At 66.3% G+C, this 115,343-nt stretch carries 93 protein-coding genes, 1 tRNA gene and 2 pseudogenes (1 of these 96 only partly in view); 37 read left to right on the forward strand and 59 right to left on the reverse strand.

Annotation, left to right across the window (positions count from 1 at the left end; genetic code table 11):
* A protein-coding gene (gene argE / locus RMR04_RS23925; protein ID WP_311910982.1) for an acetylornithine deacetylase crosses the window boundary here: on the reverse strand, positions 1–428 show its 5' end (the start). The gene continues 724 nt to the left of window position 1, outside the view; the window shows 428 of its 1,152 coding nt (coding positions 1–428); it begins with the start codon at positions 426–428; its stop codon lies off the left edge, out of view.
* Between the two features lie 115 nt (positions 429–543).
* Positions 544–1,584 (reverse strand): NAD-dependent epimerase/dehydratase family protein, encoded by a 1,041-nt coding sequence (locus RMR04_RS23930; protein WP_311910983.1) that lies wholly within the window; start codon positions 1,582–1,584, stop codon positions 544–546.
* Positions 1,585–1,778: 194 nt separating this feature from the next.
* Between RMR04_RS23930 and RMR04_RS23935 the strand changes: the two genes are divergently transcribed.
* The 3 genes from RMR04_RS23935 (at position 1,779) to RMR04_RS23945 (ending at position 5,389) form a co-directional block, all read left to right on the forward strand.
* On the forward strand, positions 1,779–2,747 hold the full coding sequence (locus RMR04_RS23935; protein ID WP_311910984.1) for a threonine ammonia-lyase: 969 nt from the start codon (positions 1,779–1,781) through the stop codon (positions 2,745–2,747).
* 383 nt (positions 2,748–3,130) lie between these two features.
* Complete coding sequence (locus tag RMR04_RS23940; protein WP_311910985.1) at positions 3,131–3,478, forward strand: ADP-ribosylation/crystallin J1; 348 nt, start codon at positions 3,131–3,133, stop codon at positions 3,476–3,478.
* A 339-nt stretch (positions 3,479–3,817) separates the two neighbouring features.
* Positions 3,818–5,389: an OpgD/OpgG family glucan biosynthesis protein gene (locus RMR04_RS23945; RefSeq protein ID WP_311910986.1), complete on the forward strand. Its 1,572-nt coding sequence runs from the start codon at positions 3,818–3,820 to the stop codon at positions 5,387–5,389.
* A 217-nt stretch (positions 5,390–5,606) separates the two neighbouring features.
* Here the strand turns inward: RMR04_RS23945 and RMR04_RS23950 are convergent, their stop codons facing one another.
* Positions 5,607–6,770, reverse strand: a complete 1,164-nt coding sequence (locus RMR04_RS23950; protein ID WP_311910987.1) for a mandelate racemase/muconate lactonizing enzyme family protein — start codon at positions 6,768–6,770, stop codon at positions 5,607–5,609.
* A 104-nt stretch (positions 6,771–6,874) separates the two neighbouring features.
* On the opposite strand from RMR04_RS23950, the gene RMR04_RS23955 reads away from it, so the two are divergent.
* Complete coding sequence (locus RMR04_RS23955) at positions 6,875–7,810, forward strand: LysR family transcriptional regulator (protein WP_311910988.1); 936 nt, start codon at positions 6,875–6,877, stop codon at positions 7,808–7,810.
* A 227-nt stretch (positions 7,811–8,037) separates the two neighbouring features.
* Here RMR04_RS23955 and RMR04_RS23960 read toward each other — a convergent pair whose 3' ends face one another.
* Positions 8,038–9,117, reverse strand: coding sequence for a citrate synthase/methylcitrate synthase (locus RMR04_RS23960; RefSeq protein ID WP_311915926.1), 1,080 nt, complete (start codon positions 9,115–9,117; stop codon positions 8,038–8,040).
* A gap of 112 nt (positions 9,118–9,229) precedes the next feature.
* Between RMR04_RS23960 and RMR04_RS23965 the strand changes: the two genes are divergently transcribed.
* Positions 9,230–10,369 carry a citrate synthase family protein gene (locus RMR04_RS23965; RefSeq protein WP_311910989.1) on the forward strand — a complete coding sequence of 380 codons (1,140 nt, stop codon included), beginning with the start codon at positions 9,230–9,232 and terminating at the stop codon, positions 10,367–10,369.
* 182 nt (positions 10,370–10,551) lie between these two features.
* Here RMR04_RS23965 and RMR04_RS23970 read toward each other — a convergent pair whose 3' ends face one another.
* Positions 10,552–10,956, reverse strand: coding sequence for a hypothetical protein (locus RMR04_RS23970; RefSeq protein WP_311910990.1), 405 nt, complete (start codon positions 10,954–10,956; stop codon positions 10,552–10,554).
* Between the two features lie 413 nt (positions 10,957–11,369).
* On the opposite strand from RMR04_RS23970, the gene RMR04_RS23975 reads away from it, so the two are divergent.
* Together RMR04_RS23975 and RMR04_RS23980 are read left to right on the forward strand one after the other, a co-directional pair.
* Positions 11,370–12,545, forward strand: coding sequence for a M20 aminoacylase family protein (locus RMR04_RS23975; protein ID WP_311910991.1), 1,176 nt, complete (start codon positions 11,370–11,372; stop codon positions 12,543–12,545).
* Between the two features lie 7 nt (positions 12,546–12,552).
* Positions 12,553–13,656 (forward strand): NAD(P)/FAD-dependent oxidoreductase, encoded by a 1,104-nt coding sequence (locus RMR04_RS23980; protein ID WP_311910992.1) that lies wholly within the window; start codon positions 12,553–12,555, stop codon positions 13,654–13,656.
* A gap of 171 nt (positions 13,657–13,827) precedes the next feature.
* Here RMR04_RS23980 and eda read toward each other — a convergent pair whose 3' ends face one another.
* The 8 genes from eda to RMR04_RS24020 all read right to left on the reverse strand — a co-directional run bounded on the left by eda (position 13,828) and on the right by RMR04_RS24020 (position 22,239).
* Positions 13,828–14,472, reverse strand: a complete 645-nt coding sequence (gene eda / locus RMR04_RS23985) for a bifunctional 4-hydroxy-2-oxoglutarate aldolase/2-dehydro-3-deoxy-phosphogluconate aldolase (protein WP_311910993.1) — start codon at positions 14,470–14,472, stop codon at positions 13,828–13,830.
* 26 nt (positions 14,473–14,498) lie between these two features.
* Positions 14,499–15,209 (reverse strand): 6-phosphogluconolactonase, encoded by a 711-nt coding sequence (locus RMR04_RS23990; protein WP_311910994.1) that lies wholly within the window; start codon positions 15,207–15,209, stop codon positions 14,499–14,501.
* Positions 15,209–16,711 carry a glucose-6-phosphate dehydrogenase gene (gene zwf / locus RMR04_RS23995; RefSeq protein ID WP_311910995.1) on the reverse strand — a complete coding sequence of 501 codons (1,503 nt, stop codon included), beginning with the start codon at positions 16,709–16,711 and terminating at the stop codon, positions 15,209–15,211. Before zwf ends, RMR04_RS23990 begins: the two co-directional genes overlap by 1 nt.
* Positions 16,712–16,881: 170 nt before the next feature.
* Positions 16,882–17,676: an ABC transporter ATP-binding protein gene (locus RMR04_RS24000; protein ID WP_410492152.1), complete on the reverse strand. Its 795-nt coding sequence runs from the start codon at positions 17,674–17,676 to the stop codon at positions 16,882–16,884.
* Positions 17,664–18,527, reverse strand: coding sequence for an ABC transporter ATP-binding protein (locus RMR04_RS24005; protein ID WP_311910997.1), 864 nt, complete (start codon positions 18,525–18,527; stop codon positions 17,664–17,666). Before RMR04_RS24005 ends, RMR04_RS24000 begins: the two co-directional genes overlap by 13 nt.
* 13 nt (positions 18,528–18,540) lie before the next feature.
* Positions 18,541–19,431 (reverse strand): nickel transporter permease, encoded by an 891-nt coding sequence (gene nikC, locus RMR04_RS24010; protein ID WP_092169862.1) that lies wholly within the window; start codon positions 19,429–19,431, stop codon positions 18,541–18,543.
* Positions 19,432–19,440: 9 nt separating this feature from the next.
* On the reverse strand, positions 19,441–20,487 hold the full coding sequence (locus RMR04_RS24015) for an ABC transporter permease (RefSeq protein ID WP_311910998.1): 1,047 nt from the start codon (positions 20,485–20,487) through the stop codon (positions 19,441–19,443).
* 162 nt (positions 20,488–20,649) lie between these two features.
* Positions 20,650–22,239 (reverse strand): ABC transporter substrate-binding protein, encoded by a 1,590-nt coding sequence (locus RMR04_RS24020; RefSeq protein WP_311910999.1) that lies wholly within the window; start codon positions 22,237–22,239, stop codon positions 20,650–20,652.
* A gap of 254 nt (positions 22,240–22,493) precedes the next feature.
* Between RMR04_RS24020 and RMR04_RS24025 the strand changes: the two genes are divergently transcribed.
* The 4 genes from RMR04_RS24025 (at position 22,494) to pobA (ending at position 30,789) form a co-directional block, all read left to right on the forward strand.
* On the forward strand, positions 22,494–25,895 hold the full coding sequence (locus tag RMR04_RS24025) for a transglutaminase family protein (RefSeq protein ID WP_311911000.1): 3,402 nt from the start codon (positions 22,494–22,496) through the stop codon (positions 25,893–25,895).
* 126 nt (positions 25,896–26,021) lie between these two features.
* Positions 26,022–28,592 carry a circularly permuted type 2 ATP-grasp protein gene (locus RMR04_RS24030; RefSeq protein WP_311911001.1) on the forward strand — a complete coding sequence of 857 codons (2,571 nt, stop codon included), beginning with the start codon at positions 26,022–26,024 and terminating at the stop codon, positions 28,590–28,592.
* Positions 28,589–29,467: a transglutaminase family protein gene (locus tag RMR04_RS24035; RefSeq protein WP_311911002.1), complete on the forward strand. Its 879-nt coding sequence runs from the start codon at positions 28,589–28,591 to the stop codon at positions 29,465–29,467. The genes RMR04_RS24030 and RMR04_RS24035 overlap by 4 nt, the downstream gene beginning before the upstream one ends.
* A 149-nt stretch (positions 29,468–29,616) precedes the next feature.
* A complete protein-coding gene (gene pobA, locus RMR04_RS24040; RefSeq protein WP_311911003.1) occupies positions 29,617–30,789 on the forward strand; it encodes a 4-hydroxybenzoate 3-monooxygenase in 1,173 nt (390 codons plus the stop codon).
* A 22-nt stretch (positions 30,790–30,811) separates the two neighbouring features.
* On the opposite strand, the gene RMR04_RS24045 is transcribed toward pobA, so the two are convergent.
* Complete coding sequence (locus RMR04_RS24045) at positions 30,812–31,168, reverse strand: winged helix-turn-helix transcriptional regulator (RefSeq protein ID WP_311911004.1); 357 nt, start codon at positions 31,166–31,168, stop codon at positions 30,812–30,814.
* A 101-nt stretch (positions 31,169–31,269) separates the two neighbouring features.
* On the opposite strand from RMR04_RS24045, the gene RMR04_RS24050 reads away from it, so the two are divergent.
* Positions 31,270–32,283: a zinc-binding alcohol dehydrogenase family protein gene (locus tag RMR04_RS24050; RefSeq protein ID WP_311911005.1), complete on the forward strand. Its 1,014-nt coding sequence runs from the start codon at positions 31,270–31,272 to the stop codon at positions 32,281–32,283.
* 72 nt (positions 32,284–32,355) lie between these two features.
* On the opposite strand, the gene RMR04_RS24055 is transcribed toward RMR04_RS24050, so the two are convergent.
* From RMR04_RS24055 to RMR04_RS24065, 3 genes are all read right to left on the reverse strand, one after another.
* Entirely contained in the window at positions 32,356–34,182 is a 1,827-nt protein-coding gene (locus tag RMR04_RS24055; protein ID WP_311911006.1) for a chloride channel protein, read from the reverse strand.
* Positions 34,183–34,362: 180 nt separating this feature from the next.
* Positions 34,363–35,808, reverse strand: a complete 1,446-nt coding sequence (locus RMR04_RS24060; RefSeq protein ID WP_311911007.1) for an aldehyde dehydrogenase family protein — start codon at positions 35,806–35,808, stop codon at positions 34,363–34,365.
* 137 nt (positions 35,809–35,945) lie between these two features.
* On the reverse strand, positions 35,946–36,602 hold the full coding sequence (locus RMR04_RS24065; protein WP_311911008.1) for a glutathione S-transferase family protein: 657 nt from the start codon (positions 36,600–36,602) through the stop codon (positions 35,946–35,948).
* A 182-nt stretch (positions 36,603–36,784) separates the two neighbouring features.
* Here RMR04_RS24065 and RMR04_RS24070 point away from each other — a divergent pair, with 182 nt between their 5' ends.
* Positions 36,785–37,999 (forward strand): polyhydroxyalkanoate depolymerase, encoded by a 1,215-nt coding sequence (locus tag RMR04_RS24070; RefSeq protein WP_311911009.1) that lies wholly within the window; start codon positions 36,785–36,787, stop codon positions 37,997–37,999.
* Positions 38,000–38,018: 19 nt separating this feature from the next.
* On the opposite strand, the gene RMR04_RS24075 is transcribed toward RMR04_RS24070, so the two are convergent.
* The 5 genes from RMR04_RS24075 to RMR04_RS24095 form a co-directional block, all read right to left on the reverse strand.
* Positions 38,019–38,171 carry a hypothetical protein gene (locus RMR04_RS24075; protein ID WP_311911010.1) on the reverse strand — a complete coding sequence of 51 codons (153 nt, stop codon included), beginning with the start codon at positions 38,169–38,171 and terminating at the stop codon, positions 38,019–38,021.
* A gap of 95 nt (positions 38,172–38,266) precedes the next feature.
* Positions 38,267–38,947 (reverse strand): phosphatase PAP2 family protein, encoded by a 681-nt coding sequence (locus RMR04_RS24080; RefSeq protein WP_311911011.1) that lies wholly within the window; start codon positions 38,945–38,947, stop codon positions 38,267–38,269.
* A gap of 109 nt (positions 38,948–39,056) precedes the next feature.
* The gene (locus RMR04_RS24085; RefSeq protein WP_311911012.1) at positions 39,057–39,956 is read right to left on the reverse strand and encodes a diacylglycerol/lipid kinase family protein; all 900 of its coding nucleotides are present in this window, start codon (positions 39,954–39,956) and stop codon (positions 39,057–39,059) included.
* 73 nt (positions 39,957–40,029) lie between these two features.
* On the reverse strand, positions 40,030–40,920 hold the full coding sequence (locus tag RMR04_RS24090) for a transglutaminase-like domain-containing protein (RefSeq protein WP_311911013.1): 891 nt from the start codon (positions 40,918–40,920) through the stop codon (positions 40,030–40,032).
* Between the two features lie 213 nt (positions 40,921–41,133).
* The gene (locus RMR04_RS24095) at positions 41,134–41,514 is read right to left on the reverse strand and encodes a PRC-barrel domain-containing protein (RefSeq protein WP_310160506.1); all 381 of its coding nucleotides are present in this window, start codon (positions 41,512–41,514) and stop codon (positions 41,134–41,136) included.
* A 223-nt stretch (positions 41,515–41,737) separates the two neighbouring features.
* On the opposite strand from RMR04_RS24095, the gene RMR04_RS24100 reads away from it, so the two are divergent.
* Positions 41,738–41,998, forward strand: a complete 261-nt coding sequence (locus tag RMR04_RS24100) for a glycine zipper domain-containing protein (RefSeq protein WP_069690024.1) — start codon at positions 41,738–41,740, stop codon at positions 41,996–41,998.
* Between the two features lie 120 nt (positions 41,999–42,118).
* Here RMR04_RS24100 and RMR04_RS24105 read toward each other — a convergent pair whose 3' ends face one another.
* Both RMR04_RS24105 and RMR04_RS24110 read right to left on the reverse strand, forming a co-directional pair.
* Positions 42,119–42,874: a UTRA domain-containing protein gene (locus tag RMR04_RS24105; RefSeq protein WP_311911014.1), complete on the reverse strand. Its 756-nt coding sequence runs from the start codon at positions 42,872–42,874 to the stop codon at positions 42,119–42,121.
* A 60-nt stretch (positions 42,875–42,934) separates the two neighbouring features.
* On the reverse strand, positions 42,935–44,296 hold the full coding sequence (locus RMR04_RS24110; protein WP_311911015.1) for a formimidoylglutamate deiminase: 1,362 nt from the start codon (positions 44,294–44,296) through the stop codon (positions 42,935–42,937).
* A gap of 162 nt (positions 44,297–44,458) precedes the next feature.
* On the opposite strand from RMR04_RS24110, the pseudogene hutI reads away from it, so the two are divergent.
* The 5 genes and pseudogenes from hutI (at position 44,459) to RMR04_RS24135 (ending at position 50,444) form a co-directional block, all read left to right on the forward strand.
* Positions 44,459–45,624: pseudogene (gene hutI, locus RMR04_RS24115) on the forward strand (imidazolonepropionase).
* A pseudogene (hutH, locus tag RMR04_RS24120) lies at positions 45,621–47,155 on the forward strand (histidine ammonia-lyase). Before hutI ends, hutH begins: the two co-directional pseudogenes overlap by 4 nt.
* Positions 47,156–47,389: 234 nt before the next feature.
* Positions 47,390–48,196, forward strand: coding sequence for an N-formylglutamate deformylase (gene hutG / locus RMR04_RS24125; protein WP_311911016.1), 807 nt, complete (start codon positions 47,390–47,392; stop codon positions 48,194–48,196).
* Positions 48,193–49,860, forward strand: coding sequence for a urocanate hydratase (gene hutU / locus RMR04_RS24130; protein WP_311911017.1), 1,668 nt, complete (start codon positions 48,193–48,195; stop codon positions 49,858–49,860). The genes hutG and hutU overlap by 4 nt, the downstream gene beginning before the upstream one ends.
* A gap of 35 nt (positions 49,861–49,895) precedes the next feature.
* Positions 49,896–50,444: a HutD/Ves family protein gene (locus RMR04_RS24135; protein ID WP_311911018.1), complete on the forward strand. Its 549-nt coding sequence runs from the start codon at positions 49,896–49,898 to the stop codon at positions 50,442–50,444.
* 578 nt (positions 50,445–51,022) lie between these two features.
* Here the strand turns inward: RMR04_RS24135 and RMR04_RS24140 are convergent.
* The 5 genes from RMR04_RS24140 to RMR04_RS24160 all read right to left on the reverse strand — a co-directional run bounded on the left by RMR04_RS24140 (position 51,023) and on the right by RMR04_RS24160 (position 55,403).
* The gene (locus RMR04_RS24140) at positions 51,023–52,216 is read right to left on the reverse strand and encodes a class I SAM-dependent methyltransferase (RefSeq protein ID WP_311911019.1); all 1,194 of its coding nucleotides are present in this window, start codon (positions 52,214–52,216) and stop codon (positions 51,023–51,025) included.
* 157 nt (positions 52,217–52,373) lie between these two features.
* Positions 52,374–53,159: an ABC transporter ATP-binding protein gene (locus tag RMR04_RS24145; protein WP_311911020.1), complete on the reverse strand. Its 786-nt coding sequence runs from the start codon at positions 53,157–53,159 to the stop codon at positions 52,374–52,376.
* Positions 53,156–53,929: an ABC transporter permease gene (locus RMR04_RS24150; protein ID WP_311911021.1), complete on the reverse strand. Its 774-nt coding sequence runs from the start codon at positions 53,927–53,929 to the stop codon at positions 53,156–53,158. Before RMR04_RS24150 ends, RMR04_RS24145 begins: the two co-directional genes overlap by 4 nt.
* Entirely contained in the window at positions 53,926–54,435 is a 510-nt protein-coding gene (locus RMR04_RS24155; RefSeq protein WP_311911022.1) for a mismatch-specific DNA-glycosylase, read from the reverse strand. The genes RMR04_RS24150 and RMR04_RS24155 overlap by 4 nt, the downstream gene beginning before the upstream one ends.
* Before the next feature lie 5 nt (positions 54,436–54,440).
* The gene (locus RMR04_RS24160) at positions 54,441–55,403 is read right to left on the reverse strand and encodes an ABC transporter substrate-binding protein (RefSeq protein WP_311911023.1); all 963 of its coding nucleotides are present in this window, start codon (positions 55,401–55,403) and stop codon (positions 54,441–54,443) included.
* 275 nt (positions 55,404–55,678) lie between these two features.
* Here RMR04_RS24160 and RMR04_RS24165 point away from each other — a divergent pair, with 275 nt between their 5' ends.
* Positions 55,679–57,235 (forward strand): acetolactate synthase large subunit, encoded by a 1,557-nt coding sequence (locus RMR04_RS24165; protein ID WP_311911024.1) that lies wholly within the window; start codon positions 55,679–55,681, stop codon positions 57,233–57,235.
* Between the two features lie 144 nt (positions 57,236–57,379).
* Here the strand turns inward: RMR04_RS24165 and RMR04_RS24170 are convergent, their stop codons facing one another.
* The 4 genes from RMR04_RS24170 to RMR04_RS24185 form a co-directional block, all read right to left on the reverse strand.
* Positions 57,380–58,420 (reverse strand): histone deacetylase family protein, encoded by a 1,041-nt coding sequence (locus RMR04_RS24170; protein ID WP_311911025.1) that lies wholly within the window; start codon positions 58,418–58,420, stop codon positions 57,380–57,382.
* Positions 58,421–58,500: 80 nt separating this feature from the next.
* Positions 58,501–60,831 carry a putative bifunctional diguanylate cyclase/phosphodiesterase gene (locus RMR04_RS24175; protein ID WP_311911026.1) on the reverse strand — a complete coding sequence of 777 codons (2,331 nt, stop codon included), beginning with the start codon at positions 60,829–60,831 and terminating at the stop codon, positions 58,501–58,503.
* Positions 60,832–60,976: 145 nt separating this feature from the next.
* On the reverse strand, positions 60,977–61,588 hold the full coding sequence (locus tag RMR04_RS24180; RefSeq protein ID WP_311911027.1) for a TetR/AcrR family transcriptional regulator: 612 nt from the start codon (positions 61,586–61,588) through the stop codon (positions 60,977–60,979).
* A 172-nt stretch (positions 61,589–61,760) separates the two neighbouring features.
* A complete protein-coding gene (locus RMR04_RS24185) occupies positions 61,761–62,945 on the reverse strand; it encodes an acyl-CoA dehydrogenase family protein (RefSeq protein ID WP_311911028.1) in 1,185 nt (394 codons plus the stop codon).
* Positions 62,946–63,193: 248 nt separating this feature from the next.
* Here RMR04_RS24185 and RMR04_RS24190 point away from each other — a divergent pair, with 248 nt between their 5' ends.
* Positions 63,194–64,771: an acyl-CoA carboxylase subunit beta gene (locus tag RMR04_RS24190; protein ID WP_311911029.1), complete on the forward strand. Its 1,578-nt coding sequence runs from the start codon at positions 63,194–63,196 to the stop codon at positions 64,769–64,771.
* Positions 64,772–64,973: 202 nt separating this feature from the next.
* Complete coding sequence (locus RMR04_RS24195) at positions 64,974–66,983, forward strand: ATP-binding protein (protein ID WP_311911030.1); 2,010 nt, start codon at positions 64,974–64,976, stop codon at positions 66,981–66,983.
* A gap of 220 nt (positions 66,984–67,203) precedes the next feature.
* Here the strand turns inward: RMR04_RS24195 and RMR04_RS24200 are convergent, their stop codons facing one another.
* Entirely contained in the window at positions 67,204–67,506 is a 303-nt protein-coding gene (locus RMR04_RS24200; protein ID WP_311911031.1) for a hypothetical protein, read from the reverse strand.
* Between the two features lie 263 nt (positions 67,507–67,769).
* Between RMR04_RS24200 and RMR04_RS24205 the strand changes: the two genes are divergently transcribed.
* On the forward strand, positions 67,770–68,945 hold the full coding sequence (locus tag RMR04_RS24205) for a hypothetical protein (protein WP_311911032.1): 1,176 nt from the start codon (positions 67,770–67,772) through the stop codon (positions 68,943–68,945).
* 370 nt (positions 68,946–69,315) lie between these two features.
* Entirely contained in the window at positions 69,316–69,873 is a 558-nt protein-coding gene (locus RMR04_RS24210; RefSeq protein ID WP_311911033.1) for an SGNH/GDSL hydrolase family protein, read from the forward strand.
* Positions 69,874–70,059: 186 nt separating this feature from the next.
* Here the strand turns inward: RMR04_RS24210 and RMR04_RS24215 are convergent.
* From RMR04_RS24215 to RMR04_RS24230, 4 genes are all read right to left on the reverse strand, one after another.
* Positions 70,060–70,135: transfer RNA gene (locus RMR04_RS24215), tRNA-Thr, on the reverse strand.
* A 69-nt stretch (positions 70,136–70,204) separates the two neighbouring features.
* The gene (locus RMR04_RS24220) at positions 70,205–71,152 is read right to left on the reverse strand and encodes a prephenate/arogenate dehydrogenase family protein (RefSeq protein WP_311911034.1); all 948 of its coding nucleotides are present in this window, start codon (positions 71,150–71,152) and stop codon (positions 70,205–70,207) included.
* The gene (hisC, locus tag RMR04_RS24225; RefSeq protein WP_311911035.1) at positions 71,149–72,255 is read right to left on the reverse strand and encodes a histidinol-phosphate transaminase; all 1,107 of its coding nucleotides are present in this window, start codon (positions 72,253–72,255) and stop codon (positions 71,149–71,151) included. The genes RMR04_RS24220 and hisC overlap by 4 nt, the downstream gene beginning before the upstream one ends.
* A gap of 161 nt (positions 72,256–72,416) precedes the next feature.
* The gene (locus RMR04_RS24230; RefSeq protein ID WP_311911036.1) at positions 72,417–73,253 is read right to left on the reverse strand and encodes a chorismate mutase; all 837 of its coding nucleotides are present in this window, start codon (positions 73,251–73,253) and stop codon (positions 72,417–72,419) included.
* 291 nt (positions 73,254–73,544) lie between these two features.
* On the opposite strand from RMR04_RS24230, the gene RMR04_RS24235 reads away from it, so the two are divergent.
* From RMR04_RS24235 to RMR04_RS24245, 3 genes are all read left to right on the forward strand, one after another.
* Entirely contained in the window at positions 73,545–74,714 is a 1,170-nt protein-coding gene (locus RMR04_RS24235; protein ID WP_311911037.1) for a homoserine O-acetyltransferase MetX, read from the forward strand.
* A gap of 217 nt (positions 74,715–74,931) precedes the next feature.
* Positions 74,932–75,501, forward strand: a complete 570-nt coding sequence (gene metW, locus RMR04_RS24240) for a methionine biosynthesis protein MetW (RefSeq protein ID WP_311915927.1) — start codon at positions 74,932–74,934, stop codon at positions 75,499–75,501.
* Between the two features lie 34 nt (positions 75,502–75,535).
* Complete coding sequence (locus tag RMR04_RS24245; protein WP_311911038.1) at positions 75,536–75,907, forward strand: thiol-disulfide oxidoreductase DCC family protein; 372 nt, start codon at positions 75,536–75,538, stop codon at positions 75,905–75,907.
* Positions 75,908–76,235: 328 nt separating this feature from the next.
* On the opposite strand, the gene clpB is transcribed toward RMR04_RS24245, so the two are convergent.
* Entirely contained in the window at positions 76,236–78,857 is a 2,622-nt protein-coding gene (gene clpB / locus RMR04_RS24250; RefSeq protein WP_311911039.1) for an ATP-dependent chaperone ClpB, read from the reverse strand.
* Positions 78,858–79,037: 180 nt separating this feature from the next.
* Between clpB and RMR04_RS24255 the strand changes: the two genes are divergently transcribed.
* On the forward strand, positions 79,038–79,379 hold the full coding sequence (locus RMR04_RS24255) for a DUF2293 domain-containing protein (RefSeq protein ID WP_311911040.1): 342 nt from the start codon (positions 79,038–79,040) through the stop codon (positions 79,377–79,379).
* A gap of 89 nt (positions 79,380–79,468) precedes the next feature.
* A complete protein-coding gene (locus RMR04_RS24260; RefSeq protein WP_311911041.1) occupies positions 79,469–80,260 on the forward strand; it encodes an MOSC domain-containing protein in 792 nt (263 codons plus the stop codon).
* A gap of 60 nt (positions 80,261–80,320) precedes the next feature.
* Here RMR04_RS24260 and RMR04_RS24265 read toward each other — a convergent pair whose 3' ends face one another.
* The 6 genes from RMR04_RS24265 to otsA form a co-directional block, all read right to left on the reverse strand.
* A complete protein-coding gene (locus RMR04_RS24265; RefSeq protein WP_311911042.1) occupies positions 80,321–81,409 on the reverse strand; it encodes a DUF4167 domain-containing protein in 1,089 nt (362 codons plus the stop codon).
* Between the two features lie 387 nt (positions 81,410–81,796).
* Positions 81,797–82,567 (reverse strand): peptide chain release factor N(5)-glutamine methyltransferase, encoded by a 771-nt coding sequence (prmC, locus tag RMR04_RS24270; RefSeq protein ID WP_311911043.1) that lies wholly within the window; start codon positions 82,565–82,567, stop codon positions 81,797–81,799.
* Positions 82,568–82,683: 116 nt separating this feature from the next.
* Positions 82,684–82,932 carry a hypothetical protein gene (locus tag RMR04_RS24275; RefSeq protein ID WP_311911044.1) on the reverse strand — a complete coding sequence of 83 codons (249 nt, stop codon included), beginning with the start codon at positions 82,930–82,932 and terminating at the stop codon, positions 82,684–82,686.
* Between the two features lie 72 nt (positions 82,933–83,004).
* On the reverse strand, positions 83,005–84,090 hold the full coding sequence (gene prfA / locus RMR04_RS24280) for a peptide chain release factor 1 (RefSeq protein ID WP_311911045.1): 1,086 nt from the start codon (positions 84,088–84,090) through the stop codon (positions 83,005–83,007).
* A gap of 54 nt (positions 84,091–84,144) precedes the next feature.
* On the reverse strand, positions 84,145–86,412 hold the full coding sequence (ptsP, locus tag RMR04_RS24285; protein ID WP_311911046.1) for a phosphoenolpyruvate--protein phosphotransferase: 2,268 nt from the start codon (positions 86,410–86,412) through the stop codon (positions 84,145–84,147).
* A 310-nt stretch (positions 86,413–86,722) separates the two neighbouring features.
* The gene (gene otsA, locus RMR04_RS24290) at positions 86,723–88,324 is read right to left on the reverse strand and encodes an alpha,alpha-trehalose-phosphate synthase (UDP-forming) (RefSeq protein ID WP_311911047.1); all 1,602 of its coding nucleotides are present in this window, start codon (positions 88,322–88,324) and stop codon (positions 86,723–86,725) included.
* Positions 88,325–88,616: 292 nt separating this feature from the next.
* On the opposite strand from otsA, the gene otsB reads away from it, so the two are divergent.
* Entirely contained in the window at positions 88,617–89,405 is a 789-nt protein-coding gene (gene otsB, locus RMR04_RS24295) for a trehalose-phosphatase (protein ID WP_311911048.1), read from the forward strand.
* Positions 89,406–89,413: 8 nt separating this feature from the next.
* On the forward strand, positions 89,414–91,255 hold the full coding sequence (locus RMR04_RS24300; protein ID WP_311911049.1) for a glycoside hydrolase family 15 protein: 1,842 nt from the start codon (positions 89,414–89,416) through the stop codon (positions 91,253–91,255).
* 135 nt (positions 91,256–91,390) lie between these two features.
* Here RMR04_RS24300 and RMR04_RS24305 read toward each other — a convergent pair whose 3' ends face one another.
* The 7 genes from RMR04_RS24305 to gcvA form a co-directional block, all read right to left on the reverse strand.
* Positions 91,391–92,599, reverse strand: a complete 1,209-nt coding sequence (locus RMR04_RS24305) for a M20 family metallopeptidase (RefSeq protein ID WP_311911050.1) — start codon at positions 92,597–92,599, stop codon at positions 91,391–91,393.
* A gap of 143 nt (positions 92,600–92,742) precedes the next feature.
* On the reverse strand, positions 92,743–93,375 hold the full coding sequence (locus tag RMR04_RS24310; protein ID WP_311911051.1) for a LysE family translocator: 633 nt from the start codon (positions 93,373–93,375) through the stop codon (positions 92,743–92,745).
* Positions 93,376–93,531: 156 nt separating this feature from the next.
* Positions 93,532–95,193, reverse strand: a complete 1,662-nt coding sequence (locus RMR04_RS24315; RefSeq protein ID WP_311911052.1) for a M14 family metallopeptidase — start codon at positions 95,191–95,193, stop codon at positions 93,532–93,534.
* A gap of 129 nt (positions 95,194–95,322) precedes the next feature.
* Positions 95,323–96,963 carry a thiamine pyrophosphate-binding protein gene (locus RMR04_RS24320; RefSeq protein ID WP_311911053.1) on the reverse strand — a complete coding sequence of 547 codons (1,641 nt, stop codon included), beginning with the start codon at positions 96,961–96,963 and terminating at the stop codon, positions 95,323–95,325.
* 113 nt (positions 96,964–97,076) lie between these two features.
* Positions 97,077–97,583, reverse strand: a complete 507-nt coding sequence (locus RMR04_RS24325; RefSeq protein ID WP_311911054.1) for a DinB family protein — start codon at positions 97,581–97,583, stop codon at positions 97,077–97,079.
* A gap of 12 nt (positions 97,584–97,595) precedes the next feature.
* Entirely contained in the window at positions 97,596–98,816 is a 1,221-nt protein-coding gene (locus RMR04_RS24330; protein ID WP_311911055.1) for an NAD(P)/FAD-dependent oxidoreductase, read from the reverse strand.
* Positions 98,817–98,997: 181 nt separating this feature from the next.
* On the reverse strand, positions 98,998–99,906 hold the full coding sequence (gcvA, locus tag RMR04_RS24335) for a LysR family transcriptional regulator (protein ID WP_311911056.1): 909 nt from the start codon (positions 99,904–99,906) through the stop codon (positions 98,998–99,000).
* A 283-nt stretch (positions 99,907–100,189) separates the two neighbouring features.
* On the opposite strand from gcvA, the gene RMR04_RS24340 reads away from it, so the two are divergent.
* The 4 genes from RMR04_RS24340 (at position 100,190) to RMR04_RS24355 (ending at position 106,027) form a co-directional block, all read left to right on the forward strand.
* Complete coding sequence (locus RMR04_RS24340; protein ID WP_311911057.1) at positions 100,190–101,710, forward strand: L-piperidine-6-carboxylate dehydrogenase; 1,521 nt, start codon at positions 100,190–100,192, stop codon at positions 101,708–101,710.
* A gap of 126 nt (positions 101,711–101,836) precedes the next feature.
* The gene (locus RMR04_RS24345) at positions 101,837–103,054 is read left to right on the forward strand and encodes an acyl-CoA dehydrogenase (RefSeq protein ID WP_311911058.1); all 1,218 of its coding nucleotides are present in this window, start codon (positions 101,837–101,839) and stop codon (positions 103,052–103,054) included.
* 107 nt (positions 103,055–103,161) lie between these two features.
* A complete protein-coding gene (locus RMR04_RS24350) occupies positions 103,162–104,352 on the forward strand; it encodes a CaiB/BaiF CoA transferase family protein (RefSeq protein WP_311911059.1) in 1,191 nt (396 codons plus the stop codon).
* Positions 104,345–106,027: a thiamine pyrophosphate-binding protein gene (locus tag RMR04_RS24355; protein ID WP_311911060.1), complete on the forward strand. Its 1,683-nt coding sequence runs from the start codon at positions 104,345–104,347 to the stop codon at positions 106,025–106,027. Before RMR04_RS24350 ends, RMR04_RS24355 begins: the two co-directional genes overlap by 8 nt.
* A gap of 3 nt (positions 106,028–106,030) precedes the next feature.
* Here the strand turns inward: RMR04_RS24355 and RMR04_RS24360 are convergent, their stop codons facing one another.
* From RMR04_RS24360 to RMR04_RS24390, 7 genes are all read right to left on the reverse strand, one after another.
* Positions 106,031–106,588, reverse strand: a complete 558-nt coding sequence (locus RMR04_RS24360) for a cytochrome b (RefSeq protein ID WP_311911061.1) — start codon at positions 106,586–106,588, stop codon at positions 106,031–106,033.
* On the reverse strand, positions 106,585–107,148 hold the full coding sequence (locus tag RMR04_RS24365) for a YceI family protein (protein ID WP_311911062.1): 564 nt from the start codon (positions 107,146–107,148) through the stop codon (positions 106,585–106,587). The genes RMR04_RS24360 and RMR04_RS24365 overlap by 4 nt, the downstream gene beginning before the upstream one ends.
* Before the next feature lie 68 nt (positions 107,149–107,216).
* A complete protein-coding gene (locus RMR04_RS24370) occupies positions 107,217–107,831 on the reverse strand; it encodes an HdeD family acid-resistance protein (protein WP_311911063.1) in 615 nt (204 codons plus the stop codon).
* A 149-nt stretch (positions 107,832–107,980) separates the two neighbouring features.
* On the reverse strand, positions 107,981–108,949 hold the full coding sequence (gene tal / locus RMR04_RS24375; protein ID WP_311911064.1) for a transaldolase: 969 nt from the start codon (positions 108,947–108,949) through the stop codon (positions 107,981–107,983).
* Between the two features lie 107 nt (positions 108,950–109,056).
* Positions 109,057–109,893 carry a carbohydrate ABC transporter permease gene (locus tag RMR04_RS24380; RefSeq protein ID WP_311911065.1) on the reverse strand — a complete coding sequence of 279 codons (837 nt, stop codon included), beginning with the start codon at positions 109,891–109,893 and terminating at the stop codon, positions 109,057–109,059.
* Complete coding sequence (locus RMR04_RS24385) at positions 109,893–110,765, reverse strand: carbohydrate ABC transporter permease (protein WP_311915929.1); 873 nt, start codon at positions 110,763–110,765, stop codon at positions 109,893–109,895. The genes RMR04_RS24380 and RMR04_RS24385 overlap by 1 nt, the downstream gene beginning before the upstream one ends.
* Positions 110,766–110,874: 109 nt before the next feature.
* Positions 110,875–112,257, reverse strand: coding sequence for an ABC transporter substrate-binding protein (locus tag RMR04_RS24390; RefSeq protein ID WP_311911066.1), 1,383 nt, complete (start codon positions 112,255–112,257; stop codon positions 110,875–110,877).
* Positions 112,258–112,486: 229 nt separating this feature from the next.
* Between RMR04_RS24390 and RMR04_RS24395 the strand changes: the two genes are divergently transcribed.
* Together RMR04_RS24395 and RMR04_RS24400 are read left to right on the forward strand one after the other, a co-directional pair.
* Positions 112,487–113,464 carry an ABC transporter substrate-binding protein gene (locus RMR04_RS24395; protein ID WP_311911067.1) on the forward strand — a complete coding sequence of 326 codons (978 nt, stop codon included), beginning with the start codon at positions 112,487–112,489 and terminating at the stop codon, positions 113,462–113,464.
* A 34-nt stretch (positions 113,465–113,498) separates the two neighbouring features.
* On the forward strand, positions 113,499–115,256 hold the full coding sequence (locus tag RMR04_RS24400; RefSeq protein ID WP_311911068.1) for an ABC transporter permease: 1,758 nt from the start codon (positions 113,499–113,501) through the stop codon (positions 115,254–115,256).
* Positions 115,257–115,343 lie beyond the last annotated feature (87 nt).

The following is a 115,343-nucleotide window of genomic DNA, read 5'->3' on the forward strand; positions in this document are numbered from 1 at the left end:
CGCGCACCCAGGCAGCCGACCTCCTCGTCATAGGACAAGGCGATATGGACCGGGCGTTTCAGCGGCGCCTTCAGCATCTCCGGCACGAGGGCGAGCGCGATGGCGTCGAACCCCTTCATGTCGCAGGAGCCGCGGCCGTAGAGCTTGCCGTCGCGCTCAGTCAGGGTCCAGGGATCGGAGGTCCAGTCCTGGCCCTCGACCGGCACGACATCGGTATGGCCCGAGAGCACGACGCCGCCCTCAACCTTCGGCCCGACCGTCGCGTAGAGATTGGCCTTCTCGCCGTCCTCGCTGGGCACCAGCGTGCTCTCGACGCCGAGCGAGGCGAGATAGTCGCGACAGAAATGGATCAGCTCGAGATTGCTGCGCTGCGATTCCGTGTTGAACGAAACCAATTTGGCGAGCATCTCCTTGGGCGTCAGGGTCACGGGTCACAGTCTCCAAAGGTCGGGCGAGAGGCAGGTTTCGTGCCGGCAGGCTACGCCGCTGGAGCGCCGGGTCAATCGCGCACCGTGGCGGGCGGGGCCGAGCCCGGCGCAGGGATCAGGGCCTGCCCTGCAAGACCCGCTCGAAATACGCGTCCTCGCCAGGATAATCGAAGAGATCGCGCGGATAGCCGGCGAGAACCGGAAATGCCTCCCGCCAATTGGAGGGCGCGGTTTTCACCAGCCAGTCGCAGGCAGCCTTGCTTGCCTCCCGATAGGTCGCGACGGGCCTGTAGCCCAAGGCGAGGGCGGCACTGGTGTCGAGCGTGAACGGCGCGGGAACTGACCATGGCGTCGCCCCGATCAGCGGCGGATAGCTGTCGTCGTCCACGGGCAGCAATGTCCCTCGATAATCGAGATGGCCCGCGATCGTCGCCGCGATCTCCGCGACGCTCAGGGGCGAGGGGTCCGCCGCGTTGAGGATGCTCGTTCCTTGAACCTCCAGCGCCTTGCGGACCAAGGCGGCGATGTTGACGACAGCCGAAGTGTGGAACCGGCTCTCGCCGCGATAGGCGAGCGGGATCACGCCTCGCCCGTCGAGCATGCGCTTGACGAACCACCATTCGCGCGGGTGTACGGAATGCGTGCCGTGGATGGCGCATGGCCGCAGGATCGTCACCGGCTGCCTGGCATGGTCGAGCAGGCGGCGCTCCAGCGCGACCTTGCGGGTCGAATAGGTTCTTGGACCGGGATCGACCGTCGGCTGGTCTTCCCTCATGGCCAAGGGCAGATCCGGAAAGCCACTTGTGCGGGCCTCGTCGAGCGTCCGGCCGGCCGCGTCGCGATAGACGCTGCAGGACGAGATGACGACGAATGCGCCTGTGCGCCCCTCGATCTCGAGCAATTGCTCGGCATGCGCGTCGCTATAGGCGATCGTGTCGATGACGGCGTCCGCGCCCGCAGCGAGCGCACGCGCCAGCGCTCCCGGCTCATCGCGATCGAGCAGGGCGAGCTTTGCTCCCCGCGCCGCCATCTCCCCGGGAGGGAGGCGTTGGCCGCGATGGGACAGGATCACCTCCCAGCCATGCGTGAGCAGTTCATCGGCAACCGCGCGGCCGATCTGCCCGGTTCCACCGATGATGAAAGCGCGCCGAGACATGGTTTTCCCCGGATTCCCGTTCAGCTCCGGGGGCCATGATTATCCCGGCCGAATCGGAGCCATCCGGTTGATCTTTGCACGGCTTGGGGCGCGTCGGCTTGATCGCGAATGCGTGGGCGACCCCACAAATGCCCCCTCGCCCGCAGCCGCCGATCGCCTATAACGGCAGCAGCCCAGCAATAAGGCGGATGCCCATGAATTTCGACGTCACCCTCGCAGACATCCAGGCCGCAGCGACCCGGATCGCCGGCAAGATCAGGCGCACCCCGACCTATCACAGCGCGGGCTTGTCGGCCCGGCTCGGGGTCGAGACCGTGGTCAAGGTCGAGGCGCTGCAGCTTGGCGGCTCGTTCAAGGTGCGCGGCTGCTTCAACAAGCTGATGGGCCTGAGCGAGGCGGAGCTCGCACGCGGCGTCGTCACCGTCTCGGGCGGCAACCACGCCATCGCCGTCTCGATGGTCGCCAGCGCGATGGGCACGCGCGCGCTCGTGCTGATGCCGAAGGACGTTGCACCGCTGAACATCGCGCTGACCAAAAGCGCAGGCGGCGAGGTCGAGCTCTGCGAGGACGCGATCGAGGCCTTCGCCAAGGCTGCGGACTATGCCGCGCAGGGCATGACCAACATCCATTCCTTCGACGATCCCGCCATCATCGCCGGCCATGGCTCGCTCGGGCTCGAACTCGCCAGCGACGCCGGCGGGCGGCTCGACCATGTCTTCATCTCGATCGGCGGCGGCGGTTTCTCGGCCGGCGTCGGCGCGGCGCTGAAAGGGCTCGACCCGGCCGTGCGCATCCATGGCGTCGAGACCGAAGGCGCCACGACGATGACGCAGGCGCTGGCCGCCGGAAAGCCGGTGCCGCTGCGCCCGACCTCGATCGCCCGCACGCTGAACGCCCCCTTCGCGACCGAACGGACGATGGCGGCCGCACGGCAGTTCCTGGAGGATATCGTCGTCGTGCCCGATGTCGAGGCGGTGCGCGAGATCGTCTGGGTGCTGCAGAACGGGCGCGTCCTGCTCGAGCCGGCGGCCGCCTGCGTCGTTGCCGCCGCGATCGCGAGCAAGGACAAGTTCAAGCCGGGCGAGCGCGTCGGCCTCGTGCTCTGCGGCTCGAATGTCGCGCTGGAGGACATCGCCGCCTGGCGGACGCAGTTCGGGGTGTGAGATCAGGCGTTGGTTTTAGGGCGATCTGGCCGTTAGCTGGACCGCTTGCGATGGCAGCTATGGCGTGGGGAGTGGACGCCCCTCCATGGGATTTAGCCGTTTGGGCGCTTAGAGTCTTGCGGCAGCATCATGTCCTCGGGCTCCAATGTTGAACAGGCGTTGTTGCGGTTGGACCCGAACACCGAATTGCCGCACATGTCGCAGCCCGACACGATGATCGCAATTACAATCAATGCAGCAGGGATAAGGGCTCGCTTCATAAGATCTTTGGCCTCCGCTCGCTCTTGGTGAAACGAGCATCGCGTTACATAGACGTTCTAACGATTCGCCGACAATGTCCGAGATGGGTGGAAAATTGCCATTGTGTTGGGTATTCATCTGTTATGAACGAGCTCACAACGACACTTTGGCGACCTGTTGGCCCTAAAGAACTGGATTTAATCCGGCAGGCGAACATGGAAGCGTTTCCATCCCGCTTGCCTGAGCAACCGATTTTCTATCCCGTGCTTAGTGAAGATTATGCGATCAAGATCGCTCGCGATTGGAATGTTCCTGCAAGCGGGTCTGGCTTCGTGACACGTTTCGAAGTGAAAACAAGCTTTCTAAATCAGTATCCAGTGCAGGAGGCTGGTGGAAGCGCGCACCTCGAATATTGGATACCGGCAGCGGATATGAACGCTTTCAACGACGCCCTCGTCGGCAAGATCGAGATCATTCGGGAGTTCCGCTAAGGATCGAAGCCCCCTAGCAATTGGGGACTCCGACACCCGGCTCGACCGCGGCGCGGACCAGAGGAACATTACCCACGCTGACCGGTTCACGATGCACAAGGCATCGCCGAGCGGATCGACAATGAAAACTCAAGAGAGATTTGCTGGAGCGCCGGCGGCGATGATGGTCGCGATGCGCTGGATGCGCGCAATCGCTCCGTCCCCCTGCACGCGATGACCCAATCGCACCGCACCGGCATGATCCAATCGAGAGGCGCATCAGTGGCTGAAGACAGCATGCCCGCCATGGCGTCCGCTCACCATGCCGGGCGGCTTCTTTCGCGCCGTACAGCCCTGGCCATGCTCGCATCGACAGCTCTGTTCGCCACAGCCAAGCCGAGCTCAGCGGCACCGCCGGCATCGCCGGGCGGCCGGCCCTTCAGCTATGACGACGTCGTCGAACAGGCGCGGGCGCTGGGAGAGCGAGCCTTCGATGCCGAGGGGCTGACGATCCCGCCGGAGCTGTCGAAGCTGACTTATGACAGCTACCGGGAAATCCGCTTCCGCAGGGAAAAGGCGTTCTGGCGGGATGGCGGCTCCGACTACCGGCTCCATCCCTTCCATCTCGGATTCCTTCACGACAAGCCGGTGCAATTGCACGTCATCAGGGATGGCAGCGCCATCCCGCTCGCCTTCACGACGGGCCTGTTCGAGTACGGCAAGGTTCCCGTTCCCAAGCAGCTTTCGCCTGCGCTGGGCTTCGCTGGTTTTGCCGTGACGACGACGCTGAACGCCCTGAACGTGCAGGACGAGCTGATCGCCTTTCTCGGCGCGAGCTATTTTCGCCTGATCGGGCGCGGCCATCGCTATGGCTTGTCCGCGCGTGGGCTGGCGCTGGATGTCGGTGGCGAGCAGCCGGAGGAGTTTCCGTTCTTCAGGGCGCTCTGGCTGGAGGAGCCGACGCGCGATAGCACCGATCTCGTGATCTACGCCCTCCTGGATTCGCCATCCGTCGCGGGTGCGTATCGGTTTGTCGTCACGCCGGGACAGCAGACCAGCGTTGCCGTGACGGCGACGATCATCCCGCGCGTAAAACTCCCCCGCATCGGCATCGCCCCCCTCACCTCGATGTTCCTCGCCGGGGAAGGCGACCTCGGCCAGCGCACCGATTTCCGGCCCGAGATCCATGATTCAGACGGGCTGATGCTCAAGACCGGTGGTGGAGAATGGCTCTGGCGGCCGATCCGGAACCCGAAATCGCTGCGGATTTCGAGCTTTGGCGATCGCAATCCGCGCGGCTTCGGCCTGATGCAGCGCGACCGTGAATTCGGCCATTACCAGGATCTCGAAGCGCAGTATCACGCGCGGCCGGGATATTGGGTCGAGCCCTCAGGAGACTGGGGCGAGGGGCGCGTCGATCTTATCGAGATTCCGACGACCGGCGAAGCCTTCGACAACATCGTCGCCTGCTGGACGCCGAGCACCCCGCTCGAACCCAGGAAAGCCAGCCAGTTCAGCTATCGCATCTCGGCTCTCTCGACGACGAAGGCCCTGCACCCTTACGGGCAGGTCCGTAACAGCTTCGACGGCTCGAACACCGAGGATGGCGAAGCCAAGGACGTCGGCAAGAAGCGTTTCATCGTCGACTTCACCGACGGCGATCTCGAATATTATCTGTCCGACCCCAAGCGCGTCGAAATCGTCGCATCGACCACAGCCGGAACGATCGCCGCGACGATCGTCGATGCAAACCCGGCGGCGAAAGGCTTCCGCGCCATCGTCGACGCGTCATTGCCCGCCGGCGAAACCGCCGAACTGCGCATCTTCCTGAAATCGCGATCCCGCACCCTGACGGAAACCTGGACGACCTCCTGGTCGATGCCGAAGGTCGCGGCTCCGCTCCCGGGTCCGGCGCTCGTCAGCAAGGATTGATTGTGGAGACACCGCCGTCATTCCGGGGCGATCCGAAGGATCGAGCCTGGAACCCAGAGCCGATGCGGGTTCTCCATGAGGCGCTCGCATGGCGAGCCTCAAATGTCGGGCGCATCGGTTCTGGGTTCCGGGCTCAGGCCTACGGCCTGCTCCGGAATGACGGTGTGGTTCCAGTGAGTCCTTAGCAGCCCCAGCTCCGCGAGCCAGCCCCGCCGCGTCACTCAGCCAATTCGCGCATGACCTTGATCAGGTCGGACTTGCCCTCAAAACCGATGCCCGGAAGCTCGGGCATCACGATATGGCCGTTCTCGACGCGAACGCTGTCGGGAAACCCGCCATAGGGCTGGAACAGGTCGGGATAGCTCTCATTGCCGCCGAGCCCGAGGCCGGCCGCTATGTTGAGCGACATCTGGTGGCCGCCATGCGGGATGCAGCGCGATGGCGACCAGCCGAACTGCGCGAGCACATCGAGCGTCCGCAGATATTCGACCAGACCATAGGACAAAGCGCAGTCGAATTGCAGCCAGTCCCGGTCGGGCCGCATCCCGCCATAGCGCAGGAGATTGCGCGCATCCTGATGCGAGAACAGGTTCTCGCCCGTCGCCATCGGGCCGGGATAGAACTCCGAAAGCGCCGCCTGCAGGGCGTAGTCGAGGGGATCGCCGACCTCCTCGTACCAGAACAGCGGATAGTGGCGCAGCATCTTGGCATAGGCGATGCCGGTCTCCAGGTCGAAGCGCCCATTCGCATCGACGGCAAGCTGGGCCTGCGAGCCGATCTCGGCCAGAACCGCCTCGATGCGGCGCTGATCCTCATGGATGCTGGCGCCGCCGACCTTCATCTTCACGACGGTGTAGCCGCGGTCGAGATAGCCGCGCATCTCGGCTCGCAGGGCACTGTCATCCTTGCCGGGATAATAGTAGCCGCCCGCCGCATAGACGAAGACCCGGGGATCGGCCTCGCGGCCCTTCCCATCCGCCAGGAGGCGAAACAGCGGCTTGCCCGCGATCTTGGCGACGGCATCCCAGACGGCCATGTCGAGCGTGCCGACCGCCACCGAACGCTCGCCATGGCCGCCCGGCTTCTCATTCGTCATCATCGTCGCCCAGATCTTGTGGGGGTCGAGATTGTCGCCGCTCTGATTGATCAGGCTCTCGGGGGCCGCTTCGAGGATGCGGCCGCGAAAGCGCTCGCGAATGAGGCCGCCCTGGCCGTAGCGGCCGTTCGAGTTGAAGCCGTAGCCGACCACGCGCCGCCCGTCGCGGACCACATCGGTCACCACCGCCACGAGGCTCGCCGTCATCTTGGAGAAGTCGATATAGGCGTTGCGGATGGGCGAGGCGATCGGCTTGGTGATCTCGCGGACATCGACGATGCGCATGGCGGTCTCCCTGCGGGGCTGGCTGGCGATACCCCGTCCTGTATGTCTGGCCCCTGCCGGTCGGCCAATGCCAAGATCGGTTCACCCCATGCACGAGCGGCATCATGGATCTGGATTGGCTGAAGGATGTCCTGGCGCTGGCCGAGCAGAAGAGCTTTTCGCGTGCGGCCGAGGTTCGAAATGTCACGCAGCCGGCGTTCAGCCGGCGCATCCGCGCGCTTGAGGACTGGATCGGCGTGCCGCTGTTCCTGCGCAGCGCCCAGGGCGCGACGCTGACCCCGGCCGGCGCCCATTTCCAGCCCCTCGCCCAGGACCTGCTCCGCAACCTGCAGCAGTTGCAGCGCGAGACCAGGGCCGTGGGGGAGAGCGAGAAGGGAGCGCTCTCGATCGCGGCGACGCATGCGCTTTCCTTCACCTTCTTCCCGGGCTGGATCCGCCGCCACATGCGGTTCGAGGCGCTCGGCACACTCAACCTGATCTCGGACAGCCTGGAGGCTTGCGAGCAGATCATGCTGGGCGGCGAGGTGCATTTCCTGCTCTGCCACCATCATGCGCAGGTGCCGACGCGTTTCGAAGCCGAGCGCTTCCCAAGCATCCGGGTGGGGGACGACGTGCTGGTGCCGCTCTGCGCGCCGGATGCAGACGGCCAGCCCCTCTGGCCGTTGCCGGGAACGATCGAGCGGCCGGCGCGGCTCCTCGCCTATAGCCAGGCCTCCGGGCTCGGCCGCATCCTCTCGGCCCAGATGGCGCTGGCGCAGGACGCGGCGCTCGCGCAGGACACGGCGCTGGCGCGGGACGCTGCCGGGATGACGACCGTCTTCACCTCGCATCTGGCCGCGGCCTTGCTGACCATGGCGCGGGACGGGCATGGCATCGCCTGGCTTCCGCTCACCCTGGCGGAAGAGGACCTCGCCCGCGCCCGCCTGGTCCGGGCCGGACTGGGGCGTTTCGACATCCCCATCGAGATCAGGCTCTTCCGCAGCCCCGACTGCCGCAACGAGGCTGCAGACGAATTATGGGCGAGCCTGCAGGCGGAGTGAGCGGGGTCGCGCTCGTGGCCGGCCGTGCCACGCATGACGAGAAGGCGCCCTCCCTTCTCCCCTCGCGGGAGAAGGTGGCGCGCAGCGCCGGATGAGGGGGCGCCGTGCCCTGTCAGGTTGGCGTCGTGTTCGGCTAGATGGAAAGCTCACAGCGCCCCCTCATCCGTCTCGGCTTCGCCGAGCCACCTTCTCCCGCGAGGGGAGAAGGGAAGAAGCGCCCCCCACCCTCAAGCGGCCTGCCTCGGCTCGGGGCCGATATAGGTCGATTTCGGGCGGATGAGCCGTCCTCCTGCGAGCTGCTCCTGCGCATGGGCGATCCAGCCGATGACGCGGCCCATTGCGAAGACGCAGGTGAAGCTCTCCGGCGGGAAGGCCAAGGCTTCCAGCAGGAGCGCTGTGTAGAACTCGACATTGGTCTGCAGCGAGCGGGCGGGCTTGCGTTCGCGCAGGATCGCGAGAGCCGCGGCCTCGACCGCCTCGGCATAGGCGAGGCGGCCGGAATTCGGGTCGAGCCGGCGGATCGCGCGCTTCAGCGCATCGGCACGGGGATCGCGCACGCGGTAGATGCGATGGCCGAAGCCCATCAACCGGTCGCCGCGCTGCAGCGCCGCCTCCAACCAGGCCCGGGCGTTGCTGGCCTCGCCGATCTCGTCGAGCATCTCGATGACCGGCCCCGGCGCCCCGCCATGCAGCGGCCCCTTCAACGCACTCACTCCCGCCAGGACCGCGGAGGTCAAACCGGCCCTCGTCGAAGCGACGACGCGCGCCGCGAAGGTCGAGGCGTTGAGGCCATGATCGCAGACCGTCACGAGATAGGTATCGAGCGCGGCGGCCTGCGCCGGGTCGACGGCCTCCCCGCGCATCATCCGCAGGATATCGGCGGCATGGGGCAGCGCCGGATCGGGCGCGACCGGCGCCAGATGGCGCTGCATGCGGATGACGGCGGGCGTGAAGACCGCCGGCGCCGCCATCAATCGCAGCGCGGTCGCGACATCGTCGCCATCCGCCAGCCGCGCCGTCAGCGCGCGCATCGCCTCGACAGGGGTTCGCCGCACCAGTTCAGCATCGAGACCCGCGACCTCGCGAAAGACATCGAGCCTGCTCTGGCCGAGCGCCGCAGCAAGAGCCGCGCCGCGCGGCAAATCGTCGAAGAAGCCGTCCAGCAGAAGCTCGGCTGCCTCGGCAAAGCTGGTGCGGCCGGCGAGATCGTCGAGGAGATGACCGCGAATGATCAGGCGGCCGGCAGCCCCATCGACATCTGACAGGATCGTCTCCGCAGCGACAACATCATCAAGTCCATCCGACATCGGATCCTCCATCAACAAGGCCTTGAGGATCGCGCTGCGATGCAGCATAATCAATCTTGAACAATATAATCAACATATCGAGATGCAATGTATCGAGATGCAACATATCGGGATGAATGACTGGCTGACGGCGCAGGAGGTGATGACCCGTTTGCGGCTCAAGCCGCAGACGCTCTACGCCTATGTCAGCCGCGGCCGCATCGAAGCGAAGGAAGACCCTGAGGAGCCGCGACGCAGCCTCTATCGGGCGGCGGATGTCTCGCGCCTGGAGCATCGCAAGGCGCGCGGCCGGCGCAATGCGGCGATCGCGGAGGATACGATCGCCTGGGGCGAGCCCGTCCTGGCCTCGAGCATCACGACGATCGCCCATGGCCGCCTCTGGTATCGCGGGCAGGACGCCGAGACCCTGGCGCAGACGGCGCGGCTCGAGGATGTCGCGCGTCTGCTCTGGGCCTGCGGCGATGCGCGCTTCCCGACGCAATGCAACGCGATCGCACCCGGCAGCGGCAATCAGCGCATGTTCGCCGCGATCGCGGCCCGTGCCGCCACCGATCCGGTCATTGGCGGCCGAACCTTGAAATCGCTCTATTTCGAGGCGGCAGCCGTGCTCGATGCGCTCGTCGACGCCGTCGCCGGCGTTTCGGGCAATGGCCCGATCCATGAACGCCTCGCGACAGCCTGGGCCTGCGACGCAACCGGTGCCGATCTCATCCGCCGCAGCCTCGTCCTGCTCGCCGACCATGAATTGAACGCCTCGACCTTCGCGGTCCGCGTCACCGCCTCGACCCATGCCTCGCTCGCCGCCTGCGCTTTGGCTGGGCTGTCGGCGCTGTCTGGCCCCTTGCATGGCGGCATGGCGCCGCGTGTGCGCGCTTTGCTCGGGGAATGCCGGCGCGACGGCATCGAGCCCGCGATCCGCGCGCGCCTGACGCTCGGCGTGCCGATCCCGGGCTTCGGGCATCCGATCTATCCGGAGGGCGATCCGCGAGCGCGGGCGCTGATGGCGGCCTTCGTCCTGCCGACCCATTATGAGGAGGTTCGCCTCGCGATCGAGGCGATCACCGGCGCGCTGCCGAACATCGATTTCGCGCTCACCGCCCTGGCGTCCGTGCTGGCGCTTCCCGAGGACGCGCCGTTCCAGATCTTCGCGACGGCACGCTGCACCGGCTGGATCGCCCATGCGCTCGAACAGTTCCAGACCGGACGCCTGATCCGCCCCCGCGCCCGCTATATCGGCCCGGAACCGGGATGAGGGGCGGGTTCTTCCCTTCTCCCCTCGCGGGAGAAGGTGGCGTGTAGCGCCGGATGAGGGGGCGCCGTGCCCTTTCCGGTTGGCGTCGTATTCTTCGGCTAAACGGAGAGCTCACGGCGCCCCCCTCATCCGTCTCGGCTTCGCCGAGCCACCTTCTCCCGCGAGGGGAGAAGGAGAAAACGTCAGCGCCGCCGCTGCGCCAACTGCGCGTATTGGCGCCTTGCGCGCTTGTGGCCGTACCAGGAGGCCTCGCGATCGCCGACATCGACATGCACGAGTCCGCCCGGATAGGAGCCGACACCGCCGGTGCACTCCAGCGCCTTGGCGGCCGCGACCGCGGCCCGCGGCGAGGTGGCGAGCGGCCTGAAATCCACGGCCTTGCCGCCGTAATGCTGGGAGTGGCGGGCATGACGGCCGCCACAGGTCGAGGTGATCTGAATCGGGCCGATCTTGGCCACGAGTTCGCTGATCATCGCCAGCGTTTCGGGCTTGAGGCAACCGAGCCCCTTGACCTGCGGCTGGAAGGAAATTTTCTCGATGGGAAGATTGGCCCAGGCGGCCACAGGTACGCAAGCTGTGAGAGACACAGCCAAGATCAAACGACGCATAATCTACCAGGTACGATCGGGGATGATGGGAAGGCTCAAGCCACCAAATTCTGGTCTGGCAGAGCATGTGATTGCGGACCTATTCTACCGATAAGGCCAAATCATGGCTGAGCCGCCAGAGCTCATCTTAACAGATCGTTTCTGTAGCTATCGGTTGTGCCACATGCCGCGTTTCAATAGCTACGACGCGCCATGACCGACGGAATTTCGACGTCGGGATCCGGGCAGCGGGAGAACGCCAGACGCTGCAGCCCGCTCCCCGCATTCACCATGCCGCCACCTCCGCCCCCTCATGCCGCAAACGGCTTGGACGGGGCAGGCGAGCCGCGCTAGCTTGCGTGCCTGGGCCACCCGTTTCCTGCGAAGCGCCCCGCAACCCTTTCGAGGATATGATGCCGAAATCCGAACTCATCGCCGCGCTCACCCCTGAGATCAGTGCGATCCGTCGCGATTTCCACCGGCATCCCGAGCTGCAATACGACGTCCACCGCACCGCCGGCATCGTCGCCGAGAAGCTCAAGGCCTGGGGCGCCGACGAAGTCGTGACCGGTATCGGCCAGACAGGCGTCGTCGGCGTGATCAAGGGCAAGGGCCAGAACTCAGGCAAGGTCATCGCCATGCGCGCCGACATGGACGCGCTGCCGATCCATGAAGAGACCAATCTCGAGCATCGCTCGACCGTGCCGGGCAAGATGCATGCCTGCGGCCATGACGGGCACACCGCCATGCTGCTCGGCGCCGCGAAATACCTCGCCGCCACCCGCGATTTCGACGGCACTGCCGTGCTGATCTTCCAGCCGGCCGAAGAGGGCGGCGCCGGTGCCAAGGCGATGATCGACGACGGCATGATGGACCGCTTCGGCATCCAGGAAGTCTATGGCATGCACAACAAGCCGGGGCTGGCGATCGGACAGTTCGAGATCCGCAAGGGGCCGACCATGGCCGCCGCCGACCGCATCCACATCAAGATCGAGGGCAAGGGCGGACACGCTGCAGCCCCGCACCGCGTCAACGACCCGATCGTCGCCGCCTGCCAATTGGTGACCGCGCTGCAGACGATCTCCTCGCGCAACGCCGACCCGCTCGACTCCGTCGTCGTCTCGGTGACGGCGGTGAATGCCGGCGAGGCCTTCAACGTCATTCCGCAGACGGTCGAGATCAAGGGGTCGATCCGGACATTGACGCGCGAGATGCGCGAGCTGGCGCAAAAGCGTGTCACCGAGATCACCGATGGCCTGATGAAGGCCTTCGGCATGAAATACGACCTCGAATACCATCTCGGCTATCCCGTCACCGTCAATCATGCCGGCCAGACCGATTTCGTCACCAGCGTGACCAAGAACGTCTTCGGCAAGGATGCGATCGACACCGAAGTGCCGCCGACGATGGGCTCTGAGGATTTCTCCTACATGCTGGAGGAGCGTCCTGGCGCCTTCATCAATATCGGCAACGGCGAATCCGCCGGCCTGCATCACCCCGCCTATGAGTTCAACGACACGGCGATCCCGGTCGGCGTCACCTATTGGGCGAGCCTGATCGAAATCTCCATGCCGCAACGGGCCGCCTGAGCTTGCGATGAGCGACATCGATTGCCTGGTGATCGGGGCCGGCGTCGTCGGCCTCGCCACCGCGCGGGCGCTTGCGCTCGCCGGCCGCGAGGTCGTGATCGCCGAGGCGGCTGAGGGCATCGGCACCCAGACCTCGGCGCGCAACAGCGAGGTTATCCATGCCGGGATCTATTATCCGCCGGGCTCGCTGAAAGCGCGCGTCTGCGTCGAGGGCCGCAAGCGCCTCTACGCCTATCTCGCGGAGCGGGGCCTACCGCATAAGGCCTGCGGCAAGCTGATCGTCGCGACCTCGGCCGCGCAGCGCCCGGCGCTCGAGACGATCCTGGCGCGGGCCAAGGCCTCGGGCGTCGAGACCGTGCGCTGGGTCGATGCGGGCGAGGCCAGGGCGCTGGAACCGGAGGTCGCCTGCGAGATCGCCCTGCTCTCGCCCGAGACCGGCGTCGTCGACAGCCATGCCCTGATGCTATCCCTGCTCGGCGAATGCGAGGCGGCCGGCGGCTCGCTGGCGCTCAACACGCCGATCCTGGGTTGGCGACGCGAGGCGGAAGGCTTCAGCGTCGATTTCGGCGGTGACGATCCCGCGACCTATACGGCCCGCACGATCGTCAACTCGGCCGGGCACGGCGCGCCGCGCCTGCTTGGCAAGCTCGAAGGCTTCCCGGCAAGCCACGTGCCGGTCCAGCACTTCGCCAAGGGCAATTATTTCTCGCTTTTGGGAAAGCAGCCCTTCTCGCATCTGGTCTATCCGGTGCCGGAGGCGGCGGGCCTCGGCATCCACGCCACGATCGACATGGCCGGACGGGTCAAGTTCGGGCCCGACGTCGAATGGGTCGCGGATGATCAGGATCTGGTGGTCGACCCTGCACGCGCCGAAAAATTCTATGCCGCGATCCGGACCTATTGGCCGGGCCTGGCGGACGGCGCGCTCGTCGCCGACTATGCCGGCATCCGGCCCAAGCTGCATTCGGCGAGCGAACCGATGCCGGATTTCCGCATCGACGGGCCGCAGGTCCATGGCGTCGACAATCTGGTCAACCTGCTCGGCATCGAGAGCCCGGGGCTGACGAGTTCGCTGGCGATCGCGGAGATGGTGGTGGAGCGGTTGGCGTGAGGTGTCATCCCGCACGCGCCGCGGCACGCAGTGCTGCTGCGCAGATGCGGGACCGTCCTCAGCAAGGGGACGCCTCTTTCCGGAACGCTCGCAGATAGGCGCCTTCTCGTCACGCGGTCCCGTGTCTGCGCAGCAGCACTACGTGCCGCAGCGCGCACGGGATGACACGCTTTACCCCCGCAGCGCCTTGACGCGCTCGCGCGCCTCTTTCGCCAGTCGCGTCACCCTCGCCCAGTCGCGGTTGGCGATCGCGTCCGCCGGCACGAGCCAGGAGCCTCCGACGCAGATGACCTGCTTCAGCGCCAGATAATCGGCGAGGTTGTTGAGGCCGACGCCGCCGGTCGGGCAGAATTTCATCTGCGGGAACGGCCCCGACAGCGCCTTGAGCGCCGAGGTACCGCCGGCCTGCTCGGCCGGGAAGAACTTGCAGGTCAAGCGTCCAGCTGCAACCGCGCGCATGCAGTCGGAGGCCGTGGCGACGCCGGGCAGCCAGGGCAGGCCGGCGGCGCGCATGGCGTCGTCCACCGCCTCGCTGAAGCCGGGGCTGACCACGGCCTGGGCGCCGGCCTCCTTGACGTCGGTGACCTGGGCCGGCGTCACCACCGTGCCGGCGACGCTCAGGATTTCGGGCACCTCACGCGCGATCGTCTCCAGCGCCGCCAGCGCAGCCGGACGGCGCAAGGTGACCTCGATCACATCGATGCCGCCCGCCAGCAGCGCGCGCGCCAAGGGCACGGCGAGATGCACGTCCTCGATCACCACGACCGGCACGACGCCGCAGGCGGCAAGCCGCGCGATTTCAGGTTCATTCGACATAGGTGACACTCCGTGAAGCTCCGGCTCTAGGCCTTCGCCCAGTAGACGTCGAGCCCCTGCGGCCGGCCAAGCAGCAATCCGACCGGATAAGCGCCGGGCAGAGCCTGCGCCGTGGTCAGGACCTCTGCCTTCTCCTTGCCGGAGACGAGGAGCGACGCCCAGGCGGCGCCAGTGAGCCTTGCCGGCGAGAGCGAGATGCGCGCCGGCAGACCGGCGGGATGGGCCGCGACCGCATGGAGACCGCGCCCGGTCATCGCGGCCGCCGGCTCGCCTGGAAAGAGCGAGGCGACATGGCCGTCCGCGCCCATACCGCTGACCAGGATGTCGAGCGCCGGCAGGCCTGCAAGCTCCGCTGATACCGCGCCCGCCGCGGCGTCGAGATCGCCAGCGGCGCGATGAAAGGAGAGGAAGCGCGCCCTGCCTCCGCCCAGCTGCGCGAAGGCCTGGCCCAGCGGCGCGAAGGCTGCACGGATCATGCGCTCGTTCGAGGCTGGATCGTCGGCTGAGACGAAGCGCTCATCGGTCGGCAGCAGCGTGACCTTGTCCCAGGCGAGATCATGCGCGCCGAGCGCCGCCAGGAAGCGCGCCGGCGTGGTGCCGCCCGGCACAGCGAGGAGCGCGGAACCGCGTGTGGCAATGACGGCGCGCAGCCTCACCGCGACTGCCTCGGCCAGCGCCTCGGAGGCGTCGATCAGCGTCTCGAAACGATGCCAGATCAATGGCCCCGAAGTGATCATCAGATCAGGTCCGGATCGGCCCAGGAGCGGCCTTCGCGCTCGATCAGGCCGATCGCCTGCGAGGGGCCCCAGGAGCCGGCGGGATAGCGATGCGGATGCAGGCTGTAGTCCTGCCAGCCGGCAATGATCGGATCGACCCAGGCCCAGGCCTGCTCGACCTCGTCGCGATGCATGAACAGGGTCTGATCGCCGCGGATGACATCGGTCAGCAAGCGCTCATAGGCATCGGGCGTGCGCTCGTCGAAGGCAGTGGAATAGCGCAAGTCGAGCTGGCGCGGCACGACCTTGAGGCGGCCCGAGCCCGGCACCTTCATCATCAGCTGGAGCTGGACGCCGTCATTGGGCTGGAGCCTGATGATGAGCCGGTTGGCATCGAGCCGGTCGCAGCTGCCGCCGCCGAAGATCGAATGCGGCACGGGCTTGAAGGTGACGGCGATTTCGGAATAGCGCTGTGCCATGCGCTTGCCCGTGCGCAGATAGATCGGCACGCCGGCCCAGCGCCAATTGTCGATCTCGCAGCGGATCGCCACGAAGGTCTCGGTGTTGCTGGCAAAGCCGAGTTCGTCGGTATAGCCGCGCACGCGCTGGCCATCCATCTGGCCCGGCCCGTACTGGCCGCGCACGGTATAGCGCTGGACGTCGGGCCCGACGATCGGACGCAGCGCCTTCAGCACCTTGATCTTCTCGTCGCGGACCGCGCCAGCCTCCAGCATGTTGGGCGGCTCGATGGCGAAGAGGGTGAGCAGCTGCATGAGATGGTTCTGGACCATGTCGCGCATATGCCCGGCCTTGTCGTAATAGCCGGCGCGGCTTTCGAGGCCCACGGTCTCCGCCACCGTGATCTGGACATTGTCGATGTCGCGGCTCGACCAGGAGCGCTCGAACAGCGTGTTGGCGAAGCGCAGCACCAGGAGGTTCTGCACCGTCTCCTTGCCGAGGTAATGGTCGATCCGGTAGGTCCGGCTTTCCGGCAGGATCGCGGCCACAGCGTCGTTGATCTCACGGGCCGAGGCGAGATCGTGCCCCAGCGGCTTCTCCAGGATGACGCGTGAGGTCGGGGTGAGGATATCGGCCTTGGCGAGGTTCTGGCAGATCGGGATGAAGAGCTCTGGCGGCGTCGAGAGGTAGAAGGAGCGCACCCGCTCCGAATCGCCGAGCGCCGTCTTCAGCGCGCCGAAAGTCTCGGGCTTGAGCGCATCGGCCTGGACCACCGTCAGACGGCGCAGGAAGGCCGCGATCTGCTCGGCCGCGAGGCCTTCCTCATTGAGGCGATTGGCGACCTGCTTGGGCAGGCCCTCGATATCCTCCGGCTTGCGGACGATGGCAAGGATGCGGCTCTCTTCCGGCAGCACGCCCTCCCGATTGCGCTGCGCCAGCGCGGGAAAGAGCTTGCGCAAGGCGAGGTCACCACTGGCGCCGAAAATAACCAGATCGAAGGGAGGAACGGGTGTGCGTTCGGGCGCAGCCTCGGGCCGCAGCGCGCGATCGGCGATGGCATCCATGGGGGTCGACTCCGTCTTCCTGTCATCCGGCTCGGCCTGTCATCAGGCTTGGCCTGTCATCAGGCTCCGCCAAAGCTTAGAGCATGCGGCCTGCGACAAGAATGAGGCGTCACCGTCGCTTTGCCAAACGCGATCAACGCGCAGCCGCCCCGCCCGGACCGCTGGAGCCTTCAGGCGGGGATGGTCGCGGCCTGGCGCTTGAAGCCTTCGCTGGCGGTGAGGAGCTGTTGGGCATAGGCGGTCTGGGGCGCGCGCGCGGCGAGCGTCCCGGCCGTCATCTCCTCGACGCCCCGACCGAACTGCATGACGAGCAGCCGCTCGCACATATGGGCGACGACGGCGAGGTCGTGGCTGACCAGGATATAGGTGAGCTTGCGCTCCTGCCGCAGCGCCTGGAGCAGGTTCAAAACCTCGGCCTGGATCGAGACGTCGAGCGCCGAGGTCGGCTCGTCGAGCAGCAGGATCGTCGGCTCCAGCACGAGCGCGCGCGCGATCGCGACACGCTGGCGCTGCCCGCCGGAAAGCTGGTGCGGATAGCGGAAGCGGAAGGAAGGCGGCAGGCCGACGTCAGTCATGGCGCGGCCGATCCTGGCCTCGGCGTCGCGGATGCCGTGGATGGTCAGCGGCTCGGCCAGCGCATCGTCGACCGTCTTCTTGGGGTGCAGCGAGCCGAAAGGATCCTGGAAGACCATCTGGACCTGGCGGTGGAAGGCCTTGTCGCGGACCTTCGGCTGCGCCTTGCCGAGGATGGCGATCCCGCCGCTCCAATCACGGTTCAGGCCGGCGAGCACGCGCAGCACGGTCGATTTGCCGGAGCCGGATTCACCGACGATGCCGTAACTCTCACCGGGCTGGACCGTGAAGCTGAGGTCCTTCACGACATGGGCCTCGCCGAAGGAGACGTTGAGCTTGTCGAGGGCGATGGCGGGTTGGGCGATGGCGGGTTGTGTGGTCATGCCAGCCATGCCGGGTCGCGGGTGAGGGTTGCGAGCTTCGCCTTGGGATGGTCGAGGTCCGGCAGGCAGCCGAGCAGGCCCAGCGTATAGGGATGGCGTTGCGACCTTGCGGCTTCGTCGGCGAGTTCGGCAGCCGGTAGCGTCTCCATCGCCTTGCCGCCATACATCACGATGACACGGTCGCAGAAGGACTGCACCAGATGCAGATCATGGCTGATGAAGATCAGCCCCATGCCGCGCTCGGTGACGAGATCGTCGAGGATCTTGAGGATCTGGAGCTGGACGGTCACGTCGAGCGCCGAGGTCGGCTCGTCGGCGATCAGGATGTCGGGCTCGGCGATCAGCATCATCGCGATCATCACGCGCTGGCCCATGCCGCCCGAGACCTCATGCGGATAGAGCTCGTAGACACGCCCCGGCTCGCGGATCTGCACGGCCTCCAGCATGGCGAGGCTGCGTTCCCTGGCCTCGCGCGTACTCGCCTTGTGGTGGACACGATAAGCCTCGGCGATCTGCTCGCCGACGGTCTGAACCGGATTGAGCGAGAATTTCGGATCCTGCATCACCATCGAGATATGGCGGCCGCGCAGCTTGCGCCGCCTGCGCTTGTCCATGGTGAGCAGATCCTGGCCGCGATAGACCAAGCGGTCGGCCAGGACCTCGCCGGGATAGGGGATGAGGTCGAGGATGGCGCGCCCGGTCATCGACTTGCCGGAGCCGGATTCGCCGACGATGCCGAGCCGCTCGCGGCCGAGCGTGAAGGAGAGCCCGCGCACGGCGCGCACGATCCCGGTCGGCGTGTGAAAATTGACCCGGAGATTGTCGAGTTCGAGCAGCGGCTGTTCGGTGGGCGTGGTCAAGGCGCGCATCATCTCACCTCTGGTCCATGACGTCGCGCAGGCCGTCGCCGAGCAGGTTGAAGCCGAGCGCGACGACGCAGATGGCAAGACCCGGGAAGGTCGCGACCCACCATTGGTCGAAGATCTGCTCGCGGCCGGCCGAGATCATGGCGCCCCATTCCGGAATCGGCGGCTGCGCGCCCAATCCCAGGAAGCCAAGGCCCGCCGCGGTCAGGATGATGCCGGCCATGTCGAGCGTGGTGCGCACGATCAGCGAGGGCAGGCAGAGCGGCACGACATGCTTCCAGACGATGCGCCATTGCGAGGCGCCCTGCAGGCGCACGGCCGCGATATAGTCCTGCTGGCGGATGATCAGCGTCTCGGCGCGGGCGACGCGGGCATAGGGCGGCCAGGCGGTGATCGCGATGGCGATAACGGCATTCTCCAGCCCCGGCCCGAGCGCGGCGACGAAGGCGAGCGCCAACACGAGGCGCGGGAAGGCCAGGAAGACGTCGGTGATGCGCATCAGCAGGCGGTCGACCCAGCCGCCGAGATAGCCCGAGGTCGCGCCGATCAAGAGGCCGACCGGCCCGACCGTGATGACGACCAGCAGCACGATCACCAGCGTGACGCGCGCGCCGTAGACGATGCGGCTGAAGATGTCGCGGCCGAGCGAATCCGTGCCGAAAAAATTGACGGCCGAGGGCGGCAGCAGGCGCTTGTCGAGATTTTGCGCGAGCGGGTTATGCGGCGCGATCAGCGGCGCGAAGGCGGCGATCAGCAACAGGGCCACGACGATGACCAGACCGGCGACCGCGAGCGGATTGCGCTTGAAGGCGAGCCATTGCCGATAGAGCTGGCCGAGCCTGGCCTGGCGGCGGGAGCTCGGGGAATCGGTGGTGAGGTAGTCGGTCCAGGTGGTCATGGCGCGCCCTCACCGCGTCCTGGGGTCGACCAGCCGGCCGAGGATGTCGGACAGCAGGTTGACGCCGATGAAGACCGCACCGACCACCAGCGTGCCGCCGAGCACGGCGTTCATGTCGGCGTTCAGCAGGGAGTTGGTGATGTAGCGGCCGAGTCCCGGCCAGGCGAAGATCGTCTCGGTCAGCACCGAGCCTTCGAGCAGCTGCGCATAGGAGAGCGCGATCACGGTGATCAGCGGCACGAAGGCGTTGCGCAGCGCGTGGCGCCAGATCACCCGGAACTCCGACATGCCCTTCACCCGGGCGGCGATGACATATTGCTGCTGCAGCTCGGTGATCATGAAGCTGCGCGCCATGCGGCTGATATAGGCGACGCTGAGCAGGCCGAGCACGGCCGCGGGCAGGATGAGGTGGGACCAGGCGTCGCGGAACGCGTCCCATTCCCCCTGCAGGGCGGCGTCGATGACGAGGACGCCGGTGATCGGATCGACGAAGTCCTGATAGGCGACGCTGATGCGGCCGGGTCCACCGACCCAGCCGAGCTTGGCGTAGAACAGGAGCAGACCCATCAGGCCGAACCAGAACACCGGGACGGAATAGCCGAACAGGCCGATCAGGCGCGCGAGCTGGTCGGGCCAGCGGCCCTGATAGACCGCTGCCAGCACGCCGAGGGGCACACCGAGCGCGACGCCGATGAGCGTGCCCAGCGTGGCGAGCTCCAGTGTGGCCGGGAAGACGCGCTTGATGTCGTCGGTGACGAGATTCGAGGTCAGCACCGACTTGCCGAGATCGCCGGTGAAGACCTTGCCGACATAGGTGGCGAATTGCTGCCAGAGCGGTTTGTCGAGGCCGAGCGCGGCGCGGGCGGCGTCATAGACGTCGGCTTTTGCGTTGTCTCCGACGACCGCCAGCACCGGGTCGATCGGGATCACGCGGGCGATCAGGAAAGTGACCAGCAGCAGGCCGAAAAAGGTGATCGCCACCGTGCTGAGCTCGCGCCCGGCGATGCGCCCCCAGACTGCGCTCCGTCCGCCCCAACTTATGTCTGAAGCTGCCATTCACCCGACCAATGTTACCAAACTGCAGCGACGAAGGCGCGTCCTAGAGCCGTGGAAAACGGGAAAGCCCGCGGGACGATCCCACCCCTTGGAAGACCAAGCCCAAGCAAGAACCCCGCCGCGGCCTCGAGAGCCGCGGCGGTTCGATTGGTGGTTCCGATCTCAGTTCTTGCTGAGGGTCGAGTAGAGGTTGCTGGCCGAGCCCGGCCCCAGGATCAGCCCGTCGACATTCTTGCGGTGAGCGGCGACCTCGACCTGCTGGAACATGATGACGAAGGGCGAGACCTTCTGGTGCTCGCGCTCAATGCCCTCATAGCCGGCTTTGCGCTTGTCGCTGTCGGTCTCGAAGACGAGCGCGCCGGTCTTCTTGCTCATCTCCGGGATGTCCCAGGCGTTGCGCCAGGCGAGCGTCTTGGAGCGGGCGTCCTCGGCATTGTTCTCGTTGATGGCGAAGGTCTCGGCATTGGTGTGCGGGTCCTGATAGTCGGGACCCCACTGGCCGATATAGATGTCGTGCGTGCGTGCGCGATATTTGGTCAGCGTCTGCTTGCCGTCGCCGGGGATCAGTTCGAGCTTGATGCCGGCCTGGGCCCAGTTCGCCTGGACCGCCTGGGCGATGTCGGTGATCGGGTTGACCGAGCGGGTGTCCATGGTGACGGAGAAGCCGTTCGGCAGGCCGGCCTTGGCGAGCAGCTCCTTGGCCTTGGCCGGGTCGAACTTGTAAGGCCGGTCGTCGATGGCGCCGAGGAAGCCCTTGGGCAGGAAGGCCTGGTGCGGCTTGTAGGTGCCGGCCACGATGTTGCGCTCGATCGAGTCGTAGTCGACCAGGTATTTCAGCGCCTCGCGCACCTCGGGCTTGGCGAGATTGGCGTTCTTCTGGTTGAGGCCGAGATAGAGGATGTAACCCTTGTCGCCGACCTGCTGGACGATGTCGGCGTTGCTCTTGATCGAATCAAGCTGGTCCTTCGACAGGTTGCGGGCGTAGTCGACGTCGCCCTTCTCCAGCAGCAACCTCTGCGAGGCGGGCTCGGCGACATGGCGCACGACGACGCGCTTCACCTTCGGCGCGCCCATGAACCAGTCGGGGTTAGCCTCGAGCGTGTATTGCTCGTTGGCGCGCCAGGCGCGCAGCTTGTAGGCGCCCGAGCCGGCCGAGTTCTGCTTGAGCCATTCATAGCCGAAATCGCCGGCCTTCTCGTTCGCCTTGACCAGCTTGGAATCGACGATCACCGCGACGTTGGCGGTCAGGCAGTTCAGGAAGAAGCTCGGCGCATAGGGCTTGTCGACGGTGATGGTGACGGTCTTGTCGTCGACCGCCTTCACCATCTCGGTGACGTTGTCCTTGGTCAGGCCGAACTGGGTCAGGATGAAGCCCGGCGACTTGTTCAGCACCACGGCGCGCTGGAACGAATAGACCACGTCGGCGGCCGTCAGCGGGTTGCCCGAGTGGAACTTGACGTTGGGCTTGAGCTTGAAGGTGTAGGTCTTGCTGTCGGGGCTGATGGTCCAGCCCTCGGCAAGGTCGCCATAAAGCTTGGAGGGATCGGCCAGATCGAACCGCACCAACTTGTCGTAGACGTTGCCGACGACTTCGCCGCCGGAGAATTCGAACACTTCGGCGGGATCGAGCGAGATGATATCGTCGATCTGCTTGGCCATCACGACCGTGTCCTTCGGCGTCTGTGCCATGGCGGTGGTCGCCATCAACGCCGTAAAGGCCGATACCGTCAGCAATCTCGCAACATGACGCATGGAAATCCCCATCGTTTGATTTCGCCGGCCTTTCAGTGGCCGTTCAGTCCAATGTGGAACCAGTTGCCGGGCGATGTCCAGCGGCTCCGCGAAGGGCCCCGAGGCAAGCGCTGTGGAGAACTGCCTAATTCTTGCGCAGTCGCCGCGATTGCCGGCGTGCCCTTGCGCAAGTTGCGCCTTTGCGGGTTTTGCCGGCATCGCTAACGTGTCATGGCCCGGCGCCCCGCCGGACGACCACAAGCAGGTGCCAAGCCTTGGCCATCATCGCCGCGCTGAACCACGTCACCCATTACAGCTATGACCGGCCGGTCACGCTGGGGCCGCAGATCATCCGCCTGAGGCCGGCGCCGCATTGCCGGGCCGCGATCAACAGCTATTCGCTGAAGGTCACGCCGGCCGAGCATTTCGTGAACTGGCAGCAGGACCCCAGCGGCAACTGGCTGGCCCGCTTCGTCTTTCCCGAGCCGGTGAAGGAATTCCGCATCGAGGTCGACCTCGTCACCGAGCTCTCGATCATCAATCCGTTCGACTTCTTCGTCGAAACCGACGCCGAGATCTTCCCCTTCGCCTATCCCGAGGAGTTGCGCGCGGAGCTCGCGCCCTATCTCGTCACCGAGCCGGCAGGCCCGCTGCTGGCGGCCTATCTCGCGACGATCCCGCGCGAGCCGACCAACACAGTCAACTTCATCGTCGATCTCAACGCCCGGCTGGCGCAGGGCATCGCCTATGGCATCCGCATGGAGCCCGGCGTCCAGGAGCCCGAGCACACGCTCGACATCAAATCCGGCTCCTGCCGCGATACGAGCTGGCTGCTCGTCCAGATCATGCGCCATCTCGGCTTCGCGGCGCGCTTCGTCTCCGGCTACCTGATCCAGATGAAGGCGGATATCGACCCGCTGGAAGGCCCGCGCGGCACCGACAAGGATTTTACCGACCTCCACGCCTGGGCGGAGATCTATATCCCCGGCGCCGGCTGGATCGGGCTCGACCCGACCTCGGGCCTGCTCACCGGCGAAGGGCACCTGCCGCTGGCGGCGACGCCGCATTTCCGCTCGGCCGCGCCGGTCTCAGGTGTCGCAAGCTTCGCCGAGACGACATTCGACTTTTCGATGAGCGTGGCGCGCGTGCATGAGGTGCCGCGCATCACCTTGCCCTTCTCGGACGCGTCCTGGGGCGAACTCGATGCGCTGGGCGAGAAGGTCGAGGCCGATCTGCAGGCGGGGGACGTCCGCCTGACCATGGGCGGCGAGCCGACCTTCGTCTCGATCGACGACCAGAGCGGCGAGGAATGGAACATCGCCGCCGTCGGTCCGACCAAGCGCCAGCGCGCCGATGTGATGATCCGGCGCCTGCGCGAGCGCTTCGCGCCGGGCGGCATGCTGCATTACGGCCAGGGCAAATGGTATCCGGGCGAGAGCCTGCCGCGCTGGGCGTTTGCGCTCTATTGGCGCACCGATGGCGAGCCGATCTGGCGCGACGCCGCGCTGATTGCACGCGAGCCTGGCGCACCGACCGGCGGCGACCGCGAATTGGAGGCCGCCGCCTCGATCCGCGACGCCGAGGCGCTGGCGGCCGGCCTCTCGGAGAAGCTGGGGCTGGGCGCCGATTATGTGCTGCCGGCCTATGAGGACACCGGCCACTGGCTCCTGAAGGAGGCGCAGCTTCCCGACAATGTCGACCCGCTCGACCCGCGCCTTGCCGACCCGGAGGAGCGCGCGCGCATGGCGCAGGTCTTCCAGCTCGGGCTGGGCAAACCGCGCGGCTATGTCATTCCGGTGCAGCGCTGGCAGAGCCAAGCCGGCGACCGACGCTGGCGCTCGGAGAAGTGGAAGCTCCGGCGCGGCAAGCTCTTCCTGGTGCCGGGCGATTCGCCCGTGGGCTACCGCCTGCCGCTCGGCTCGCTGCCGGTCGTGCCGAAGGACGAATATCCGCATCTCCATCCGCAAGACCCGATGGAGCCGCGCGGGCCGCTGCCGCCGGCCGGCGCGATCAATGCTGCGTCAGCCACTGCAAGCGTGAACGGCTCGCAAGCTGCTCCTCCGGCATACGCCCCCCCGCCTCCGCGACAGATGACGCGCTCGGTCGACACTGCGGGTGATGGAAATGCCCAGGACCGCACCGAGCAGGAGATCGGCGGCGAGCATGTCCGCACGGCGCTGAGCCTCGAGGTCCGCGACAACATCCTGTGCGTCTTCCTGCCGCCGGTCGAGAAGCTGGAGGATTATCTGGAGCTGATCGCCAGCGTCGAGGCGGTGGCGCAGGAGCTGAACCTGCCCGTCCATATCGAGGGTTATTCGCCGCCCAACGACCCGCGCCTCAACGTCATCAAGGTCACGCCCGATCCCGGCGTGATCGAGGTCAACATCCACCCGGCCAAGAGCTGGCGCGAGGCGGTGGACATCACGCGCGGCGTCTATGAGGAGGCACGACAGTCGCGGCTCTGCGCCGAAAAATTCATGGTCGATGGCCGCCATACCGGCACCGGCGGCGGCAATCATGTCGTGCTCGGCGGCGTGACGCCGCCCGATAGCCCGTTCCTGCGCCGGCCGGACCTGCTCAAGAGCATCATCCTGTACTGGAACAGGCACCCCTCCCTGTCCTTCCTGTTCTCAGGCCTCTTCATCGGCCCGACGAGCCAGGCCCCGCGCATCGACGAGGCGCGCTTCGACCAGCTCTACGAGCTGGAGATCGCGCTCGCACAAGTGCCGGGACCGGGCGCGCCGAGCATTCCGCTCTGGCTGGTCGACCGGCTGTTCCGCAACCTCCTGGTCGACGTCTCCGGCAACACGCACCGCACCGAGATCTGCATCGACAAGCTCTATTCGCCGGACGGGCCGACCGGCCGTCTCGGGCTGATCGAGTTCCGCTCCTTCGAGATGCCGCCCGATGCGCGCATGAGCCTGGCGCAGCAGCTGCTGATCCGGGCGTTGGTCGCCTGGTTCTGGCGCGAGCCGCAGAGCGGCAGCCTGGTGCGCTGGGGCACGACGCTGCATGACCGCTTCATGCTGCCGGAGCTGGTCTGGCAGGATTTCAAGGACGTGCTCGCCGATCTCGGTCGCGCCGGCTACGCCTTCGACCCGGTCTGGTTCGAGGCGCAGGCCGAGTTCCGCTTCCCGTTCTACGGCAAGGTCGAGCATGGCGGGGTCGAGCTCGAACTGCGCCAGGCGCTCGAGCCCTGGCATGTCATGGGCGAGGAGGGCGCGATCGGCGGCACGGTGCGCTATGTCGACAGCTCGGTGGAGCGCCTGCAGGTCAAGGCCAAGGGGCTCGTGCCCGGCCGCCATCTCATCACCTGCAATGGCCGCCGCATGCCGATGACGCCAAGCGGCGGCACCAGTGAGGCGATCGCCGCCGTGCGCTTCAAGGCCTGGCAGCCGAGCTCGGGCCTGCACCCGACGATTCCGGTGCATGCGCCGCTGACCTTCGACATCGTCGATACCTGGGTCGGGCGCTCGCTCGGAGGTTGCGTCTACCATGTCGCCCATCCCGGAGGGCGCAATTATGAAACTCCTCCCGTGAATTCCTACGAAGCCGAGGCGCGCCGGCTCGCGCGTTTCGAAGCGATCGGGCATAGTCCTGGCGCGCTGGCGATTCCGCCGGAAGAGCGCAGCGTCGAATTTCCGCTCACTTTGGATTTGCGACGCCCTAAAGCATGATGCCGAAAAGTGGGAACCGGTTTTCGGACGACATCATGCTCCCACTTATTGTTGTAGAGACGGATTCAGATTTTAGGTCGATTCGACCTAAAATCATCCGGCTCTAGAGGAGCATAGACGCAAGCGATGGCGTTGCAGGGCCGATCACCGTCGACGCGCGTGAAAGCGGAGCGGCGCAACGCTCTGCTGGCCGGTTATCGCCCGCTGGCGGGTGCCTATGACGAGTTCATGGCGCAGGATGGCAGCATCCGCCCACATTGGGAGCCGTTCCTGACGGAATGGAGCGCGCTCTCGCAAGACGAGCTCAACCAGCGCTTTGGCCTCGCCGACCGCCATGTCCACGACACCGGCGTCTCCTACCGCGTTCATGGCGATATCGACGAGCGCGATCCGCAGGCTGGCGAGCGCGCCTGGCCATTGAGCCATGTGCCACTGGTGATGACCGGGGCGGAATGGCAGACCATCGCGGCCGGCGTCGCGCAACGCGCGCAATTGCTGGCCTCATTGCTCGACGACATCTACGGTCCCGGCGAGATGGTCGCGAAGGGCCTGCTGCCGGCGGCGGTCGTCACGGGGAGCCCGGACTATCTGCGCCCGCTCCACGGCGCGCCGGATGGCGGCTCCCTGCAGCTCTACGCCGCCGATCTCGGCCGCGGGCCGGATGGGCGCTGGTGGGTGCTGGGCGACCGCGCCCAGGCGCCGTCAGGCGCCGGCTACGCGCTGGAGAACCGGCTGGCGCTGGCGCGCGCCTTTCCCGACCTGTTCCGGACGATGAACATCGAGCGGCTCGCCACTTTCTTCCAGGGCTTCCGTGCCGGGCTCGTCGCCAAGTCCAGGCGCGTCGAGCCGCGCATCTGCCTGCTGACGCCCGGGCCGCTGAACGAGAGCTATTTCGAGCAGGCCTATCTCGCGCGCTATCTCGGCTTCCTGCTCGTCGAGGGCGGCGACCTGATGATGCGCGACGGACGCATCCATGTCCGCACCATTGCCGGCCCCAAGCGCGCCGACGTGATCTGGCGGCGCATCGATGGCGATTTCTCCGACCCGCTTGAACTGAATGCGCGCTCGGCGCTGGGCGTGGCCGGACTCGTGCAGGCGGTGCGCCAGGGCCATGTCCATGTCGCCAACGGGCTCGGTTCCGGCGTCGTCGAGGCGCGTGCACTGATGGGCTTCCTGCCCAAATTGGGCAAGCAGCTTCTCGGCGAGGAGATGATCCTGCCCAATGTCGCGACCTGGTGGTGCGGCCAGCCGCGCGAGCGTGCCGCCGTGCTCGACCGCCTGGACGAGATGAGCATCGCGCCGGCCTTCCGCTCCGCCGGGAGCGGTCTCGACAGCGATCCGATCCTGGCGGGAGAACTGCCGGCGGCCGAGCGCGCCGCCTTGCGGGCGCGGATCGAGGCGCGCGGGATGGATTATGTCGGCCAGGAGGTGGTGCGGCTCTCGACCATGCCGGTCTTCCAGAACGGCCGTTTGCAGCCGCACCCTGTCACCTTGCGCGTCTTCGCCGCCGCCACGCCCGATGGCTGGAAGGTCATGCCCGGCGGCTTCTGCCGCATCTCCGACGAGCCCGATGCTCGCGCCGTCAGCATGCGCAGCGGCGTGCGCTCCAGCGATGTCTGGGTCACCTCGGATACGCCCGTCGAGCAGGTCAGCCTGCTGCCCAGCGGCGACCGCATCGCGATCCGCCGCGTCGTCGGGACCTTGCCGAGCCGCGCCGCCGACAATCTGTTCTGGCTCGGGCGCTATCTCGAGCGGACGGAGGCGACGCTGCGGCTCGTGCGCGCCTTGCTCGGCCGCCTGATCGACGCCGACACGACCAATCCCACCCGGCCCGACACGGTGCGCCGCCTCGCCAATCTCCTGGTCGCCTGGGGCGCGGCGCCTGCGGCCAAAGCCTCGACAGCGAAGGGCTCGACCGCCCGCAATCTCACGAGTGCCAAGGGCTCGCCGGTTCTGGCGCAGGCGACCTCCGCGCTCTACGACGCAGCCGAATACGGCTCGGCCCGCGCTAATGTCGGCGAGGCGCGGCGCACCGCCTCCGTCATCCGCGAGCGGCTTTCGATCGACGCCTGGCGGCTGTTCGGCGATTTGCAGCGTCAATTGACGCTTGAGCCCGGACGGCAGCCCAGCGAAGGCGAAGTCTACGAGGTTGCGGATCGCGCCTTGAAGACGCTCGCCGCCTTCTCCGGCCTGAGCCAGGAGAACATGGTGCGCGGCGCGGGCTGGCGCTTCCTCGACATCGGCCGGCGACTGGAGCGTGGCGTCGCGACCTGCCGCTTCGCCCGCCATTTCGCCGAGACGACGGCCCAGAGCGACGGCCTCGACGCCCTGCTCGACCTGACCGATTCGCAGATCACCTACCGCTCGCGCTACATGCTCGGCGCGAGCCTGCAGCCGGTGCTCGATCTGGTCATGCTCGACCCCTATAATCCCCGCTCCGTCGCCTTCCAGGTCGATCGTCTCGACATCGAGATCGCGCATCTGCCGTCGCTGACGGAAGATGGCATGCTGGAAGCGCCGCGCCGGCTCGTGCTGAAGCTCGCGGCAGAATGCCGGACATCGGAGGCTAGCCGGCTCGACCGCACCAGCATCCTGCTGTTCGAGCAATTGCTGATGGGGCTGTCGAGCGCGATCGCCGACCGCTACTTCCTCCAGAACAGCGGGCCGGAAGGCTCAAGGCTGACAGGCATCGCGTGATCTACGACGTTCGTCACCTGACCACCTACGGCTATAGCCGTCCGGTGCCTTTCGCGCGTTGCATCCTGCGTCTTCTGCCGCGCGACGATGGCGGGCAGACAGTGCGGAAGAGCGAGCTCGTCGTGACGCCCCGCCCGGCCGAGCGCATCGACGGGATCTGCTTCTTCGGCAACCAGATGACGACGCTGACGATCTCCAAGGCGCATCGCGAATTGAAGGTCGAGATGCGCGCCCGCGTCGAGGTCAACCGGCCCGCACCGCCCTTTCCGGGCCTGACCCGGCATTGGGAGGAGGTCGGCGCGCTGGCCCTGGCCTCGACGAGCCTGGCGCCCGAATCCCCGACGCATCACCTCTATCCGAGCCGGCTGGTGCCGCAGGTCGGCGAGGTCGTCGACTATGCCCGCAAGAGCTTTTCGCCGCTGCGGCCGGTGCTGGAGGCGGCTTCCGAGCTGATGGCGCGGATCCGTGCCGACTTCACCTACGACCCTGATGCAACCGAGGTTACGACGCCGCTGGCCGAGGCCTTCCGCCAGCGCCACGGCGTCTGCCAGGATTTCGCGCATATCATGATCGCCGGCCTGCGCGGGCTCGGCCTGCCCGCCGCCTATGTCAGCGGCTATATCCGCACGATCCCGCCGCCGGGCCAGAAGCGCCTCGAAGGCTCGGATGCGAGCCATGCCTGGGTCACGCTCTGGTGCGGACCGGAGACCGGCTGGATCGGGCTCGACCCGACCAATGACCTGATCGTCGCCGACGACCATATCGTCACCGCCTTCGGCCGCGACTATGCCGATGTCTCGCCGCTCGACGGCGTGCTGATCGGCCCCGGCTCACAGAAGGTCGGCGTCGCTGTCGACGTCATCCCCATCGGATGATCCGTCCCGCCGCCATGCACGGCTTGGAGAGGGCTCTTTCCAGAAGTTAGTTGCTATGGCAACTTATCTCCCGCCGCGCCGCCGGCCATTGGCAATGCGCCCCGTTCCAGAGGGCGCTCGCGCCGGGCAGCGCCATGGGAGACACTGGCTTGCACACACAGGTCGCCATCATCGGTTCGGGCCCGGCAGGGCTGCTGCTCGGCCAATTGCTGCATCTGGCCGGCATCGACAGCGTCATCCTCGAGCGCAAGGACCGCGACTATGTGCTCGCCCGCATCCGCGCCGGGGTGCTGGAACAAGGCACGGTCGGCCTGATCGACAAGATCGGTGCAGGCGCGCGCCTCCAAGCGGAAGGGCTGAAGCATGACGGCTTCGACCTGCTCTTCGGCGGCCAGCGCCATCGCATCGCGCTCGACCGCGCGGCGGGAGGCGGGCATGTCACCGTCTACGGCCAGACCGAGGTGACGCGCGATCTGATGGACCAGCGCGCGACCCAGAACGGGCGGACCGTCTTCGAGGCTAAAGACGTCGCGCTGCATGATTTCGACCGCGACAGGCCCTTCGTCAGCTATGTCGAGAACGGCGTCCCCAAGCGCCTCGACTGCGATGTCATCGCCGGTTGCGACGGCTATCACGGCGTCTCGCGCGCCAGCGTGCCGGAGAGCGCGATCACGAGCTTCGAGCGCATCTATCCGTTCGGCTGGCTCGGCATCCTCGCCGATGTGCCGCCGGTCTCGCATGAATTGATCTATGCCGGCGGAGAGCGCGGCTTCGCGCTCTGCTCGATGCGCTCGGCCACACGCAGTCGCTATTACGTGCAATGCGCACTCGATCAGCGGGTCGAGGACTGGTCGGATGAGCGCTTCTGGGACGAGTTGCGCCGCCGGCTCGACCCGGCCTCGGCGGAGGCGCTGGTGACGGGCCCCTCGATCGAGAAATCAATCGCGCCATTGCGCTCCTTCGTGGCGGAGCCGATGCGGTTCGGGCGCTTGTTCCTGGCCGGCGACGCCGCCCATATCGTGCCGCCGACCGGGGCCAAAGGGCTGAACCTCGCCGCCAGCGACGTGCACTACCTGTCACAGGCGCTGATCGAGTTCTTCATCGAGCGTTCCAGCGCCGGCATCGACGCCTATTCGGCCAAGGCGCTGGCGCGCATCTGGAAGGCCGAGCGCTTCTCCTGGTGGTTGACCTCGCTGATGCACCATTTCCCGGAGAACGGCGCCTTCGCCCAGCGCATGCAGCGCGCCGAGCTCGACTATCTCGTCTCCTCCGACCATGCCATGGCGGCGCTGGCGGAGAACTATGTCGGTCTTCCCTACTGACCCTCAGGCCGCCTACTGACCCTCAGGCTGCGGCCTCCGCATCATCCGGCGGCATCACATGCTCCTCGCCCCATGCCCTGAGCGCCATGATGACCGGTTCCAGCGTCCGCCCCTTGGCCGACAGGCTGTATTCGACACGCGGGGGCACCTCGGCGAAGACGACGCGGACGATGAGACCGTCCGCCTCCAGCTCGCGCAGCTGAGCGGTCAGCATGCGCTGCGTCACGCCCGAAATGCTGCGGCGGATGGCGTTGAAGCGCAGCGTGCCTCCGAGCAGGTGATAGAGCACGATCCCCTTCCACTTGCCGCCGATCAGGCCCAGGGCGGCCTCAACCGGGCAGGCCGGGGAGTGGAACGGTTTCTGGAAACGAGGCGGCATGACAGTATCCTTTTCGATACTATATGCGGAAATTGTGCGTTCTTGCACAGCCTGTTTGTAAGGCGCATCTCGCCTGCATTGCAACGCAGGAGACAAAAGCCATGCGCGCCATCGGCTATCGTGAACCACAGCCCATCAGCTCGGAAACCAGCCTGATTGATCTCGATCTGCTCGCGCCCGTCGCGACCGGGCACGACCTTCTGGTCGAAGTGAAGGCCGTGTCGGTCAACCCGGTCGACACCAAGGTCCGCAGGAATGCCCGCCCGGCCGAGGGCGAAGTGCGCGTGCTGGGCTGGGACGCCGCCGGCGTCGTCAAGGCAGTCGGCCCCGATGTGAAGGCATTCAAGCCGGGCGACGCCGTGTTCTATGCCGGCGCGATCGACCGTCCGGGCTCCAATGCCGAGTTCCAGCTGGTCGATGAACGCATCGTCGGCATCAAACCCGCCAGCCTGAGCTTCGCGGAAGCCGCCGCCCTGCCGCTGACCGCGATCACGGCCTGGGAGGCCCTGTTCGACCGGATCAAGATCGCGGATGCGGTTCCAGGCGCGGCGAAGGCCGTGCTGATCGTCGGCGGGGCCGGCGGCGTCGGCTCGATCGCGATCCAGCTGGCGCGGCAATTGACGGACCTCACCGTGATCGCCACCGCCTCGCGGCCGGAGACGCAGGCCTGGGCCCGCGAGCTTGGCGCCCAGCATGTCATCGACCATGGCAAGCCGCTTGCCGCCGAAGTCGAAGCGCTGCGGATCGGCGCGCCCGGCCTCGTCTTCGTCACCACCCATACGCTGGATCATCTGCCGGAGATCATCAAACTGATCGCGCCGCAGGGCCGGATCGCAGTGATCGACGATGCTCCGGCGCTGGATGTCATGCCGCTGAAGGGCAAGAGCCTGTCGCTGCATTGGGAGATGATGTTCGCCCGCTCGCTGCACCAGACAGCCGACATGCAGGCGCAGGGCGATCTGCTCAACGAGGTCTCCCGGCTCGTCGATGCCGGCCGGATCCGCACTACGCTGACCGAGACCTTCGGAACGATCAATGCGGGCAATCTCAAGCGGGCTCATGCGCTGATCGAGACCAACCGCGCCAAAGGCAAGATCGTGCTGGAGGGGTTCTGACGCCTAAAAGCTAGAGCATTGCTCCTGCGAAAAAACGGTACCCAGTTTTTCGCGCAATGCTCTTAGCGCCACTCAGATGCCGGTCAGGTCGCGGCTCTGCCGATCGAGCTCGGCGTTGTAGCGGCGCAGGGCGAATTGTTCGGTGAGCAGGCCGAGGACCCGCAGGGATTCGCGGCCATCGACGACGACGAGCTCCTCGGTCTGCGAGGTCGCGAACAGGCTGGCGGCCTCGCGGATGTTCATATGAGGCAGCAGGACGTCCTTGCGATTGCGGGCGAGCTCCGCAATCGCCTCGACCGCAACATCGGCACCGTGAGCGTCGGCACCATATGCGTCAGCGACGAGGACGATGCCGGCATAGCGACCCAGTTCATCGACGAGCACGGCGCGCTGATTGGCGCCAAGCGGGAAATCGCGCCGGAACTGCTCCAGGGTCAGCGTCGCGGGCACGGTGCGCACATCCCGGCGCATCATCCGGCCGACGCTCAGCTCCCGCATCCAGCCGATATCGGCGGCGCTGCGGATGGTCTCGCCGCGCAGATGGAAGCGCCAGGTGGCGAAGGAGTAGCCGAAGGTCCGGCGCACCGTCATCGAGGACAGGACGGAGGCCGCGAGCACCGCGACCGTGAGCGGCAGGCTGCCCGTCGTCTCCAGCGCCAAGAACGACATCGTCAGCGGGCCTCCGACGACCGCGGTGGCCATCGCGCTCATGCCGATGACGGCGATGACCACGGAGGGCGTCTGCAGGCCAAAGCCGGTGATCCAGATCACGGCGACGAGCTTGCCGAACATCGCGCCGATGAACAGCGAGGCGAAGAAGAGGCCGCCGCGAAAGCCGGAGCCGATCGAGATCGCCGATGCCAGCGACTTCAGCACGATCACCAGGACGAGAAAGCCCGCCGGATAATAGGCATCGAAGCCGACATGCAGCGCCGAATGGCCGGAAGAGAGGACAGCCGGCGTCACCAGCGCCATCAGCCCGACGAGCAGGCCGCCGACCGCAGGCCGCAGCGCCAGTGGAATCCGGCTGCGGCGGAACAGGCTTTCGGCGAGCGCGACGCCGCGCATCAGCACGATGCCGAGACCTGCACAGAGGATGCCCATGATCATCACCAGCACGTAGTCGGAGCCCGAGAGCGGGCCGGAAAAGCCGAACTGCAGCGTCACAGGGGTGAGGAACAGCCGCGTGACGCCGACCGCGCAGATCGAGGCGACGACGACAGGCGCCAATGAGCCGACCGTATAGGTCACGATGATCAGCTCGAAGGCATAGAAGGCGCCGGTCAAGGGTGCATCGAAGGCGGCAGCGATCGCGCCCGCCGTGCCGCAGCCGACCAGCATGCGCAGATCGGCCCGCCGGACACGGAGAAGCCGCCCAAGGCCCGACGCGAAGGCCGCGCCGCCCTGGGTATAGCCCGCCTCCATGCCGACGGAGGCGCCAAAGCCGTTCGAGACCATGGTCTGGACCACCAGGATCAGGCTGTCCTTCAGCGACAGGCGCCCGCCATGAAGCGCATTCGCCTCGACCGGATCGACCACCGTGCCGCGGCCGCGACGGGCCAGGAGGAGGCCGATCGCCCCCATCACCAGACCACCCAGAACCGGCATGCCGACGGCTCGCAGCGGATCGACGAAGACCGCCCCGCTGACCTCGCCATGGCGCGTCGCGAAGAAGGCGGCATGCAGCGCCTTGGAGACGCCGACCATCGCCGTGACGAGCAGCCCTGCCCCGACCCCGATCAGTGCAGCCAGGAGCACGAGCGAGATGTCGTCGCTGCGCAGCAGGCGCGGCAGATTGCGCCGGAAGCGAAGATAGGCGGCGCGGCCATTGCGGCGGAGCCGCTGCGGCCGGGTCCGGCTGGCGGTCCTGGCGCTTAGAGTGTCAGCAACGCTCGTCATGAAAGCACGGCCCAGGGTCGAAGGGCGAGACTTCACGGACGGACAGACCGGCGATCCTCAGCCTCGCCGCGCTGTAGGTTTGGCGTCGGGCCAAGTCAACCCAGCCAACACGGTCAAGCCGACAGCAAAAAGACCGCGCCCGAAGGCGCGGCCCTTCAAAACGATGCGGGGTACGAGGGCTCAGGCCAGCGTGTAGGCCGTCTTGACCGTCGTATACATTTCCTTGGCGTAGGCGCCCTGCTCGCGCGGGCCGTAGCTCGAACCCTTCCGGCCGCCGAAGGGCACGTGATAGTCGACGCCGGCCGTGGCGAGGTTGACCATCACCATGCCGGCCTCGCTGTTGCGCTTGAAATGCGTCGCATACTTCAGCGAGGTGGTGCAGATGCCGGCCGAGAGGCCGAACTCGGTGTCGTTGGCGAGGTGAAGCGCCTCCTCGTAATCCTTGACGCGGATGACGTTGGCGACGGGGCCGAAGACCTCCTCGCGCGAGATGCGCATGGCGTTGGTCGTCTCGGTGAACAGCGCCGGCTGGAGATAGAAGCCGGGCGTTTCGCGCTTGAGAACTTCGCCGCCCCAGGCGAGCTTGCCGCCTTCGTCCTTGGCGATCTGGATGTATTTCAGGTCCTGGTCGAGCTGGCTCTGGTCGACGACCGGGCCGATATGAGTGCCGCTTTTCAGCGCATCGTCGACCACGACGCCCTTCAGGCGCTCGATGCAGGCTTCGACGAAGCGGTCATGGATGCCGGCCTGGACGATCAGGCGCGAGGAGGCCGTGCAGCGCTGGCCGGTGGAGAAATAGGCGCCGGTGACGGCGGCCTCGACCGCGATCTTGAGGTCGGCATCGTCCAGCACCACGAGCGGGTTCTTGCCACCCATTTCGAGCTGGACCTTCTTCATCGGCGAGGAGGCGATGCAGGCCTCGGCGACCTTGCGGCCGGTCGAGACCGAGCCGGTGAAGGAGATCGCATGCACGTCCTTGTGCTGCAGCAGCGCCTGGCCGACGACCGAGCCGCGCCCCATGACGAGGTTGAGCACGCCCTTGGGCAGGCCGGCGCGCTGGATGATATCGACCAAGGCCCAGGCCGAGCCCGGCACGAGATCGGCCGGCTTGATGACGACGCAATTGCCATAGGCCAGCGCCGGCGCGATCTTCCAGGCCGGGATCGCGATCGGGAAATTCCAGGGCGTGATCATGCCGATGACGCCGACCGGCTCGCGGGTGATTTCGACGCCGACGCCGGGACGTACCGATGGGACGGCTTCGCCGCCGAGACGAAGGCACTCGCCGGCGAAGAAGGCGAAGATCTGGCCGGCCCGGCCGGCCTCGCCGATGCCCTCGGCCAGCGTCTTGCCCTCTTCGCGCGAGAGCAGGCGGCCGAGCTCTTCCTTGCGGGCGAGGATCTCGTCGGAGGCCTTCTTGAGGATCTCGTAGCGTTCCTGCGGACCCGAGCGGCTCCAGGCCGGGAAAGCAGCCTTGGCGGCCGCGACCGCGTCGTTCATCTGCTCGACGGAGCCCTGCGCATACTCGCCGACAACATCGTTGGTGTTGGACGGATTGATGTTGCGCGAGGCGTTGCCGGCGCTGGCCCATTCGCCGGCGATCAGGTTCTTGAACATCTCGGTCATCTCAGGCCTCCCACGGCGATTATGGATTTCGTGGGTGGTGGTAACGCCTTTGAGCCGCGAAGGCCAATGCAGCAGTCGCTATCGCTTCAGTCCTTTTGCGCATCATGGGCGAGCCGGATCAGAATGGGCGAGCCGGATCAGAACTCCGCGTCGAGCTCCTCCAGCTCCTCCGGCTCGGATTTCGCCGCCTCGATCCAGCTTTTCAGCGCCGGCCATTGCGCGATCGTCTGGCAATAGGCCGCGCTGACGGAATCGAGCGGCACGTCATAGGTCAGGAAGCGCAGGCAGACGGGGGCGTACATCGCATCCGCCATACTCAACGCATCCCCGAAGAGATAGGGGCCGCCATAGGTCTCCAGGCAATCGCGCCAGATCTCGGTGACGCGGTCGATATCGGCCTGCGCCCCGGCCCAGATCTTGAAGCCGGGATAATGCGCCTTCAGGTTCATCGGCAGGGCCGAGCGCAGATTGGCGAAGCCCGAATGCATCTCGCCGCAGATGGCGCGGCAATGGGCGCGCGCCTTGGCTCCCCCGGGCAGCAGGCCAGCCTGCGGGCTGATCTCGTCGAGATAGGCGGCGATCGCGAGCGTGTCCCAGACCTTGATCTCGTCATGCGTCAGGCACGGCACCAGGAAGGATGGCGACAGCAGCAGGAGTTCAGCGCGGGCGGAGGGATCATCGACCGAGAGCATACGCTCCTCGACTGCGAGCCCGGCCATCTGGCAGAGCAGCCAGCCGCGCAGCGACCATGACGAGTAGTTCTTGCTGCTGATGGTCAGGGTCGCGGCGGTCATGGCTGACGTCCTCTTCAGAAGAGGTGATGATCGTAGCAAGAGATGTTCCAAAGTGTGATCGCTTTAGAACAATCTTGCGAAAGATCGCTTTTGCAGTGCAACATAGGGGCGCGGGGACAGGCCGCGGACGGCATCTCCGCCAGCCGCAGCCCGGGTTCCGCTTGTTTCGAGGTCGCACGCTGATGCTCTATGCCGCCTACCAGGCCCAGTCCGACCTCATCAATCCCGCCCGCATGATGGCCCAGGCCGCCCTGACCGCGCTTGGCGCCAGGGCGATGACGGGCCAACCGGTCGACATCCGCGCCGCGGCCGCCGCCTATGAGATGATCGCGCGGGCCGGGCTGACGCATGAGCGGCCGCCCTATGAGATCGACAGCGTGCGCACCGGCAATCACGATGCGGCGGTGACCGAGGAGGTCGTGCTGTCGCTGCCCTTCGGCAGCCTGCTGCGCTTCCACAAGGACACCAACGCCGTTGAGGCCAAGGTCCTGGTCGTCGCGCCGATGTCTGGTCATTTCGCCACCTTGCTGCGCAACACGGTGGCAACGCTGCTGCGCGACCACGACGTCTATATCACCGACTGGCACAATGCCCGCGACGTCAGTCTCGAGGCCGGCGCCTTCGGCTATGACGACTATGTCGACACGCTGATCAGCTTCATCGAAAAGCTGGGGCCCGATACCCATGTCGTCGCAGTGTGCCAACCTTGCGTGCAGGTGCTTACCGCGGCTGCCGTGATGGCGCAGGCCGGCAGTCCCGTCCAGCCACGCAGCATGACGCTGATGGCCGGGCCGGTCGACACCCGCATCAACCCGACCGCGGTCAACAAGCTCGCAAACGACAAGCCGATCGAGTGGTTCCGCAAGAACCTGATCGCGACCGTGCCGTCACGCTATCCCGGCGCGGGACGGAAGGTCTATCCGGGCTTCATCCAGCTGGGCGCATTCCTGGCGATGAACATGCAGCGCCACGTCAACGCCCATATCGACCTCTTTACCCATCTCGCCACCGGCGAGACCGAAAGCGCCGCGACGATCAAGAAATTCTACGACGAGTATTTCGCCGTGCTCGACCTGCCGGCCGAGTTCTATCTGGAGACCGTGCAATGGATCTTCCAGGAGGCCCGGCTGGCGGCGCGAACCCTGACCTATCGCGGCGAAAAGGTGGATTGCAGCGCCATCCGCAAGACCGCGCTCCTGACCGTCGAAGGCGAGCGCGACGACATCTGCGCGCTCGGCCAGACCTCGGCCGCCCATGATCTTTGCGGCGGCCTGAAGCCCTTCCGCAAGCGCCATCACATGCAGGCCGGCGTCGGCCATTACGGTGTTTTCTCGGGCCGGAAATGGGACGGGCAAATCTACCCGATCGTCCGCAACATGATCCTCGCCAATAGCTGAGGCCTTCAGCCTGAAGGCCTCACTTCTCCTTGATCTGCAAGCCGTCCTTGCCGATGGAAATCTGCACGCCGTCGGGCTGCTTCTTCTCCTGATAGAGCGCGTATCCCGTGACGGCGAGGCCGGCGACGAGAAGCACGACGAGGGCGAGCAGAAGATTGCGCGAAGCGAGCATGATGGATCCAAAATGAGCGTCGCGAACAGCCGCGACGGCCAAACAACCCTGTTTTCCTCGCAAAGTTCCGCTTCGCGGCGTTCCGCCGTCCTGCCTCAACGCGCCAGTCGCGCCTCAGCGGCTACCGCACCATCGACAGCCATACCGCGCCCGAGCCAGGCGACGGCCACGCTCGACCAGGCAACGCCGAGACACCAGCCGGCGAGGACGTCGGTCGGCCAATGCACGCCGAGATAGACCCGGCTGAAGCCGATCAGGATGATCAGCGCCCAGGCAAGGCAGAGGCAGACCCGCGTGATGTCGTCGCGTCGCGCCGCCAGGCCGACGAAGCCCGCAATGCTGAGCAGCGTCACCGCCGAGAGGAAGGCGTGGCCGCTCGGAAAGCTCGCGGTGAAGGTCAGGGCCGTATGCGCGACGATATCGGGCCGCTCCCGCCCGATCAGGATCTTCAGCCCGGTGCTGACGAGCGTCGCCAGGACCACACTGACGGCGAGCGCCACCGCCAGTCGGCGATAACCGCACAGCCAGAGCGTCAGGCTCGCCGTGATCGTCATGAAGCCGAGCCCGACGAAGCTGCCGAGCCCGCTCAGGTCACGCATCGCCTCGCCCAGCCAGGGCGGGCCGAGCGGGGTCGCGGGATCGCCGGGCACGCGCAGCAGCAGCACGAGGCGGCTGTCGAAGGCGAAGCTGTGGCCGGAGACGATGAGCAGTGCCAGGCCGATGAAGGCAAAGCCTGCCGCAAGCGGAACCAGGAGGCGGGGATGAAGGAAGGACATCGGGCTCCGGCTGTTGACGGCTTGAGCAGGATGCGAAAAGTGGAAACCCGTTTTCGCATCCTGCTCTAACTCTTAGATTGAGAGCAGGATGTAGGGTCGCCCCCAACGTTCAGACAAGGGCCCGGCGCGCGGCGATGAGCCGGATCGCCTTGGGCAGCAGCCGATAGGCCAGGGCGTCGGCCTTGCGCTCGACCTCGCCGTCGAAGGTGATGTGACCGCGCTTCTTGTCGCGCCGTGTCAGCGTGACCTCATCGGCGGTGAAGGAGGTCAGGTTGTGCGAACGGCGCCAGCCGCCGGTCACGACAGAGAGCGCGGCCTTGCTGCGCGAATAGAGACCGCCAGCGTTGAGGATATGGACCTCGAAGACGCCGCCATCGAGCCTGGCGCGCCGCCATTCGGCCCCGTCGAAGCGGTTGATGGTCACTAGCACCGCATCGGCCTCGACATGGCGCTGGCCGTCGGCGGTGCGGATCTCGACCGAGATCGAGCGCGTGAACAGGATCGAGCGCGTCGCCGCGACGGCAAAGGCGACATGGCGGCTGAAGGGGAAGCGCCTTCGCGCATATTCGCGCTCGCGCGCCATCAGGCTGAAGAAGCCCATGCCAGAGATGGAATGGAACAGCCTATCGTTGACCTGGCCGATGTCGAGCTCGACCGGCTCGCCCTTGCAGAGCGCCTCGATCTGATGCTCGAGCGTGCCGTAGAGGCCGAGATCGCGGCCGAGCACATTGACGGTGCCCAGCGGCAGCACGCCGACAGGCCGGCCGGCTTCGAGCAGGACCGGCAGCACGCCATTGATCGTGCCATCGCCGCCGGCGACGACGGGGATGCAGCTCTCGTCCCTGATCGCCAGGGCAAGCGCGTCGCCGAGCTCGCGCGGATGCACGAGCTTGACCGCGGCCGAACAGTCATGGGCGGCGAAGGCCGAGCGGAGACGCTGTGCGAAGGCGTCCGGACCTGCAGCCAGGACCGTGCCCGCCTTGGCGTTGACCACGACGGTATGGTGCATCGACGGTTCCCCCCGGAGCCGTTGCGGTTCGGTCGAGGATGGCGGATCCGCCAAGTTCATGACAAGGCTTGGTTCATGACAAGGCGGGCTGGTGCCAATGATGACGGCCAGCCCCCGGCAGCGTGTGAGCCGGCTGGGCTTCCTCGACCTCTTCGGTCACAACCTCGAAGCGCTGCAGGGTATGCGGACCGAAGGAATTGACCATCGCGACATCGGTCGCGTCTCGGCCGCGCGCGATCACGACGCGCCCGATCCGGGGCATGTTGTGGCGAGCGTCGAACGTATACCAGCGGCCGCTGAGGAAGACCTCGAACCAGGCGTTGAAATCCATCGGAGCCGGGTCCTTCGGCACGCCGATGTCACCGAGATAGCCATTGCAGTAACGCGCCGGGATGTTGAGGCAACGACACAGGGCGACCGCCAGATGCGCGAAATCGCGGCAGACGCCGATGCGCTCCTCGAAAGCCTCGGAGGCGGTGCGGGTGTTGCGGGCGAAATGGTAGCCGAAGGTGAGATGGTTGTGGACGAAATCGACCACCGCCTGAACGCGCTGCCAGCCCGGCTCGACCTGGCCGAACAGGCTCCAGGCCTGGGCCGCGAGCTTGTCGGTCTCGCAATAGCGGCTGCCCATCAGATAGACGAGCGCCTCGTCGGGAAGCCTGGAGGGCACAACTTCGCGAGCCGCGAGGTCGACCGGATCAGGCTCGCCGGAATCATGCACGACGCCTTCGGAATGCAGCAGGACACCGCCCGCCGGGGCGACGATGCGGCGGCAGATATTGCCGAATTGATCGAGATATTGCGCAACCGGCACTGGCCGGTGCCGATCACTGAGCGCGGTCACCATCATCTCGTCGGGCCGCATCAGGTCATGGCGACGCGAGGGATGGATATCGAGCAGGGTGATCAGCGGTAAGTCCTGCTGGCAGACGAGTTCGATACGATAGCCGTAGCGAATCTGCATGGCGCTCTCCTGGGTTCACCGTGAGGGCAATCGTCGCTCGATCCAATCGTAGCTGGATCATGGAGCTTCGCGTGTGTCGAATTCAGGACGCGCCACGCCCTGATCGCGCTCCCCCAGAAATGGGAGGGATGCGGGCCATAAAGACCCGCATCCCTCCGCCACGGCGATTCGGCTGGGGGGATAGCAACCGCCGCGACCTGCTTCCGGCCGGCCCTACATCATCCAGTAGGGCATCGTGCCGTAATAATCGTGGACGCGCTTGCCATAGGCTTTGTCGTCCCAGTCAGGCTCGCCCTCGCTGTCATACATGGGCGCCGCCTGAAGCTTGTCCTTGGTCAGCGGAACGACGTAGCCACCGCGATTGGTGTCATAGTCGAGCACGCTCCAGGGGATCGGGTGATATTTCTCGCCAAGTCCGAGGAACCCGCCGAAGGACATGATGGCGTAAGCGACCTTGCCGGTGTGCTTGTCCAGCATGACGTCATAGATCTCGCCGAGATGGTCCCCGGTCGCGTTGTAGACGTCGGTACCGGCGACGCGTGCTCCCGCGATCAGCGGATTCTTCGATGAGACGGCCATGGTTTGAGCTGTCATCAGCTGCTCCTCCGGTTCGAGCGGCTTGTCTCGCCGCAGGCTGACTGGAGAACGTCGCTTCCCGGGAAAAGGTTCCGGCCAAAATTCATCTGCCGTTCAAATCGAGGGAGCCAATGATGCCGCCTGCGCACCGCGTGGGCACTCATGTGGGGGAACTTTCCCCGCCACCCCTCGTTATGGGCGCAAGGCATCGGCCGATGCCCGGACGCCAAGGAGAAATCTGATGAAGAAGCTCGTAATCCTCGCCGCATTGGCCGCCTCCCTCGGGGCCTGCACGCAGCGCGAGCAGAATACGGGGGCTGGCGCCCTGATCGGCGCAGGCACAGGCGCTGTCATCGGTGGGCTGGCGACAGGACGCGCCGGCGGCGCGCTGGCGGGCGCCGCGATCGGCGGCGCAGGCGGCGCTATCATCGGCAACGCATCGACGCCGGACACCTGCTATGGCCGCGACGAATACGGCCGTCGCTACCGCTACGCCTGCTGATCGACCTCAGCTTTTTAAGCGACAAGGCCCGCCTGGGAAGGCGGGCCTTCTTGTTTCACTTCGCCAACGGTTCGCTCAGACCTGCCCATTTGCTCAGGCCTGCCCATTCAGACTTGCCATTCAGACTTGCCCATAAGGTCCAAAGCGACCGACGAAGCGGTGGCGCGTGCCGGGATAGAGCAATCGCACCGCCGTGACCGGGGCGCCCTGGTTCCAGGTCCGGCGCTCGACCAGCAGGCAGGCCGTTCCAGCCTCCACACTGAGCAAGCGGGCTTCCTCAGCCTCGGCGGCGACAGCGCTGATCGCGTGCTCGGCCTGCGACCACAGGCTGTGCTGCAAGAGCCAGTCGCCCGGCGGCGTCTCCTTGAAATCCTCATCAGCGGCGGCAGGCACCGTGGCGAGATGGATCACTCGCTCCTCCAGCACATGGGGCTGGCCGCCGCTGAAATGCCGCGTGACGAGATGCGCGACCCGCTCGCCGCGCTTCAGCCCGAATTGCGAGACGAGCTCGACCGAAGGACGGCCATCGCGCCGCGACAGGATCTCATAGGCATAGGCCTGGCCGAGCCCCCTGACCTCGTCGGGAATCGAGAGGATGTCGAGCATGGCGTGGCTTGCCGGCGGGCTCGCCACGATCGTTCCAGACCGCCGCCGCCGCGTGATCAGGCCCTCGCGCGCGAGCTGGACGAGGGCGCGGTGCACAGTCATGCGCGAGGCGCCGAGCTGCTCCATCAGCGCGTGTTCGGGCGGGACCGAGGTGCCCGGCGACCAGACGCCATTCAGGATCAGATCGCGGATCGCTCGCCTGATCTGGTCGTAGACCGGGCCGGCGCCATCGAGCTTGACCGCCTCCAGCCTGGTTTCCGCCATCGTCATGTCGTCACGCCGCCTTCAGCCGAGCAGTTTGCAGCCAAGCAATTCTCAACCAAGTAATCTTCAGCCAAGTAATTTTCGGATGGTCGCGGCAAAGCGCGCCTTGACCGGCTCGCGCCCGAGATGGCGCCCCTCCGCGACCACCCTGCGACCGCCGACGAAGACATCGTGCAACGGCAGCGCGTTGGCGGCGAAGATCGCGCTGTCCAACGCGATCTCTCCGGCCTTGTCGATCAGCGCCGGATGGTCCGCGGCAAGCGTCACGAGATCGGCGCGGCAGCCCGGCGCGAGCCGCCCGATGGCGCGGCCGCAGGCCTGCGCGCCGCCCGCACAAGCAGCCTGCCAGAGCGCGACCCCGGTCGAGGCGCCGGCATCCGCCATCAAAGCGCGGCCGCGATCGCGCAGGCGCTGGGAGTATTCGAGCTGGCGCAGCTCGGCGCCAGCGTCGATCTGGATGTTGGAGTCGCTGCCGACGCCGAAGGCTCCGCCGGCCGCGCGATAGCGCACGCCGTCGAAGATGCCGTCGCCCAGGCTGGATTCGGTGATGGGGCAAAGGCCGGCGATCGCGCCGCTGCGGGCGATGCCATCGCGCTCGGCCTCGGTCAGATGCGTCGCATGGACCAGACACCAGCGCTGATCGAGCGTCGTATTTTCCATCAGCAACTCGACCGGGCGGCGGCCGGTGATCCTGAGGCTGTCCTCGACCTCGCGCATCTGCTCGGCGACATGGATGTGCATCGGGCCGTCCGGCCGCAAACCCGCCAGCCAATCGAGATCGTCGAGCGCGACCGCGCGCAGCGAATGCGGGGCGAGGCCGAGCCGCGCATCCGGCAGCGGACGGATCGCCGCCGCGCTCGCCTCGATCAGGCGCAGATAGGCGTCGCGCTCATTGACGAAGCGGCGCTGGCCGTGGACGGAGGGCGCGCCGCCGAAATTGCCGAAACGATAGAGTACCGGCAGCAAGGTCAGCCCGAGCCCCGTCTCCTCCGCCGCCGCAGCGACCGCGCCCGCCATGGCGGCGATATCGGCATAAGCGCGCCCGTCCTTGTCGTGATGCAGATAGTGGAATTCGGCGAGCGCCGTGAAGCCACCCTCCAGCATCTCGACGAAGGCCTGGGCGGCGACGGCCTGGACGTCGTCGGGGTCGAGCCTGTCGAGGAAGCGATACATCACCTCGCGCCAGGTCCAGAAGGAATCGTCGCTCGCACCGCGTCGCTCCGACAGGCCGGCCATGCCACGCTGGAAGGCGTGGCTATGCAGGTTCGGCATGCCGGGCAAGGCGAGGCCGGGCAAACGCTCCGCATCCACGGTCGGCGCAACGCCGGCTTCGACGCGCGTGATGACGCCATCCGCGATCGTCAGCGTCACGTCATTGGCAAATCCGTCCGGCAGGAGGGCCTGCGCGAGATGCAGGGTCTGGTTCACGCGATCGCTCCAGCAGTCATTTGCGGCCCGCTTGCCAATTGCATATGCAATTAGCTAGCATAGTCCCGGGATGAAGATTGTCGAGGGGAAACGCGGGTGGCGCAACGGCCGGATGAGTTTCTGATCTGCGACCGGGTTTGGACGAATGCCCGGCTCGCCACGATGGCGGCGGGCTCCGGCACGCCCTACGGCGCGATCGAAGACGGCGTCATCGCCGCGCGCGACGGGCGCATCGTCTTCGCCGGAGCGAAAGGCGACGCGCCTGCATTCGATGCGGTGGAGACGATCGATTGCCGCAGTCGCTGGATCACGCCCGGCCTGATCGATTGCCACACCCATCTCGTTTATGGCGGCGACCGCGCCCATGAATTCGAGCTGCGCCTGCAGGGCGCGAGCTATGAGGAGATCGCACGCGCCGGGGGCGGCATCCTCTCCACCGTCAAGGCGACGCGGGCCGCGAGCGAGGCCGAACTCTTCGCCAGCGCCGACAGGCGGCTCGCCGCATTGATCGCGGAAGGCGTCACCACCGTCGAGATCAAATCCGGCTATGGGCTGGAGACGGCAACCGAGCTGAAGCAGCTTTCGGTCGCGCGCCGGCTCGGGCGCGAGCGGCCGGTCGGCGTGCGCACGACTTTTCTGGGCGCGCATGCGGTGCCGCCCGAATATAAGGGCCGCGCCAGTGACTATGCCGAGCTCGTCACTGGGCCGATGCTCGACACTGTGGCCGCAGGGGGCTGGCGGATGCGGTCGATGTCTTCTGCGAGGGCATAGCCTTCTCGCCCGAGGAGACGGCGCGCGTCTTCACTGCGGCCAAGGCCAAGGGCCTCGCGATCAAGATCCATGCCGAGCAACTCTCTAATCTCGGCGGGGCCGCATTGGCCGCCGAACATGGCGCGCTCTCGGCCGACCATCTCGAATATCTCGACGAGGCCGGCGTCATCGCCATGGCCAGGGCAGGCACGGTCGCGGTGATCCTGCCGGGCGCCTTCTATTTCCTGCGCGAGACGCAAAAGCCGCCGATCGCGCTGCTGCGCCAGCATGGCGTGCCGATCGCGCTCGCGACCGACGCCAATCCCGGTTCCTCGCCGCTGACCTCGCCGCTCCTGGTCTTGAACATGGCCTGCACGCTGTTCCGGCTGACGCCGGAGGAGGCGCTGGCCGGCCTGACCCGCAACGCCGCTCAGGCGCTGGGCTTAGGCGACGAGATCGGCACGCTGGAAGCCGGAAAGCGCTGCGACCTGGCGATCTGGGAGATCGAGCGCCCGGCCGAGCTCGCCTACCGCATCGGCTTCAACCCGCTTCACGCCCGCATCTGGAACGGACAATGACCTCGCCTCTCCTGCTCACGCCCGGCCACGCCCCCTGACGCATTGGCGCGACGTGCTCGCCGGCGCCTCGCTCACGCTCGATGCGGCAAGCGCGGGCGCCATCGCCGCAGCCCAGGCGATCGTCGACGACATCGTCGCGGCCGGCACCGTGACCTATGGCGTCAATACCGGCTTCGGTAAGCTCGCCAGCGTGCGCATCGCCGATGCGGACCTCGCGACGCTGCAGCGCAACCTGATCCTGTCGCATGCGGTGGGCACCGGCCCGGCCCTGCCCGACAGCGTGGTGCGCCTGATCCTCGCCATGAAGGCGGCGAGCCTGGCGCGCGGCGCCTCGGGCGTGCGACCCGTCGTGGTCGAGGCGCTGCTCGGCGCGCTCGCGGCCGATGCCTTGCCGGTCGTCCCGGCGAAGGGCTCGGTCGGTGCGTCGGGCGATCTCGCCCCGCTGGCGCATCTGACTGCCGCCCTGATGGGGGTCGGCGAAATCAGGCTGAAGGGCATGGCCCTGCCGGCAGCAGAAGCCCTGTCGCGCATCGGGCAGGCTCCGCTCGCGCTCGGCGCCAAGGAAGGGCTCGCGCTGATCAACGGCACGCAGGTCTCGACCGCGATCGCGATCACGGCGCTGTCCGAGATCGCGCGCGTCTTCGACGCCGCACTCGTTGCCGGTGCGCTCTCGGTCGATGCGCTGAAGGGCTCGGACACGCCGTTCGATCCTCGCATTCAGGCGCTGCGTGGCCAGCCCGGCCAGATCAAGGTCGCCGCCACCTTGCTGACGCTGATCGCGGGCAGCGAGATCCGCGACAGCCACCGCTTCGGCGACAGCAAGGTGCAAGACCCCTATTCGCTGCGCTGCCAGCCGCAGGTGATGGGCGCGGTACGCGACCTCCTCGGCAACGCCGCCGCGACGCTCGGCATCGAGGCCAATGCCGTCACCGACAACCCGCTGGTGCTGGGCCCGGGCGAGATCGTCTCCGGCGGCAATTTCCACGCCGAACCGGTCGCCTTTGCGGCCGACATCCTCGCCATGGGACTGTGCGAGATCGGCAATCTCTCGGAGCGGCGCATGGCGCTGCTGGTCGACCCGGTGATGAGCGGCCTGCCGCCCTTCCTGGCGCGCGACGCCGGGCTCAACTCCGGCTTCATGATCGCGCAGGTGACGGCCGCCGCCTTGGCGTCCGAGAACAAGCAGAAGGCCTATCCGGCTTCCGTCGACACCATCCCAACCTCCGCGAACCAGGAGGACCATGTCTCGATGGCGACGCATGGCGCCTATCGCCTCCTCGACATGGCCAGGAACGCTGCCAGCATCATCGGCATCGAATTGATGGCGGCGGCGGAGGCGATCGAGCATCACCGACCGATGAAGACGGGGCCGCGGTTGGAGCCGGTGCTGGCCCTGCTGCGCGGCCGGATCGCGCCGCTGACCGCCGACCGCTATCTCGCCCCGGATCTCGCCGCGGCAACGGACCTCGTGCTGTCAGGCGCGGTCGGTCAGGCGGCGGGGTTGGATGCGTTTGCGGAGTTCGGGGCGTGAGCCCTCGCAATAACAAGCGCGGGGAACCCTCTCCTGTAAGGAGAGGGCAGGGTGAGGTGTCGGCCGTTGGCCGCGGTGGGCTCGCGTCAGCAGCGGTGAGGTCTGCACTCCACTGGTCCAGGGGCCTACACCTCACCCCTGCCCCTCTCCTTACAGGAGAGGGGTTCCCCGCGCCTTTTCCCATTGGGATGTCGCCCGGCTCCAGGGTCCGACGACACAGCTAGGATGACAACCATGACCGACATCGTCACCGTCACCCCGGGCCCCTCGCCTTTCATCCTCTCGATGCCCCATCCCGGCACCGGCTTGCCCGACGAGGTCCGCACCGCTCTCAACGCGAGCGGCCGCAACGTGCCCGACACGGACTGGCACATGCGCCAGCTCTACGGCTTCACCGAGCGTTTCCAGCCGACACTCGTCGAGGCGGGGCTCTCGCGCTATGTCATCGACGTCAATCGCGACCCCTCCGGCGTCTCGCTCTATCCCGGGCAGGCGACGACGGAACTCGTCCCGACCACGCGTTTCGACGGCGAGCCGATCTGGATTGCGCCGCCAGACGCGGCCGAGATCGAGCGTCGGCGACAGGCGTATTTCCAGCCCTATCATGACGCGCTCTCGGCCGAGATCGCACGCGTGAAGGCGCTCCATGGCTGGTGCCTGCTCTGGGACTGCCACTCGATCAAATCGGTGATCCCGCGCCTGTTTCCCGGCACGCTGCCGACCTTGAACCTCGGCACGAATTCGGGCGCGAGCTGCGCGGCGCCCATTGAGTCGGCGGCCGTCGCCGAGATGGCGGGCCAGCCCTTCACCCAGATCGTCAATGGCCGCTTCAAGGGCGGCTGGATCACGCGCCATTACGGCAAGCCGGCCGAGCAAGTGCACGCGATCCAGATGGAGATCGCGCTCAGCGCCTATCTCACCGACGAGGCGTCGCCCTGGACCTTCGACGAGGCCAAGGCCGCCAAACTCCAAGCCGCCCTCTCCAGCATCATCGCCGCCGCCCTTGATGCGGCCGCCAGCTTCGAAAAGGCTCAAGCATGACCCGTATCGACAATAGCCGCGTCATCCGTAGCCCGCGCGGCAGCGAGCTCTCGGCCAAGAGCTGGCTGACCGAGGCGCCTTTGCGCATGCTGATGAACAATCTCGACCCCGATGTCGCGGAGAAGCCGGGCGAGCTCGTGGTCTATGGCGGCATCGGCCGCGCCGCCCGCACCTGGGAGGATTTCGACCGGATCTGTGCCTCGCTGCGCTCGCTCGAGGCCGATGAGACCTTGCTGGTGCAATCGGGCAAGCCGGTCGGCATCTTCAGGACGCATGCGGACGCGCCGCGCGTGCTGATCGCCAATTCGAACCTCGTCCCGGCCTATGCCAATTGGGAGCATTTCCACGAGCTCGATAAGCTCGGGCTGATGATGTACGGCCAGATGACGGCCGGTTCCTGGATCTATATCGGCACGCAAGGCATCGTTCAGGGCACTTACGAGACCTTCGTCGAGATCGGCCGCCAGCATTATGGCGGCTCGCTCAAGGGCAAATGGATCCTGACCGGAGGCCTGGGCGGCATGGGCGGGGCGCAGCCGCTCGCCGCCACCATGGCCGGCGCCTCGATGATCGCCGTCGAATGCAAGCCCTCCTCGATCGATTTCCGCCTGCGCACCCGCTATCTCGACGAGAAGGCTGATAACATCGACGAGGCGCTGGAGATCGTCGAGCGCGCCCATCAGCAGGGTAAGGCGGTCTCGGTCGGTGTGCTCGGCAATGCAGCCGAGGTCTTCCCCGACATGGTCCGCCGCGGCATCCGCCCCGATGTCGTCACCGACCAGACCTCGGCGCATGACCCGCTCAACGGCTATCTGCCGGCCGGCTGGACGCTGGAGCAGTGGGAGGAGCGTCGGGAGCGCGACCCCGCCGGAACGATCCTGGCGGCCAAGGAATCGATGGCGACGCATGTGCGCGCCATGCTGGATTTCCAGAAGATGGGCGTGCCGACGCTCGATTACGGCAATAATATCCGCCAGATGGCCAAGGATATGGGCGTCGCTGACGCCTTCGATTTCCCCGGCTTCGTGCCAGCCTATATCCGGCCGCTGTTCTGCCGCGGCATCGGGCCGTTCCGCTGGGCCGCGCTCTCGGGCGACCCCGAGGACATCTACCGCACCGACCAGCGCGTGAAAGAGCTGATGCCGGACGACACCCACCTGCACAACTGGCTCGACATGGCGCGCGAGCGCATCCAGTTCCAGGGCCTGCCCGCCCGCATCTGCTGGGTCGGGCTGGGCGACCGGCATCGGCTCGGCCTCGCCTTCAACGAGATGGTGGCGAAGGGCGAGCTCAAGGCCCCGGTCGTGATCGGCCGCGACCATCTCGATTCAGGCTCCGTCGCCTCGCCCAACCGCGAGACCGAAGCGATGAAGGACGGCTCGGATGCGGTCTCCGACTGGCCGCTGCTGAATGCGCTGCTCAACACGGCGGGCGGCGCGACCTGGGTCTCGCTGCATCATGGCGGCGGCGTCGGCATGGGCTATTCGCAGCATTCGGGCGTCGTCATCGTCGCCGACGGCACGCCGGAGGCGGCAAAGAGGCTGGAGCGCGTGCTCTGGAACGACCCGGCGACCGGCGTGATGCGCCATGCCGATGCGGGCTACGAGATCGCAATCGACTGCGCCAAGGCGAAGGGGCTGAAGCTGCCAGGCATCTTGCGCTGACCATGCGCCTGATCCGAGCCAGCGAGTGCCGCGCCATGCCGTGGAAGAATGGCGGCGGCACCACGACCGAAATCGCCGTGCATCCGCAGGGCGCCTCGCTCGATGCCTTCGACTGGCGCATCTCGATGGCGCATGTCGGCGGCGACGGGCCGTTCTCCAGCTTCCCCGGCGTCGACCGGACCCTTGCGGTGCTGCGCGGTGACGGCATCCGCCTCGCCCTCAGTGATGGTGAGACGATCACGCTCGACCGGCAAACGGAGCCGTTCGCCTTCGCGGCGGACCGCTCGGTCGCGGGGCAGCTCGTGGCCGGGCCGATCGACGATCTCAACGTGATGAGCCGGCGTGGCGGCTGGGCTCATGCGATGTGGCGGCTGACGGGGCCGGGACCGCATGCGCTTGATGCCGGTGCGGGCCTGCTCGTCCTCGTCGCCCATGCCGGCGATTGGAAGGTCACAGAGGCGAGCCGGACCGAAGCGCTCGCGCCCGGCGACAGCGCGCTTCTGGAAGGCCCGGCAAAGGTCGAACTCAGCGCAGCCGAAGCCGATGGCGAGCTGTTTGTGATCAGTTTGCTGCCATTGGCCTGACGCCATTGCGTCATGCTCGCCCTTGTGGCGAGCATCCACGTCTTGAACACGATCCTCGACCAGCGAAGAGGTGGATGGTCGGGACAAGCCCATGACTGTCCGGTTCGCCGCGAGCACCCGATCGAAAAGCTCGGTTCATCGCAGGCTTTCCAGCGGGCGGGCACCGATGAGACAGGCGCGGGGAACCCCTCTCCGCATCGAAGTCGGGTTCACCCGACTTCGACACTTAAGTTCTGGACTCGGGCAAGCCCGAGGCCAGTGAGAGGGGCAGGGGTGAGGGCAGGCCAGACAACCAGATCGCGCAAGCGGCTCCGCATCGTCTCCTGCGCTTTCAGGACGAAGCTGGCGCTGCGGCGCGGTCGCGCCTCAATAATCAGCGGCAGGCCCTCATCCCTGCCCTTCTCCCATCCGGGAGAAGGGTTCCCGCGCCCTTCATCCGGCGCTTCGCGTCACCTTTGCCCGCCAGGGGACAGCCGCGAATGATCCGCTCAGGGGCCTAAACCCCAACCGGACAGCAGTGGGACAAGCCCGACCATGACAAGCAGCCACGGCTCTTCGCCGCGCCATAACCGCAGCCACTATTGCGGCTGCTCCATATAACCGCGCGTCATCGGCAGCGTATCGAGGCGCTTGGTGAGCTGGAACTGGAAGACGACGAGGTCGTCATGCCGGAAGCTCGCCTCCGAGGCTGCGAGATAGAACTCCCACATCCGGGCGAAGCGCTCGTCATACATCGCGACCGCCTCGGCGCGGCGGGCCAGGAAACGCTCGCGCCAGGCCTTCAGCGTCTCCGCATAATGCAGCCGGAGCACCTCGACATCGGAGATGATCAGGCCCTCATGCTCGACCGCCGCCGTCACCTCCGACATCGCCGGGATGTAGCCGCCCGGGAAGATGTATTTGGCGATGAAGGGGTTGGTCGCGCCGGGCGGCGAACTGCGGCCGATCGTATGGATCAGCGCGACGCCGTCATCCTTCAACAGCTCCGCGATCTTGCGGAAGAAGGTGCGGTAATAGCCGACGCCGACATGCTCGAACATGCCGACCGAGACGATCCGATCGAAGCGTTCCGGGACGTCGCGGTAGTCCTGCAGGCGGAAATCGACCGGCAGGCCGGCAGTCGTCGCCCGCTCCCTGGCGACAGCGAGCTGCTCCTGCGAGAGCGTCACGCCGGTCACGGCTGCGCCCGTCTCGCGCGCGATCGTCAGGCCGAGCCCGCCCCAGCCCGAACCGATATCGAGCACGTGCTGGCCCGGCCTGATCGCGAGCTTGGCCAGGATGTGCCGCTTCTTGGCGATCTGGGCCTCGGCGAGCGAGGTCTGCGGCGTCGGGAAATAGGCGCAGGAATACTGCATGTCCTCATCGAGGAAGAGCCGGAAGAACGCTGATTTGAGATCATAGTGATGGGCGACATTGCGCCGCGCCCAGCCAAGCGTGTTGTGCTGGTGGAAGCGCCGGACGCTGGTCCTCAGCTTCGCCAGCGCCCTGACCCAGGCCGTCGGGTGGTTGCGGTGAACACCTGCGACCAGCACGTCCAGCAAATCGTAGAGGCTGCCGCGCTCGACCACGACGCGCCCCTCCATCACCGCCTCGCCGAGAGCCAACTCCGGGTCCAGCGCGAGCTGGAGCTCGGTCGGCCGGTCGGCGATACGCATCCTGAATGCGGGCGTACTCCCCTCCCCGACGGATTGCAGCGATCCATCGGCGAACACAACATCGATCCGCGGCTCCTTCACCAGCCGCGACAACATCCTTGCGATAAGCGTGCGCATCGGCCCCACCTCATGGCAGCACCCCTTTGGAAATAAGATGGCAACCGACTAGCGCAATAAAATAGCCCTTTTGGTGCAATTCCGACCATCGCCAGCCGCATGTCGGACAGGCAACCGGGCGCCAGATATGCCGGGAGGTTCTAAGAGCACCTCAACGCTAGTGGACCTCCGCCGCCAGCACAGCCTCGACGCGGATCTCCTCGACCAGCCGCTCCTTCAGCGCCACGAATTCCGGGCTCGTCTTGATGGTGTAGGGACGCGGATGAGGCAGATCGACCGCGATATCGGCCTTGATCCGGCCGGGCCGGGCGCTCATCACCACGACGCGCGAACCGACGAAGATCGCCTCCTCGATATCGTGGGTGACGAAGAGCACGGTCTTCTGCTCGCGCTCCCAGATGCCGAGCAGCATCTCCTGCATCAAGGCGCGGGTCTGGTTGTCGAGCGCCCCAAAAGGCTCGTCGAGCAGCAGGATCTTGGGATCGTTGGCGAGCGCGCGCGCAATCGCGGTGCGCTGCTGCATGCCGCCCGAGAGCTGTTTCGGGAAATGATCGACGAAGGCGGAGAGCCCGACGCGGCCGGCCCAGTCGCGGGCAAGATCGAGCCGCTCGCGCTCGGGCACGCCCTTCTCGCGCAGGCCGAAGGCAATGTTCTCGATCACCGTCAGCCAGGGAAACAGCGTGTAGCTCTGGAAAACGAAGCCGCGATCGGCGCCCGGCCCGGAGACAGGCGCACCGTCGAGCAGGATGCGGCCTTCGCTTGCCGTCTCCAACCCGCCGATGATGCGCAGCAGCGTGGATTTTCCGCAGCCCGACGGACCCAGAATCGTGATGAAGTCGTTATCGGCGACGCTGAGCGTCGTCGGCGTCAGAGCCCGCGTCGGCTGGCCGCCGCGCTGGGCCGGAAAGACCTTGCCGACATTCTCGATGATCAGCTTGCTCATCGAGCCGCCCATGGAAACAGGCGCTGGTTGACCGCCTTGAACAGGAAATCCGAGACCAGGCCGATCAGCCCGATGACGATGATGCCGAAGATGATCTGGCCGGTGTTCAGCAGCGCCTGGCTGTCGGTGATCATGTGGCCGATGCCCGATGACGAGCCGATCAATTCGGCAACGATGACATAGGTCCAGGCCCAGCCGAGCACGAGGCGGAAGATCTCGGCGATCTCGGGGGCGGCATTGGGCAGGAGCACGCGCCTGACCACTGAGCTGTCGCTGGCGCCCAGCGTATAGGCGGCATCGACGAGATCGCGCCGAACGCCGCCAACCGCGACCGCAATCATCAAGATGAGCTGGAAGACCGAGCCGATGAAGATGACGAGCAGCTTCTGCGCCTCGCCGATGCCGGCCCAGAGGATCAGCAGCGGAATGAAGGCCGAGGCCGGCAGATAGCGCGCGAAGGAGACGAAGGGTTCGAGGAACGCCTCGACCGGCTTGTAGGCGCCCATCAGGATACCGAGCGGCAAGGCGACGATGACCGCCAGCACGAAGCCGCCGATGACGCGCCAGATCGTCATGCCGATATCGAAGGCGAAGCCGTACTGGACCAGCAGGCTATAGCCTTCCCGCAGCATGGTGAGTGGGTCGGCCAGGAACAGCCGCTGCACATAGCCGCCGAAGGTCGCGGCGGACCAGGCCAGGACGAACAGTGCGAAGAAGGCGACGCCGTAGCCGACCCTTGCGCCGCCGGAGACCGGCTGAAGCGGTTTCATGCGGCGGCTCCCATGGTGCCAGCGACCGACGCCAGTTCCCGCCAGGGCTCGATCGACCAGAAGCCGGCAGCAGCGCCCGAGGTCGAAGGCAGGACGAAGGCTGCCGTTTTCGCGATTTTCACCGCTTGCAGGCCGTAGGAGATCGCCGGTCCCGGAAGGCCGAGAGCCGTTTGCGCCGCCCGCTTGCCGTTGAAGGCGACGATGGCTGGGGCATGTGCCCTGATCTTGCTCATGAAGCCCTCGACATCGAAATGGGATCGCAGCAAGGCGGCGTCCGGCCCCGACGTCGCCTTGGCGACGTCGGTCAAGCCGATGCCGTATCGCGGCAGATCGCGGAAATCCATCGGGCGGAGCTGCTCGGTGATCAGCCCGACCTCATGCAGGGTTTTCCAGAACTTGTTGCCCGGCCCGGCATAATAGGCCCCGCGACGCGCCGAGACCGCTCCGGCTTGCGTGCCGCAGAACACGATACGCAAGCCGGGGCGCAAGATATCGGGCAGGATCACCCGGTTCAGCCGCCGATGACGTATTTCGTCTCGACCAGTGTGCCGAGATCCGGCTTCGCCTTGATCAGGCCGATCTCGAGCAGGAGATCGGCGGCCTTGGCGGAAAAGGCCTGCCATTCCCCGGAGAAGAACGTCTTGTTCCCCGCGGCATCAGACCAGCGCAGATAGGCGGCCGACTTGCCGAACTGCTCGCCGCTCTGCTTCACATCCGCGCCCATGATGCCATAGGCCTTGTCCTTCTCGGCTTTGATCAGGTCGAGGGCCTCGAAATAGCTCTTGGTCAGCGCCTTGGCCGCATCGTCATTGGCGGCAAGGAAAGCAGGCGTGCAGCCCAGTGTGTCCATCACCATCGGGTAGTCGAGCGTGGTGGCGATGATCTTGCCGGCCTCGGGCTTGTCACGCACGGCGGAGAGATAGGGCTCATAGGTCAGGGCCGCGTCGTTCTGGCCGGCGATGAAGGCCTGCGCCGCCGGGCCGGGCTCCATATTGACCACCGTCACGTCCTTCACGGACATGCCATTCTCCTTGAGCATCCAGGCCAACGCGAAATAGGGCGAGGTGCCGGGCGCTGAGGCTGCGACGGTCTTGCCCTTGAGCTCCTTGATCGAGGCCGTGGCGTTGCGGGTCACCATGCCGTCGGCGCCGTAGCTCTTGTCGAGCTGGAAGATCTGCTTGCTCTTCACGCCCGCGCCATCCCAGACGATCCAGGTCTCGACGGTGGTCGCGGCGCATTGGATGTCACCCGAGGCCATGGCGAGATGGCGGTCCTTCTGGGGGATCTTCTTGATCGTGACGTCGAGGCCGTTCTTGGCGAAGATCCCGGCCTCCTTGGCCAGCACCAGCGGGGCAAAGCCGGTCCAGCCCGAAATGCCGATGGCGACCTTGGTCTGCGCCTGCGCGGCGCCCGCCGCAATGAGGCCCGCAAGACCGACGCCGGCCAATGCCGCGATGCGCTTCAAACCTGTCATGATGTGAGCCTTCCCCTGTTGTCGTCGGATGATCCGGGCGGCAAGACGCCACCGCAACCTGAAGCCGGCCCAGATGCAACCTTCGTTCCAGGGAAGGTTAAATGCATATGCAAATCCGTCAAGCCGTACCCTCAAGCCGCGCCCGCGGCACCCATCACGCGATCTCGACCCCGCCATGAATTTCTCGCGTTTGACAGCACGGCAAACATCTTTTCCCCTGCAGCCTCCTTTCGCGCTCAGCGCGTTCTCCACCAACCCTGTCCGGGATGATCCGAATGAACGGCGCCGACCGCCTCTGCGACACGCTCCTCGTCAACGACGTGGATGTCTGCTTCGCCAATCCCGGCACCTCCGAGATGCATTTCGTCGCAGCGCTCGACCGCAAGCCGCAGATGCGCTGCGTGCTCGGCCTGTTCGAGGGCGTGGTGACGGGCGCCGCCGACGGTTATGCCCGCATGGCCGACAAGCCGGCCGCGACCCTGCTGCATTGCGGGCCCGGCATGGCGAACGCACTCGCCAACATGCACAATGCAAGGCGCGCTTGGACGCCGATGATCAACGTCGTCGGCGACCACGCGACCTATCATCTCCAGCATGACGCGCCGCTGACCAGCGACATCGAGAGCCTGGCCAGGCCGATGTCGCATTTCGTCCGCCGCATCGCCTCGGCCGAGGATGTCGGCCCGGCGATCGAGGAAGCCTATGTCGCCTCGCTGACGCTGCCGGGCGTCACCACCGTCATCCTGCCGGCCGATTGCGCCTGGAACGGCGTCGAGCCGGCCGAGCTGAAGCCGGTGAAGCTGCCTGCGCTGAAGAGCGTCGACGCCGCCGCTCTTCGCGAGGCCGCCGCCGGGCTGCGCAAGCATGGCGCGCGGGCCGCGATCATGCTGACCGGGCTCGCGCTGCGCGAGGCGCCGATGGAGATGGCGGCGCGTGCCTGCGCCGCGACGGGAGCGAAGATCTTTAGCCAGATGTCGAACGGGCGCGTTCAGCGCGGCGCCGGCCGCGTCGCCATGCCCAAGATTCACTACCCCGTCGACAAGGCGCTCGATCAGCTCAAGGACATCGACTATCTCGTGCTGGTCGGCGCACAGATCCCGGTCGGCTTCTTCGCCTATCCCGGCAAGCCCGGCCGGCTGGTCCATGAGGGCTGCGAGATCGTGACGCTGGCCAGGCCTGGCGACGATCTGCCCGGCACGGTCGCCGCCCTCGCTGACGAGCTCGGCGCGACGAAGACGGCGCCCGCCTTCATCGCCCCGCCGCGCCGGGAGCAACCCTCGCTGCCGACCGGCACGCTCGACGCCGACAAGGTCTGCAGCATCGTCTCGACCTTGCTGCCGGAGAACTGCATCGTCTGCGACGAATCCGTCTCGTCTGGCCGGATGTTCTATTTCGACTGCCACAGCGCCCCGCAGCACGACTATATCCAGCTCACCGGCGGGGCGATCGGCGAAGGCATCCCGCTCGCGGTGGGCGCAGCTGTCGCCTGCCCCGACCGCAAGGTCGTCGCCATGCAGGCGGACGGCTCGGGCATGTATACGGTGCAGGGGCTATGGACGCAGGCGCGCGAAAATCTCGATGTCGTCACGGTGATCTTCGCCAACCGGACCTATGCAATCCTGCATGGCGAGATGCGCGCCGTCGGCGTCAATGATTTCGGCCGCAACGCCAAGCTGATGCTGAACCTCGACGAGCCGGCGCTGGACTGGGTCTCAATGGCGCGCGGCATGGGCGTCGAAGCCGCCCGCGCCACGACAGCGGAGGAGTTCACCAAGCTGTTCAAGGGCGCGCTCGGCAGGAAGGGGCCGTTCCTGATCGAGGCGGTGATCTGAGGGTGTCATCCCGTGCGCGCTGCGGCATGTAAATGCCGCTGCGCAGACACGGGGTCGCATGACGGGTAGAGCGCCTTATTCTGACGACGATCCCGCATCTGCGCAGCGGCACTGCGCGCCGCAGCGCGTGCGGGATGACAGGTGCTACTTGAACCCGCCCAAGAACGCATCCAGACACCCACCGATCGCCTCGATCGCGTAGCCGCCCTCCTGCACCACCAGCGTCGGCAGGCCGAACGCCTTCACCTTCGCGCCGATCGTGCCGAAATCCGCTGCGTTGAGCTTGAGCACGCCGATCGGGTCGTCCTTATGCGCGTCGTAACCGAGCGCGATCACCAGCGCCTCAGCCCCGAAAGCCTTGATCGCCGCGCCGGCCTTGTCGACAGCCGCCACCATCGCCTCTCCACCCGCGCCATGGGCCAGCGGCAGGTTGAGGTTGAAGCCCTCGCCCGGGCCGTTGCCGGTCTCGTCGGCATAGCCGGTGAAGAAGGGATAGTAGTTCACCGGATCGGCATGGACCGAGATCGTCAGCACGTCGTCGCGGCGATAGAAGATCTGCTGCGTGCCGTCGCCATGATGGGCGTCGACATCGAGGATCGCGACCTTGCCGAATGTCGAGCGCAGGCGCTGCGCCGCGACAGCGGTGTTGTTGATGTAGCAGAAGCCGGTGGCGCGGTCGGCGCGGGCATGGTGGCCCGAGGGGCGGCACAGCGAATAGACCGCGCGCTCGCCGGACAGGATGGCGTCGGCGCCGGCGACCGCCGTCTCAGCCGAACGCAAGGTCGAGGTCCAGCAATGCTCGCCGACCGGAACCGAGAGATCGCCGAGATACCAGCCGAGCTGGCCCATGATCCCGGTCGGCCGGCATGGCGGCCGGACCGATTCGTCGGTGCGCCCGCTCCAATACGGGAAGGTATTTGGCCAGGCTTCCGGCCCGCGCTCGGGCAATTCCAGCCAGCGTGGCCAGAGCGTTTCGAGGAAGCGCACGAAGCCTTCGCTGTGGACGGCGAGAATCGGGTCGGTGCCGCTGGCGGCCGGCTGCTCCGGCGTGACGCCGTGCTTCTTCAGCGCGCCGAGCAATTGCGCCGTGCGCTCGGGCAGGTCCTTGGGAGCGACGATCTGGCCGAAGCGCATATATTGCTGCGGGTCATGGAGCGACTGGTCGGGGTGATAGAAGGCGCGCATGCGTGAGACGGTCCCTGGAACGAGCGAAGGCGGGTATTTGAGCAGAGGGGACGGATGCTAGCAAAGCCCGCGCCGCGCCGTCAGGCCGCAGCGACGCTGCCCCGCCCTGCATCAGCCGAGGGTTCGGCCGGCATCAGGCTCGGCCGATTGACGAGCCAGGGCACGCGGCTCGCTGCGACAGGCTTCGAATAGCGGTAGCCCTGCACGAAGCCGCAGCCATGGCGTCGCAGGAAAGCCTCCTGCGAAACGGCCTCGACGCCTTCGGCGATCACGTCCAATCCAAGATCGGCCGCCAGCCCGATGACGGCGCGCACGATCGCCGCATCCTCGCCGTCCTCGCCGATATGCCGGACGAAGCTGCGGTCGATCTTGATGACATCGACCGGGAAGCGCTTGAGATGGGTCAAAGAGGCGTAGCCGGTGCCGAAATCATCGAGCGCGACGCGCACCCCATTCGCACGCAGGCTGCGCAGCGCCCGCTCGGCCTCGTCGCCATTGCGCGTCAGCAAGACCGTCTCGGTGACCTCGACGCCGAAATGCTCGGGTGCGATGCCCGCTTGCGCCAGCTGCGCCAAAAGCTTTGCCGGTAATTGCGGATCGCGGAAGGTGCTAGGCGCGAGGTTGATCCAGATGCGCGGCACCGCCACGCCCGCCTCCAACCAGCCTCGCAGATCGGAGATGGCCGCGTTCAGGATCGCCTCGCCAATCAGCTTGCTCGTCTCGGGATCGTCCAGGCCGAGCCGGAAGGCGCTCGCCGGGACGATGCCCCGAGCCGGATGCTTCCAGCGCGCCAGCACCTCGAAGCCCTCGACAGCGCCCGTCACCAGATCGACCTGCGGCTGGTAGAAGGGCAGGATGCGGCCCTGCGAGACGGCTTCGGTCAATTCGGCGCAGATTGCGACGCGTGCATTCATCGCCTCGCGCATCGAGGCGTCATAGATGACCGCCATGTTCCGGCCGAGCGCCTTGGCGCGGTAGAGGGCGAGATCGGCATCCTTCAGCAATTCGCCGCCATCCGCATGATGCAACGGCGCCAGCGCGAAGCCGAGGCTAGCCCGCGTCGAGACCATCCGCCCGCCATGTTCAAAGGGCGCGCGCAAGGCATCCAGCAGGCCGTTGGCCCTGATCTGGGCCGCCTCAGGCCCCGGCAGGCTCCTGGAGAGCACAACGAACTCGTCGCCGCCGAGACGCGCCACGAGATCGGCAGGGCCGACCTCGCGGACCAACCGCCTCGCCGCCTCGACGAGCAGCGCGTCGCCGGCATCATGGCCGAGCGTGTCGTTGACCGATTTGAAGTCGTCGAGATCGACCAGCAGCAGGCTGATCGTCTCGCCCTCCGACCGCCTGGCGAGCGCCTGCTGCAGGCGCTCCTGGAAGAGGAGCCGGTTGGGCAGGCCGGTCAGGGCGTCATGCGTCGCCTGCCAGCGCGTGCGCGCCTCGGCGGCCTTGCGCTCGGTGATGTCGACGATGCCGGCGACGACGGCGCGATTCTGACCCATCGGCAGCGAGGCTGCGGTGATGACGGCGTCGCGGATCGCGCCGCGGCCGTCCCGGATCGTCGCGTCGAAGGCGTTGACCCTGTCCTCATGCTCAAGCTCGCTCATGAAGACGCGTCGATCGTCGCGATCGACATACTCGGCCATGGTGCGGCCCGCGAGATCCGTCGCCCCCGGCTCGCCGAGATAGCGCAGCGCCGCATCATTGGTGCGCAGGAAGCGACCATCCTCCAGCGAGGCCACGACGAGCGGGATCGGCACCGCCATGAACATGCGCTCGACCAAGGCGCGGCTCTCGCCCAGCGCCTCCTTGGCCGCGCGCTCCGACTGGGTCGCGGTCCATTCGAGCCGGCGCAGACGGTTGGCATGGACCACCACGAGGCCCAGCGCGAAATTGAGCATGACGAGCAGGAGCACGAGGCCCAGCGTCGTCGCCGGATAGGGACCGGGGCCGAGATAGCCAAGCAACATGAGGATGCTGCAGCCGATCCCAAGCACGACGGTGGTGCGGAAGGAGGTCGGCGCGACCAGGTAGAAGATCGACGGCAGCAACAGCACGACGAAGAGGGCAAGCTCGCTGCGCGAGCTCACTATCAAGGCGACGGCGACCGCACAGGACACCTCCCACAGGATCGTCACCCTCTCGGCCTGCCGGAAGCTCACCGCCCGACGGATCAGGCCAGCGCAAACCAGCGAGGCCGCGACCACGGCCAGCCGCGCCGGAACCGCGATGAAGAACTGCGACGTGCCGTGGAAGCGCCAGTCGCTGACGAGGAAGAGCGTATTCAGCACCACCGAGAGCAGGAAGATCAGGCGGCACTGCCGCAACGTCTCCGGCAAGCGGCCGGCCTGGAATGCCGCTTCCTGCGCGGCGTCGCGGAACTCGCCGCCGAATCGAAGGCCTGAATCACTCATGCCGCATCGTCAGCCGGCGATCGTCAAGACAGGGTTAAAGCAAAGCTCTACCTACACGGAATGCGTGCACATTAGGTAAGAGCAAGAAGAGCCCCTGCTCGCACCGATGGCCTCACGAAGCATCGCGCGCGTTGCGGCGTCGCCGTCACGGCGTCGCTTTCGGCGCAATCAGCTCCGTGAATTCGGCGGTGAGTTCGGCAACGTCGTAGCGGCCGGGGCGATACCAGTCGGTCGAGCCGTTCAGCGCGCCGAGCAAGAAATTCCGCAGCACCTCGGGCGTGCGCTCGGCCGGCAGCACATCCGCCGCCTGCATCTCGGCGACAAAGTCGCGCCAGACCTCCTCATAGGCGCGGCGCACCCGGCGCACACTGTCGGGTGCGGGCGACGCGCCGAAGGTGAAGGTCTTGATGCTGGCCGAAGTGTAGTCGCCATGGCCGTGGAGCGCGGTGAGATGCGCGCCGATCGCAGCCTCGAGCCGCTCGCGCGGCGAGGCCTTGGCATGCTCGGCCAAGGCCGCGACGACCGCCTCATGGACGAAGCGGACGCCGTCATTGACCACCGCCTCGACGATCTCCTCCTTCGAGGCGAAATGGTAGTAGAGGCTCGCCTTGCGGATGCCGACGGCCTCGGCGATCTCGCGCAACGTCGTCTGGTGGTAGCCGCCCGAGCGCAGCAGGCGCGCGGCGGTGTCCAGGATGAGCCGGCGCGAGCCGCCTTCGACGGGCTCTCTAACTCCTCGTTCGACCGCGGCGCTCATTCAGCGCTCCTGTCATTCCGGGGCGGCCCGCAGGGCCGAACCCGGAACCCACGACTGGGTGAACCGCGAGGAACGGCTCCGGTCGGGTGGATTTCGAACGGCCGCAGGGTTACGCCCAGTCGTGGGTTCCGGGTTCTTCGCTTGCGCGAAGCCCCGGAAAGACAAAGGGTGCTCACAGCCGCTTCGCGACCTCTTCCAGCATCACCTCGGTGGCGCCGCCGCCGATCGACTGGACGCGGGCGTCGCGGGTCATGCGCTCGATCGTGCTCTCGCGCATGAAGCCCATGCCGCCATGGAACTGCAGGCAGGCATACATCACCTCGTTGACCAATTCGCCGCAATAGGCCTTGACCATCGAGACCTCCCTGGTCGCCTCAAACCCCTGCGCGTCGAGCCAGGCCGCGTGATAGACGAGCTGGCGGCCGGCCTCGACCTTGCCGGCCAGCGTCGCCAGCTTCTGGCGGATCGCCTGCTTGTCCCAGAGCGGCGCACCGAAGGCCTTGCGGGTCTTGACGTAGTCGAGGGTGAGATCGAGCGCCGCCTGAGCCTCTCCGATCGCCATGGCGCCGATCACCGTGCGCTCGTTCTGGAAGTTGCTCATGATCGCGTAGAAACCGCGTCCCTCCTGGCCGAGCAGGTTCTCGGCTGGAATGCGGCAGTCCTCGAAGACCAGCTCGGCGGTGTCGGAGGAGCGCCAACCATGCTTGTCCAGCGCGCGCGAGACGCGGAAGCCCGGCGTGCCCTTCTCGACCAAAAAGATCGAAACCGATTGCGACGGCTTGGCCGAGAGGTCGGTCTTGGCGGCGACGCAGTAGAGATCGGCATGGACGCCGTTGGTGATGAACATCTTTGCGCCGTTGAGCACGTAATGGTCGCCCTCGCGACGAGCCGTGGTGCGGATGCCCTTCACGTCGGAGCCGGCATCGGGCTCGGTGACAGCGACCGCGACGATCTTCTCGCCGGCGATGATGTCGGGCATGAACCTGTCGCGCTGGGCCTGGCTGCCGGCATTGAAGATATGGACCGAGGCCATGTCGGTGTGGACCAGCGCCGTGATGGCTACGCCGGAGAAGGTCGAGCGGCCAAGCTCCTCGGCCAGCACCACGGTCGCCAGCGTGTCCATCTCCGAGCCGCCATATTCGCCGGGATAGCGGATGCCGAAGAAGCCGAGCGCGCCCATGCGCTTCAGCACCTCTCGTGGCACGAAGCCGGCTTCCTCCCAGGCCAGCCCATGCGGCTTGATCTCGGTCTCGACGAAGCGGCGGACCTGGTCGCGCAGCGCCTCATGCTCCTCGGTGAAATAGGGCGAGCGGCGCGGGGCTTCACTGCCCGCCTTGATCGTCTCGGCTGCCGTCATGGTCTGTTCTCCCGCGCTTGACCTGTGCGCTTCAATCCGCCTACCTAACGGACGGTAGGTGAATGAGATGGCGAGATCAAGCCATTCCCACCACCAGCCCTCATCCTGAGGAGCCGCGGCACGCGGCGTCTCGAAGGATGTTCCAGGAGGCTCTGATGCGCGCTGGAGCATCCTTCGAGACGCAGCCTTCGGCTGCTCCTCAGGATGAGGGCTGAGGGAGGCAATCGCCAGCAATGGCAGGGGGAAACATGACCGAGACCAGCAAGGCGAGCGGCACGCCCCCTCCCCCGCTCGCCGCGATGCTCGCCACGCTGCGCGAGCGCCATGCACTGGTCGCCGCAGGCGGCGGCGACAGGATGCGCGCCCGCCACGAGCAACGCGGAAAAATCATGGTGCGCGAGCGCATCGATCTCCTGCTCGATCCGCAGACGCCCTTCCTCGAACTCTCGCCGCTCGCCGCCTGGGGGCTCTATGGCAACGAGGTGCCGGGCGCCGGCATCGTCACCGGCATCGGCATGGTGCAGGGCCGCGCCTGCATGCTGATCGCCAATGACGCGACGGTGAAGGGCGGCTCCTTCTTCGCCGAAACCGTGCGCAAGCATTTGCGGGCGCAGGAGATCGCAGGGGAGCATCGCCTGCCCTGCCTCTACCTCGTCGATTGCGGCGGCGCCTATCTTCCCGAGCAGGATCGCGTCTTCCCCGATCGCGATCATTTCGGCGGCTCTTTCTACAATCAGTGCCGGATGTCAGCGGCGGGCATCCCGCAGATCTCGCTGGTCTTCGGCGGCGCCACGGCGGGCGGGGCCTATATCCCGGCGCTGTCGGACGAAGTCATCATGGTCAAGGGCACCGGCCGCATCCATCTCGGCGGCCCGCCGATCGTGAAGGCGGCAATCCACGAGATCGTCGATGGCGAGACGCTAGGCGGGGCCGAGATGCACACGCAGGTCTCGGGCGTCGCCGACCATCTCGTGCTGACGGAAATGGAAGGGTTGGCCAAGCTGCGCGAGATCGTCGGCTCGCTCGGTGATGCAGGCAGGCTGGGCGAGCCGCCGTATGAGCCCGCCCCGCCGAAGCTCGACCCGGCGGATCTCGTCGACCTCGTCCCGACCGACCTGCGACGCCCTTACGACGTGCGCGAGGTCATTGCCCGCATCATCGACGACAGCGCCTTCAACGCGTTCAAGCCCGATTATGGCGCGACGCTGGTGACGGGCTTCGCCCGCATCCATGGCCATCCCGTCGGCATCATCGCCAATAACGGCGTGCTGTTTTCCGAAAGCGCAGTGAAGGGCGCGCATTTCATCGAGCTCTGCGACCAGCGCCAGATTCCGCTGCTCTTCCTGCAAAACATCACCGGCTTCATGGTCGGCACCGAGGCCGAGCGCGGCGGCATCGCCAAGCATTCGGCCAAGCTGGTCTATGCCGTCTCGAATGCGCGCGTGCCGAAATACACCGTACTGATCGGCGGCTCCTATGGCGCGGGCAATTACGGCATGTGCGGACGCGGTTTCCGCCCGCGCTTCCTGTTCTCCTGGCCCAATGCCCGTATCGCCACGATGAGCCCGGAGGTCGCGGCCAATGTCGTGACGGAGCTGCGCCGGCAGTCGCTCAAGGGCGCCACTGATGAGGCCGCCATCGCCGCGCTCGACGCCAGGACCCGCGCCCAGTTCGAGGAGCAGAGCGACCCCTATTACGCCACCGCCCGGCTCTGGGACGACGGCATCATCGAGCCGGCGCAGACGCGCGACGTGCTCGGCCTGTGCCTCTCGCTCGCAGCGGGCGAGCCGCGCGATACCTCGCCCCGCCCCGTCTACAGGATGTGATGGTGATGCTCAGGAACCTCCGCTGTCATTCCGGGGCATCGCCCTCGGGTCCGACCTTCGGTCGGCCCAAGGATAAACTCCGCGATGAACCCGGAACCCATGACCGGGTGCGCCGGTCGTATGGCCATCGGCCAAGCCTCGCCCAGTCGTGGGTTCCGGGTTCGGCCCTGACGGGCCGCCCCGGAATGACAGGGGCGCGCTGATGTTCGACACCATCCTGATCGCCAATCGCGGCGAGATCGCCTGCCGCATCATCAAGACCTGCCGCAGACTCGGCATCCGCACCGTCGCAGTGCATTCGCAGGCCGACCGCGAGGCGCTGCATGTGCGCCTCGCGGACCTGGCCGTGGATATCGGCCCCGCACCTGCCCGCGAAAGCTATCTGCGCGCTGACAAGATCATCGCGGCGGCGCTCGCCACCGGCGCGCAGGCGATCCATCCCGGCTATGGCTTCCTGTCCGAGCGGCTCGACCTGATTGCCGCCTGCGAGGCCAACGGCATCGTCTTCATCGGGCCCTCCGCTACAGCGATCGACGCGATGGGCGACAAGATCCGCTCCAAGCAGATCGCGCGCGAGGCCGGGGTGCCGGGCGTGCCCGGCTATGACGGCGCCGACCAGTCGCCGGAGGTCTTGCGCAGCGAGGCGCTGCGCATCGGCCTGCCGGTGATGGTCAAGGCCTCGGCCGGCGGCGGTGGTAAGGGCATCCGCAAGGTCGAGCGCGAGGACGAGCTCGACGGCGCCATCATCGCGGCCGCGCGCGAGGCGCAAGCCGCCTTCGGCGACGGCCGTCTCCTGATCGAGAAATTCGTCACCCGGCCGCGCCATGTCGAGGTGCAGATCGCCGGCGACAGGCATGGAACCATCGTCCACCTCTTCGAGCGCGACTGCTCGGTGCAGCGCGCCAACCAGAAGCTCCTGGAGGAAGCGCCTGCGCCCAATCTGCGGCCGGAGACGCGCGCGGCCCTGCACGAGCATGCGCTCAGGCTCTCGCGCGCGATCGCCTACGACAATCTCGGCACGGTCGAGTTCCTGGTCGATGCGGCGACGCAGGCCGTGTTCTTCCTCGAAATGAACACCCGCCTCCAGGTCGAGCATCCCGTCACCGAGGCGATCACCGGGCTCGACCTGGTGGAATGGCAGATCCGGATCGCAGCCGGCGAGACGCTGCCCTTGGCTCAAGCGGACATCACCTGCACCGGCCATGCGATCGAGGCGCGCTTGACGGCCGAACGCGCCGATGAAGGCTTCCGGCCCGATACGGGCGTGATCCGGCTCTGGCGCGAGCCGGACAGCCTGCGTATCGACAGCGGCGTCACGGCGGGCAGCGAGGTCTCGACGCATTACGATTCCCTGCTCGCCAAGCTGATCGCGCATGCGCCCGATCGCCTGGCCGCTATTCGCAAGCTCGCTGACGGCCTCGACCGCATGAGCGTGCTCGGCCCCGGCACGATCCGGCCCTTCCTCGCGGATGCCTTGCGCCAGCCCGCCTTCGTCACGGGCGAGGCGACGACCCTGTTCATCACTGAGACCTGGCCCGGCGGCTGGACGCCCCGGCCGGTCGACGAGGCCGTGCGCAACGCCGTCGCCGCGGCGATCTGGCTCACCGCCAACAGGCCGGCCCAAGGCGGCGGTCCCTGGAATACGCTCGCCGGCTTCAGGCTGCTCGCGCCGGCGGGACGCCCCGCCACGGCGCATCTGTCAGTCCAGCTGGGAGGGCATGCGGCGCGGCTTTCCGTCGAAACGCAAGGCGGCTTCCTGGAAACGCATGACGGCTTCCTGCGCGTGACCAGCCCCGGCAGCCTGCATGACGTTGCCGTCAGCAACGCCGGGTCGGATCGCTGGCGCGTCACGGTCAATGGCGTGGACGCGGCTGTGGACGCCATCTGCGACGTGGAAGGGCTGTTCCTCCGCCATGGCGGCTTCGAGGGCCGGGTCGGGATCGCGCTTACCGTGGTCGCCGTAGCGGCTGAGCGCGGTGCGAGCGGCGAGACCGGCGACACGCTGCGCGCCAGCATGCCGGGCACCGTCGTCTCGCTTCATGTGGCGGAGGGCGACAGCGTCGAGGCCGGGCAAATCGTCGCCGTGCTGGAATCGATGAAGCTGTTCATGGAGCTGAAGAGCCCGGCTTCAGGCAGGGTCAAGCGATTAGGCACGCGGGCCGGCGCCACCGTCGCGGCCGGCGACATGCTGATCGCGGTGGAGAGCGCCTGATCGGCGCGGCGGCTCGAGCAATTTCCGATCCGACTGGATCGTTCACTTGCTCTAGATCTTTGTTTTGACGCGTTGTCTTCACGCGAACCGGTATCCACTTCGCCCGAAAACGCTCTGGAACGGCACCGCCCATAAAAAAGAGGGGCCGGTATGTACCGGCCCCCTCCCGCCCGACCCGGCCGAAGCCGAGGCCGGAGCCGTTCAAGATCGATTGGCTGGATCAGTTGCAGCCGCAGCCATGGCCACGTCCGAGGCCCAGACCGCCAAGCAGGCCGCCGACGACCGCCTTGACCGGGGCGATGACGTTCACCTTGTTGCCGTTGCCGACATTGTTGGCGATGTTGTTGCCGCTGAGGACGCTGACATTGTTGAGCACGTTCACCTTGGAGATGCTGGCCGTCACCGGGGCGATGATGCCGCCGATCAACGAACCGCCGATGAGCGAGCCACCCTTGCCGCCGCCAGCCATGGCAGGAGACACGGCGAAAGCTGCAACCGTAGCGAGAACATAAGCGTATTTCATGGTACTCTCCCTGGGTCCGCCTCGGGGTTCGAAGCGATGACAAACGTATAGGTTGCAACAACCATGAGATGCAATCTTAGACGTATGTTAACCATACTTGATAATCTTAACCCAGCTGTCGGCGGATATATGTTCTGCGACATCCAAATCTATTCAATTCTTCTTTTGATATAACTCCAGCAGACAAACGTAATACCTTAAGTCGTTTAGAGATTTTTAAGTACGATCGACTGATTATCAGCGCCTCGACGGCGCGAGCAGCGATGAAACCGAGCCTGTTCACTCTCTATTTCCTGCCGCTTCTCCTGGCGGGAACCGCCCATGCAGCGGAAAAGGATGTACAGGCGCCCGAGACTTCGGTCGCCGTCATCGGCCTGCGCGGCGGTTACGACAGCAATCCTTTGACGCTGAAAGGCGAGAAGGGCAGCCCCACCGCCACGGTCTTTGCAACCTGGGATTATCTCCACGGCACATTGCAGGACGGCTATGGCGTCAACCTCACCTTGGCCGAGACCCAATATGACCCGCGCGTGCTGTCCGCGGCGCGCTTCCACACGCTGACCTTGAAGCATGCGGTCCCGATCGGCGATGCGACGGTGGTCCAAACCTCGCTGCTGGCCTCGAACGAACAGAGCTGGTCGCGCCGCAGGAGCAGCCTGGGCCTGCGCGGGCGCATCGACCACGCCATCGGCGCCTTGCGCCTGTTCGCGAGCGCGGAGGGTCGGCTCACGGCACTGAACGAGCGCAATGTCTTCAATCTCGGCGACTTCCTGCCGCAAGACGAGAATTTCGGCACGGTCTCGCTGACTTCAGGCGCCGCCTGGCGCATCGGGGACAGCGAGGTCGGGGCCTCCTTCACCGGATCGCGGACGCATTTCCTCGACGGGGTCGATTATCTCGGGCTCCGGCGCGACCATAACCGCGTGCAGCCGAACCTGTTCATCTCGACCAAGCTCGGCGAAGCGACGCTCGAAGGCTCGCTCTCGCCGTTCCGCGCCATCTTTCCCGAGAAGGAGTTCGAGACCGTCAGCGAACTGCTCTACACGGCCAAGGCGCGCATTCCCTATGGCGCCCTGGCCTTCGAATTCGCCTCGAGCCGGACGGTCGAGGACACCACGTTGCCCTTCTCGGCCATCGACCTCGTGACGGCCCATGAGATCAAGCTCACCGCCAAGATCGACGAGGCCAACGCCATCGCATTGAGCGCACGCCGCAAGACCGACAATTATCTCGGCCTCGACGCGCTCTCGGACCAGAAGAGCATCGGCATCGACTATCAGCGCGCACTTGGCAACGGCCTGACCGCAACCGCCTCCGCCTCGCTGCGCAAGACCAAGGAAACCGGCCTTGAGCCGGTCACCTCCTTCAGCCTGATGCTCGGGCTGCAAAAGCAGATCGATTTCAGCAAGCCCGGAAAGCCGGAGAAGGCGGGCGGGTGACGGGCTCGGTGCGCAGTCCCAATCGGCTGCCGTCGCACACTGCGAGGCCGCGCTCCTCCATGCACAACACATCCCGCAGGAGACGCGTGCATCGAGCTCGACCGCGGATCCGCGCACAACCATAAGATGTGGCGAAAATGTGACGGACAGAAAGCTCCAAAATCTGTAGGACGCCGGCCTGCATAGCGATAAGGGCCGGATCTTGTTGAGCTTAAGCCGTCTGCATAGGCCTCGATACGCAATTTTTGCGATCAGCGGAATCGTTGCCACAGCCGCAGCAGTTGGATGGTCGATTGGAGCTTACACGACCAAGGACGACTTCAATGCGAGGGCTTATTCACGCCAACGTGCCCCTGTCATCGACGCGCAGATGCGGGAAACCGACCCTGGCTTCATCCTCTTCGCAGGGGATAGCCATATTGATATGTTCGACCAGCCCAGCGAGATCTGTGGTCGCGATACCGCCAATGCCGGCCTGAGCGGCGTCACCACCGACGTTTACGCGACTGCCCTCAAGACGCTGCACTACCCTCACAAGGCCAGCCTTGCGGTCCTGACAATCGGGACGAACGATCTTGCGCGGAAGAAACACCCCGATCCGGAAGCCTTCCAGGCAAGCGTGACGAGCATTGTTCAGACGCTCAAGGAACACGCCTCCTTCATCGTCATGACGGCCATTCCTCCGATCGGCACAGAATTGGCGGGTTCCTTCAATATCGGCTCGATTGAAAAGTACTCGACGATCTTATCCGACATCTGCACCAACACGGGCGCCTGCAGCTATCAAGATCCGTATCAGGATATGCGCGTGACCGGAGAATTCGGCCTCGCCAAGCCCAACACCTTGGCTGACGGCGTTCACGCGAAATCGTATCGTGACATTTACGAGCGCGTTCCGCTGTGCCGCATTCTAGCGGAAGCTCGATAACAACCGCGCTTTGCGGCCCGCCCCGTCTGGGCCTCGGCGTTCGATCGGGCAAGCTTCTTCGATCGGGCAAGCTTCAGTGAACGTTTCGCTCTCGTTCTGGCACGACGCCCTGTCCCGCCCTTTTGTATCAAGGAAGCGGTTTCGACCAATATTGTCGTGGAGAATCAGCAACCTTAAAAGGTTGGATGGTGCCGCTTGAGGGATTCGAACCCCCGACCCCCTCATTACGAATGAGGTGCTCTACCAGCTGAGCTAAAGCGGCGACACGCGAGGCGTCTACCAGCCCTGCCGATTCTTGGCAAGGCGAAGGGGGCAATGATCGCCGCCCGGTTCAGGATTTTCGCAGTTTTTCCGTCTCGGGCTTTTCCTGGCCGAGCGCGACGATGCCGCGGCGGATGGCGCGGGTGCGGGTGAAGTGCTTGTGCAGCGTCTCACCGTCGCCGAAGCGGATGGCCCGGGTCAGCACCGAAAGGTCCTCGCTGAAGCGGCCGAGCATCTCCAGCACCGCCTCCTTGTTGTGCAGGAAGACGTCGCGCCACATCGTCGGGTCGGATGCTGCAATGCGGGTGAAATCGCGGAAGCCGCCGGCGGAGAATTTGATCACCTCCGACTGCGTCACCGCCGCCAGATCCTCGGCCGTGCCGACGATGTTGTAGGCGATCAGATGCGGCAGATGGCTGGTGATCGCGAGCACGAGGTCGTGGTGCTGCGCGGTCATGATCTCGACCAGCGCGCCCATGCCCTCCCAGAACTGGCGGGTCCGGGCAATCGCCGTCTCATCCGCGCCCTCCGGCGGGGTCAGGATGCACCAGCGGTTGAGGAACAGGCTCGGGAAGCCGGCGTCAGGGCCGGAATTCTCGGTGCCGGCGACGGGATGGGCCGGGACGAAATGCACGCCCTCGGGCAGATGCGGCATGACCGCCTCGACCACGGCGTTCTTGACCGAGCCGACATCGGAGAGGATCGCGCCGGGCTTCAGCGCAAGCGCGATCTCGCCCGCGACAGCACCGCAGGCGCCGACCGGCACGCAGAGGATGATGTGGTCGGCATCGCGGACGGCCTCGAGTGCCGTCTCCGCGATCTCATGGCCGAGGCCAAGCTCGCGCGCCCGGGTGCGGACGGCCTCGTTGCGATCGGAGAGCACGATCGCGCCGGCGAGGTTGAGCTCCTTGGCCGCATGCGCGATCGAGGAGCCGATCAGGCCGATGCCGATGATGGCGAGGCGGCCAAAGATCGGCTCGCTGCGACGCGGCGCGAAACTCTCGGACGCGGTCGTCATGCCTTGCCTGCGAGAAAATCGGTGAGCGCCGCCACGACGAGGCGGTTGGCTTCCTCCGAGCCGATCGTCATGCGCAGCGCATCGGGCAGGCCGTAAGCCGCGACCGCGCGCAGGATCAGCCCGCGCTGGGTCAGGAAGGCGTCGGCCTCCTTGGCCGTTTTGCCGGGCTTGGCCGGAAAATGGATCAGGATGAAATTGCCGACGGAGGGCGTGACCGAGAGCCCGAGCTTCTCCAGCTCGGCTGTCGTCCAGGCGAGCCATTTGTCGTTGTGCTCGATGGCCGAGGCGACATGGGCCTCGTCTGCGATCGCGGCAGCGCCGGCCTCGATCGCCGCGCCGTTGACGTTGAATGGGCCACGGATGCGCTCGAGCGCATCGACGACATGGGCCGGCCCATAGAGCCAGCCGAGCCTGAGATTGGCGAGGCCGTAGATCTTGGAGAAGGTGCGCGTCATCACGACGTTCTCGCTCTCGGCGACCAGTTCGAGCCCCGAGGCATAGTCGTTGCGGCGGACATATTCGGCATAGGCCGCGTCGAGCACCAGCAGCACATTGCCGGGCAGGCCGGCATGCAGGCGCTTGACCTCGTCGAAGGGCAGATAGGTGCCGGTCGGGTTGTTGGGGTTGGCGAGGAAAACGATCTTCGTCCGCGGCGTCACCGCCGCCAGGATGGCGTCGACATCGGCGGTGAAGTTTGTCTCCTTGACGACAACGGGCTTGCCGCCGGCGGCCAGGATCGCGATGCGATAGACCAGAAAGCCGTGCTCTGTGAAGACGCCCTCATCGCCATCGCCGAGATAGGCCTTGGTGACGAGCTGGAGCAATTCGTCGGAGCCGGTGCCGCAGAGGATGCGGTTGGCATCGAGCCCGTAGCGGCCCGCGATCGCCTCGCGCAGCTTGGTCGAGGAGCCGTCGGGATAGAGCTCGAGCTTGCCGCTGAGCGAGCCATAGGCCGCGACCGCCTTGGGGCTTGGGCCCAGCGGGGTCTCGTTGGAGGAGAGCTTGTGCAGCTTCACGCCGGCAGGGGCTGCGGACTTGCCCGGCACATAGGCCTGGATGTCGAGGATGCCGGGACGAGGCACGGGGCGGGAGGCGACGGTCATGGTGTTACTCTCTCGGTTCTAACAACCGCACCGTCATCCTGGGCGACCGAAGGTCGACCCGGGATCCATCGGAGGGCTTTGCACTCTACGATGGATCCCGGATCGCCGCTGCGCGGCGTCCAGGATGACGGTGGCGGTTCAGGAGGACATCAGAAGCGGTTTCACGAACGGGCGGATTTGACGGCGAAGCGGGCGGCGTGGCTGCCGATCTCGGAAAAATCGCTGAGGCCAGCGGGCTCCAGCGCCTTGCGGATCGCGCTCTGGTCGACCTCGCCGGAGGCGGCGACCAGGAGCGAGAGATGCGAGCCGTCGGCGGCCGAGGCCGAGACCTCGGCCAGATGCTGGGCGAGGCTCGAACGCAAACCTTCCGACCAGCGCTCGACACGCGCCGCATAGAGCACGATCTCGCGCACCGCGGCATCGGCCAGGGGCTTGGCGACGCAATAGACCGGCGTGCCGGCCGGATGGTTCGGCCGCTCGATGAAGGGCAGGCGCGCGATGATCTTGGGTGCGTCGCTGCCGATCAGGTCGCGCCACCAGATGCCGGCGCTGGCGCCCTGGTCCATGCGAAAGATACCAAGATCGCCGGCCGAGTCGGCCACCGCCTTGATGACGGCGCGCGCATCCTCATGCGTGACGAAGGGCACTGTGAAACCGAAATGGAAGCGGGCGGAATCGCGCATCGCCGCGTCGCCGCCCGAGACATCGGCATGAACGGAATAATTCGCCTGCACATAGGTGAAGGTCGCGATGATGATGCGCCAGATGCCCTCGATCGTGTCGAGCGGCAGCAAGCCCTTATGGCGCAGAGCCAGGCGCTTCATCATGTCGGCCTCACGGCCGGGGCGGAAGGCCGAGCCCGAGACTTGCGTGTTCTTGATCGCGATCAGCGTCTCGATGATCGAGGAGCGCTCCATCAACAGCGCATGCATCTCGCTGTCGATGCGATCGATCTCGGCGCGCAGATCGGCAAGGGTGGTCGGAGCGGCTTCGGTCATGATGGCTGCGCGATCGGAGGGACAGCCCTCATCCTGAGGAGCCGCTAAAGCGGCGTCTCGAAGGATGCTTCCAGCCGGCACTGGAGCATCCTTCGAGACGCAGCCTGAAGGCTGCTCCTCAGGATGAGGGCTTTAGGTTCTGCTTAGGCTCTTAGCGCCGTCGCGGGGCCTTGGCAAAGCCGCCGCGCGCATCGGCGCATTGACAGAACGCTTGCATCGCGGCATCGCTAGAGTTCGATCTTTCGAACAAGTTGACCGGCAAGACAAATCATCCTGTCAAAGCGGACGATGATGAGCGATCTCTCCCCCAGCCTTGCAGACCCGTTGAAGGAGGCCAACGAGCCTTCGAGCCTGGTCGCGCGCTTCGGCCCAGACACGCCATTGCTGATGGATTGCGGCGTCTCGCTCGACCAGTGGCAGATCGCCTACCAGACTTATGGTTCGCTGAACGCAGCCCGGTCCAACGCCATCCTGGTCTGCCACGCGCTGACCGGCGACCAGCATCTCGCCAGCCGCAACCCAATCACCGGCAAGGGTGGCTGGTGGACGGCGATGATCGGGCCGGGCAAGCCGATCGACACCGAGCGCTTCTTCGTGATCTGCTCCAATGTGATCGGTGGCTGCACTGGGACGACCGGCCCGGCCTCGACCAATGCCGCGACCGGCAAGCCCTGGGGCCTGCAATTTCCCGTCGTCACCATTCGCGACATGGTGCGCGCCCAGCGGCATCTGATCGACGCGCTCGGCATCGAGAGCCTGTTCTGCGCCGCCGGCGGCTCGATGGGCGGCATGCAGGTTCTGCAATGGGCGGCGAGCTATCCCGAGCGGGTGTTCTCGGCGCTGCCCCTGGCGACCGGCGCCAAGCATTCGGCCCAGAACATCGCCTTCCACGAGGTCGGCCGGCAGGCGGTGATGGCCGACCCCGACTGGCGCGGCGGGCGCTATCTCGAAGAGGGCACGCGCCCCGCCAAGGGCCTGTCCGTCGCCCGCATGGGCGCGCATATCACCTATCTCTCGGAGCCGGCACTGCACCGCAAATTCGGCCGCAAGCTGCAGGACCGCGAGGCGCCAACCTTCTCCTTCGACGCGGATTTTCAGGTCGAAAGTTACCTCCGCCATCAGGGCGTCAGCTTCGTCGAGCGCTTCGACGCCAATTCCTATCTCTACATGACCCGCGCCATGGATTATTTCGACCTCGCCGACGACCATGGCGGCGTGCTGGCAAAAGCCTTCGCGGGCACGAAGACCCGCTTCTGCGTCGCCTCCTTCACCTCCGACTGGCTGTTCCCGACGGCGGATTCGCGCGCGATCGTGCATGCGCTCAACGCCGCGGGCGCGTCGGTCTCCTTCGTCGAGCTCGAGAGCGACAAGGGCCATGACGCCTTCCTGCTCGAGGAGCCGAACCTCTTCGCCACGACGCGCGGCTTCATCGGCGCGGCGGCGCGGGCAAGGGGGATTTGATGGCAAGCGCCGTCCATTGTCATTCCGGGGCTTCGTGCAGCGAAGAACCCGGAACCCACGACCGGGTGAAGCCGATCGAATCAGCCTCCTATCTCGCTGAGCCCAGTCGTGGGTTCCGGGTTCGGCCCTTTGGGCCGCCCCGGAATGACAGGTGGAGGGCACTTTGACGACGACCGATCTCCACACCAACCGCATCGACCTGAAGCTCGTCGCCGAGATGGTGACGCCGGGCTCGCGCGTGCTCGATGTCGGCTGCGGCGATGGCGAATTGCTGGCGCTGCTGGCCGATAGCCGCCATGTCGATGCGCGCGGCATCGAGCTCTCGCGCGAAGGCGTGGCCGGCTGCGTCGCGCGCGGGCTCTCCGTGATCCAGGGCGACGCCGACACCGACCTCGCCGCTTATCCCGACGACAGCTTCGACTATGTGATCCTGTCCCAGACCATCCAGGCGACGCGCAATCCGCGCCTCGTACTGGAGCAGATGCTGCGGATCGGCCGGCGCGCCATCGTCTCCTTCCCGAATTTCGGGCATTGGCGGATGCGCACGCAGGTCTTCTTCATGGGCCGCATGCCGGTGACGGATTCGCTGCCCTATGCCTGGTGGGACACACCCAACATCCATTTCTGCACGATCCGCGATTTCGTGACGCTCTGCGACACGATCGGCGCGGAAAAAGAGCGCGCCGTCGCCCTCGACGCCGCCGGTGGCAAGGTCGGCGTCAGCGCGCCCTGGTGGCTCTGGAACCTGTTCGGCGCACAGGCGGTGTTTTTGCTGAAGCGGGGATAAGCTCCGATGTGGTTGCATACACCGCGGAGGACCGATGGCTTTCACCGTCTGGTACAATACACGCTGCCCGGTTTGTAACGCCGGGATCAGCCGGCAGCAGCGCCGCCTGATCGAAGCCGTCAAGGCCGGCACGATCGCGTTCCGCGACATCAACCTTGAGCCGGAAGCGCTGACGGCCCACGGCGCGACGCTCGACGATATCAGGCGACGCCTCCATGCAACCGACGACGCCGGCAGGCTGGTGGTCGGTGCCGATGTCGCCATCGAGACCTGGCGCCGCACCCCCGGCGAAGGCTGGCTCGCCAGGCTGTTCGGCAATCGACTGGCGCTGCCGCTGACACGCTTCGCCTATGACCGTTTTGCCGATCTGCTCTACGCCTGGAACCGGCGAAAGGGACATTGGTAGATCGTGATCATCCTCGGGTCGCCGCCGATGGCAAGGTCGGCATCACCGCGCCCTGGTAGCTCTGGAACCTGTTTGGCACACAGACAGTGTTTTTGCTGAAGCGCGGGTAGTCCCTTCTCCCCTCGGGGGAGAAGGTGGCACGGCGAAGCCGTGACGGATGAGGGAAGCGCCTCATTCCAAACAAGAAAAGGGCCGCTTACGCGACCCTTCCCTCATCCGTCTGCTTCGCAGACACCTTCTCCCACCCATGTCGGATGTTTCCGACATGGGCATGGACTTTGCCAAGATCGGGCAAGCCCGATCTTGGTGGGGAGAAGGCAAGCGCGCGTCAGTTCAACGCCACGCCGGCCGGCCGCTTCTCTTTCACGGCTGCGACGTCGCCCAGCATCAGGCTGGTCGGACCGACCGTGACCGGCACGGTCTCGCCGTCATGGACCTTCCCGGCCAGCAACAGCTCGGCCAACGGATCCTGCACCGACTTCTGGATCACGCGCTTCAGCGGACGCGCGCCATAGGCCGGGTCGTAGCCCTTCTCGGCCAGCCATTCGCGGGCCTGTTCGGACAGCTCCAGCACGATCTTGCGGTCGGTCAGGAGCTTGGCGAGGCGGGTCATCTGGATATCGACGATCGCGCCCATATCCGCCCGCTGCAGGCGATGGAACAGGATGATGTCGTCGATGCGGTTCAGGAATTCCGGCCGGAAGGCCTGCCTGACCACGCCCATGACTTCGTCGCGGACCGCGTCGCTATCTTCACCTTCGGGCTGGTTCACCAGATACTCCGAACCAAGGTTCGAGGTCATGATGATCAGCACGTTGCGGAAATCGACCGTGCGGCCCTGGCCGTCGGTCAGGCGCCCGTCGTCGAGCACCTGCAGCAGCACGTTGAAGACATCGGGGTGGGCCTTCTCGACCTCGTCGAACAGCACGACCTGATAAGGCCTGCGCCGCACGGCTTCCGTCAGCGCCCCGCCCTCCTCATAGCCGACATAGCCGGGAGGCGCGCCGATCAATCGGGAGACCGAGTGCTTCTCCATGTATTCGGACATGTCGAGGCGCACCATGGCGGTGTCGTCGTCGAACAGGAACGCCGCCAACGCCTTGGTCAGCTCGGTCTTGCCGACGCCGGTGGGGCCGAGGAACATGAAGGAGCCGATTGGCCGGTTGGGGTCCTGCAAGCCGGCGCGAGCACGCCGAACCGCCGTCGAGACGGCTTCGACCGCCTCGCGCTGGCCGACGACGCGCGCCGCCAGGACGTCCTCCATGCGCAGCAGCTTTTCCTTCTCGCCCTGGAGCATGCGATCGACCGGCACGCCGGTCCAGCGGCTGACGATCTGGGCGACATGGTCGGCCGTGACCGCCTCTTCCACCATGCCAGAGGTGTCGCCGATGGCCTCGATTTCGCCCAACAGCTTCTCGAGCTGCGGGATCTCGCCATAGGCAAGCTCGCCGGCACGCTGATACTCGCCCTTGCGCTGGGCCTGCGCGAGTTCGTTGCGGGCATTGTCGAGCTTCGTCTTGATCTCGGCAGCCTGGCCGAGCTTGTCCTTTTCCGCCTTCCAGCGCGCGGTGATCGTGGCCGAGCGGGTTTCCAGGTCGGCAAGCTCGGATTCAAGCCGCTTCAATCGCTCCTTCGAGCCGGCGTCGCTCTCCTTCTTAAGCGCCTCCTGCTCGATCCTGAGACGCACGATCTCACGGTCGATCGTGTCCAGCTCTTCCGGCTTGGAATCGACCTGCATGCGCAGCCGCGCCGAGGCCTCGTCCATCAGGTCGATCGCCTTGTCGGGCAGGAAACGGTCGGTGATGTAGCGGTTCGACAGCGTGACGGCCGCGACCAGCGCCGAATCCGTGATGCGGACACGGTGGTGCTGCTCGTATTTCTCCTTCAGGCCGCGCAGGATCGAGACCGTGTCCTCGACGCTGGGCTCATCGACGAAGACCGGCTGGAAACGCCGCGCCAAGGCCGCGTCCTTCTCGACATATTTGCGATACTCGTCGAGCGTGGTCGCGCCGATGCAATGCAGATCGCCGCGCGCCAAGGCGGGCTTGAGCAGGTTCGAGGCATCCATCGCTCCATCCGCCTTGCCGGCGCCGACAAGCGTGTGCATCTCGTCGATGAACAGGATGACGCCGCCATCAGCGGCCGAGACCTCGTTCAACACCGCCTTCAGCCGCTCCTCGAACTCGCCGCGATATTTCGCACCGGCGATCAGCGAGCCCATGTCGAGCGAGAGCAGTTCCTTGTCCTTGAGGCTTTCAGGGACATCGCCATTGACGATGCGCAGCGCCAGGCCCTCGGCGATGGCGGTCTTGCCGACGCCGGGCTCGCCGATCAGCACGGGGTTGTTCTTGGTCCGGCGCGACAGCACCTGGATGGTGCGGCGGATTTCCTCGTCGCGGCCGATGACCGGGTCGAGCTTGCCCTCGCGCGCCGCAGCGGTGAGGTCGCGGGCGTATTTCTTCAGCGCGTCATAGCTCTGCTCGGCCGAAGCGGAATCAGCCGTGCGCCCCTTGCGGATCGCCTCGATCGCCGTGTTGAGCCCCTGCGGATTGACGCCAGCCTTGGCGAGCGCCTTGCCGGCCTCAGAATCCTTCTCGATGGCAAGCGCCAGCAACAACCGCTCGACCGTGACGAAGCTGTCCCCCGCCTTCTCCGCCGCCTTCTCCGCCGTGTCGAAAACACGGGCCAGGCCCGGCGTCAGATGCGGGCCCGAGGCACCGCCGCCCGAGACCTTCGGCAGCTTGGCGAGCGCCGTGTCGGTAAGCTGCAAGGCAAGCTTCGCGTCGCCGCCGGCGCGCCCGATCAAGCCTGCCGCCATGCCTTCATTGTCGTCGAGTAGCGCCTTGAGCAGATGCTCCGGCGTGAATTGCTGGTGGCCCTCGCGCTGCGCAATAGTCTGCGCCGCCTGCAGAAAGCCCTTGGACCTGTCAGTGTATTTCTCGATATTCATTCGGTTTTCTCCGCCCGCCGGTTACGCCCCGTAGCGACGCTGTCCGGCTGCCTTTCCAAGGGATAGGGCTCCCTCAGGGACGCCCTTCCCGACAGAGATAGGTGTGGCATCCACGCAACGTAAGAGGGGATGAGGCGCAAAGCATTGACGGCGATCAAATCGCGAGGGCAGCTTTCACTCATGGCGGGGACAAAACGGCAGCAGGCGATTCGCAAGGCGCTGCGGGCGCTCGCGCCCGGTATCCCATTATCGGACGCCGAGGCTGTCCTGACGCTTGCCGAGCGCCGCCACATGAAGGACCTGCCGCCCGCAACCGCGCTCTGGCTCGCACTGGGCAGCCATGTCCGCCATGTCCATACCGATTACGAGCAGCTGCTCGCCGACGGCTATGAGCGCGAGGCGGCGCGCTTCTTCATCGCCGACGAGACCGACGCGGTGCTTGCGGGCTGGGGCTGCCAGCGCTCCGTGAGCGAGACCGGCGAGGCGGAGGAGGAGGCGCTCAAAGCGCATCTGCAGCGGTGATGATCGAACCGATGCAAGGATTTCATCGATCGCGCGGCCTGGATGCCGCTATCCTACGCATCCCGGCCATCCTGCGGACATAGCCCTCCATGCGCATCGCCTCGCTTTATCGCTATCCAGTCAAGGGGCTGTCGCCCGAACGCCTGCCCCGCGCCGCGCTGACCAGGGACCAGTATTTCCCAGGGGACCGCCTCTTCGCGATCGAGAACGGCCCCTCCGGCTTCGACCCGGCGGAGCCGGTCCATCAGCCGAAGATCAAGTATCTGATGCTGATGCGCAACGAGGCGCTCGCGCGACTGCGCACGCGCTATGACGACGCCAGCGGCGATCTCGTCATCGACCATGAGGGCGAGCAAGCGCTGCGCGCCAGCACGGTCACCACTAAGGGCCGCGAGCGGATCACGGCCTTCTTCGAAGCCTTCATGCCGGACGAGCTGCGCGGCACGCCGCGCTGGCTCGGCGCGCCGGAGGGCTATCGCTTCACCGATTCGCCCAAGGGCTTCGTCTCGATCATCAACCTCGCCAGCGTCGCCGATCTGGAAAGCCGCGTCGGCTCGCCCCTCGATCCCTTGCGCTTCCGTGGCAATGTCATGGTCGAGGGGCTTGCGCCCTGGGCCGAGTTCGATCTCGTCGGGCAGGAGCTCGCCACGAGCTCGGGCGCGAGGCTGCGCGTGACCAAGCGGATCGTCCGCTGCGCTGCGACCAATGTCGACCCGCAGACGGGCTTGCGCGACCAGCAGATCCCCAAGGCGCTGATGGACGCTTATGGCCATGCCGATTGTGGCGTCTATTGCGAGGTCCTCGAAGGCGGCATGCTGACGGAGGGCGAGGCGCTGAACCTTGCGCCCGCCCCGGCACAGCCGGCGCTCGGAATCGCCTGACCCGACGAAAAAGGGGCCCTCGCGGGCCCCTCATTTCTTACAGCGCAGTGAGGGTAAACCTCACTCCGTGATGTTGTCTGCGTCCGACCCGAGCGCATCCATGACCTCGCGCGGCGAGCGGCGACGGCCGCGCGGGCGCTTGGCGGTGGCCTCAGTGGCGGGAGCCTCTTCCGCATCCGCAGGCGCCTTCACGGGCGCTACAGTGACAGGCTCCTCGACAACAGCGACCGGAACCCTGACCGGCGTGGTCAGGAAGGACGGCAGTGCGCTCGAGACATCGTCAGCCGGCTCGGCTTCGACCTCGCGACGGGGACGGCGCTCGGGGCGCGGGGCGCGCTCAGGACGATCCGTGCGCTCGGGACGATCCGTGCGCTCGAACCGACGCTCGCTTTGTACCGGAGCCGCAACCACCTCAGGCTGCTCGGACGACACGACCGGGATATCGGATCGCGGCGCATCGGGACGGGGCGTATAGCCACCCTGGTTGTTCTGGCCACCCTCGGGACGGTCGAACCTGCGCTCGCCACGATCATTGCGATCGTTCCGGTCGAAGCGGCGATTGCCGTTCCGATCGTTGTTCGGGCGGTCTTGGTTCGGACGGTCATTGTTCGAGCGGTCCTGGTTCGGACGGTCCTGCTGATTGCGGGGCTGCCGATCGAAGCGCTGGCCGTTGCTCTGCTGGCCATCCCCCGAATCGCCGTCCTGACGCGGTGCGCCATTGGCGGAGTAGCCGTTGCTGGCGCCGTTGCCATTGCCGTTCATGCCGCCATTGCGGAAATCGGGCTGCTGACCACCTGGCTGGAAGGACTGACCATCGTCATCCCCCTCCTCCTCGCCTTCCTCGGAATCATCGACGAAGCCGCGATTGGGCGGGAAGCTGTGGCCGAACTGCTGCGACATCTGCTCCTGGGCCGCCAGCAGGATGCGGTAATAATGCTCCGCATGCTGAAAGTAGTTCTCGGCCGCCACCGGATCACCGGAGGATTGCGCATCGCGCGCCAGCTGCAAGTACTTCTCGGCGACGTGCTGCGCAGTGCCGCGAACCTTGACGTCCGGCCCATTCGACTCATAGCCGCGCTGCAGCGGATTGGGAGTTTTCCGATTGCCGTTGTTGTTGCTGCTATTATTGTTGTTGTTACGGCCGCGCATACGCCGGTTCTGACCTGGTCTCATTCGCGTCTGTCTCGCGCTCTGTGTTCAAAGCAACCGTTGGATCGTCATGCGCGCTCCGGTGCACAGCGGGTTGCGACGCTGCACCGGGTGGAGTTGACCTGAAGGGGCGATACGCCGTTCCTGGTCTTCACGCGCTCTTTCCAAAAGGGCCTCTCCGCCCCATGAGCCGATTGGCGTCTCGACGCCTTCGGATGTCTAATCTGGTCTGTCAGTTACGTCGATCGTCGGACGCTTCCGGAAGCTAGGCCTTGCCACTGAGGGGGCTGGCCAAGGCTCGGTTCTGACAACACCAGCTTCGGCTGCGACCTACATAGCGGTTTTCCTGCCCACCTCCAAGCAAATTCGCACGAATGCCTGTGCATATCATTCAAGCGTGAAGATCAGAGCGCGCGGATGCCCGCCGAGATCGCGCCGCGAGCCGCGATGGATCAACCCAACGGCTGCCATGATCGCGACCACATCCGCCTCCTGACCCGCGCCGATCTCGAGTACGACCGCACCTCCCGAGGCAATCCGCCGGGGCAGGCCGGCGGCGAGCGCCCGGTAGGCGACGAGCCCGTCCTCCCCGCCATCGAGCGCGCGCAACGGGTCATGCTCCCTGACGCCGACATCCAACCCGGCGATGTCTCCGGCCGGGATATAGGGCGGATTCGAGACGATGAGGTCGAAGCGTTCGCTCAAACCGGCCATCCAGTCACCCTGGCGGAAGAGCGCGCGCGCGCCGACGCCATTGCGCTCGGCATTGCCCGCAGCCGTCCCACACGCCTCTTCCGAGAGATCGACGCCGACGCCGCGCGCCGCCCTGCATTCGCTCAGCAAGGCGACCAGCAGGCAGCCCGTACCGGCGCCGAGGTCGAGAATCGAGATGGCCTGATCGCGGCGCTCCGCGAGCACGCCAAGCGCCGCCTCCACGATCGTCTCGCTGTCGGGGCGCGGCTCCAGCGTCGCCGGCGACAGGCGAAAGGGCAGGCTCCAGAACTCGCGCTCGCCGAGAATGCGCCAGACCGGCTCGCCCATCAGCCGCCGCGTCGCGAAACCATCGAGCCTGCCGAGCATCGCGACATCGAGTGGCTGGAGCGGATCGAGATCCGCGTTCTCGCCCATCGCCGCCTCGACCAGGATGCGCGCATCCATCGCCGCTGTCTCAATGCTGGCCTCGCGAAGGCGCGCGGCGAGATTTCGCCGCGCGTCGAACATGCTGAGTGCCTTACCACTGACGCCGGAGGCGTCCCGGTTTACAGGCCTTCGATTCACATGCCTTCCATGCGCTTGCGCATGCAGATCGCCATCTTCTGGCGGATGCTGGAACGGCTCTCGCGCGTGCCGCGCATCTCCATCTGGCAGAGCCGACGCGCCTGGCTCTGTGTCATGGATTTCCCCAGCGGAGCCGAGGGGCCCGCCGTGATGCGACGGAACGTGCGCTCCTGCGCCTGCACCGTGCCCGCCACTGTCAGCGTCATCATGCCCGCCAGTGCTATGCCCGAAATGAGTCTGATCATGGTCGCCTCCCGCCTTTTGTTGATTTGACACAGGATCAACGCCCAAGGGCTGCGGAGGTTTCATCGCCATGCTCAGGCGCCGTTCTCGGTGGCGAGCAACCTCGCCTGCTGCTCGGCCGTCAGCGCATCGATGATCTCGTCGAGCACGAGCCCCTGCATCATCTCGTCGAGCTTGTAGAGCGTCAGGTTGATGCGATGATCGGTGACCCGCCCTTGCGGGAAATTATAGGTACGGATGCGCTCGGAACGGTCACCGGAACCGATCTGGGAGCGCCGATCGGCGGCACGGTCGGCATCGGCGCGGCTGCGCTCGATGTCGTAGAGCTTCGCCCGCAGCAATTCATAGGCGCGGGCCTTGTTCTTGTGCTGGGAGCGCTCGTCCTGGACCACGACCGCGATGCCGCTGGGCAGATGGGTCAGGCGGACAGCCGATTCCGTCTTGTTGACGTGCTGGCCGCCGGCGCCGCCGGCCCGCATCGTGTCGATGCGGATTTCGTCGTCCTTCAAGACGATGTCGACTTCGCCCGCGAGCGGCAGCATCGCCACCGTCGCCGCCGAAGTGTGGATGCGCCCGCTCGTCTCGGTATCGGGCACACGCTGGACACGGTGCACGCCGGATTCGTATTTCAACTTCGCATAGACACCCTTGCCCGCGATCTCGGCGATGACCTCCTTGAAGCCCCCGACCGTGCCCTCGCTTTCCGACATGATGTCGACGCTCCAGCCCTTCTGGGCGGCATAGCGCTGATACATGCGCAAGAGATCGCCAGCGAAGAGCGAGGCCTCGTCGCCGCCCGTGCCAGCCCGGATTTCGAGGATGACGCCACGCTCGTCGGCAGCATCCTTGGGCAAAAGCGCGATCAGGATCTCGCGGGCGCGGGTCTCGATCTCGCTGCGCGCCGCGTCGCGCTCCTCATAGGCCAGATCCCGGAACTCGGAATCGATGGCGGGATCCTCGATCAGCGCCTGCGCCTCGTCCAGCGTCGTGAGCGCCTGCCGCCAGGCAGCAATGGCGGCCACCACAGGATCGAGCTCGGAAAGCTCCTTGGCGAGCTCAACGGTCCGCACCGCGTCGGTCGCGCTGTTGATCTCGGCCATGGCAGTGGCATGGCGCGCCACAATGGCATCGAGGCGATCTTGCGGAAGCTGAAGGGACATTAGGGAACTCGGACAGATGACATCGTGTGGGTTCGGGCGGCGCAGAACGCGTCGCTAGACCGGAACCTTGAATTCGGCCGCGAGCGCCGCCAGTTGCGGCCGCAGGCTGGCGACTCCGTCCGGCGAGGCCAGCATCCAGTCGAGCCGCTCGCGCAGCCTCTCGACGTCGAGCGCGCGCAGCATGGCCTTGACCGGGCCGATCGAGGCCGCCGACATCGAGAAGGCGCGGTAGCCGAGGCCGATCAGTGCCATCGTCTCCAGGGGCTTGCCGCCCATCTCGCCGCAGACCGTGACCGGGCATTTCGCCTCGGAAGCCGCCTCGACGATGCTGCGCAACGCCCGCAAGGCGCTCACGCTCAGCGGATCGAAACGGTCGGCGACGCGCTTGTTCTCTCGGTCGGCCGCGAACAGGAACTGCATCAGGTCATTGGTGCCGATCGAGAGGAAATCGGCCTCCCGCGCGATCTCCGCCAGCTCGAAGAGCAGCGAGGGCACCTCGACCATGACACCGAGCTGGAGGCTGAGCGGCGGCGCATGGCCTTGCTTGGCCAGCATCGCCTGCTCGCGCCGGACAATCATGCGGGCGCGCTGGAACTCGTCGACGGTCGCGATCATCGGCAGCATGATCTTCATGTCGCGGCCAGCGCCGGCGCGCAGCAGCGCGCGCAGCTGCGCGCGCAGAAGCCGCGGCTTGTCCAGACCGATGCGGATGGCGCGCCAGCCCAGGGCCGGGTTCTCCTCCTCGACGCGCTCCATATAGGGCAGCACCTTGTCGCCGCCGATATCGAGCGTGCGGAAGGTCACGGGCCTGCCTTGCGCCTGGTCCAGCACGGCATTGTAGAGGGCCTGCTGCTCGCTGGTCGTCGGCATGTGCTCGGCGACCATGAATTGCAGTTCGGTGCGGAACAGGCCGATGCCCGAGGCCGCAGTCGCCTCGATATTGGGCATGTCGACGAGGAGCCCGGCATTGATCTGGAGCAGGATCGGGACGCCGTCCTTGGTGACGGCGGGCATGCTCTTGAGCTTGCGGTACTGCTCCTGCTTGCGGGCGCGCAAGCGCGCCTTGTCCTTATAGGCGTTCTCGACGTCGGGCTGCGGCCGGATCTGGACCTCGCCGGCCTGGCCGTCGACGATGACGGCGTCGCCCGCCTGGACGAGCGCGGTCGCGTTGACGATCTCGCCGACGGCCGGGATGCCGAGCGCGCGCGCCACGATGGCGATATGGCTGGTGGGGCCGCCCTCCTCCAGCACCAGGCCGCGCAGATTGGCGCGATCATAGTCGAGCAGCGCCGCAGGGCCCATCGAGCGTGCGATCAGGATGGCGTTCTCGGGCAGCTCCTCGCGGGCGACGCCGTTGGCCTTGCCCATCAGCGTGCGCAGCAGGCGGTTGGCGAGATCGTCGAGATCGTGCAAGCGCTCGCGCAGATAAGGGTCGGTCTGGCGCAGCATCTTCGCGCGCGTGTCGGACTGGACGCGCTCGACGGCGGCCTCCGCCGTCAGGCCGGTCATCACGACCTCGCGCATGCGCCTGAGCCAGCCCTGGTCATGAGCGAACATGCGGAAGGTCTCGAGCACCTCCCTGTGCTCGCCGGTATGGGCGACGTCGCCGCGCTCGAGCAATTCATCGATCGAGGTGCGCATCTCGGCGATCGCGGCTTCGAGCCGCTTGACCTCGCTCGCCGGATTCTCGGCGATCAGGTTGGTGATGGCGACGCGCGGCTCGTGCAGCACGGCATGGCCAAGACCGACGCCATCGGCAAGCGAGACACCGATGCCATGGATCGGGCGGTCGAGGCCGATCGAGGCGCCGGGCGGCGCCAGCGATTTCAAGCCGCCGGCCGCGATCATCTCCGCCATGATCATGGCGGTGGTCTGCAGCGATTCGATCTCCTCCTCGCTGTAGAGCCGCGTCGCGCGGTTCTGGATGACGAGGACGCCCATGACCGCGCCGCCGCGCAGGATCGGCACGCCGAGGAAGGAGCGGTAGATCTCCTCGCCCGTCTCGGGGCGGTAGGAGAAGGCCGGGTGGTTTTGCGCGTCCGACAGCGCCAGCGGCTCGGCCTCGCGCGCGATCAGGCCAACGAGGCCCTCGCCGGCGCGCATCAAGGTGAGATGGACCGCCTCGCGGTTGAGGCCCTCGGTGGCGTAGAGTTCGAGCGAGCCGTCCTCACGCAGGACATAGACCGAGCAAACCTCGGCGACGAGATTGCCTGCGATCAGGACGACGAGCCGGTCCAGCCGCTCCTGCGGGCTGATCGACGCTGCCATCACCTCGCGGAGGCGGCGCAGCAGAACGCCTGGTCCTCCGAGAGCGCCTCGCATCAATCCCAGCCCTCCGCCCGCCTCCTCAGCCATTGCGGCCGATGTCCATCGCAGACCTGACACCTGTCGTGGCCGAGTCGCAAGCGAACCTCGGTTCCAGCCGCTTCTAGCGAGGCAAGGGCCTGTTCGGCAAGGGCCGTGCGCCGTGGCAGGGCCTTATCTTCGGCAAATCGTCAGTTCCGTGGCAAGAGCAGGATGCGAAAAAGTGGGAACCGGTTTTTCGCATTAATCCAGCTCTCACTCTTGGATGAGAGACGGATTCAGATTTCAGACGGGATCACTCTGTGATCCCGTCTGAAATCATCCGGCTCTAGGCCGGTCCAGGCGCGGCGCCGTCGCGCGCCGGCGTGGCGGCGACGGCGGGTTTCACCGAAGCCCCGCCTTTCGGCTTCGGCACCGGCGGGGCCGCTTCCCCCTTCCCTCGGCTCTTCACATCGGGCTGGGGAGCCGGCTTCACGAGCTGTAGTCTGGGCGCGGCTTTTTTCGACGCGCTGCGCTTCGGCCCGGATTTCGGAGCGTTGTCCTGGACGGGTGCCTCGATACCCGAGAGCGCATCGAGATAGCACTGCGTCCACCAGCCAATATCGGTCGCGTCGATGATCTCGTAGAGGCGCTCGAACCGGCGAATGCGCTCGGATTTGGGCATGGCGAGCGCGGTGCGGATCGCCTCGGCGACCTCATGGGTGTCGTAGGGGTTGACGATCAGCGCCTCGCCCATCTGCTGCGCCGCGCCGGCGAAGCGCGACAGCACAAGCACACCGGGATCGGCGGGATCCTGCGCTGCGATATATTCCTTGGCGACGAGATTCATGCCGTCACGCATCGGCGTCACCAGCCCGACCTGGGCACGCCGGTAGAACCCCGCCAGCGCATTGCGCGAATAGGCCTTCTTGACCACGCGGATCGGCGTCCAGTCGAACTCGCCGAGTGCGGCGTTGAGGCGGCCCGCGGTTTCGTCCGACTGACGGTCGAGCTCGGCATATTCGGGCACGTCGGTACGCGAGGGCGGCGCGATCTGCAGCATGCCGACCCGGCCACGATGCTCGGGATGGCTGCGCAGGAATTGTCCGAACGCCTCCAGACGCTGGACGATGCCCTTGGAATAGTCGAGCCGATCGACGCCGATGACGAGCTTGCGGGCGCCCAGCGATTCCCTGGTGGCCTTGATCGGACGCGTCGCCGCCCGCTCTGAGGCCGCGGCGAGCTTGCGGAAGGCCTCGACATCGATGCCGATCGGGAAGGCCTGCACTGTGGTTTCGCGGCGGCCCATCCTGACCTTGCCGCCTTCTACCCTCGCGCCGCAGAGCGAGACCAGGCCGCTGATCAGATTGCGGACATCGACCTGCGTCTGCACGCCGACGAGATCATAGGCGCCCAGCGTGCTGATCAGCGTGGCGCTGAAGGGCAGCGCGCCGAAAACCTCCGCCGGAGGCCAGGGAATGTGATGGAAGTAGCCGATCCGGTTGGTCACGCCGCGCCGGCGCAGTTCGGCGGCCAGCGGGATCAGGTGATAATCGTGGATCCAGATCAGATCATCGGGCTTCAGCAGCGGGATGAGCGCCTTGGCGAAGCGGCGGTTGACCGCGAGATAGCCGGCATAATCCGTGCGTGAGAACTCCGTCAGGCCGAGCCGGTAGTGCATGTTGGGCCAGAGCGCCCGGTTCGAGAAACCGAGATAATAGGACTGGCGCTCGCTCTCGCTGAGATCCGTGACCGCATAGGTCACCTTGCCGCGCTGGACCGTGCGGACAGCCTGGCCACCGGCGGCGTCATTGACCTCGCCGCTCCAGCCGAACCAGAGCCCGCCCCGTTTCTCCAGCGCCTCGCGCAGCGCCACCGCTAATCCCCCTGCCGCCGCTTTTTCGTGACGATCCGGAATGGTGACGCGATTCGAGACGATGACGAGACGCATGGCGCGACAGCTCTCCTTTTGAATTGCGACCGGTCGCCAGAATTTCGACACCGGCGGCAGGAACAGAACGCGGCTGAGCACGTAATGTTTCCAGGGCCTCCGTCTTCGCCGATGGCGAAGCGGTGGCAACGTCACGTCGAGATCGTGACGGCAACGCGAAGCTGGACAATAAATGTGGCGAGTTCACGAACCGAGTCACGATCCGCGGGGCATGCCAGCGCTTCGGTATAAGGAACGCTCAAGCTGAAGGGCCGTGTTTTCGCCCGACTCATGGCTCAGACAGACAAAGATGATGACACTGACCGAAACTGAATTGCTTCACGATATCCGCGACATCGCTCCCGCGGATTCCGAGATCGCTCTGTTTCTCGACTTCGACGGTACGCTTGTCGAAATCGCACCCGTGCCCGACGCCGTGCAGCTCGACCGACAGGTCGCTCCGGCGCTGGAATCCTTGCGCGCCTTGCTCGGCGGGGCGCTGGCGCTCGTCTCCGGCAGGCCCGTCAGCTTTCTCGACGAGGTTCTCGCGCCCTATCGATTCGATGCCGCAGGGCTGCATGGCGCGCAAATTCGGGTCGATGGCGAAATCCGCTCGCAGTCCGCGGTGCCCGACGCGATGCGCGAGGCGACACGCGATCTGGTGCGCTTCGCCAACAGCCATGTCGGCATCATCGTTGAGGACAAGCATATTTCCATCGCCGTGCACTGGCGGCTTGCGCCCACGCTGAAGGACGAAGCACTGGATCTGATCCGCACGATTGCCGCCCGTATGGGGCCGGCGGTCCGCCTCCAGGAAGGCAAATCGGTAGCCGAGCTGGTTCCCGCCGGCGCCAGCAAGGGTGGCGCCATCGTGGAACTGATGCAGACCGCGCCCTATGCCGGGCGCAGGCCCGTCTTCATCGGCGACGACATCACCGACGAGGCCGGTTTCAAGGCCGTGAACGCATTGGGCGGGCTCTCGATCCGGATCGGCGACGGCGAGACCTGCGCCGCGCACCGCATTGCCTCGCCGACCGCCCTGCGCACGATCCTTCTCACCGCGGCCGAACACGGCCGTCTGACCGCTTCCAGCTTCTCATAAGGTTATCGATGACAGTTTCGACGACGATCGCGGGACGGAACTCCGTCTCGCTCGACCTCGGCGTGATCGGCAATTGCTCGATCGCCGCGCTGATCGACCGGCGCGCCCGCATCGTCTGGGGCTGCTTCCCGCGCTTCGACCGCGACCCGGTGTTCTGCGCGCTGATCGACAACCAGCCGGATGATGACGGAGCGATGCCGAAGAAAGGCGTCTTCGCGATCGAGCTCGTCGGAATGACGCGCTGCGAGCAAAATTATCTCGACAACACCGCGATCCTGTCCTCCGTCCTGTCTGACGATCAGGGCAACGCCATCGAGATCCTCGATTTCGCGCCGCGTTTCGTGCGCTTTGAGCGCTTCTTCCGGCCACCGCAGCTGGTGCGGCGGGTCAGGCGAATCTCGGGCCGGCCGCGCATCCGCGTCGTGCTGAAGCCCTGTCTGGGCCTCGGCGAGGAGCCCGACGAGATCACGCGCGGCTCCAACCATGTCCGCTTCGTCGGCGCCGACCAGACCATCCGCCTGACCACCGACGCGCCGGTCTCCTATGTCGTCGACAGCATTCCCTTCGCGGTCGACCGGCCGTTCTCCTTCTTCATCGGCTCGGACGAGGCGCTGCGCGCCGAGATCGAGACGACCTCGCGCGAATTCCTGGACAAGACCACCGATTACTGGCGCGACTGGGTGCGCTCGCTTTCGATCCCGTTCGATTGGCAAAAAGAGGTGATCCGTGCCGCGATCACGCTGAAGCTCTGCTCCTTCGAGGAGAGCGGCGCGATCGTCGCCGCGCTCACCACCTCGATCCCCGAGGCGCCCGGCACGCAGCGCAACTGGGACTATCGCTTCTGCTGGCTGCGCGACGCCTATTTCGTCGTCCATGCGCTCAACCGCCTGGGCACGACGCGGACGATGGAGGATTATCTCGGCTTCATCACCAATATCGTCGACACCTTCACCGAAAGCGGGGCCGAGCATCTGCCGCCGCTCTACCCGATCACGCGCAGCGGCACGCTGGACGAGTTCGAGGCGCCCAATCTCTCGGGCTACCGCGGCCACCAGCCGGTGCGCTTCGGCAATGGCGCGGCGACGCAGATCCAGAACGACGGCTACGGCGCGGTCGTGCTCGCGGCGACACATTCCTTCTTCGACCAGCGCCTGATCCAGCCCGGCAAGGACACGCTCTTCGCTCAGCTCGAGCGCATGGGCGAGCTCGCCATCACCTATTTCGACAAGCCCGATGCCGGCCCCTGGGAGCTGCGCGAAAGGCAGGTGGTGCACTCCTTCTCCAGCGTGATGTGCTGGGCAGCCTGCGACCGGCTCGCCCGCATCGCCGGCACGCTCGGCCGGGCCGACCGCAAGGAGTATTGGAGAACCGAGGCCAAGCGCTTGAAGGGCATCATCGGCGAACGGATCTGGAACGAGGAGAAGGGCCATTTCGTCTCGACCTTCGACGGAACGGAGCTCGACGCGACGCTCTTGCTCTTCGCCGAGCTCGGCTTCGTCAAGGCCGACGATCCGCGCTATATCGCGACCGTTGAGGCGATCGGCCGTGATCTCACGCGCGGCGACCTGCTGCTGCGCTATGCGACGCAGGACGATTTCGGCTTCATGCACACCGGCTTCCTGATCTGCGCCTTCTGGTATGTCGATGCGCTCTACGCCATCGGCCGGGTCGACGAGGCCAAGGAGCTGTTCGGCCGCATCCTGAAGCGGCGCAACAGCTTTGGCCTGCTCTCGGAGGACGCCGACCTCGCCACGGGTGAGCTCTGGGGCAATTTCCCGCAGACCTATTCGATGGTCGGGCTGATCAACTCGGCGATGCGGCTCAGCCGGAACTGGGAAGAGGCGTTCTGAGGAGCGCACTCTTCTGTATAGCGCGCCCCGTCATGCTCGGGCTTGTCCCGAGCATCCACGTCTTGAACACAGCCCATGATCAGCGAAGACGTGGATGGTCGGGACAAGCCCGACCATAACGGCAATGGCGCGGGCTCACTCCATCCTGGCCGCGGTCCGCATCACCGCCAGCGCCAGGACCTGCGCGGCCGGCACGATGCTTTCGACCTCCAGGAACTCATCGGGCGTATGGGCCAGGCCGCCGATCGGACCGACGCTGCACAGGGTCGGGCAGCCCTGCGCGGCGGTGAAGCCCGAATCGGCGCAGCCGCCGGTGAACTCGGCGGCGACGCTGATGCCGAAACCCGCCGCCGCATCGCGATAGGCCTCGAACAGCACAGCCGATTCGGACGAACGCTCCAGCGGCACGAACTCGCCCTTGATGGCCAGGGCTCCGGTCGCACCGGGCACCACCGGCGTCTCGACGATGGTTTTGATCGCGCCGACCAACTCGTCGCGCTGGGCAGCCGTGACATAGCGCAGGTCGATCTCGCACCAGGCATGGGGCGCGATGGTGTTGACGGTCTGGCCGCCGCCGATCAATCCGACATTGACGGTGACGCCGCGCTCCAGATCGGTGAGGCCCTGAAGCCTGGGGATCTTGTGACCGAGATCGACGATGGCCGAGATGCCCTTGTCGTAATTCGCGCCGGAATGGGCGGCCTTGCCGGTGAATTCGGCGCGCATGAAGACGCCGCCTTTGCGACCCGAGGTGATCGACTGCTTCTGATCGCGGCTGAATTCGGTGCCGGCAGGCAGGCGGCTCGGCTCGGCGTTGAAGACGCAGCGCGCCTCGCGGGCGGCGGCCTCGATGATCGGCCGCGAGGATGGCGAGGCGATCTCCTCGTCGCTCGTCGTCAGCATCATGAGCGGCGCGGAGAGCCCGCCGCATTCGGCGAAGGCGGCCGCCACGAAAGCCTCGATGACAAGGCCAGCCTTCATATCGGCGACGCCTGGCCCATAGGCCCGGCCGCCCTTGATGGTGAAGGGCCGGCGTGTCGGCTCGCCTTGCGGGAAGACGGTATCGCGATGGCCGAGCAGCAGCACCGGGCGCTGGTCATTGGCCGAAGGATTGGGCAGGCGCGCCTTGACGGCGTCGCCATAGCGGGCATCCGGCACGATCTCGACGACGAGCCCGTTCGCCTCATGGAAGCGCGCCAGCACCTGCCCTGCCCGGTCGACGCCGGCCTTGTCGTAGGAGCCTGAATCGGTGTCGACCATCTCGCGCAACAGCGCGACCATCGCCTCCTTGCGGCTGGCGAGCCAGGCCGTGACCTTCGCTTCCTCAGGCGTCAAATCGCTCATCGCGCATACTCACATTCGTTCCAGGCGGGACAATGTTGCGAACTTAATCAACGGCGACGCGCAACGATAGAACGAGCTTCGCGACGCGGCGGCGATGTCGGCGTTCGAGGAGGAGGCAGTTTGCGCGATCAAACGCCAAGGCCTCAGCGCCGGGCTTCCATCGCCATGCGCAGGGCAAAACCGGCAAGCACAGTGCCCATCAGCCAGCGCTGCACCAAGGACCAGAACGGCCGGGTCCGCAGGAACAGCGCGATGCTGCCGGCGGCAAGGGTGATCAGCGTGTTCACGCTGAGGCTGACCGCAATCTGGATGAAGCCGAGCATGATCGACTGCGCCAGCACGCTGCCGGCGGCGGGATCGATGAATTGCGGCAGCAGCGCCAGATAGAACACCGCGATCTTGGGATTGAGCAGGCTGGTCAGGAAGCCCATCGCGAAGAGCTTGCGCGGGCCGTCGGGCGCGAGTTCGCGCACATGAAAGGGCGAGCGGCCACCGGGCTTCAGCGACTGCCAGGCGAGATAGAGAAGGTAAGCGACGCCCGCGAGCCGAAGCGCATCATAGGCGAACGGCACCGCCAGGACGAAGGCAGTGATGCCGAAAGCGGCACAGAACACATAAAACAGAAAGCCGAGCGCGATGCCGCCAAGCGAGATCAGGCCCGCGCCGGGTCCCTGCGAGATCGAACGGGAAATCAGGTAGATCATGTTCGGGCCGGGCGTCAGCACCATGCCGAAGGCCAGGAGCACGAAAGCAAGCAGGTTGTGAATCTCGGGCATGAAACCGCTCCAGCAATGGCGCGCACCATGCCCGCATCCAGCTAGCCCCGACAATCGCCCGGCGACGCGCCCCTCTTATGCCGTGCAAGCGCAGGTCTGCCGCGCAAGCGTGAGACGCGCCGGCGCGTGATCGCGAGTGGCACGGCCGAACTCCGCTCACTCGGGCTTGGCTGGGCAGTCGATCGCGCCCGCGCCGGCCGGCAGGCGCAGCAGCGGCAAGCGGGCGCCGACCTCACCGGGGAACAGGCCGGCGCTGACGAAGCCGCCGGCGGCGTCGGGATCGAGCGAGGCGACGACGAGGCCGACCAGAGGCTGCTCGACCGGGACATAGCTCGAGCCGGCCGGCAAGGTGACGGGCGCAGCGTCGCGCTCGCTCTTCGTCGAGACGCCGCCTTCGGGATTAATGGCGCGGCGGTCGACCTGCCGGCGCGCTGTCACGGTGAAGGCTTCCGCCCCCGACACCGTCGCGGGTGCCGTCAGGGTGCAAGAGCGGATGCCGCGCCGCGCCAGCGCCTCGCGCACCGGCGCCGTCGCTTCGCCATTCGCCAGCCAGTAGCCGGCCGGCCGCGGGCGCACCACGGTTGGCTCGATATGGCGGGCATCGATGAAGGGCACCGCGGTCGGGCGCGGCGCCGCCGTGACGGGGTCGATCAGCGGCACGAAGCCCTGGACCACGGGGACGCGATGCGCGACGACGAGGTCCGCATGCGAACGCGCCGCCTCCTGGCGGCCCTCGGCAACGGCACGCCGCAAGCGGGCAGGGTCGGCGGCCGCTGCCCGCAAGGCGCCGATGGCGGCGAGATAGTGAGTGGCGACGCGGCGCTGGAAGCCTTGCGTGCCGATGCCGACGCCGCGCGTCTCCAGCAGGATCGAGACCGCCCCCATCAACCCGAAGGCATTGCGCGCGATGCCCGCCGCATTGCCGCCGGTCGCGACGGTCTTGTCCTCCGGCCTGGCGTTCGGGGAGGTCTGATAGACATAGGCCGTCAGCCCGGCGCTTGCGGCCGCGGCCTCGATCGCGGGCAGGAAGAGCTGGTCGGCCAGCGTCGTGGCGCGCGCCGGCACCAGCGGATGGGTTGCACGCATATAGACGAAGTCCGCCGCATGCAGCGCCTCGAACTTGGCGAGCCAACGGCCACCGACCGTAAACTCATGCGCGTCGATGACGAGGTCCGGCGGCAGCGTCGCAGCCGCTGTCTGCAGGACGCGGGTTTCGGGCAGGGTCAGGAGCAGGTGATCGCGGTTCGGGTCGGCCTTGGCGGCGGTGTCGCGCGTGAAGGCTGCGGCGCCATCGGGATTGGAGCGCGGCACGATGACGATGGTCAGCGCCCGCGTCAGCGCGGCAAGCTCGCCGCCCGAGGCCAGGTCCTTCGCCAGCGCCAGCATGGCCTCGCCGCCGGCGGGTTCATTGCCGTGATGCTGGCCGATCAGCCAGACCACCGGCCGGTCGGCGGGCTGATTCCTGGCTGCCTCCTCCAGGCTGCGGGCACCCTCGGCCGTGAACAGGAGATAAGGGATGTTGCGGCCTTCGAGCGAGCGCCCAAGCGAGCCGATGCCGAGATTGGCGGCGTTGCCCAGAGCCGCGATGAAGGCCTCCATCTCGGCCTGGGTGGTGAAACCGGCAGCCTCCCGCCCCGGATCATAGCTGCGGGCACGCCCTTCCGCGAAGAAGGGCGAGCGCAATGTCACCGGCACATCGGCATAGCGCGCAAGCAATGCCGGCGCCTGCCGAAACTCGCCCTTTGCTGGAGCCTCCTGCGCGAGCGCCGCGGCGGTGAAGGCGAGGCCGAGCGAGACGACCGTCAGGATACGAAGCACGGCTAAAGCCTCCGCAAGCGCCCGCGACCAAGCGGGCAGCCGTCATCCTGCCGAGTTGGTGGGCGACTTCAAGCGAAGATCGAACTGATCGCACGCGCTCTGGATCGGAGTGCGGGAGCTGTAGCTTCGTCAGATCTTGCCGTCATAGGCGCGCCGCGCGATGCGGCAGGCCAGCACGGTGAATGCGGCGCGGCTAAGCGCGGCTTCGACTTCCCGCTCGAGCGTGCCGGCATCGTCGACCCAGCGGCCGACACCGCCCAGCGCCTGCGCCACGGCCGGGAAATCGCTACCGGAGAAATCCACCGCCGCATTGGGGCGTTGACTGGAGCGCTGCTTCATCTCGATCAAAGCGAGGCTCTCATCGACCAGAACGACGATGACGACGGGCAAGCCCAGTTCGCGCGCGGTCGCGAGCTCGCCCAGCCCCATCTCCAGCCCGGCATCACCGACGAAGGCGACAACCGGCGTCGCGGGGCTGGCGAGCTTGTAGCCGAGCGCCAGCGGCACGGCGCAGCCCATGGTGCAAAGCCCAGTCGATTGCAGGATCGCGTGCGGGATATCGGTCTGCCAGATCTGCGAGAGCAGGATGCGATGGGCGCCGGAATCGATGGTGATGACGGTGTCTGCAGGCGTCGCGGCGCGCACCGTCTCGAAGACGACATCGGGCCCCCAGGCGGCCGAGGCTTTGAAGGCGTCGCGCAGCGCCTCCCGCGCCACTGTGGGCTCGCCGCCTGGCCAGACATGCGCCTTGGCCGGCGCGACGCTTAAGCCCGACAGGCTGGCGGCGATGTCGCCGACGATGAGATGGTCGCTGCGATGCACGCCATGGGGCATCGCCTCGGCAACGATGTCGATGATCTGGGTTCCAGGCGAGAACGGATCGCGCCAGTTGAGGCGCATCTCGATTGGATCATAGCCGGCGAGCACGATCATATCCGCGGCCTTGACCAGCGGCAGCAGCACCTTATCCGCCTTGGGCGAGAGCCCCGCTCCGCCAAGCGAGAGCGGATCGCTCTCGGGCAGCACGCCCTTGGCCTTGTAGGTGGTGATGACGGGGATGTCGCGGTCGCGCGCGAAATCGGCGACCACATCGGCCGCGCCCTGGTTGACGACATCGAGGCCGACAATGATCAGCGGGCGCTCGGCATTCGCCAGAGCCCCACGAGCCGCCTCCAGGCCCGGCCCCTCGGCAGGCCGGACCGGCAGGGGCAGCGGAGCGGGCACGCGCGCAGACGCCTTGGCGGGACCTTCCGCCACGCCGATCGGCACATCGATATGGACCGGGCCGGGCCGGCCCGACAATGCGATGGCAAGCGCCTTCTCGACGACGAGGGCGGCGGTCTCGGCGGTGGCGCGGAAACTCGCCTTGACGATCGGGCGCAGCAGCGCCTGATGGTCGAAGACCTGATGGGTGTAGCTCTCGGCTTCGGCCGCATCGACGCAGCCGGTGACGAAGATCAAGGGCACACGGTCCTGCAATGCATTGGCGACGACATTGGCCGCGTTGGCGACACCCGGGCCGAGCGTGGCGTAGAACAGGCCCGGCGCGCCCGTCGCATGCCAGACGCCTTCGGCCATGAAGCCGGCCGCGTTCTCATGCTTGACCAGAACGGGCTCGATGCCGGCTGCGCTGAAGGCCTCGACCAGCGCCAGGACCTCGCCGCCGGGAATGCCGAAGGCGTGGCGAATGCCAGCCTGCGCGAGGCCTCGCGCGATCAGGTCCGCGCCGGTGGTGATCGTCTCTGAATTGGGCATGTGTTGGCTGGGCATGCGTGACCATCCGTCTGCGGCGCAAGCGAGGACGCTCGCGCAAAGAGTTTTCCGAATCGGATTCTACGCCATCAATGGCACATCAAATCTGTGTGACCGATTGCGAGTCGCATTCAGCGCAGCTCGTCGACGAGGAAGAAGTCGGTATCGTCCGGCTTGGTTCCGGCCGCGGTCAGCATGGCGTGAATCTGGCCGCGGTGATGCGTCTGATGGTTGAAGAGATGCGCCACCACGAGCCCGCGGGGCTTGCCCATCTCGCGGCCGGCCACGCCCGAATACCAGATCAGGGTGCCGCGCAGCCAGTTCGCTTCGATATTCGCCGCCCAGGATTCGATCGCGACATCGCGCTCGCGGCGCCTGAAGCGGAACTCGACCCAGTCCTCGACATAGATCGCCGAATCGCGGCCGCTCACGGACGGCTTCGGCGAGCCGGTCAGGCGATGCAGCCAAACCTCATCGGCCCAGAGGATGTGATTGAACGTACCCTGGATCGACTTGAAGAAGGCGCCCCGGTCGCGCCGGCGCTCTTCATCGTCGAGCGCGTCGGCGGCCGCGATCAGGCTCCGGTTCTGCCAGGCGTTGTAGCGCGCCATGGCCTGGACGAAGGCGGGATCGACCATGCGGCCACCTCCTCAAATGATGTTGGCCTCCTTGAGAGGCTTGCCGGCAACGATGCGCTCATGGCCGAGATCGGCAAGATCGAGCGTGCGATAGCCGCCATGCAGGATATGCTCGGCAAGCCCGCGCCCGACCGCCGGCGACTGCTGCAGGCCATGGCCGGAGAAGCCGTTGGCGAGATAGAGGTTGGGCACGCCGGCAGCCGGGCCGATGATCGCGTTGTGATCGAGCCCGTTCATGTCATAGGGGCCGGCCCAGGCGCGGCCGGGCCTGATCTGCTCGAAGGCGGGGATACGATGCGCCAGCGCCGGCCAGACCGTCTCCTCGAAGAAGGACCAGTCGACATCCTCGACGCCCGGATCGCTCTCGAGCCACTCCTGGTCGGCCTCGCTCGTCGGCGAGGAGCTGCCGATGAAGAGCTGGCCCTCGCTGCCGCGCTTGCCCTCGGGCCGGCACCAGACGCCGGTGGTGTCGATCAGCAGCGGGCAGTTGTCGACCTCGCCCTTGCAGGTGAAGGAGAAGACATAGCGCTTCATCGATTTGACCGGGATCGCGACGCCGGCGGTGGCGGCCAGCCGCGCGCCATGGGTGCCTGAGGCGTTCACCACCGCGCCGCAGGCGATGCGGCTGCCATCAGTGAGCTCGACGCCGGTGACGCGCCCGCCCTCGACGCTGTAGCCGGAGATCTCGCCCTGGCGGTATTCGACGCCGAGCGAGCGCGCCTTCCTGCGGAAGGCCTGCAGCAGCGCCCAGCCGTCGAACCAGCCTTCGCCGCTGACGCCATAGGTGCCGCAGATAAGGTCCGATGTATTAAGCCAGCTAAATTTGCTGCGCAGCATATCCGCAGCATAAAGCGCGATATCCGCGCCCTCGGCCGCTTGGAGCGCCTGGTTCGCGGCGAGGATCGGGGCGCCCTCGTCGCCCCCGAGATAGAGATAGCCGCCCTCATGCAGATCGATGACGGGCGTCTCGCCGTCGACCGCGAGATGGGCGCCGAGATTGCGCAGGAAATCGATGCCGAAGAGCGAGATGCGGATGTTGACCGCGCTGGAATATTGCTGGCGGATCGAGGCCGCCGAGAGCGCCGAGGCGGCCAGACGATAGGTCGGGTCCTTCTCGATCACCACCACCTTGCCCTTGAAGCCGGGATCGGCGGCGAGGTGATAAGCGACGGAGGAGCCGATGGCGGCGCCGCCGCAAATCACGACATCGGCGCTTTCAGACGAAGACGACATAGCGGTCCCGCGGAGCATGGCCGCGATGCGTCGCGACCGAGGTTGGTGAATTCAGCGCATGAATGACGCGACAATGGCGCCTTGTCGAGGGCTGTCGTTACGGGCCTCGCGAGGCAATCTCAGTGCCATCGCGCAAAACCTTGGCGGCCTCTGAGCGCAGACGCGCCGGCAGCGGGTTCGCTCACGCGCCGCATTCGCCGAGCAGCCAGTCGCGGAAAGCGACCACCGCCGGCAACCCGGCCTTGGCCTCGGGATAGACCAGATAATAGCCCTCGGAGCCGGTCACCGGCCGATCGACGGGAATGACGAGCGCGCCCAGGCGCAACTCCTCCTCGACGAGGAAGCGCGGCACGATGGCGAGCCCCAATCCGGCGACCGCAGCCTGCGAGACCATGGCGAATTGCTCGAAGCGCGGCCCCATCAAGGCACGCTCGGGAGGCAGGCCCTGCTGCTCCAGCCAATTGGCCCAGGCGCGCGGCCGCGTCGACTGCTGCAGCAGGGGCGCGCGCAGCATGTCCGCCGGCTCCGCCAGGCCCAGGCGCGCCACCAGGGACGGCGCCGCGACGGGGATGATCTCCTCGCCCATCAAGCGGTGCAGCCTGGCGCCGGCCCAGACGGGATCGCCGAAATGGATGGCGGCATCGACCTGCTCGCGAGCGAAGTCGAAGGGCACCAGCTTGGTGGTGAAGTTGATCGTAATGCCGGGATGCGCCTCGATGAAGCGCGATAGGCGCGGGATCAGCCAGCGCGTGCCGAAGGTCGGCAGGATCGCCAGATGCAGCACGCCGGCCGCGCCGCGAAAGGCCATGGCCGAGACGGTGGCCGCAGCCAGCCGCGACAGGCCGTCCCGGATTTCGGCCGCATAGGCGCTGCCCGCCGGCGTCAGGCTGACGCGCTGCCTGACGCGCTGGAACAGGCCGACGCCGAGAACCTTTTCGAGATGCGCGACCTGCCGGCTGACAGCGCCTTGCGTCAGGTTCAGCTCCTCGGCTGCGCGCGTGAAGCTGCCATGCCGCGCCGCCGCCTCGAAGGCGGCAAGCGCCGAGAGCGAAGGCACCGAAAGCCGGCCCGGGACGATGTCAAAGTCCATGAGACTTCCAAATTCATGAGAAACTCTCATCAAGTCGTGAGAACATATCGATTGCCCAGGCAGGGTGGAAGAGGGCATTCTTCCGCCCGAATTGAGAGGCTCTCTCACCGCGCCGTCATCCCGGACGCAGCGAAGCGGAGATCCGGGATCCATCGTAGAGCCGAATCCAGTGCAAGGGATTGGGCCTCCGATGGATTTTGGATCTGCGCTGCTTTGCCGCTTGTTTGGGATGGTGGCACAAGAACACGCCACCGACGCACATCATGATGAAGGCCCGAGCCGCATGACCTCCGCCCTGCCTCAAGAAGCCCTTTCGCTGCTCAAGCGCCTCGGCGTAACCGACGCCGCCTTCGCCAAGGCAGGCCTTCCCGCCCATTCGCCGATCACGGGCGAGGCCGTCGCCACGCTCCGCGAGACGAGCCCCGCCGAGGCCGAGGCCGCGATCGGCCGGGCCCAGAGCGCCTATCTCGCCTGGCGCAAGGTGCCGGCGCCCCGCCGCGGCGAGTTCGTGCGCCTGCTCGGCGAGGAGCTGCGCGCTGCGAAAACCGATCTCGGCCTGCTGGTGACGCTCGAAGCCGGCAAGGTCGTTTCCGAGGGCCTCGGCGAGGTCCAGGAGATGATCGACATCTGCGATTTCGCCGTCGGCCTCTCGCGCCAGCTCTACGGCCTGACCATCGCGACCGAGCGCCCGAACCACCGCATGATGGAAACCTGGCACCCGATCGGCGTCTGCGGCGTGATCTCGGCCTTCAACTTCCCGGTCGCGGTCTGGTCCTGGAATGCCGCGCTCGCCTTCGTCTGCGGCGACAGCGTCGTCTGGAAGCCCTCGGAGAAGACCCCGCTGACCGGCATCGCCGTGCAGGCGATCGTCGAGAAGACGATGAAGCGCTTCGGTCCCGAGGCCCCGATCGGTCTCTCCGAGATCCTGATCGGCGGCCGCGAGATCGGCGACCTGCTGGTCAGCGACCATCGCGTGCCGGTGGTCTCGGCCACGGGCTCGACCCGGATGGGCAAGGAGGTGGGCCAGAAGCTCGCCGCACGCTTTGCCCGCGCCATCCTCGAACTTGGCGGCAACAATGCCGCGATCGTCGCGCCCTCGGCCGATCTCGACATCGCGCTGCGCGGCATCGCCTTCGCGGCGATGGGCACGGCCGGCCAGCGCTGCACCACGCTGCGCCGCCTGATCGTGCATGAGAGCGTCTATGACGCGCTGATCCCGAAGCTGATCAAGGTCTATGGCTCGGTCAAGATCGGCGATCCGCGTGAGGCCGGCGTGCTGGTCGGCCCGCTGGTCGACGAGGCCGCGTTCAAGGGCATGCAGACCGCGCTCTCCGAGGCCAAAGCCGCCGGCGGCAAGGTCCATGGCGGCGAGCAGGTCACAGTCGGCGCTGGCGGCTTCTATGTCCGCCCTGCTTTGGTCGAGATGCCGTCGCAGACCGGCCCGGTCGAGCGCGAGACCTTCGCGCCGATCCTCTATGTGATGAAGTACAAGACGCTCGACCAGGCGATCGCGGTGCAGAACGCGGTCGGCGCCGGCCTGTCCTCCTCGATCTTCACGCTCGACATGCGCGAGGCTGAGATCTTCGTTTCGGCCGAGGGCTCCGACTGCGGCATCGCCAACGTCAATATCGGCCCGTCCGGCGCCGAGATCGGCGGGGCGTTCGGCGGCGAGAAGGAAACGGGCGGCGGCCGCGAGGCCGGCTCCGATGCGTGGAAGGCCTATATGCGCCGCGCGACGAATACGCTCAATTACGGCACGACATTGCCGCTGGCGCAGGGCGTCAGCTTCGATGTGGATGCGTGATTCATAAGGCGTCATTCTCGGGCGAAGCGAAGCGCAGACCCGAGAATCTCGTGACCAAATGGCTGGTTTCAGAGATGGTCGGGTCAAGCCCGACCATGACGACAAGAGATCAAGGGGAGACACACCATGGCCGAAGCCGCTCGCAGCCACTCCGCCAGCCACAAGCTGGCCGAGTTCACCTGGGACGACGCCTTCCTGCTCGATGAGCAGCTGAACGAAGATGAGCGCCTGATCCGCGACACCGCCCGCGATTTCGCGCAGGAGAAGCTGCAGCCGCGCGTCTCGGAAGCCTATCTCAACGAGACCACCGACCGCTCGATCTTCAACGAGATGGGCGAACTCGGCCTGCTCGGCGTGACGGTGCCCGAGGAATATGGCTGCGCCGGTGCGAACTACGTCTCCTACGGGCTCGTCGCCCGCGAGGTCGAGCGCGTCGATTCCGGCTATCGCTCGATGATGTCGGTGCAGTCCTCGCTGGTGATGTACCCGATCTATGCCTATGGCGACGAGAACCAGCGCAAGAAGTACCTGCCCAAGCTCGGCTCGGGCGAATGGGTCGGCTGCTTCGGCCTGACCGAGCCCGATGCCGGCTCCGACCCGGGCGGCATGAAGACCCGCGCCGAGAAGGTCACTGATGGCTACAGGCTGACCGGCTCGAAGATGTGGATCTCGAATTCGCCGATCGCCGACGTCTTCGTCGTCTGGGCGAAATCGGCCGCGCATGACAACCAGATCCGCGGCTTCATCCTGGAAAAGGGCATGAAGGGTCTCTCCGCCCCCAAGATCGGCGGCAAGCTCTCGCTTCGCGCCTCGATCACCGGCGAAGTCGTCATGGACGGCGTCATCGTGCCGGAAGAAAACCTGCTGCCGAACGTCTCGGGCCTCAAAGGCCCGTTCGGCTGCCTGAACCGCGCCCGCTACGGCATCTCCTGGGGCGTGATGGGCGCCGCCGAGGATTGTTTCCAGCGCGCCCGCCAGTACGGGCTCGACCGCAAGCAGTTCAACAAGCCGCTGGCCCAGACGCAGCTCTACCAGAAGAAGCTCGCCGACATGCTGACCGAGATCACGCTCGGCCTGCAGGGTTCGCTGCGTGTCGGGCGCCTGCTCGACGAGGGCAAGATGGCCCCGGAGATGATTTCGCTGGTGAAGCGCAACAATTGCGGCAAGGCGCTCGACATCGCCCGCCAGGCCCGCGACATGCATGGCGGCAACGGCATCTCGATCGAGTATCAGGTGATGCGCCATGCGGCCAATCTCGAGACGGTGAACACCTATGAGGGCACGCATGATGTGCATGCGCTGATCCTCGGCCGGGCGATCACTGGCCTGCAGGCGTTTTTCTGAGACGCCATCCGCGTCATGGTCGGGCTTGACCCGACCATCTCTCCCAGAACTGGACTCCCCACGAGATGGTCGGGTCAAGCCCGACCATGACGGCGCGGATTGAGAACATGAACCCAGCCCCTCCCCTCGCCGGCCTGCGCGTCCTCGAACTCGCGCGCATCCTTGCCGGTCCCTGGATCGGCCAGCTTCTCGCCGATCTCGGCGCCGATGTCGTCAAGGTCGAGGCGCCCGAGGGCGACGACACCCGCAAATGGGGCCCGCCCTTCGTCGAGGGCGTCGGTGACGAGCATCTCTCGGCCGCCTATTTTCACTCGGCCAATCGCGGCAAGCGCTCGATCACGGCCGATTTCCGCAGCTCGGAAGGCCAGGCGCTGGTGTATCGCCTCGCCGCCCATGCCGATGTCGTGGTCGAGAACTTCAAGGTCGGCGGCCTGGAGAAATACGGGCTCGACGCCGCCGCAATGCGCGCCGCCTTCCCGCGCCTGATCTATTGCTCGGTCACCGGCTTTGGCCAGACCGGTCCTTATGCGCCCCGCGCCGGCTATGACTTCCTCGTGCAAGGCATGGGCGGGCCGATGTCGGTGACCGGCGAACCGACGGGCGCGCCGATGAAGGCGGGCTATGCCGTCGCCGACATCTATACCGGGCTCTACGCCTCGGTCGGCATCCTCTCGGCGCTGCGCCGGCGCGACGCAACCGGCGAGGGCGCGACGCTCGACATGGCGCTGCTCGATGCCCAGGTCGCCGTGCTCGGCAACCAGGCGATGAACTATCTCGTCTCAGGCAATCCGCCGCCGCGGCTCGGCAACGCGCACCCCAACATCGTGCCTTATGACGTCTTCCCGGTCGCCGATGGCCACATCATCATCGCCACCGGCAATGACGGGCAGTGGCGCAAGCTCTGCGACGTGCTGGGCGGAGCCGAGCTCGCCAATCACCCCGACTATGCCGACAACAAATCCCGCGTCGCCAATCGCGCGCCGCTGACGATTGCACTCCACGCCCTGACCCAGCGCTACGGCAAGGCCGACCTGCTGGCGGCGCTCGAGGCAGTCGGCGTGCCGGCGGGGCCGATCAATTCCGTCGACGAGGTCTTCGCCGACCCGCAGATCATGGCGCGCGGCGTCAAGGTCGACCTGCCCAGCGCCGCCGCCAAGGGTGGGACGATCCCCACCGTCGCCTCGCCGATCGTGATCGACGGCGTCAGGCAGGTGGCGGGACGGCCGAGCCCAGGGCTCGGCGAACATCACGACGACATCCTGAACGACCCGGCCTGGGGAGGGCCGCACCATGGCTAATCGCACAGGCGGGCAGATCCTCGTCGACCAATTGCTGATCCACGGCGCGACCGACGCCTTCTGCGTACCCGGCGAGAGCTACCTCGCCGTGCTCGACGCACTGCATGATGCCAGCCTGAAGGTCACCATCTGCCGAGCCGAAGGCGGCGCCTGCATGATGGCCGAGGCCGCCGGCAAGCTGACGGGCAAGCCCGGCATCTGCTTCGTGACGCGCGGGCCTGGAGCCACCAACGCCTCGCCCGGCATCCATATCGCCGACCAGGATTCGACGCCGCTGATCCTCTTCGTCGGCCAGATCGAACGCGGCATGCGCGAGCGCGAGGCCTTCCAGGAGCTCGACTACCGCGCCGTCTTCGGCACCATGACGAAATGGGCGACCGAGATCGACGATGCCGCGCGCATTCCCGAGATCATCAGCCGCGCCTTCCATGTCGCGACCGCCGGCCGACCCGGCCCGGTGGTGATCGCGCTGCCCGAGGACGTGCTGACCGACCTCGCCGACGTGGCCGATGCGCAGCCCTATCAGGTCACCGAGACGCACCCGTCCCTGCTCCAGACCATCGATCTGCAGAAGCGGCTCTGGGCGGCGAAGTCGCCGGTCGCGATCCTCGGCGGCTCGCGCTGGAGCCCGCAGGCGATCGAACGCTTCACCCGCTTCGCCGAGCGTTTCGACCTGCCGGTCGCGGTCTCGTTCCGCCGGCAGATGCTGTTTCCGGCCGACCACCCGAACTTCGCCGGCGATCTCGGCATCGGCCCCAATCCGAAGCTGCTGAAGCGCATCAAGGAGAGCGATCTCGTCCTGCTCGTCGGCGGACGACTCTCGGAGATGCCGAGCCAGTCCTACACGCTGTTCGGTATCCCCGAGCCCGGCCGGCCCTTGGTACATGTCCATCCCGATGCCGAGGAACTGGGCCGCGTCTACCGGCCATCCCTCGCGATCAACGCCTCGCCGACCGCCTTCTGCGCCGCGCTGGAGACGGTGCATCCGCCGCAGGAAATTCCCTGGGCCGGTGCAGCTGCGGAAGCCCATGAAGCCTATCTCGGCTGGACCGAGCAGCCCGCGCCAGTGGCTGGCGCCTTCCATCCCGGCGAAGCCGTGACCTGGCTGCGGCGCTACCTGCCCGACGATGCGATCCTGTGCAACGGCGCGGGCAACTACGCCACCTGGGTGCACCGCTTCCACCGCTTCACCAAATTCGCGACGCAGCTCGCACCGACCTGCGGCTCGATGGGCTATGGCGTGCCTGCCGCGATCGGCGCCAAGCGATTGTTTCCTGACAGAACGGTGGTCGCCTTTGCCGGCGATGGCTGCTTCCTGATGAACGGGCAGGATTTCGCGACAGCGGTTCAATACGATCTGCCCGTCATCGTCGTGGTAATCGACAACGGCATGTACGGCACCATCCGCATGCATCAGGAGCGCGACTATCCCGGCCGCGTCTCGGCGACCGAGCTGAAGAACCCGGATTTCGCGGCTTATGCCAAGGCTTTTGGGGGCCATGGCGAGCGTGTCGAGACCACGGCCGAATTCGGCCCGGCCTTCGAGCGCGCGGTTGCCAGCGGCAAACCGGCGATCATCCACTGCCTACTCGATCCGGAGGCGATCACGCCGGCGAAGTCACTCTCGACGATCCGGGCCGAGGCCTTTGCCGCGCAGGCGCAGAAGGGCGCGTAACCCTCAGCTCCTGAACCACATCCGGTGCAGCAGGCCATCGCCCCAGACCAGGCGGTGGAACAGGACCGCGCCGAGATGGATCAGGCCGAACACGATGAGCAGGTCGAAGACCCGCTCATGCAGGGATAGCATCATCTCATAGGTCGCCTTGTCCGGGCCGATGAGATGAGGCACCGCGAACCAGCCGAAATACAAGGTCGGGATCTGGATCGGCGCGGCCGACACCATCAGCATTCCGGTCAGCGGCAGTGCGGCGAGGCAGAGATAAAGCCCGCCCTGAACCGCACCGGCCGCAAGGCGCTGCCACGGCTCGGGGCGCGTCGGCGGCGGAGCCGGCAAGACGAGACGCAAGGCCAGCCGCAGCAGCACGAAGACCGCGACCGTCAGGCCGATGGATTTGTGCAATTGATAGAGCTCGAAGCGGCCGACGAGGTCGCGCGTCTCGTCGCCCATCAGCCTGGCGAGCACGTACTGGAGCGCGATCAGCAGCAGGGTCAGCCAATGCAGGGCGACGATCGCAGGGTGCCATCGTATTGGAAGGCGGGCCTCCGTAGCCGTCATCGCGAAAGCTGCCCCTTTATCGCGATCTCGACGAGGTCATCGACGACATTGACGTCCCGGCCGATGCCGAAGGCGGGGCGCATGAACGAGCCGCTGGCGTGGAAAGGCAGCTTTTCGCCGCGCCGCGCCTTGTCGAGATCGCCATCCACCACGGCATCGACCACAATGGGATGGGTGACGGAACGGATGGTGAGCTGGCCGCTGATCTGCAGGCTGCGTTCGCCGGTTCGGGTCACGCTGACGGAATTGAAGCTCGCCGTCGGGCTATGGGCGGAATCCAGCATGCTCTCGCCGGTGATGAAGCCGTCCATCAGCGCCGAGCCCGCCTTGATCGAACCGGTTTCGATCGCGACCCTGATCCGGCTCTTCTCGGGCTGGTCAAAGTCCAGCGCCAGCGTGCCGTCATAGCGCTCGAAACGGCCGGTGGCGACGACTGCGCCGAAGCGGTGTGCAACGAAACTGATCTCGGTCGAAGCGCGGTCGAAGCGCCATGTCGCCTGAGCCACGGCAGGTCCGGCAAGGAACAGAGCGAAGATCGCAAGGGATAAGCGGTACAGCATGGCTGCGATCTATCGCGCCTATGATGGCCGCGCCATGGTGACGAACCACGGCACACGCAAAGGTGATGTTACGCTGCGGGGCCGGCCCGCCTGGCGATGACGCCGTCAAAAGTCGAGCGGATCGCCCGGGCCAACGCGATGCAGGCCCAGCCCTGGAAGATCAGCTCCACGGCGAGGAAGGTGCCGAGCACCCAAAGGCTCGATGCCGGCCATTGCAGCAGGATCAGCGCGCCCAGCGCGAGCGACAATAGCCCTGAGACCAGCACCCAGACCCAGACCGGCATCGGCCGCGTCTGGAACGCGACGACGATGCGCAGGACGCCCGCCACGACGAGCGCGGCGCCGGCAAACAAGGTCAGCGACACCGTCGCCACGACCGGATTGATGAAGACCATGACGCCGACGGCGAGATAGAGCAGGCCGATCAAGATATGCATCAGCCGACTCTTCCAGCCGCCATGCCGGAAGGCGTCGATCAGCATGACCACGCCACCGGCGAAGATCATGGCGCCGAACCAGATCGTGCTGGCGACGCTAAGCAGGCCGACGGCGCCGAGGCCAAGTATGCCGAGGATCACCAGGGCGATGCCGGCCGCCAGCAACCAGCCCCAGTTGCGCCGCAACGGCACCAGATGCGTGCCCAGCGAGGACGGATGATGCGCAGGAGTCGGGGCTTGCGACATGGCTTCATCTCCGGCGGGAGCTGAGCTGCAAGCTCTCACCCCGGGCAGGCGACGTCAATATCGCACAATATCGCGGTTGTAGCAGCCCCAACGCGGCCAGTGGTGACTGGCCCGCGAGGTCTAAGCCGAGCCTCTCAGCCCAGCCGATCTCAGCCGAGTCTTGCCGCCACGAGCTTCCTGAGCCCGCGCAGATCCTTGACGAAGCCGCGAATGCCCTCGGCCAGCTTCTCCGTGCCCATGGCGTCCTCGTTCATGGCGAAGCGGAACGCCTTCTCGTCGAGGACGATCCTGCCTCCGCCGGGAGAAGCCACTTGCGGCGAGGAGGCCGGCGACAGCTTGCGCGGCAGATCCCCGGTCGCCGCGGCCAATTCGTCGAGCAGGCCGGGCCCGATCGTCAGCCGGTCGCAACCGGCCAGAGCCTCGATCTCGCCGGTGTTGCGGAAGGAGGCGCCCATCACCACCGTCTTGATCCCGAATGCCTTGTAATAGGCGTAGATGGCCTTCACCGAGACGACGCCGGGGTCGGTCTCGGCGGTGTAGGGACCACCTCCCGCCTTGACGTGCCAGTCGAGGATGCGGCCGACGAAAGGCGAGATCAGGAAGGCCTTGGCGTCCGCGCAGGCGACCGCCTGAGGCAAGGCGAAGAGCAGCGTCAGATTGCAATCGATGCCTTCGGCCTGCAGCACCTTGGCGGCCTGGATGCCTTCCCAGGTCGAGGCGATCTTGATCAGGATGCGGTCGCGCTCGATGTCGCGCTCCTGATAGGCGGCGATGATGGCGCGCGCCTTGTCGATCGTCGCCTGCGTGTCGAAGGAGAGATCGGCATCGACCTCGGTCGAGACCCGGCCGGGCACGATCTTGGTCAATTCCGCGCCGAAGGTGACGGCGAGCCGGTCGCAGACCGCATGCACGGCCTTCTCGCCGCCGCCAGCCTTCTTGCCCCAGGCGATCGCCTCGTCGACGAGATGGGCATAGGCCGGGGTTTCCACCGCCTTCAGGATCAGCGTCGGGTTGGTGGTGCAATCGACGGGCTTCAGCCGGCGGACCGCCTCGATATCGCCGGTGTCGGCGACGACGGTCGTCATCTCGCGGAGCTGGTCGAGCTTGGAAGCGGTCATGATGGTCCTGCTATGGTCCGTATCGAAAGAACACCCGAACCTGCGGTGCTGTTCCCGCGCGGTCAAGCAAGCCGGCGACAGGGCCGGCCTGCGCGGTTGGCGAAGGCTCAGCTCTTGACGGCGCCCGCGGTCAATCCGCCGACCATGTTCTTGCGGAAGCCGTAATAGATCACCGCCGGAGGGATGGCATAGAGCAGGCCCGCCGCCATCAGCAGGTTCCAGGGCGCGTCGTCAGCCGAGAGGAACAGCCCAAGGCCCACGGCGAGCGGAACCGCCTTCTCGTTGGAGAGCAGCAGGAAGGCGTAAAGATACTCGTTCCAGGCGAGCAGCAGCGCATAGATGCCGATGACGACCATCGAGGGCTTCATCAAAGGCAGGTAGACCAGCCGGAAGAGCTGCAGCGAGGTCGCGCCGTCCATGATTGCGGCCTCGTCGAGCTCCTTGGGGAGCTTGTCGGAGGCCTGTTTCAGCACCCAGATCGCATAGGGCGAGGCCAGTGCGACCATGGCCAGGATCAAGGCGGCTTGCGTGTTCAGCAGACCATAGGAGCCCATCGCCTTGTACATCGGGATGGCGAGAAAGGCGGCCGGGATCAGATAGGTTGCCAAAGCGAGGTTCATGATCGTGCGCCCACCCCTAACCTTGAGGCGGGAGATCGCGAAGGCGGCGAAGGTGGCGATGAACAGCGTGAGCAGCCCGGTAGAGATTGCGATGAAGAAGCTGTTGAACATCTGCCGCCAGAAATTCGTCAGGTAGTAGTGCTGCTGCTGGAAGACGATCTGGAAATTCTGCAGCGTCGGCTTGGCCGGCCACAATGTGCCCGCCAGCATCGCCTCCTGGCTGGAGATCGAGAGCACGAAGAGGTGGTAGATCGGCAGCAGCGTCCAGATCAGGACGGGAATGGCGATCAGGATCAGCTTTCCCTCGTCGAGAGCCTTTTTCATCATTCGGCTCCCTTCGAGAGACGCTTCACCATGAAATAGACCATCGGCAGGATCAGCGGCATGGCGACGATGATCGAGGCGATGCCGAGATCGAGATTATTGTTGCGCATGTAGCGGATGCCGAGCGTCGAGAGCACGTGGTTCAAGTCACCGGGGCCGCCGCCGGTGAGCAGGTAGACGCTGTTGAAGTCGCCCAGCGTCCAGATCATCGAGAGCATGGTCGAGGTGACATAGAGCGTCGCCAGCGAAGGCCAGGTGATGAATTTGAACTGCTGCCATTTATTGGCGCCGTCGACGCTGGCGGCCTCATAGAGATCCTGCGCGATGGCGAAGCGCCCGGTGATCAGGATCAACGTCCAGAACGGCAGCGACTTCCAGATATGGACCATGATCGAGCTGGCGAAGGCCAGCGTCGGATCCGTCAGCCAACCCGGCCCTTCAACGATCCCGAACAGGTGGAAAAGCTGCTGGTTGATCATGCCATTCTCGGGGTTGAGCATGACCCGGAACGAGAGAATGGTCGGAATCGACGGCACCGCCCAGGGCAGGATGAAGATCACCAGGACGATGCGAACCCAGGCGCGCTGCGCCACGAAGAAGCCCGAGAGCCAGAGCGCGATCAGGAATTTCAGGTTCACCGCGATGAACAGAAAGAGGATCGTGTTGATGACGGTACGAATGAAGATCGGGTCGGCGAAGAGCGCGCGGTAGGAATTCCAGTTGAGGCCGAGCCAGAGGCCGTAAGCGACGGGATAGACCACCATCACGGCAAAGACGAGGACATAGGGCGCCAGCATGATCGTGCCCCAGAGCGCGCGATCGCGGGTATGTCCTGAGACCGCATCGCTGGGTACCGCGACCGGTGCGGCCATCGTGGTCGCTGTCATAGCCTATTCCCTCGGTCTCGCCGTCATACTGGGACGGGTCGGCGCCCCGCGGCTCTTGCGGCCGCAGGGCGCCTGTTCGTTGGGATCGGCGGCGTCAGCCGGCGATCTGCTTGATGCGGGCGATCATCTCGTCCACTGCGACGTCTGGCGCGATCTTGTCCTGAACCACGCGATTCACCGCCTTGGCCCAGACGTTCTCGGCGTTCACGGTCGTGAAGTTGTAGTTGTAGACGAACTGGAACGGCACGGTGCCATCGGTGTACTGCTTATGGACGATCGCGCGATGCGGGTCCTTGCCGTCAGTCCAGAACGGGCTCTTGGCGCCCTCGATCGTCGTCGGGAACCAGCGACCGACCGAGCCTTCGACGAAGGGACGCAGGTTTTCGTCCTTGAGCATGAACGCCATGAATTCCTTGGCGCGCTTCTTGTTCTTGGCGTCGGCGAAGATCACCGCCGTCTTCACCGCAGCGAGGTTCGGCATGACGCCGCCATCGGGCTTGAGTGGGAATTCCGCGGTGCGGATGTTGTCCTCGTAGTTCTTCTTGGCCTGGGCGCGCTGCTCGGCGGTGAGCGCAGGGTTGTTCATGTCGTCGAGATGCTTGGCGGCGATCGAGATCGTCGCGTTATGCGTCAGCACGGTCGTGCGGTTGTGGAAGGCGACATTGTTGTCGGGATCCAGCCAATTGACCGAGGATGGTGGCGTGCAGCCGCGCTGGAAGATGTTCGCATAGGACTTCACCGCTTCGATCATCGCCGCCTTGTTCTTGGGCTGGTCGAGCACGATCTTGCCGTTCTCGTCGACCACCTGCGCGCCATACGCATTGGCGAAAGTCAGGAAGCTGTAGAAGGTGTCGGACGCCGCGATGCCCATGGGATGGCCGACGCCGTAGATGCGCTTGCCCTTGGCGCGCAGCGAGCCCTGGACCTTGTCGCACCAGAAGTCCCAATAGCCGTTCCAGCCCTTGGGAATATCGCTTTCCTTGAAGCCGGCTTCCTCCAGCATGTCCTTCCAGTAGGTGATGTGCATCATCTGCTGTTCGACGGGGAAGGCGTAATAGGATTTCTTGCCGACTTTGCTGTTCATCAGGAAGGTCGTTGCCAGCGCCTGCGGCTGGAATTCGGCCTTCATCGGCTCGATCACGTCGGTGACGTCCTCGAGCTTGCCTTCGAAGGCCCATTTGCCGGTGGTGCGGAAATCATAAGTCGTGCAGAAGCCGACATCGGGCGGCGTGCCGGCCTCGATGGCGCCGACAGATTTGGTCACACAATCCTCGGTCGCGTAGAGCGAGAGATCGACCTTGACGCCGGTCGCCTTCTGGAACTTGTCGACAACGGCCAGCAGCGCGTCATCCTCGCCCTTGTAGAAGCCCTTGGTGAACCAGACCGTGACGGTCTCCTGCGCGAACGCCGCGCCGGACCAACCCGCGGCAATCGCCGCGAAGGCCGCACCGGTGACGAGATAACGAACCGATTTCATCGATAACCTCCCATTTAAAACGTTTAATGCCGACGATTTAGGACGTCTTGTCGAGGACACTAGTCGAAAAACGCTCGGACAAACAAGCCGGTGCAATGCGGGAAATTCGGGCAGTTCAGGTCACCGGCGCGATGCGGCGGAGGATCGCTGGCACTTTCATGGATATGTCATATACGGGGCCTAACGGCCCTGACGGACCCTGACAGGTCGAGGCCCATGGGAGGCGGCAATGCGCGCCAACATCTTGATCATATTGGCAGCCGCGGGCGCGCTCGCCGCCACAGCGGCGCTGGCCGCGGAGGGCAAGCTCGTCCTCTACACCAGCCAGCCCAACACCGACGCGCAGCAGACGATCGATGCCTTCAAGGCGCTCTATCCTAAAGTCGAAGTGAGCTTCGTGCGCGACGGCACGCCGCGCGTGATGGCGAAGCTGCGCGCCGAGATCGAGGCCGGCAGCCCGCAGGCGGACGTCCTGCTGATCGCCGATTCGGTAACGATGGAAGGCCTGAAGCAGGAGGGCCGGCTGCTCGCATATGATGCTGCCGATGTCTCCGCCTATCCGGCCGGCATCCACGACCCGCAGAAGATGTGGTTCTCGACCAAGCTGATCACCACCGGCATCGTCTACAACAACAAGGCTGCGCTGAAGCCGACGAGCTGGGCTGATCTGACGAAGCCCGAGGTCAAGAACCTGCTCGCCATGCCGAGCCCGTTGAATTCGGGCGCCGCCTTGATCCACACCATGACGCTGGCCGGCAACCTGCCGGGCGGCTGGCGCTATTACGAGCAGCTGAGGGACAATGGCGCGCTCGCGGCCGGCGGCAATGGCGACATCCTGCGCCAGGTCGCCACCGGCGAGAAGCTCTACGGCATGATCGTCGATTTCATGCCGATCCGCGAGAAGGCCAAGGGCGCGCCGATCGAGTTCGTCTTTCCCAGCGAAGGCGTCTCCGCCGTCGGCGAGCCGGTCGCGATCCTGAAATCGACCAAGAACCCGGAAGCCGCGAAGGCCTTCGTCGGTTTCCTGATCTCCCGGGAAGGCCAGGCGCTGGCGCTGCGCCAGGGCTATGTCGCGGCCCATCCCGATGTCGCGCTGCCGGCCGGCTATCCGACGCGGGACGCGATCAAATTGATGCCGTTCGACGCCGCCCAGGCGCTTGCCGGCGAGGCCGCGGCGCGCAAGCGCTTCAGCGCGATCTTCGAGTGAGCCCCGCTGTGACGCGCAACGCGCCGCCCACGCAATGACGCTGATCGCCCGCCCCGGCTGGCGGCACGACGCCCCGCGCCCGACCTGGCCGGGCTTGCGTCTGCCTCAGCGTCTGCCGGAGGGGCTTGGACTGCCGGCTGCCGTCACGCTCACCGCCCTGCTGCTCGGCGCCCTGCCCTTCCTGCGGCTCACTATTGCGGCCCTTGCACCGGGCTGGCAGTTTGCTCCCGACGCTGCATTGGAACAGATCGGCAGCCGCGCGGCGGTCAATGCGACGCTTCATACACTGGAGACGGCGGGCTTCTCCGCGCTCGCAGCCTTGCTGATCGGCGGCGCTGTCGCGCTTGCGCTCAGCGTTACCGACCTGCGCCATAAGCGCCCCCTCGCTTTCTTCTTCGTGTTCTCGATGATGATCGCGCCACAGGTCGCAGCTCTTGCATTCCTGAGCCTGTTCGCGCCGCACTCGCCGATCCTGGGGGCGCTTGGCCTGTCGCCTGCCCCAGGCACGCCAAACCCGCTGCTCGGGCGCGGCGGCATCATCCTCGTCATGGCGCTGCATCATGCGCCGCTGGTCGCCATCACGCTCTGGACCGGCCTGCGCAGCGTGCCGCATTCGCTGGTCGAGGCGGCGCAGATGGAGGGCGCGGGACCCGCGACGATCGTCGCGCGCATCCTGCTGCCGGTGCTGCGGCCGCAGATCATCGCCGCCGCGCTGATCGCTTTTGTCGCCGGCATCGGCAATTTCGGCATTCCGGCGCTGCTGGGACTGCCGGTGAACTACCTGACGCTGCCGACGCTGATCTATCGGCGGCTGGCGAGCTTCGGACCGGCCGGACTGTCCGACGCCGCCGCGCTCTCCCTGCTGGTGGCCCTGGTCGCCGGTGGCGGCATCCTGGCGAGCGTGCTGGCGACACGGCGCGCCGGCGGCAAGGTCGAGATCGAGCGGCCACTGCAACCATTCTGGACGCTTGGGCGCGCGCGGCGGCTGGTTGCCGGCGCGCTCTGGACACTGCTGGCCTTGAAGCTTGGCCTGCCCTTCCTCGCGCTGCTTTGCGAAGCGCTGACGCCGGCGCTCGGCGTCGCCCTGTCCTGGCAGAGCCTGACGCTGGACAAATTCACCGAGGTGCTGCTGCGCCAGGACGTGACGATGCGGGCCTTCCGCAACTCCTTCCTGTTCGCCGGCTCGGCCGCCCTGCTGCTCGCGCTGATCTCGATCGGTTTCGCCTATGCACTGGAGCGGCGCATGGGCAGGTTCAGGCGCGTCGTCGAGCTCGTCATCGAGCTGCCCTATGCCCTGCCCGGCGTCGTGCTCGCCATCGCCTGCATCCTGCTCTTCCTGAAGCCCTTGCCGCTTCTGGGAGTAAGCCTCTACGCCACACCTTTCATCATCCTCTTCGCCTATCTGGCGCGCTTCCTGCCGCTGGCGCTGAAGGCGCCCGTCGCGGCGATGGCGCAGATCGAGGCGCATCACGAGGAGGCGGCGAAGCTCGACGGCGCGAGCCTCTGGCAGATGCTGCGTTTCATCGTGGCGCCGATCCTGGCCCCCGCGGCGACCGTCAGTGCGCTGATGGTCTTCCTCGTCGCCTTCAACGAGTTGACGGTCTCGGCGCTGCTCTGGTCCTCGGGCACGGAGACGCTCGGCGTCGTGCTGTTCAGCTTGAAAGAGGCCGGGCTTGCCGGCGAGGCGGCGGCAGTGGCGATCAGCGCCTCGACGATCATTTTCGCGGTGATGCTGGGGCTGGACTTGTGCGGCAAGCGTCTGCCGGACAACGTCCTGCCTTGGCGGATCTGACTCGGCGCCGCTTAGAGCAATTTCCGATCCGATTGGATCGTTCGATTGCTCCAGCTCTTTGTTTTGACGCGTTTTCTTCACGCGAAC

Source organism: Bosea sp. 685 (genome assembly GCF_031884435.1).
In the GTDB taxonomy this organism is placed as follows: domain Bacteria; phylum Pseudomonadota; class Alphaproteobacteria; order Rhizobiales; family Beijerinckiaceae; genus Allobosea.

Excerpts from the sequence above, each read along its gene's own strand:
- RMR04_RS23930 (WP_311910983.1), bottom strand. The coding sequence starts at position 1,584 with ATGTCTCGGCGCGCTTTCATCATCGGTGGAACCGGGCAGATCGGCCGC.
- RMR04_RS23935 (WP_311910984.1), top strand. The coding sequence starts at position 1,779 with ATGAATTTCGACGTCACCCTCGCAGACATCCAGGCCGCAGCGACCCGG.
- RMR04_RS23940 (WP_311910985.1), top strand. The coding sequence starts at position 3,131 with ATGAACGAGCTCACAACGACACTTTGGCGACCTGTTGGCCCTAAAGAA.
- RMR04_RS23945 (WP_311910986.1), top strand. The coding sequence starts at position 3,818 with ATGCTCGCATCGACAGCTCTGTTCGCCACAGCCAAGCCGAGCTCAGCG.
- RMR04_RS23950 (WP_311910987.1), bottom strand. The coding sequence starts at position 6,770 with ATGCGCATCGTCGATGTCCGCGAGATCACCAAGCCGATCGCCTCGCCC.
- RMR04_RS23955 (WP_311910988.1), top strand. The coding sequence starts at position 6,875 with ATGGATCTGGATTGGCTGAAGGATGTCCTGGCGCTGGCCGAGCAGAAG.
- RMR04_RS23960 (WP_311915926.1), bottom strand. The coding sequence starts at position 9,117 with ATGTCGGATGGACTTGATGATGTTGTCGCTGCGGAGACGATCCTGTCA.
- RMR04_RS23965 (WP_311910989.1), top strand. The coding sequence starts at position 9,230 with ATGAATGACTGGCTGACGGCGCAGGAGGTGATGACCCGTTTGCGGCTC.
- RMR04_RS23975 (WP_311910991.1), top strand. The coding sequence starts at position 11,370 with ATGCCGAAATCCGAACTCATCGCCGCGCTCACCCCTGAGATCAGTGCG.
- RMR04_RS23980 (WP_311910992.1), top strand. The coding sequence starts at position 12,553 with ATGAGCGACATCGATTGCCTGGTGATCGGGGCCGGCGTCGTCGGCCTC.
- eda (WP_311910993.1), bottom strand. The coding sequence starts at position 14,472 with ATGTCGAATGAACCTGAAATCGCGCGGCTTGCCGCCTGCGGCGTCGTG.
- RMR04_RS23990 (WP_311910994.1), bottom strand. The coding sequence starts at position 15,209 with ATGATCACTTCGGGGCCATTGATCTGGCATCGTTTCGAGACGCTGATC.
- zwf (WP_311910995.1), bottom strand. The coding sequence starts at position 16,711 with ATGGATGCCATCGCCGATCGCGCGCTGCGGCCCGAGGCTGCGCCCGAA.
- RMR04_RS24000 (WP_410492152.1), bottom strand. The coding sequence starts at position 17,676 with ATGGCTGGCATGACCACACAACCCGCCATCGCCCAACCCGCCATCGCC.
- nikC (WP_092169862.1), bottom strand. The coding sequence starts at position 19,431 with ATGACCACCTGGACCGACTACCTCACCACCGATTCCCCGAGCTCCCGC.
- RMR04_RS24015 (WP_311910998.1), bottom strand. The coding sequence starts at position 20,487 with ATGGCAGCTTCAGACATAAGTTGGGGCGGACGGAGCGCAGTCTGGGGG.
- RMR04_RS24020 (WP_311910999.1), bottom strand. The coding sequence starts at position 22,239 with ATGCGTCATGTTGCGAGATTGCTGACGGTATCGGCCTTTACGGCGTTG.
- RMR04_RS24030 (WP_311911001.1), top strand. The coding sequence starts at position 26,022 with ATGGCGTTGCAGGGCCGATCACCGTCGACGCGCGTGAAAGCGGAGCGG.
- RMR04_RS24045 (WP_311911004.1), bottom strand. The coding sequence starts at position 31,168 with ATGCCGCCTCGTTTCCAGAAACCGTTCCACTCCCCGGCCTGCCCGGTT.
- RMR04_RS24050 (WP_311911005.1), top strand. The coding sequence starts at position 31,270 with ATGCGCGCCATCGGCTATCGTGAACCACAGCCCATCAGCTCGGAAACC.
- RMR04_RS24055 (WP_311911006.1), bottom strand. The coding sequence starts at position 34,182 with ATGACGAGCGTTGCTGACACTCTAAGCGCCAGGACCGCCAGCCGGACC.
- RMR04_RS24060 (WP_311911007.1), bottom strand. The coding sequence starts at position 35,808 with ATGACCGAGATGTTCAAGAACCTGATCGCCGGCGAATGGGCCAGCGCC.
- RMR04_RS24065 (WP_311911008.1), bottom strand. The coding sequence starts at position 36,602 with ATGACCGCCGCGACCCTGACCATCAGCAGCAAGAACTACTCGTCATGG.
- RMR04_RS24070 (WP_311911009.1), top strand. The coding sequence starts at position 36,785 with ATGCTCTATGCCGCCTACCAGGCCCAGTCCGACCTCATCAATCCCGCC.
- RMR04_RS24075 (WP_311911010.1), bottom strand. The coding sequence starts at position 38,171 with ATGCTCGCTTCGCGCAATCTTCTGCTCGCCCTCGTCGTGCTTCTCGTC.
- RMR04_RS24080 (WP_311911011.1), bottom strand. The coding sequence starts at position 38,947 with ATGTCCTTCCTTCATCCCCGCCTCCTGGTTCCGCTTGCGGCAGGCTTT.
- RMR04_RS24085 (WP_311911012.1), bottom strand. The coding sequence starts at position 39,956 with ATGCACCATACCGTCGTGGTCAACGCCAAGGCGGGCACGGTCCTGGCT.
- RMR04_RS24090 (WP_311911013.1), bottom strand. The coding sequence starts at position 40,920 with ATGCAGATTCGCTACGGCTATCGTATCGAACTCGTCTGCCAGCAGGAC.
- RMR04_RS24095 (WP_310160506.1), bottom strand. The coding sequence starts at position 41,514 with ATGACAGCTCAAACCATGGCCGTCTCATCGAAGAATCCGCTGATCGCG.
- RMR04_RS24100 (WP_069690024.1), top strand. The coding sequence starts at position 41,738 with ATGAAGAAGCTCGTAATCCTCGCCGCATTGGCCGCCTCCCTCGGGGCC.
- RMR04_RS24105 (WP_311911014.1), bottom strand. The coding sequence starts at position 42,874 with ATGACGATGGCGGAAACCAGGCTGGAGGCGGTCAAGCTCGATGGCGCC.
- hutG (WP_311911016.1), top strand. The coding sequence starts at position 47,390 with ATGACCGACATCGTCACCGTCACCCCGGGCCCCTCGCCTTTCATCCTC.
- hutU (WP_311911017.1), top strand. The coding sequence starts at position 48,193 with ATGACCCGTATCGACAATAGCCGCGTCATCCGTAGCCCGCGCGGCAGC.
- RMR04_RS24135 (WP_311911018.1), top strand. The coding sequence starts at position 49,896 with ATGCCGTGGAAGAATGGCGGCGGCACCACGACCGAAATCGCCGTGCAT.
- RMR04_RS24140 (WP_311911019.1), bottom strand. The coding sequence starts at position 52,216 with ATGCGCACGCTTATCGCAAGGATGTTGTCGCGGCTGGTGAAGGAGCCG.
- RMR04_RS24145 (WP_311911020.1), bottom strand. The coding sequence starts at position 53,159 with ATGAGCAAGCTGATCATCGAGAATGTCGGCAAGGTCTTTCCGGCCCAG.
- RMR04_RS24150 (WP_311911021.1), bottom strand. The coding sequence starts at position 53,929 with ATGAAACCGCTTCAGCCGGTCTCCGGCGGCGCAAGGGTCGGCTACGGC.
- RMR04_RS24160 (WP_311911023.1), bottom strand. The coding sequence starts at position 55,403 with ATGACAGGTTTGAAGCGCATCGCGGCATTGGCCGGCGTCGGTCTTGCG.
- RMR04_RS24165 (WP_311911024.1), top strand. The coding sequence starts at position 55,679 with ATGAACGGCGCCGACCGCCTCTGCGACACGCTCCTCGTCAACGACGTG.
- RMR04_RS24170 (WP_311911025.1), bottom strand. The coding sequence starts at position 58,420 with ATGCGCGCCTTCTATCACCCCGACCAGTCGCTCCATGACCCGCAGCAA.
- RMR04_RS24175 (WP_311911026.1), bottom strand. The coding sequence starts at position 60,831 with ATGAGTGATTCAGGCCTTCGATTCGGCGGCGAGTTCCGCGACGCCGCG.
- RMR04_RS24180 (WP_311911027.1), bottom strand. The coding sequence starts at position 61,588 with ATGAGCGCCGCGGTCGAACGAGGAGTTAGAGAGCCCGTCGAAGGCGGC.
- RMR04_RS24185 (WP_311911028.1), bottom strand. The coding sequence starts at position 62,945 with ATGACGGCAGCCGAGACGATCAAGGCGGGCAGTGAAGCCCCGCGCCGC.
- RMR04_RS24190 (WP_311911029.1), top strand. The coding sequence starts at position 63,194 with ATGACCGAGACCAGCAAGGCGAGCGGCACGCCCCCTCCCCCGCTCGCC.
- RMR04_RS24195 (WP_311911030.1), top strand. The coding sequence starts at position 64,974 with ATGTTCGACACCATCCTGATCGCCAATCGCGGCGAGATCGCCTGCCGC.
- RMR04_RS24200 (WP_311911031.1), bottom strand. The coding sequence starts at position 67,506 with ATGAAATACGCTTATGTTCTCGCTACGGTTGCAGCTTTCGCCGTGTCT.
- RMR04_RS24205 (WP_311911032.1), top strand. The coding sequence starts at position 67,770 with ATGAAACCGAGCCTGTTCACTCTCTATTTCCTGCCGCTTCTCCTGGCG.
- RMR04_RS24210 (WP_311911033.1), top strand. The coding sequence starts at position 69,316 with ATGCGGGAAACCGACCCTGGCTTCATCCTCTTCGCAGGGGATAGCCAT.
- RMR04_RS24220 (WP_311911034.1), bottom strand. The coding sequence starts at position 71,152 with ATGACGACCGCGTCCGAGAGTTTCGCGCCGCGTCGCAGCGAGCCGATC.
- hisC (WP_311911035.1), bottom strand. The coding sequence starts at position 72,255 with ATGACCGTCGCCTCCCGCCCCGTGCCTCGTCCCGGCATCCTCGACATC.
- RMR04_RS24230 (WP_311911036.1), bottom strand. The coding sequence starts at position 73,253 with ATGACCGAAGCCGCTCCGACCACCCTTGCCGATCTGCGCGCCGAGATC.
- RMR04_RS24235 (WP_311911037.1), top strand. The coding sequence starts at position 73,545 with ATGAGCGATCTCTCCCCCAGCCTTGCAGACCCGTTGAAGGAGGCCAAC.
- metW (WP_311915927.1), top strand. The coding sequence starts at position 74,932 with ATGGTGACGCCGGGCTCGCGCGTGCTCGATGTCGGCTGCGGCGATGGC.
- RMR04_RS24245 (WP_311911038.1), top strand. The coding sequence starts at position 75,536 with ATGGCTTTCACCGTCTGGTACAATACACGCTGCCCGGTTTGTAACGCC.
- clpB (WP_311911039.1), bottom strand. The coding sequence starts at position 78,857 with ATGAATATCGAGAAATACACTGACAGGTCCAAGGGCTTTCTGCAGGCG.
- RMR04_RS24255 (WP_311911040.1), top strand. The coding sequence starts at position 79,038 with ATGGCGGGGACAAAACGGCAGCAGGCGATTCGCAAGGCGCTGCGGGCG.
- RMR04_RS24260 (WP_311911041.1), top strand. The coding sequence starts at position 79,469 with ATGCGCATCGCCTCGCTTTATCGCTATCCAGTCAAGGGGCTGTCGCCC.
- RMR04_RS24265 (WP_311911042.1), bottom strand. The coding sequence starts at position 81,409 with ATGCGCGGCCGTAACAACAACAATAATAGCAGCAACAACAACGGCAAT.
- prmC (WP_311911043.1), bottom strand. The coding sequence starts at position 82,567 with ATGGATGCGCGCATCCTGGTCGAGGCGGCGATGGGCGAGAACGCGGAT.
- RMR04_RS24275 (WP_311911044.1), bottom strand. The coding sequence starts at position 82,932 with ATGATCAGACTCATTTCGGGCATAGCACTGGCGGGCATGATGACGCTG.
- prfA (WP_311911045.1), bottom strand. The coding sequence starts at position 84,090 with ATGTCCCTTCAGCTTCCGCAAGATCGCCTCGATGCCATTGTGGCGCGC.
- ptsP (WP_311911046.1), bottom strand. The coding sequence starts at position 86,412 with ATGCGAGGCGCTCTCGGAGGACCAGGCGTTCTGCTGCGCCGCCTCCGC.
- otsA (WP_311911047.1), bottom strand. The coding sequence starts at position 88,324 with ATGCGTCTCGTCATCGTCTCGAATCGCGTCACCATTCCGGATCGTCAC.
- otsB (WP_311911048.1), top strand. The coding sequence starts at position 88,617 with ATGACACTGACCGAAACTGAATTGCTTCACGATATCCGCGACATCGCT.
- RMR04_RS24300 (WP_311911049.1), top strand. The coding sequence starts at position 89,414 with ATGACAGTTTCGACGACGATCGCGGGACGGAACTCCGTCTCGCTCGAC.
- RMR04_RS24305 (WP_311911050.1), bottom strand. The coding sequence starts at position 92,599 with ATGAGCGATTTGACGCCTGAGGAAGCGAAGGTCACGGCCTGGCTCGCC.
- RMR04_RS24310 (WP_311911051.1), bottom strand. The coding sequence starts at position 93,375 with ATGCCCGAGATTCACAACCTGCTTGCTTTCGTGCTCCTGGCCTTCGGC.
- RMR04_RS24320 (WP_311911053.1), bottom strand. The coding sequence starts at position 96,963 with ATGCCCAGCCAACACATGCCCAATTCAGAGACGATCACCACCGGCGCG.
- RMR04_RS24325 (WP_311911054.1), bottom strand. The coding sequence starts at position 97,583 with ATGGTCGATCCCGCCTTCGTCCAGGCCATGGCGCGCTACAACGCCTGG.
- RMR04_RS24330 (WP_311911055.1), bottom strand. The coding sequence starts at position 98,816 with ATGTCGTCTTCGTCTGAAAGCGCCGATGTCGTGATTTGCGGCGGCGCC.
- gcvA (WP_311911056.1), bottom strand. The coding sequence starts at position 99,906 with ATGGACTTTGACATCGTCCCGGGCCGGCTTTCGGTGCCTTCGCTCTCG.
- RMR04_RS24340 (WP_311911057.1), top strand. The coding sequence starts at position 100,190 with ATGACCTCCGCCCTGCCTCAAGAAGCCCTTTCGCTGCTCAAGCGCCTC.
- RMR04_RS24345 (WP_311911058.1), top strand. The coding sequence starts at position 101,837 with ATGGCCGAAGCCGCTCGCAGCCACTCCGCCAGCCACAAGCTGGCCGAG.
- RMR04_RS24350 (WP_311911059.1), top strand. The coding sequence starts at position 103,162 with ATGAACCCAGCCCCTCCCCTCGCCGGCCTGCGCGTCCTCGAACTCGCG.
- RMR04_RS24355 (WP_311911060.1), top strand. The coding sequence starts at position 104,345 with ATGGCTAATCGCACAGGCGGGCAGATCCTCGTCGACCAATTGCTGATC.
- RMR04_RS24360 (WP_311911061.1), bottom strand. The coding sequence starts at position 106,588 with ATGACGGCTACGGAGGCCCGCCTTCCAATACGATGGCACCCTGCGATC.
- RMR04_RS24365 (WP_311911062.1), bottom strand. The coding sequence starts at position 107,148 with ATGCTGTACCGCTTATCCCTTGCGATCTTCGCTCTGTTCCTTGCCGGA.
- RMR04_RS24370 (WP_311911063.1), bottom strand. The coding sequence starts at position 107,831 with ATGTCGCAAGCCCCGACTCCTGCGCATCATCCGTCCTCGCTGGGCACG.
- tal (WP_311911064.1), bottom strand. The coding sequence starts at position 108,949 with ATGACCGCTTCCAAGCTCGACCAGCTCCGCGAGATGACGACCGTCGTC.
- RMR04_RS24380 (WP_311911065.1), bottom strand. The coding sequence starts at position 109,893 with ATGAAAAAGGCTCTCGACGAGGGAAAGCTGATCCTGATCGCCATTCCC.
- RMR04_RS24385 (WP_311915929.1), bottom strand. The coding sequence starts at position 110,765 with ATGGCCGCACCGGTCGCGGTACCCAGCGATGCGGTCTCAGGACATACC.
- RMR04_RS24390 (WP_311911066.1), bottom strand. The coding sequence starts at position 112,257 with ATGAAATCGGTTCGTTATCTCGTCACCGGTGCGGCCTTCGCGGCGATT.
- RMR04_RS24395 (WP_311911067.1), top strand. The coding sequence starts at position 112,487 with ATGCGCGCCAACATCTTGATCATATTGGCAGCCGCGGGCGCGCTCGCC.
- RMR04_RS24400 (WP_311911068.1), top strand. The coding sequence starts at position 113,499 with ATGACGCTGATCGCCCGCCCCGGCTGGCGGCACGACGCCCCGCGCCCG.